The sequence below is a fragment of the Bacillus sp. FJAT-27001 genome (assembly GCF_019039175.1).
Taxonomy (GTDB): domain Bacteria; phylum Bacillota; class Bacilli; order Bacillales; family Bacillaceae; genus Bacillus; species Bacillus velezensis.
Genome location: NZ_JAHOAA010000007.1, coordinates 1 through 107,870, shown reverse-complemented (window position 1 = coordinate 107,870; position 107,870 = coordinate 1). Strand labels below are relative to the sequence as shown.

The 107,870-nt window shown below is 46.2% G+C and carries 104 protein-coding genes, 3 pseudogenes and 1 other annotated feature; of the genes and pseudogenes, 28 read left to right on the top strand and 79 right to left on the bottom strand.

Translation table 11 applies throughout. The features are described 5' to 3' along the window. Positions 1–89 precede the first annotated feature (89 nt). Complete coding sequence (locus tag BGM27_RS17810) at positions 90–650, bottom strand: shikimate kinase (RefSeq protein ID WP_003156609.1); 561 nt, start codon at positions 648–650, stop codon at positions 90–92. A gap of 125 nt (positions 651–775) precedes the next feature. Next, complete coding sequence (locus BGM27_RS17805) at positions 776–2,086, bottom strand: MFS transporter (RefSeq protein WP_020953875.1); 1,311 nt, start codon at positions 2,084–2,086, stop codon at positions 776–778. Positions 2,087–2,305: 219 nt separating this feature from the next. On the opposite strand from BGM27_RS17805, the gene BGM27_RS17800 reads away from it, so the two are divergent. From BGM27_RS17800 to BGM27_RS17790, 3 genes are all read left to right on the top strand, one after another. Then, on the top strand, positions 2,306–3,094 hold the full coding sequence (locus BGM27_RS17800) for a sugar phosphate isomerase/epimerase family protein (protein WP_007409064.1): 789 nt from the start codon (positions 2,306–2,308) through the stop codon (positions 3,092–3,094). Between the two features lie 54 nt (positions 3,095–3,148). Continuing rightward, positions 3,149–3,742, top strand: coding sequence for a tunicamycin resistance ATP-binding TmrB (gene tmrB, locus BGM27_RS17795; RefSeq protein ID WP_007409063.1), 594 nt, complete (start codon positions 3,149–3,151; stop codon positions 3,740–3,742). Positions 3,743–3,921: 179 nt separating this feature from the next. Further along, a complete protein-coding gene (locus BGM27_RS17790) occupies positions 3,922–4,206 on the top strand; it encodes an antimicrobial peptide LCI (RefSeq protein WP_007409062.1) in 285 nt (94 codons plus the stop codon). A 50-nt stretch (positions 4,207–4,256) separates the two neighbouring features. On the opposite strand, the gene nadE is transcribed toward BGM27_RS17790, so the two are convergent. Together nadE and BGM27_RS17780 are read right to left on the bottom strand one after the other, a co-directional pair. After that, a complete protein-coding gene (gene nadE, locus BGM27_RS17785; protein WP_007409061.1) occupies positions 4,257–5,075 on the bottom strand; it encodes an ammonia-dependent NAD(+) synthetase in 819 nt (272 codons plus the stop codon). Between the two features lie 134 nt (positions 5,076–5,209). After that, a complete protein-coding gene (locus tag BGM27_RS17780; RefSeq protein ID WP_007409060.1) occupies positions 5,210–5,806 on the bottom strand; it encodes a DUF1989 domain-containing protein in 597 nt (198 codons plus the stop codon). 124 nt (positions 5,807–5,930) lie between these two features. Between BGM27_RS17780 and BGM27_RS17775 the strand changes: the two genes are divergently transcribed. Further along, the gene (locus BGM27_RS17775; protein WP_007409059.1) at positions 5,931–7,259 is read left to right on the top strand and encodes an amino acid permease; all 1,329 of its coding nucleotides are present in this window, start codon (positions 5,931–5,933) and stop codon (positions 7,257–7,259) included. Between the two features lies 1 nt (position 7,260). Here BGM27_RS17775 and BGM27_RS17770 read toward each other — a convergent pair whose 3' ends face one another. The 3 genes from BGM27_RS17770 to BGM27_RS17760 form a co-directional block, all read right to left on the bottom strand. Beyond that, on the bottom strand, positions 7,261–8,022 hold the full coding sequence (locus BGM27_RS17770) for a YqcI/YcgG family protein (protein ID WP_007409058.1): 762 nt from the start codon (positions 8,020–8,022) through the stop codon (positions 7,261–7,263). A gap of 64 nt (positions 8,023–8,086) precedes the next feature. Beyond that, positions 8,087–8,716, bottom strand: a complete 630-nt coding sequence (locus BGM27_RS17765; RefSeq protein WP_007409057.1) for a LysE family translocator — start codon at positions 8,714–8,716, stop codon at positions 8,087–8,089. A gap of 63 nt (positions 8,717–8,779) precedes the next feature. After that, entirely contained in the window at positions 8,780–9,241 is a 462-nt protein-coding gene (locus BGM27_RS17760; protein WP_003156626.1) for a MarR family transcriptional regulator, read from the bottom strand. Positions 9,242–9,354: 113 nt separating this feature from the next. On the opposite strand from BGM27_RS17760, the gene BGM27_RS17755 reads away from it, so the two are divergent. Then, entirely contained in the window at positions 9,355–10,887 is a 1,533-nt protein-coding gene (locus BGM27_RS17755) for an MDR family MFS transporter (RefSeq protein ID WP_003156627.1), read from the top strand. A 41-nt stretch (positions 10,888–10,928) separates the two neighbouring features. Here BGM27_RS17755 and BGM27_RS17750 read toward each other — a convergent pair whose 3' ends face one another. From BGM27_RS17750 to BGM27_RS17735, 4 genes are all read right to left on the bottom strand, one after another. Further along, positions 10,929–11,882 carry an L-lactate dehydrogenase gene (locus tag BGM27_RS17750; RefSeq protein WP_014416851.1) on the bottom strand — a complete coding sequence of 318 codons (954 nt, stop codon included), beginning with the start codon at positions 11,880–11,882 and terminating at the stop codon, positions 10,929–10,931. A gap of 270 nt (positions 11,883–12,152) precedes the next feature. Next, positions 12,153–14,132, bottom strand: a complete 1,980-nt coding sequence (gene amyE, locus BGM27_RS17745; RefSeq protein WP_007409055.1) for an alpha-amylase — start codon at positions 14,130–14,132, stop codon at positions 12,153–12,155. A 229-nt stretch (positions 14,133–14,361) separates the two neighbouring features. After that, positions 14,362–14,850, bottom strand: coding sequence for a DUF6773 family protein (locus tag BGM27_RS17740; protein WP_007409054.1), 489 nt, complete (start codon positions 14,848–14,850; stop codon positions 14,362–14,364). 91 nt (positions 14,851–14,941) lie between these two features. Continuing rightward, complete coding sequence (locus tag BGM27_RS17735) at positions 14,942–16,375, bottom strand: YfcC family protein (protein WP_007409053.1); 1,434 nt, start codon at positions 16,373–16,375, stop codon at positions 14,942–14,944. Between the two features lie 133 nt (positions 16,376–16,508). On the opposite strand from BGM27_RS17735, the gene BGM27_RS17730 reads away from it, so the two are divergent. Next, complete coding sequence (locus BGM27_RS17730) at positions 16,509–17,630, top strand: M20 peptidase aminoacylase family protein (RefSeq protein ID WP_007409052.1); 1,122 nt, start codon at positions 16,509–16,511, stop codon at positions 17,628–17,630. A gap of 34 nt (positions 17,631–17,664) precedes the next feature. Here BGM27_RS17730 and BGM27_RS17725 read toward each other — a convergent pair whose 3' ends face one another. From BGM27_RS17725 to BGM27_RS17680, 10 genes are all read right to left on the bottom strand, one after another. Then, positions 17,665–18,546 carry a glycine betaine ABC transporter substrate-binding protein gene (locus BGM27_RS17725; protein WP_007409051.1) on the bottom strand — a complete coding sequence of 294 codons (882 nt, stop codon included), beginning with the start codon at positions 18,544–18,546 and terminating at the stop codon, positions 17,665–17,667. Beyond that, positions 18,546–19,394: a glycine/proline betaine ABC transporter permease subunit OpuAB gene (gene opuAB / locus BGM27_RS17720; RefSeq protein WP_003156639.1), complete on the bottom strand. Its 849-nt coding sequence runs from the start codon at positions 19,392–19,394 to the stop codon at positions 18,546–18,548. The genes BGM27_RS17725 and opuAB overlap by 1 nt, the downstream gene beginning before the upstream one ends. Continuing rightward, the gene (gene opuAA / locus BGM27_RS17715) at positions 19,395–20,651 is read right to left on the bottom strand and encodes a glycine/proline betaine ABC transporter ATP-binding protein OpuAA (protein ID WP_003156640.1); all 1,257 of its coding nucleotides are present in this window, start codon (positions 20,649–20,651) and stop codon (positions 19,395–19,397) included. Positions 20,652–21,032: 381 nt separating this feature from the next. After that, a complete protein-coding gene (locus BGM27_RS17710; protein WP_007409050.1) occupies positions 21,033–22,235 on the bottom strand; it encodes an MFS transporter in 1,203 nt (400 codons plus the stop codon). Between the two features lie 115 nt (positions 22,236–22,350). After that, positions 22,351–23,439, bottom strand: a complete 1,089-nt coding sequence (locus BGM27_RS17705) for a toxic anion resistance protein (protein WP_007409049.1) — start codon at positions 23,437–23,439, stop codon at positions 22,351–22,353. Between the two features lie 6 nt (positions 23,440–23,445). After that, positions 23,446–25,068 (bottom strand): YceG family protein, encoded by a 1,623-nt coding sequence (locus BGM27_RS17700; RefSeq protein WP_020953874.1) that lies wholly within the window; start codon positions 25,066–25,068, stop codon positions 23,446–23,448. Between the two features lie 72 nt (positions 25,069–25,140). Continuing rightward, complete coding sequence (locus BGM27_RS17695; protein WP_003156644.1) at positions 25,141–25,914, bottom strand: TerC family protein; 774 nt, start codon at positions 25,912–25,914, stop codon at positions 25,141–25,143. A 38-nt stretch (positions 25,915–25,952) separates the two neighbouring features. Further along, positions 25,953–26,531, bottom strand: a complete 579-nt coding sequence (locus tag BGM27_RS17690; RefSeq protein ID WP_003156645.1) for a TerD family protein — start codon at positions 26,529–26,531, stop codon at positions 25,953–25,955. A 32-nt stretch (positions 26,532–26,563) separates the two neighbouring features. Continuing rightward, on the bottom strand, positions 26,564–27,145 hold the full coding sequence (locus BGM27_RS17685) for a TerD family protein (protein ID WP_007409047.1): 582 nt from the start codon (positions 27,143–27,145) through the stop codon (positions 26,564–26,566). A gap of 23 nt (positions 27,146–27,168) precedes the next feature. Further along, a complete protein-coding gene (locus BGM27_RS17680) occupies positions 27,169–27,765 on the bottom strand; it encodes a TerD family protein (RefSeq protein WP_007409046.1) in 597 nt (198 codons plus the stop codon). Between the two features lie 275 nt (positions 27,766–28,040). Between BGM27_RS17680 and BGM27_RS17675 the strand changes: the two genes are divergently transcribed. After that, entirely contained in the window at positions 28,041–29,036 is a 996-nt protein-coding gene (locus BGM27_RS17675; protein ID WP_007409045.1) for an LLM class flavin-dependent oxidoreductase, read from the top strand. 44 nt (positions 29,037–29,080) lie between these two features. Here the strand turns inward: BGM27_RS17675 and BGM27_RS17670 are convergent, their stop codons facing one another. From BGM27_RS17670 to BGM27_RS17645, 6 genes are all read right to left on the bottom strand, one after another. Continuing rightward, a complete protein-coding gene (locus BGM27_RS17670) occupies positions 29,081–29,920 on the bottom strand; it encodes a metal ABC transporter permease (protein ID WP_007409044.1) in 840 nt (279 codons plus the stop codon). Next, a complete protein-coding gene (locus tag BGM27_RS17665; RefSeq protein WP_003156655.1) occupies positions 29,878–30,573 on the bottom strand; it encodes a metal ABC transporter ATP-binding protein in 696 nt (231 codons plus the stop codon). The genes BGM27_RS17670 and BGM27_RS17665 overlap by 43 nt, the downstream gene beginning before the upstream one ends. Before the next feature lie 54 nt (positions 30,574–30,627). Further along, positions 30,628–31,587, bottom strand: a complete 960-nt coding sequence (locus BGM27_RS17660) for a metal ABC transporter substrate-binding protein (protein WP_007409043.1) — start codon at positions 31,585–31,587, stop codon at positions 30,628–30,630. A gap of 185 nt (positions 31,588–31,772) precedes the next feature. Next, positions 31,773–33,449: a glycoside hydrolase family 13 protein gene (locus BGM27_RS17655; protein WP_007409042.1), complete on the bottom strand. Its 1,677-nt coding sequence runs from the start codon at positions 33,447–33,449 to the stop codon at positions 31,773–31,775. Between the two features lie 82 nt (positions 33,450–33,531). After that, positions 33,532–34,311, bottom strand: a complete 780-nt coding sequence (locus BGM27_RS17650) for a glucose 1-dehydrogenase (protein ID WP_007409041.1) — start codon at positions 34,309–34,311, stop codon at positions 33,532–33,534. Positions 34,312–34,426: 115 nt separating this feature from the next. Next, positions 34,427–35,548 carry a response regulator aspartate phosphatase gene (locus tag BGM27_RS17645; protein ID WP_007409040.1) on the bottom strand — a complete coding sequence of 374 codons (1,122 nt, stop codon included), beginning with the start codon at positions 35,546–35,548 and terminating at the stop codon, positions 34,427–34,429. Between the two features lie 109 nt (positions 35,549–35,657). Between BGM27_RS17645 and BGM27_RS17640 the strand changes: the two genes are divergently transcribed. After that, positions 35,658–36,161, top strand: coding sequence for a peptidoglycan L-alanyl-D-glutamate endopeptidase CwlK (locus tag BGM27_RS17640; RefSeq protein ID WP_007409039.1), 504 nt, complete (start codon positions 35,658–35,660; stop codon positions 36,159–36,161). Here the strand turns inward: BGM27_RS17640 and BGM27_RS17635 are convergent. Both BGM27_RS17635 and BGM27_RS17630 read right to left on the bottom strand, forming a co-directional pair. Continuing rightward, the gene (locus BGM27_RS17635; protein WP_007409038.1) at positions 36,158–37,516 is read right to left on the bottom strand and encodes a YcdB/YcdC domain-containing protein; all 1,359 of its coding nucleotides are present in this window, start codon (positions 37,514–37,516) and stop codon (positions 36,158–36,160) included. The genes BGM27_RS17640 and BGM27_RS17635 overlap by 4 nt on opposite strands. A 200-nt stretch (positions 37,517–37,716) precedes the next feature. Continuing rightward, positions 37,717–39,117 (bottom strand): YcdB/YcdC domain-containing protein, encoded by a 1,401-nt coding sequence (locus tag BGM27_RS17630; protein ID WP_007409037.1) that lies wholly within the window; start codon positions 39,115–39,117, stop codon positions 37,717–37,719. 126 nt (positions 39,118–39,243) lie between these two features. Between BGM27_RS17630 and BGM27_RS17625 the strand changes: the two genes are divergently transcribed. Continuing rightward, on the top strand, positions 39,244–40,239 hold the full coding sequence (locus BGM27_RS17625; protein WP_007409036.1) for a DUF5105 domain-containing protein: 996 nt from the start codon (positions 39,244–39,246) through the stop codon (positions 40,237–40,239). A 43-nt stretch (positions 40,240–40,282) separates the two neighbouring features. Here the strand turns inward: BGM27_RS17625 and BGM27_RS17620 are convergent, their stop codons facing one another. The 4 genes from BGM27_RS17620 to BGM27_RS17605 all read right to left on the bottom strand — a co-directional run bounded on the left by BGM27_RS17620 (position 40,283) and on the right by BGM27_RS17605 (position 44,508). Then, positions 40,283–41,215, bottom strand: a complete 933-nt coding sequence (locus tag BGM27_RS17620; RefSeq protein WP_007409035.1) for an aldo/keto reductase — start codon at positions 41,213–41,215, stop codon at positions 40,283–40,285. 130 nt (positions 41,216–41,345) lie between these two features. Further along, positions 41,346–42,416 (bottom strand): helix-turn-helix domain-containing protein, encoded by a 1,071-nt coding sequence (locus BGM27_RS17615; RefSeq protein WP_007409034.1) that lies wholly within the window; start codon positions 42,414–42,416, stop codon positions 41,346–41,348. Between the two features lie 136 nt (positions 42,417–42,552). Then, positions 42,553–43,197: a lipase EstA gene (gene estA, locus BGM27_RS17610; protein WP_007409033.1), complete on the bottom strand. Its 645-nt coding sequence runs from the start codon at positions 43,195–43,197 to the stop codon at positions 42,553–42,555. A 195-nt stretch (positions 43,198–43,392) separates the two neighbouring features. After that, the gene (locus BGM27_RS17605) at positions 43,393–44,508 is read right to left on the bottom strand and encodes a type II asparaginase (RefSeq protein ID WP_007409031.1); all 1,116 of its coding nucleotides are present in this window, start codon (positions 44,506–44,508) and stop codon (positions 43,393–43,395) included. A gap of 177 nt (positions 44,509–44,685) precedes the next feature. Here BGM27_RS17605 and lmrA point away from each other — a divergent pair, with 177 nt between their 5' ends. Together lmrA and lmr(B) are read left to right on the top strand one after the other, a co-directional pair. Continuing rightward, positions 44,686–45,252: a transcriptional regulator LmrA gene (gene lmrA, locus BGM27_RS17600; RefSeq protein ID WP_007409030.1), complete on the top strand. Its 567-nt coding sequence runs from the start codon at positions 44,686–44,688 to the stop codon at positions 45,250–45,252. Positions 45,253–45,288: 36 nt separating this feature from the next. After that, positions 45,289–46,728 (top strand): lincomycin efflux MFS transporter Lmr(B), encoded by a 1,440-nt coding sequence (lmr(B), locus tag BGM27_RS17595; RefSeq protein ID WP_032865253.1) that lies wholly within the window; start codon positions 45,289–45,291, stop codon positions 46,726–46,728. Positions 46,729–46,763: 35 nt separating this feature from the next. On the opposite strand, the gene BGM27_RS17590 is transcribed toward lmr(B), so the two are convergent. Beyond that, the gene (locus BGM27_RS17590) at positions 46,764–47,891 is read right to left on the bottom strand and encodes an aminotransferase class V-fold PLP-dependent enzyme (RefSeq protein ID WP_007409028.1); all 1,128 of its coding nucleotides are present in this window, start codon (positions 47,889–47,891) and stop codon (positions 46,764–46,766) included. 71 nt (positions 47,892–47,962) lie between these two features. Here BGM27_RS17590 and pcp point away from each other — a divergent pair, with 71 nt between their 5' ends. Next, positions 47,963–48,610, top strand: a complete 648-nt coding sequence (gene pcp / locus BGM27_RS17585; protein ID WP_007409027.1) for a pyroglutamyl-peptidase I — start codon at positions 47,963–47,965, stop codon at positions 48,608–48,610. Here the strand turns inward: pcp and tatC are convergent. The 4 genes from tatC to BGM27_RS17565 form a co-directional block, all read right to left on the bottom strand. Beyond that, positions 48,607–49,332 (bottom strand): twin-arginine translocase subunit TatC, encoded by a 726-nt coding sequence (gene tatC / locus BGM27_RS17580; protein ID WP_007409026.1) that lies wholly within the window; start codon positions 49,330–49,332, stop codon positions 48,607–48,609. The genes pcp and tatC overlap by 4 nt on opposite strands. A gap of 61 nt (positions 49,333–49,393) precedes the next feature. Further along, positions 49,394–49,591, bottom strand: a complete 198-nt coding sequence (locus tag BGM27_RS17575; protein ID WP_003156681.1) for a twin-arginine translocase TatA/TatE family subunit — start codon at positions 49,589–49,591, stop codon at positions 49,394–49,396. Between the two features lie 12 nt (positions 49,592–49,603). Then, a complete protein-coding gene (locus tag BGM27_RS17570; RefSeq protein ID WP_007409025.1) occupies positions 49,604–51,355 on the bottom strand; it encodes an alkaline phosphatase D family protein in 1,752 nt (583 codons plus the stop codon). Positions 51,356–51,618: 263 nt separating this feature from the next. Further along, entirely contained in the window at positions 51,619–52,047 is a 429-nt protein-coding gene (locus BGM27_RS17565) for a cell wall hydrolase (protein WP_007409023.1), read from the bottom strand. Between the two features lie 153 nt (positions 52,048–52,200). On the opposite strand from BGM27_RS17565, the gene BGM27_RS17560 reads away from it, so the two are divergent. Continuing rightward, positions 52,201–52,584, top strand: a complete 384-nt coding sequence (locus BGM27_RS17560) for a DUF2512 family protein (RefSeq protein WP_003156684.1) — start codon at positions 52,201–52,203, stop codon at positions 52,582–52,584. A gap of 63 nt (positions 52,585–52,647) precedes the next feature. Here the strand turns inward: BGM27_RS17560 and BGM27_RS17555 are convergent, their stop codons facing one another. The 4 genes from BGM27_RS17555 to BGM27_RS17540 form a co-directional block, all read right to left on the bottom strand. Continuing rightward, positions 52,648–52,986, bottom strand: coding sequence for a thioredoxin family protein (locus tag BGM27_RS17555; protein WP_007409022.1), 339 nt, complete (start codon positions 52,984–52,986; stop codon positions 52,648–52,650). Positions 52,987–53,165: 179 nt separating this feature from the next. Next, a complete protein-coding gene (locus BGM27_RS17550) occupies positions 53,166–53,555 on the bottom strand; it encodes a DoxX family protein (protein WP_007409021.1) in 390 nt (129 codons plus the stop codon). Positions 53,556–53,685: 130 nt separating this feature from the next. Further along, positions 53,686–54,624 (bottom strand): ring-cleaving dioxygenase, encoded by a 939-nt coding sequence (locus BGM27_RS17545; protein ID WP_007409020.1) that lies wholly within the window; start codon positions 54,622–54,624, stop codon positions 53,686–53,688. 24 nt (positions 54,625–54,648) lie between these two features. Beyond that, the gene (locus tag BGM27_RS17540; protein WP_007409019.1) at positions 54,649–55,269 is read right to left on the bottom strand and encodes a nitroreductase family protein; all 621 of its coding nucleotides are present in this window, start codon (positions 55,267–55,269) and stop codon (positions 54,649–54,651) included. 414 nt (positions 55,270–55,683) lie between these two features. Between BGM27_RS17540 and BGM27_RS17535 the strand changes: the two genes are divergently transcribed. Beyond that, positions 55,684–56,577, top strand: a complete 894-nt coding sequence (locus BGM27_RS17535) for a cation diffusion facilitator family transporter (protein WP_007409018.1) — start codon at positions 55,684–55,686, stop codon at positions 56,575–56,577. 145 nt (positions 56,578–56,722) lie between these two features. On the opposite strand, the pseudogene BGM27_RS20630 reads toward BGM27_RS17535, so the two are convergent. The 5 genes and pseudogenes from BGM27_RS20630 to glnK all read right to left on the bottom strand — a co-directional run. Beyond that, positions 56,723–56,917 (bottom strand): annotated as a pseudogene (locus BGM27_RS20630) (transposase); the annotation flags it as partial. Between the two features lie 115 nt (positions 56,918–57,032). Then, a complete protein-coding gene (locus BGM27_RS17530; protein WP_007409016.1) occupies positions 57,033–57,197 on the bottom strand; it encodes a tryptophan RNA-binding attenuator protein inhibitory protein in 165 nt (54 codons plus the stop codon). Between the two features lie 86 nt (positions 57,198–57,283). Continuing rightward, positions 57,284–57,533: a binding site (T-box leader), on the bottom strand. 48 nt (positions 57,534–57,581) lie between these two features. After that, positions 57,582–57,812, bottom strand: a pseudogene (locus BGM27_RS17525) (hypothetical protein); the annotation flags it as partial. A gap of 8 nt (positions 57,813–57,820) precedes the next feature. After that, entirely contained in the window at positions 57,821–58,768 is a 948-nt protein-coding gene (glnL, locus tag BGM27_RS17520) for a glutamine utilization two-component system response regulator GlnL (RefSeq protein ID WP_007409014.1), read from the bottom strand. Position 58,769: 1 nt separating this feature from the next. Further along, entirely contained in the window at positions 58,770–60,062 is a 1,293-nt protein-coding gene (gene glnK / locus BGM27_RS17515; RefSeq protein ID WP_020953871.1) for a two-component system sensor histidine kinase GlnK, read from the bottom strand. Positions 60,063–60,305: 243 nt separating this feature from the next. Here glnK and BGM27_RS17510 point away from each other — a divergent pair, with 243 nt between their 5' ends. The 4 genes from BGM27_RS17510 (at position 60,306) to BGM27_RS17495 (ending at position 65,330) form a co-directional block, all read left to right on the top strand. Beyond that, positions 60,306–61,289 carry a glutaminase gene (locus BGM27_RS17510; RefSeq protein WP_007409011.1) on the top strand — a complete coding sequence of 328 codons (984 nt, stop codon included), beginning with the start codon at positions 60,306–60,308 and terminating at the stop codon, positions 61,287–61,289. Positions 61,290–61,313: 24 nt separating this feature from the next. Further along, positions 61,314–62,750 carry an alanine/glycine:cation symporter family protein gene (locus tag BGM27_RS17505; protein WP_007409010.1) on the top strand — a complete coding sequence of 479 codons (1,437 nt, stop codon included), beginning with the start codon at positions 61,314–61,316 and terminating at the stop codon, positions 62,748–62,750. A gap of 115 nt (positions 62,751–62,865) precedes the next feature. After that, positions 62,866–63,813, top strand: coding sequence for a homocysteine S-methyltransferase (mmuM, locus tag BGM27_RS17500; RefSeq protein ID WP_007409009.1), 948 nt, complete (start codon positions 62,866–62,868; stop codon positions 63,811–63,813). Positions 63,814–63,926: 113 nt separating this feature from the next. Then, positions 63,927–65,330: an amino acid permease gene (locus BGM27_RS17495; RefSeq protein ID WP_161620106.1), complete on the top strand. Its 1,404-nt coding sequence runs from the start codon at positions 63,927–63,929 to the stop codon at positions 65,328–65,330. 40 nt (positions 65,331–65,370) lie between these two features. On the opposite strand, the gene BGM27_RS17490 is transcribed toward BGM27_RS17495, so the two are convergent. Further along, complete coding sequence (locus BGM27_RS17490) at positions 65,371–66,438, bottom strand: branched-chain amino acid aminotransferase (protein WP_007409007.1); 1,068 nt, start codon at positions 66,436–66,438, stop codon at positions 65,371–65,373. Between the two features lie 369 nt (positions 66,439–66,807). Here BGM27_RS17490 and gltP point away from each other — a divergent pair, with 369 nt between their 5' ends. Beyond that, positions 66,808–68,058, top strand: a complete 1,251-nt coding sequence (gltP, locus tag BGM27_RS17485) for a glutamate-aspartate/proton symporter GltP (protein WP_007409006.1) — start codon at positions 66,808–66,810, stop codon at positions 68,056–68,058. 36 nt (positions 68,059–68,094) lie between these two features. Here the strand turns inward: gltP and trhO are convergent, their stop codons facing one another. From trhO to BGM27_RS17440, 9 genes are all read right to left on the bottom strand, one after another. Continuing rightward, positions 68,095–69,063 carry an oxygen-dependent tRNA uridine(34) hydroxylase TrhO gene (trhO, locus tag BGM27_RS17480; protein WP_007409005.1) on the bottom strand — a complete coding sequence of 323 codons (969 nt, stop codon included), beginning with the start codon at positions 69,061–69,063 and terminating at the stop codon, positions 68,095–68,097. Positions 69,064–69,167: 104 nt separating this feature from the next. Then, positions 69,168–69,443, bottom strand: coding sequence for a hypothetical protein (locus BGM27_RS17475; RefSeq protein ID WP_007409004.1), 276 nt, complete (start codon positions 69,441–69,443; stop codon positions 69,168–69,170). Between the two features lie 42 nt (positions 69,444–69,485). Then, entirely contained in the window at positions 69,486–70,301 is an 816-nt protein-coding gene (locus BGM27_RS17470) for a phosphatidylserine decarboxylase (protein WP_007409003.1), read from the bottom strand. Next, complete coding sequence (locus BGM27_RS17465; RefSeq protein WP_217031321.1) at positions 70,294–70,782, bottom strand: DedA family protein; 489 nt, start codon at positions 70,780–70,782, stop codon at positions 70,294–70,296. The genes BGM27_RS17470 and BGM27_RS17465 overlap by 8 nt, the downstream gene beginning before the upstream one ends. Then, positions 70,773–71,306, bottom strand: a complete 534-nt coding sequence (gene pssA / locus BGM27_RS17460) for a CDP-diacylglycerol--serine O-phosphatidyltransferase (RefSeq protein ID WP_007409002.1) — start codon at positions 71,304–71,306, stop codon at positions 70,773–70,775. Before pssA ends, BGM27_RS17465 begins: the two co-directional genes overlap by 10 nt. A gap of 477 nt (positions 71,307–71,783) precedes the next feature. Beyond that, positions 71,784–72,938 (bottom strand): phosphoribosylglycinamide formyltransferase 2, encoded by a 1,155-nt coding sequence (gene purT / locus BGM27_RS17455; RefSeq protein ID WP_007409001.1) that lies wholly within the window; start codon positions 72,936–72,938, stop codon positions 71,784–71,786. An 80-nt stretch (positions 72,939–73,018) separates the two neighbouring features. Next, on the bottom strand, positions 73,019–74,089 hold the full coding sequence (locus BGM27_RS17450; RefSeq protein ID WP_007409000.1) for an iron-containing alcohol dehydrogenase family protein: 1,071 nt from the start codon (positions 74,087–74,089) through the stop codon (positions 73,019–73,021). A 71-nt stretch (positions 74,090–74,160) separates the two neighbouring features. Then, on the bottom strand, positions 74,161–74,631 hold the full coding sequence (locus tag BGM27_RS17445; RefSeq protein WP_003156718.1) for a helix-turn-helix transcriptional regulator: 471 nt from the start codon (positions 74,629–74,631) through the stop codon (positions 74,161–74,163). 264 nt (positions 74,632–74,895) lie between these two features. After that, on the bottom strand, positions 74,896–75,339 hold the full coding sequence (locus BGM27_RS17440; RefSeq protein ID WP_007408999.1) for a Ser-Thr-rich GPI-anchored membrane family protein: 444 nt from the start codon (positions 75,337–75,339) through the stop codon (positions 74,896–74,898). A 373-nt stretch (positions 75,340–75,712) separates the two neighbouring features. Here BGM27_RS17440 and BGM27_RS17435 point away from each other — a divergent pair, with 373 nt between their 5' ends. The 3 genes from BGM27_RS17435 (at position 75,713) to hpaB (ending at position 79,981) form a co-directional block, all read left to right on the top strand. After that, complete coding sequence (locus BGM27_RS17435; RefSeq protein WP_007408997.1) at positions 75,713–77,887, top strand: glycoside hydrolase domain-containing protein; 2,175 nt, start codon at positions 75,713–75,715, stop codon at positions 77,885–77,887. A 72-nt stretch (positions 77,888–77,959) separates the two neighbouring features. Further along, the gene (locus BGM27_RS17430) at positions 77,960–78,385 is read left to right on the top strand and encodes a hypothetical protein (protein ID WP_007408996.1); all 426 of its coding nucleotides are present in this window, start codon (positions 77,960–77,962) and stop codon (positions 78,383–78,385) included. 150 nt (positions 78,386–78,535) lie between these two features. Then, positions 78,536–79,981 carry a 4-hydroxyphenylacetate 3-monooxygenase, oxygenase component gene (hpaB, locus tag BGM27_RS17425; protein WP_007408995.1) on the top strand — a complete coding sequence of 482 codons (1,446 nt, stop codon included), beginning with the start codon at positions 78,536–78,538 and terminating at the stop codon, positions 79,979–79,981. Between the two features lie 55 nt (positions 79,982–80,036). Here hpaB and BGM27_RS17420 read toward each other — a convergent pair whose 3' ends face one another. Further along, positions 80,037–80,279, bottom strand: coding sequence for a DUF2651 family protein (locus tag BGM27_RS17420; protein ID WP_007408994.1), 243 nt, complete (start codon positions 80,277–80,279; stop codon positions 80,037–80,039). Between the two features lie 334 nt (positions 80,280–80,613). Here BGM27_RS17420 and glpT point away from each other — a divergent pair, with 334 nt between their 5' ends. Both glpT and BGM27_RS17410 read left to right on the top strand, forming a co-directional pair. Continuing rightward, complete coding sequence (glpT, locus tag BGM27_RS17415; protein ID WP_003156725.1) at positions 80,614–81,948, top strand: glycerol-3-phosphate transporter; 1,335 nt, start codon at positions 80,614–80,616, stop codon at positions 81,946–81,948. A gap of 95 nt (positions 81,949–82,043) precedes the next feature. Continuing rightward, a complete protein-coding gene (locus tag BGM27_RS17410; protein WP_007408993.1) occupies positions 82,044–82,931 on the top strand; it encodes a glycerophosphodiester phosphodiesterase in 888 nt (295 codons plus the stop codon). A 93-nt stretch (positions 82,932–83,024) separates the two neighbouring features. On the opposite strand, the gene BGM27_RS17405 is transcribed toward BGM27_RS17410, so the two are convergent. Next, positions 83,025–84,644 (bottom strand): glutamate/serine transporter AimA, encoded by a 1,620-nt coding sequence (locus BGM27_RS17405; protein ID WP_007408992.1) that lies wholly within the window; start codon positions 84,642–84,644, stop codon positions 83,025–83,027. Positions 84,645–84,829: 185 nt separating this feature from the next. Here BGM27_RS17405 and BGM27_RS17400 point away from each other — a divergent pair, with 185 nt between their 5' ends. Further along, complete coding sequence (locus tag BGM27_RS17400) at positions 84,830–85,090, top strand: hypothetical protein (protein WP_003156732.1); 261 nt, start codon at positions 84,830–84,832, stop codon at positions 85,088–85,090. A 45-nt stretch (positions 85,091–85,135) separates the two neighbouring features. Here BGM27_RS17400 and BGM27_RS17395 read toward each other — a convergent pair whose 3' ends face one another. The 12 genes from BGM27_RS17395 to BGM27_RS17340 form a co-directional block, all read right to left on the bottom strand. Then, on the bottom strand, positions 85,136–85,834 hold the full coding sequence (locus BGM27_RS17395; RefSeq protein WP_020953865.1) for a YqeB family protein: 699 nt from the start codon (positions 85,832–85,834) through the stop codon (positions 85,136–85,138). A 109-nt stretch (positions 85,835–85,943) separates the two neighbouring features. Then, positions 85,944–86,192: a sigma-G-dependent sporulation-specific acid-soluble spore protein CsgA gene (locus BGM27_RS17390; protein WP_007408989.1), complete on the bottom strand. Its 249-nt coding sequence runs from the start codon at positions 86,190–86,192 to the stop codon at positions 85,944–85,946. 80 nt (positions 86,193–86,272) lie between these two features. After that, positions 86,273–86,749, bottom strand: coding sequence for a DUF4879 domain-containing protein (locus tag BGM27_RS17385; RefSeq protein ID WP_007408988.1), 477 nt, complete (start codon positions 86,747–86,749; stop codon positions 86,273–86,275). Between the two features lie 103 nt (positions 86,750–86,852). Next, positions 86,853–87,032: a hypothetical protein gene (locus BGM27_RS17380; RefSeq protein WP_032865246.1), complete on the bottom strand. Its 180-nt coding sequence runs from the start codon at positions 87,030–87,032 to the stop codon at positions 86,853–86,855. Between the two features lie 13 nt (positions 87,033–87,045). Further along, the gene (locus tag BGM27_RS17375; RefSeq protein WP_007408986.1) at positions 87,046–88,188 is read right to left on the bottom strand and encodes an ABC transporter permease; all 1,143 of its coding nucleotides are present in this window, start codon (positions 88,186–88,188) and stop codon (positions 87,046–87,048) included. Beyond that, a complete protein-coding gene (locus BGM27_RS17370) occupies positions 88,185–89,366 on the bottom strand; it encodes an ABC transporter permease (RefSeq protein ID WP_007408985.1) in 1,182 nt (393 codons plus the stop codon). The genes BGM27_RS17375 and BGM27_RS17370 overlap by 4 nt, the downstream gene beginning before the upstream one ends. An 8-nt stretch (positions 89,367–89,374) precedes the next feature. Further along, the gene (locus BGM27_RS17365; RefSeq protein ID WP_007408984.1) at positions 89,375–90,310 is read right to left on the bottom strand and encodes an ABC transporter ATP-binding protein; all 936 of its coding nucleotides are present in this window, start codon (positions 90,308–90,310) and stop codon (positions 89,375–89,377) included. Between the two features lie 141 nt (positions 90,311–90,451). Continuing rightward, positions 90,452–91,096 (bottom strand): response regulator, encoded by a 645-nt coding sequence (locus BGM27_RS17360; RefSeq protein ID WP_007408983.1) that lies wholly within the window; start codon positions 91,094–91,096, stop codon positions 90,452–90,454. Between the two features lie 4 nt (positions 91,097–91,100). Then, positions 91,101–92,231: a sensor histidine kinase gene (locus BGM27_RS17355; protein ID WP_007408982.1), complete on the bottom strand. Its 1,131-nt coding sequence runs from the start codon at positions 92,229–92,231 to the stop codon at positions 91,101–91,103. A 10-nt stretch (positions 92,232–92,241) separates the two neighbouring features. Further along, entirely contained in the window at positions 92,242–92,955 is a 714-nt protein-coding gene (locus tag BGM27_RS17350; protein WP_007408981.1) for a YjjG family noncanonical pyrimidine nucleotidase, read from the bottom strand. A 92-nt stretch (positions 92,956–93,047) separates the two neighbouring features. Continuing rightward, the gene (locus BGM27_RS17345; protein ID WP_007408980.1) at positions 93,048–94,433 is read right to left on the bottom strand and encodes an amino acid permease; all 1,386 of its coding nucleotides are present in this window, start codon (positions 94,431–94,433) and stop codon (positions 93,048–93,050) included. A gap of 425 nt (positions 94,434–94,858) precedes the next feature. Continuing rightward, complete coding sequence (locus tag BGM27_RS17340) at positions 94,859–95,290, bottom strand: MarR family winged helix-turn-helix transcriptional regulator (protein WP_007408979.1); 432 nt, start codon at positions 95,288–95,290, stop codon at positions 94,859–94,861. 196 nt (positions 95,291–95,486) lie between these two features. Here BGM27_RS17340 and BGM27_RS17335 point away from each other — a divergent pair, with 196 nt between their 5' ends. The 3 genes from BGM27_RS17335 to BGM27_RS17325 all read left to right on the top strand — a co-directional run bounded on the left by BGM27_RS17335 (position 95,487) and on the right by BGM27_RS17325 (position 97,509). Then, complete coding sequence (locus BGM27_RS17335; protein ID WP_003156751.1) at positions 95,487–95,891, top strand: CidA/LrgA family holin-like protein; 405 nt, start codon at positions 95,487–95,489, stop codon at positions 95,889–95,891. Next, positions 95,861–96,553, top strand: a complete 693-nt coding sequence (locus tag BGM27_RS17330) for an LrgB family protein (protein ID WP_007408978.1) — start codon at positions 95,861–95,863, stop codon at positions 96,551–96,553. Before BGM27_RS17335 ends, BGM27_RS17330 begins: the two co-directional genes overlap by 31 nt. 110 nt (positions 96,554–96,663) lie before the next feature. Continuing rightward, positions 96,664–97,509 carry an aldo/keto reductase gene (locus BGM27_RS17325; RefSeq protein WP_020953862.1) on the top strand — a complete coding sequence of 282 codons (846 nt, stop codon included), beginning with the start codon at positions 96,664–96,666 and terminating at the stop codon, positions 97,507–97,509. Between the two features lie 52 nt (positions 97,510–97,561). On the opposite strand, the pseudogene BGM27_RS17320 reads toward BGM27_RS17325, so the two are convergent. The 8 genes and pseudogenes from BGM27_RS17320 to BGM27_RS17285 all read right to left on the bottom strand — a co-directional run. Next, positions 97,562–97,810 (bottom strand): annotated as a pseudogene (locus tag BGM27_RS17320) (DUF4885 family protein); the annotation flags it as partial. An 86-nt stretch (positions 97,811–97,896) separates the two neighbouring features. Continuing rightward, complete coding sequence (locus BGM27_RS17315; protein ID WP_007408975.1) at positions 97,897–100,929, bottom strand: efflux RND transporter permease subunit; 3,033 nt, start codon at positions 100,927–100,929, stop codon at positions 97,897–97,899. Positions 100,930–100,983: 54 nt separating this feature from the next. Beyond that, complete coding sequence (locus tag BGM27_RS17310) at positions 100,984–102,909, bottom strand: FtsX-like permease family protein (protein WP_023842854.1); 1,926 nt, start codon at positions 102,907–102,909, stop codon at positions 100,984–100,986. Beyond that, on the bottom strand, positions 102,896–103,660 hold the full coding sequence (locus BGM27_RS17305; RefSeq protein ID WP_007408973.1) for an ABC transporter ATP-binding protein: 765 nt from the start codon (positions 103,658–103,660) through the stop codon (positions 102,896–102,898). The genes BGM27_RS17310 and BGM27_RS17305 overlap by 14 nt, the downstream gene beginning before the upstream one ends. Positions 103,661–104,524: 864 nt before the next feature. Continuing rightward, a complete protein-coding gene (locus BGM27_RS20825) occupies positions 104,525–104,686 on the bottom strand; it encodes a thioesterase domain-containing protein (RefSeq protein ID WP_080292737.1) in 162 nt (53 codons plus the stop codon). A 175-nt stretch (positions 104,687–104,861) separates the two neighbouring features. Next, positions 104,862–105,884, bottom strand: coding sequence for a sensor histidine kinase (locus BGM27_RS17295; protein WP_007408972.1), 1,023 nt, complete (start codon positions 105,882–105,884; stop codon positions 104,862–104,864). Beyond that, positions 105,881–106,564, bottom strand: a complete 684-nt coding sequence (locus BGM27_RS17290; RefSeq protein ID WP_007408971.1) for a response regulator transcription factor — start codon at positions 106,562–106,564, stop codon at positions 105,881–105,883. The genes BGM27_RS17295 and BGM27_RS17290 overlap by 4 nt, the downstream gene beginning before the upstream one ends. A gap of 100 nt (positions 106,565–106,664) precedes the next feature. Continuing rightward, a partial coding sequence (locus BGM27_RS17285) for a thioesterase domain-containing protein (protein WP_217031319.1) occupies positions 106,665–107,870 on the bottom strand: 1,206 nt, incomplete at its 5' end.

The following is a 107,870-nucleotide window of genomic DNA, read 5'->3' as shown; positions in this document are numbered from 1 at the left end:
CGGATAACAATCATCCGTATTCAAACTTGAAGGTGTTTTTATTTGTCTCATCTTATGGGGTCAGTCCCCTCACAGCGTCACGGCTTTTTTTACATCGGCTGATACAAGTCCCAGCCGATTTTTAACGTTTCTACGATATAATCGGCTATTTCTTCTGGTTCCAGATTATCCGTCGCCACTTTTGAATTATGTTTATCATAGATGCTTTGGCGCTCGTTAAAGAGCTGCTGCATTTCATCCATGGAACGGTTATGCAGAACAGGACGGCTTTCAATCAGCAGGTCAGCCCGCTGCTTCCAATTCTCCCATGATAAATCAAGATGGAGCACGAGACAGTTTTCAAGGCAGCACTGTCTGATTTCCTCTTGTTTAAACGAACCGCCCCCAAGCGACACGATCTTGAATTTCGTATTGCGGCAGATATCTAATATATAGTCCTTTTCAGTCTGACGGAAAAAGGCTTCACCTTTTTTCTCAAACATTTCAGGGATGGACATATTGAAATCTTTCTCAATCTGCAAATCAATATCAATAAAGTCTCTGTATAGTTTCTTAGCGACCAGCTGGCCGATTGTCGTCTTTCCGACACCCATGAATCCGATCAGTACGATATTTCTTTCTCTTACGGGAATGGCACGTTTTGCGTTCATCTTCGGCGAAATCCTCCTAAGAAATGAAAAAGTTATGTTTATTATATGATAACTCAATATTGAAATATAGAGATAATGCAATGAAAGAAAACCCATCCTTTATAAGAAGAGATGAGTTTTTCTTTCTATCGGAGCTTAATGCGTTCCACCTTTCCGACAATGAAAATATAAGAAAATGCCCCGATAAATGCGACAGCGCCGACAAACAGAATCGCTCCGTTATATGAACCGGTCGCAGAAACGATAAACCCGATGAGAAGCGGGGTGATAATGCCGGCCATATTGGCGAAAAAGCTAAAGACGCCCCCTGCCAATCCGATTGTTTCGCTTGGCGCGACCTCACTCAGCATCGTCCAGGATATATTGGACATGCCCTGCGCAAAAGAAGCAATGGATAAGATCGTCAAAACCGCGGGAGCAGAATCCGTAACATTCGCAAGCACGATGGAGCCTGTCAGCAGAAGACCGAGGATGACGGGCGTTTTCCGGGCAACGTTCACCGACACCCCCCGTTTCATCATGCCGTCAGACCAAAATCCGCCGAACAATACGCCGAAAAAAGCGGCGATATACGGGATTGATGCGGCGAAGCCGACTTTTAAGAAAGCCATGTGCTTTGCCTCCGCCAGATAAGTCGGAAACCATGTCAAAAAGAAGAACAGCGTGGAGGCTACGGCGAATTGGCCGATATACAATCCGACAAGCTTGCGGTATTTTAGAAGCTGGACGAAATCCGCCCACGATATCCTGCCGGCTGCATCAGACACCTCAGTCAGTCCGCCGCCTTCTTTAATATAATCAAGCTCCTCACGATTCACTTTCCGATACCCGTTCGGCTCGTGATACATTTTAAACCAGAAAATGGAGAAAACAATTCCGAGCACCCCTGAGGAAATAAATACGGCGCGCCAGTCAAATGCCGTTAACACCCAGAATAAAACCGGTGTGGCAAACGCCAGCCCGACATATTCCCCCGCCGTATAAACACCCGTCGCAAAGGCGCGTTCCCGCCTTGGAAACCATGTCGTGACAATCCGGTTGTTTGCCGGAAACGCCGGCGATTCAGCTATCCCGATGAGCAGGCGGCAGCCGAATAGAAACCCGAAACTTGTCGCAAAAGCTTGTACTCCGGTAAAAACCGACCACACAAATAAAGAAATTCCGTATGTCCGTTTTGACCCGAATTTATCCAAAATGAGCCCGCCTGGAATCTGCATCCCCGTATAGGTCCAGCTGAACGCAGAAAAAACGATGCCCAAAAGCGCGGGGCTTAGGTTCAGCGAATGTTGAATGGATGGGCCGACAATAGATACACTGGCTCGGTCTATATAATTAATCGCAGTGATAAAAAACAAAAGAACCAATATCACATAACGAGCGCGAGTCGGTTTATTGCGGACGGGACTGAAGGCCCTCAGCTCCGTTTCTTTTTTCAATGGCTTCTCCCCCCTTACTCGAATGAAATTAATTGTACAACACTTCGGTTAATTATTTAATACTTTGACGCAAAAAAGCGTTAAACAATTTGTGTGCCGCACTGACCTGATGCAGACACACCCCGCTTATAAAAAAGTGTCTGCCCTTTTCACCTGTTTATCCGTATCGCACCCGGGGAAAAAGTACACATATGATAGACAGTTACGGGAGGATTATCGATGAAACTGAGTTTTTGCACGACAGGATTTAAGAAAAAGCATATTTTCGACATCATTTCTTTCGCGAAGGAGCACTCCTTTGAGGGAATCGAACTGTGGTACGGACACGCTAAACAATATATAGAGGAAATCGGCCCGCTCGACAGGCTTTATCAGCAGCTTCAGGAGGAAGGCATCAGGGTGCCTGCCGTCAGTTTGTACACTGACTTCGCCACTCAGGATGAAAGGCAGGCGTTAAAGGATGTTCAAAGGGCATTAAGCGCGGCACGACAGCTGCACAGTCCCTTGATCAGGGTCTTTGCCGGCAATCTTCCTTCGCACCGGACGTCACCGGAAAAGTGGCAACGTGCGGTTGATCAATTTCAGCAGGCGGCACGGCTCGCAGATGACTATGAAGTCGATATCGGGCTTGAGATTCATTACGATACGTACGCGGATACACCGGAGGCGGCGCTGGCATTTTTGGAGGATGTCGGACATCCGCGGGTCCGCACCATTTTTGACGGCTCCAACCTACACGTCAATCACGTTGACCAAATGTCCGCTTTGGAAAAACTGTATCATACCGTCAGCCACATTCATCTGAAAAACTATCACTGGGATTTTGCCAACTGGTATCTCAGCAAGCCAACTCCGATTTTTCAAGGAGATATCGATCAAAAAGCATTTTTAAAAGAGCTGATGAACAGACAATATGACGGTTTTGTTTCTCTTGAGTATTTTGGAGAACATGCCTTTACGCATATAAAGGAATCGCTCCGCGAATATACGTCTGTTTTTTCCCGCTGACTCTTCGATCGAAGGGTCTTTTTTTGTATCATATAAAAAAAGGGGGATATCATGATGATCATTTGGATAAATGGGGCTTTCGGTTCCGGAAAAACACAAACAGCGTTTGAACTGCACAGAAGACTGAAACCGTCTTACATATATGATCCTGAAAAGATGGGGTTTGCGATGCGTTCGATGATACCGCCGGATATCGCTGAAGATGACTTTCAAAGCTACCCTCTGTGGCGGGAATTCAATTACAGCATGCTTTCCTATTTGTCAGATACATATCAGGGCATCATCATTGTGCCCATGACCATTACGAACGATCAATACTTCCATGACATTATCAGCAGGCTGAGACAGGATGGCCGGACCATTCACCACTTTACTCTGCTGGCTTCAAAGGAAACATTGCTGAAACGCCTGCGCACCAGAGCGGAAGGAAAAAACTCCTGGGCCGCAAAACAAATCGACCGCTGCATCAACAGCCTGTCTGATAGCCTCTTCACAGAACATCTCCATACAGACCAAATGTCTATTCAGCAGGTCGCAGAAACGATCGCTGCCCAAGCAAATCTGCCTCTTGAGCCTGATTCGAGAGGAAGCCTTCGAAGATTCACCGACAGATTGATGGTGAAGCTGAATCATATCCGTATCAAATAAAAAAACGTTTTGAAAACATGTCCCTGATCCATGCAAATGGATCAATAAATAAAAAGCCCCTCTGAAGGGATGTTTTTTCAAATTAAGAAAAAAATTTTAGAAATAAAGAAGGAATTTTATGGATAATTATCTAATTATTAACACTGTAACACATTTCATTTGAAAAGGGAGTGCTCGAAATGAAATTCAAAAAAGTGTTAACCGGTTCTGCGCTGTCTCTTGCCTTACTGATGTCTGCCGCTCCTGCCTTTGCCGCATCACCAACAGCATCCGCATCCGCGGAAAATAGCCCAATCTCAACGAAAGCAGATGCCGGCATTAATGCCATCAAACTCGTTCAAAGCCCTAACGGCAATTTCGCTGCTTCTTTCGTTTTAGATGGAACAAAATGGATTTTCAAAAGCAAATACTATGACAGCAGCAAAGGGTATTGGGTAGGGATTTATGAAAGTGTAGATAAATAAAAATGAAATAAACAAAAAACCTCCCTTTCAAAAGGGAGGTTTTTTTCATTCTATTTCCACCAATCATCAAACATCGATGCCGGCACCTGGCGCTTATGCTCCGTACTGAGATAGCGTTTTTCCAGCGCCTCAATCACTTCGGAAGAAACGTCCTTGCCTTCTAAATAATCATCAATGTCATTGTATGTGATGCCGAGTTCGGTCTCATCAGTCTGCTGCGGTTTTTCATCGAGCAGATCGGCCGTCGGTAATTTCAAATACAGGCGTTCCGGCGCGCCGAGCTCTTCTAATAAACGTCTGCCCTGGCGTTTCGTTAATCCGGTCAGCGGCAGCAGATCAGCTCCGCCGTCACCGTATTTCGTGAAGAAACCGGTCACCGCCTCGGCCGCATGGTCGGTTCCGATGACAAGCAGCCCCTCTTGTCCGCCGATGGCATATTGAGCGATCATTCTCATTCTGGCCTTTACATTTCCTTTGTTAAAGTCAGACAGCTGATCGCCCGTGTCTTTCTTATACTGATCAGCGAACGCGCTGACAGCGGACTTAATATCAAATGTCCATGATTTATCAGGTTTAATGAATTTGAGCGCCAATTGGGCGTCATCCTCATCCTGCTGTGTGCCGTGCGGAAGACGGACGGCGATAAATTCAGCGTTTCCGCCTTCTTCTCTGATGCTTTCAGCCGCCAATTGGGCGAGGCGTCCCGCAAGCGTGGAATCCTGCCCCCCGCTGATGCCGAGCACAAAGCCTTTGGCACCTGTTTTTTTCAAATATTGTTTCAGAAAGTTCACTCTGTCCTCAATTTCTTGTTTCGGATCAATTGAGGGCTTTACATGGAGATCATTCATAATTTGTTTCTGGATGCTCATCCCAATCACTCCTCCTGCATTGTTTCTTTATGATCCATTTCCCGTTCATGCTGAAAATGAATCATGCCACTATGTACGACTCTCTGTTAAATATAGCACAGGTGCAGATTTTAAGTGAATCAAATACACCGGGATCAGCTGATTTCCACCCGCAACGCCGTGATGCTGTCTCCGTTGCATTTTCCTTTTTCAATCGGACAGGATGAAAACGCGACGATGAGATCCATTTCCGCACGGAGCCGTACATAATCACCCGCGTCAGAAAGAGGCGTTTCGACTGATAAGTTCCCCTTCTCATCGAGCACCGTGTTCATAAAGATGGCAAATGGGTAATGCATATGCGGCCGCGGCACCCCGAACGGTTCAAGCGCCCCGCTCATATTGTCATAGCACGTATCCTGGAGCTCGTCTTTATGCTTTCCGTATAAAAGCCTGTTCATATCCGGACGGCAGGCGGGAAGCAGCAGGTCATGCTTGCCGACTGTATCCTCAATCAGCGTCAGCATCGGCTTGTATAAATTCGAATAAATATGATCACCCGTTTTTACATGAATGGACTGGTTGGCATCAATCGTCGCGCCCTGATCAAGATGTTCATAAAAGTCCTTGGCATGATACGCCGTAAAATCAGCCACCTGCTGTCCTTCCACATCGACTACTTTTATAATCTGCCCTTTGTGAACCTTCAGGCCGAGCCCTTTTTTCGGCGGTACGATAAATTGCTGTGTCATCAGACTGCTCCTTTTTTTCTTCTATTATGAACTTGGGCCGTTTGTTTCATGTAAAGCAATTTATTGGATGTATATTCCCCTTCTGACGGCCGCAATCTAAGCTTTGATAAAGGGGTTGAACTTCATGGGTAAATCACAGGACCAGCCTAAAGGAAATCTCGCTTGGTGGCAGCTCTCCTTAATCGGCGTCGGCTGCACAATCGGGACGGGCTTTTTTCTCGGGTCCAGCATCGCTATTGTCAAAAGCGGATATTCCGCGCTGATCTCATTTCTTATTGCCGGGCTTGGCACCTATTTTGTCTTTGAGCAGCTCGCGAAGCTTTCGGCCAAACAGCCCGAAAAGGGGTCTTTTTGCGCTTATGCGAGAAAGGCTTTCGGCACTTGGGCCGGTTTCAGCAACGGATGGGTGTACTGGTCGTCCGAGATGCTGATCACTGGAAGCCAGCTGACAGCGATCTCGCTGTTTACAAAGCATTGGTTTCCGAATGTGCCGCTGTGGATTTTCGCCTCCATCTATGCGGTGCTCGGTCTTTTGATTATATTTACGGGGCTGTCCGTTTTTCAAAAAACGGAAAATGTGCTCGCTGTTGTCAAGACGGCGGCGATTTTTATGTTTATCGTGATCGCCATATTGGCGCTGTGCGGTATATTTTCTCATAAACCGGATGTGCAGGTGCCGAACGAATCAAAGGATTTGTTCCCGCACGGAGCGATGGGGTTATGGACGGGACTGATTTATGCGTTTTACGCCTTCGGAGGAATTGAAGTCTTGGGGCTGATGACCGTACACTTGAAAAAACCGGAGGAAGCCTCAAAATCAGGCCGGCTGATGCTTGCCGTTCTTGCGGTGATTTACGTCATTTCTCTCGGCCTGGCGCTGCTGTTAGTGCCGCTGGGCAAATTCACCGAACAGGACAGCCCGTTTATTACATCGCTGAAGGGTTTTCATTTAGATATCATTCTTGATATTTTTAACGGGATTTTTATTATTGCGGGATTTTCCACGCTCGTCGCCTCGCTGTTTGCCGTGACGACATTGCTTTGTACGATGGCAGATGACGGAGATGCGCCGAAATGCTTCAGATTAAAGGAAAACAAAAAAATCTGCTGGCCTGCGCTCGGATTGACGTTTGCCGGACTCATCGTCTCCATCATCCTGTCATTGGTGCTGCCGAAAAATATATATGAACACATGACAACCGCGGCGGGCCTGATGCTTCTTTATACGTGGCTGTTCATTTTGTTCTCGGGCAAGAAACTGCTTGAAACGACAAAGATGGGAACCGTACAGATTGTTATCGCCCTTGTGCTGATTGTCGCGGCCGTCTCCGGGACGCTGTTTGAGAAATCGAGCCGGCCCGGTTTTCTGGTCAGCCTTTGTTTTCTCGCCGTCATTGCGATCGTGACATGGATCGTACAAAAAAAGCAGGGACACAGCCCTGCCGGATCATAGCTTATTTCGTCGGTTTAAACAGTCTCTTCAAATAAGAAAAGGGACACTTTGACACTTGCGTCTCATCATCACGGAGGAAATATTGCTTCCATTCTAAATTGTCTTTTCCTCCGTACCACCCCAATCGGGGATGAAGAGGGGCTTCATCATACGCCTCTAAGCGTTTTCTGATCAGCCGGCTCATGTTTCGTCCGAACGCGGTTGAATCATTTAATCCTTCGAAAACCCATCTCGGCTGAAACGCCAGCATAAAAAACGGGAAGCTTCTGCTTTGTCTCGCTTCATGCCCAGGCGTCGCGCACAGAATAAAATACGGCTCGCCGTCAAAGCAGAACTCCCATTTATAATGTTCAGGGTCTTCCGGCATGTCTTCCGGCCAGTCATTCGGGTCGCAGCCGCTCAGCCGGTTTAAAAAAGACCAGAACAGCTCTTCATACGCCTCAACGGAATAATGCTCAGCTAAATCCTCAGGCGTATCAAAAATCACAAGCAGCGACGCGTATCTTCCGGTATCCCTTGAGATCTTTCCGTACTCGGACAGCAGCATCCCCACTTCCTCCGGGGTTCCCTCTTCGCGGGGATCACCCGCAAAAGATATCCGGAGCTGATCTGTCAAAAATCCCTGACGTCCGGGAATGCACGGAAACGCGTCCGCTTTATCGCCTACTTTTTCTGATAGAAGCTCAAAAGCGACTCTCTGCCAATTTGGCAGATCCAATAACTTTTCCTCAAGGCAACTTTTTGTGTACAGCCCGCTTGTCATCGGCCCACCTCCAGTATCGTCATGATACGTTATGATGGAGATAGGCGATGGGTGACTCTTCTATTTATGAGATGAGCATTTGAATCCCCTGCCATCCGAAATAAAACCCGAAAACGATCAAAGACACACCCGCCGCTCCCGTCAGCCAGCGGAGCGCTTTTTCATGAAGGAGATTTCTGAAAGTGCTCGCGGCGACCGCCATGCAGAAATCCCAGATCAAAATGCCGAGAAGAATGCCGGAGCTGTAAATCAAAAGCTGATTTGCATCGAAGGATTCAGCGGTTTTAGCGAGAATGCTCCCGTATATGCCGAGCCAGAATAAAATGCTCAGCGGATTGGAAAGAGAAATAAAAAATCCCGCGCCGAATGTTTTGTAAAAAGCCGGTTTTCCTTTTCCGCTTCTGACATTCATGGCTTCCCTTATATTTTTTAACGTTTCGACTCCCGTATAGGTCAGCACAAAAAAACCGAAGAGCCACAAAAACGTTTTAACGAAAGGCGCCGTCAAAAATTGAGACAGCCCGAAATAGATCAGAATCATATACAGCCCGTCCGCGGCCATGGCGCCAAGACCGAAAATCCATGCATGCCAAAAGCCGTTTTTGATGCCTTTGTCAATTTGCGCCGCATTGACCGGTCCGACAGGTGCTGACAATGACAGCCCGAGAACGATGTAGCTTAAAAAGATGTTCATTGGCTTCCCCCTCATTCATGCAACTTGTACAAGTTATTCATGAATGGGCCGTGCTATGATATATTATTTTAATTTCTCAAGCTCGTCTTCCATCATGTCCGTCGCTTTTCCTAAAAAATCGAATATCAGCCGCAGTTCTTCTTCTTTATATTGCCGGCAAAGGCTGATCGTGGACTGGGATAAGGAGCTGAACAATTGCTTCACATTCGCTTTCCCGGCCGTCAGCGGCACGATGATCACCCGCCGTTTGTCTTCGGGGTCTTTTTTCCTCATGACATATCCCGCTTTTTCGAGCCGGTCAATGAGCGCCGTTACCGAACCTGTGCTGAGGCCGGTTTTTTTCCCAAGCTCGCCTGCGGTCATCGGGCCTGCTTCATTTAAGATATCAGCTGATTTCAAATCGGTCGGAAACAGACCGAGAGATTGAGCGGCCGCCTGATGAAAAAGGATCGTCCTTGTGGCCATCTTTCGGAATAACTGTATCGCGGTTTCCTCCGTCTCGCTTCTGGTATTTCTTGTTGACAACTGACAGGCCTCCCTATAAAATCAATTTATCTTGACGATCAAGATAATTTTCGGCAAATCTAATATGATCATAGCAAATTTAATGATCAAAAGTAAGTATGGGAGGAAAAAGCATGGAACAAACAGCCGCGAAGGACGCCTCGACGAAGTTTGTCGTCATCGGTCTTTTGCTGGGCATTTTAATGTCGGCTATGGATAATACAATCGTTGCCACTGCGATGGGAAATATCGTGGCGGACCTCGGAAGTTTCGATAAGTTCGCGTGGGTGACGGCATCATACATGGTAGCCGTTATGGCCGGTATGCCGATTTACGGAAAACTGTCCGATATGTACGGACGCAAACGTTTCTTTTTATTCGGTCTTATTCTTTTCTTAATCGGATCCGCGTTATGCGGAATCGCCCAAACAATGGATCAGCTCATTATTTACCGCGTCATTCAGGGAATCGGCGGAGGCGCGCTGATGCCGATCGCCTTCACGATCATTTTTGATTTATTTCCACCGGAAAAACGCGGAAAAATGTCGGGCATGTTCGGTGCCGTTTTCGGCCTGTCCAGCGTTCTCGGGCCGCTTTTAGGCGCGCTCATTACCGACTCCATCAGCTGGCACTGGGTGTTTTACATCAACGTGCCGATCGGTATTTTATCATTGTTTTTCATTCTTCGTTATTATAAAGAATCCCTTGAACACAAGAAGCAGAAAATCGACTGGGCCGGCGCAATCACGCTGGTGGTTTCCATTGTCGGTCTGATGTTCGCTCTTGAGCTCGGCGGAAAAACATATGATTGGAACTCCGTGCAGATCATCGGTCTGTTCGCTGTGTTCGCCGTGTTCTTTATCGCCTTTTTTATTGTGGAAAGAAAAGCGGAAGAACCGATTATCTCATTTTGGATGTTTAAAAACCGTTTATTTGCTACGGCACAGATTCTGGCGTTCCTTTACGGAGCCACGTTCGTCATTTTAGCGGTGTTTATCCCGATCTTCGTTCAGGCTGTGTACGGAAGCACCGCGACAAGCGCGGGCTTTATTTTGACGCCGATGATGATCGGTTCTGTTATCGGAAGTATGATCGGCGGAATTTTCCAGACAAAAGTGAGGTTCCGCAATTTAATGCTGATTTCCGTGGTCGCTTTCTTTATCGGAATGCTGCTGCTTTCCAATATGACACCGGATACGGCGCGTACGATGCTGACGGTATTCATGCTGATCTCCGGATTCGGCGTCGGCTTCAACTTCTCACTGCTGCCGGCTGCGTCCATGAACGATCTGGAGCCGCGTTACCGCGGAAGCGCCAACTCAACAAACTCGTTTTTGAGATCATTCGGTATGACGCTCGGTGTGACGATTTTCGGAACCATCCAGACGAATGTGTTTACTAACAAGCTCACAGATTCATTCAGCGGCATGAAAGGAGCGGGCGGCGCGATGCAGAACATCGGAAATCCGCAGGAGATTTTCCAGGCCGGCACGCGCGCTCATATTCCGCCGCACATTCTGGATCGCATTATTGACGCCATGTCGCAAAGCATCACATATGTATTTACGCTTGCGCTGGCGCCGATCGTCATTGCGGCCGTTACCATTTTGTTTATGGGAAAAGCGAGAGTAAAAACCTCTCAGGAAATGGCGAAAAAAGCGAATTAAAAAAAGCAGTACATGGCGTTTGTCATGTACTGCTTTTTTGTTTACTCTGCGAAATGCGGAGCGAGAATATCTTTCAGCACGTTTGCGCTGCGGCTGAATTGAGCCTGTTCTGTTTCATTCAGCTCAAGTTCCGTCACACCTGCAATGCCGTTCCGATTGACGACGGCCGGAACGCCGATAAAGACGTCGTTTACACCGTATTGGCCGTCCAGATATGTGCTGACGGTTAAAATGCTGTTTTCATTACGCAAAATCGCTTTTGTGATGCGGGCGAGGCTCATCGCCACTCCGTAATATGTCGCGCCTTTTTTCTCGATAATATGGTAGGCCGCGTTTTTCACATCGTCAACGATCTGATCCAGCTCGTCCTGTTTGTAAGCTGCATTTTTCTCCAGCAATTGCTGCACCGGCACTCCGCCGATATTGGCGTGACTCCATACAGGAAGCTCGGTATCGCCGTGCTCGCCGATAATGTGGGCGTGTACGTTTTGCGGAGCGGCTCCGAAGTATTCACTCAGCATATAACGGAATCGTGCAGAATCCAGTGTCGTGCCGCTGCCGATGACGCGTTCTTTCGGCAGCCCGCTGAATGTCCATGTCGCATAAGTGAGAATGTCGACCGGGTTTGTGGCAACGAGGAAGATGCCGTCAAATCCGCTTGCCATTACTTCACCGACAATGCTTTTAAAAATGGCGAGATTTTTTTCGACCAGCTCAAGTCTCGTTTCGCCCGGTTTTTGATTGGCTCCGGCACAGATGCACACGATATCGGCATCCTTGCAATCCTCATATGTGCCGTAAGATGTTTTGACCGGATGAGGCGCAAATGCCTTTCCGTGATTTAAATCCATGACATCTCCCATGGCTTTTTCTCTATTTACATCAATGATCACAAGCTCATCTGTGATCCCTTGGTTAATTAACGCAAATGCATAACTGCTTCCAACAAAACCTGCTCCGATTAATGCTACTTTGTTCACTCGTTCGTTCATCATATATGCTCATCCTCCAGTGTTTCGTGGTGTCTGTTTTTATCTTGTGAAGTATTTCACATTTATATTGTGCAATACTTCACAAACTTTTGCAAGAGAAAAGTTTGATTTTTGGACAAAAAAATATCGGTGATGGTTTCCGGATTGTTGACAACATCCTAAAACGGAACCGTTTTAGGATGCTGTCATCTTTTCAGCGTGATTGAAGACTCGCTGTCTCTTTCCCAGAAGCGGGGGTTTGCCGGCACGATGATGTGATGATGGCCCTATCCATTAATGCGGAAGATAACCGTTTAAACCGGAGTTGTTATACAAACCATTCTGCACATAATCAAAGCCGGGCTGGTTCTGTCCGGGCACTTGGGCGCTGCCATTGTTAAAAATCACTTTGGCGTTGGCCGTATCCGCATTCTCAGGCAGCGTCAGCGTGTACATTCCATCTGCATTCTTAGTCATGGCTTTCCCCGGCCACGATCCGGTTAATTCTATGGCCCTGCCTCCATCATGTTTGTAAATATAAGCATTTACCTGGCCCCAATGGTCCGGATTTTGATAGCCAATGATGTTGGTTTGGGACGGGTCTTTTTTAACAAACGTGTATTCTTGGGTTCTCGCTGCACCCTCGCCGTTCGTTCCGGTTAATTTGATGTTGTATGTCGTGCCGATTGGATCTCCTTTCCCGATCGTTAGTCGGTCTCCATCCTTAAATGCTGTCTGCTGCCCATTATTGATTTGGTAAACGGCTTTTGTTGTTTTCGCATTTGCACGCAGGGTGACCGTCAGCTGATCATTGAAAGAATGGACTGCCTCCGTTTGGTAATTCTCAAGAAAGACATGAGGCGCATTTCCAATATCATCAGGATAAAGAACAGCCGCGGATCTGGCATTGATCGTACCTGTCAGTTTGCCGTTCGCTACTTGAAATGAACCGGCGCCGGCCCTATTATCATACCTGCCGTCAGGTAATTTCGCTGAAGTATTGATGGTGACAGAAGACGATCCTGCATTTGCCAGCACAACGCCTTTTGAGCCGCGCTGATTCATAAAGATTTGGTTGTTCCCATTCGGATTCGAGAGTTCCTCGGGCTGCCCGGCCATTACATTGTGAAATTGATTGACCGCAGTGATCGCCTGATCTTTAAATAAGGCGCTCCCGCGATCTCCTATTTGACTTTTTCCGGGAAATCTTACACCATTTCCTCCGCCCTCAGGTCTGGAAAAGAAAAGAGGCGTACTTCCTGAACGGGAACCAATCACTGCCCATCCTAAACGAATATCGTCATCGCTCATCCATGTGGACTCTTCGTCATCATTGGCATACGTATCATGTGATTCCACCCATGTGACCAACTTGTCCGCAGACACATCAGATGCATAATGGGAAATATTCGACACACTCAGATTACGGTTCTTTAAAGCGGATCTGATGGAATGCCCGTAGTTAGAAGCCGTCACATTCATATAATTCGCATAAGCAGTATCTCTGGACGCGCTGTCTTGCAGGATTTCTCCGTATTGGAACTCTGCCGATATATTTGTGATATTCGGCCAAAATTGGCTGCCGTAATTCCCATCATCCGGAAGCTCTATATGCTTGGCGGCATCATAGCGGAATCCGTCTGCTCCGTCATTCAATGCTCTTTCCAAGAAACGTTTCAGATAGACCTGCACCTCAGTATTCTGTGTATTCCAATCATACAGCCCAAGCAATGAATTTTGAGTGACGTCCCATCGATCCGACCAATTTTTAATTTGTGTGTTTCCATGGGTCCAGTTTGGAATACGCTTAATCTCGTCAGAAATCGCGCCATAATCGCTGGTAGTATGATTGATAACCGCATCGACAATGACTTTTACGCCATACTTTTCCGCGGCTGCACACATGTCCTTAAATTCTTGTTCAGTGCCTAAGTAACGGTTGCCGATTTGGTACGATGTCGGCTGATACAGCCAGTACCAGTTCCTCATGCTTTTATCTCCTTGGTTCCCTTCATTTACTTGGTTAATCGGAGACGTCTGAATGGCTGCATAGCCCGCATCACGAATATCTTTCATATTTTGTGTTAACGTATTGAACGACCAATTCCATGCATGAAGGATGGTCCCGTTTTTGACCGATGACGCGGTCACCTTATTCGATTTGTTTGCAGTTTCAGCGTTTGCAGCCGCCGGGCCTGACAAAACCAAATGAAACAGCAATAAAAATCCGGCGAATAACGGCAGTAAAGAGGTTTTGAATCGTTTTTCAAACATTTTTGACACTCCTTATTTGATTTTTGAAGACTGACTGCGGAGTCAAAAATTCCTCTTACTCTTTCTTCAGCTCCTTTCAACTGTTGTGAAGACTGGAGAATTTTGTTAACGCTTACATTTCAACTTATCACACTCTCTCTATCAAAGCAACGTGACAGAGTGAATTCAAATCTATATTCCTATCAATTAAAAAGACTTCCCGCTTTCAAACAAAAAAAGAAACCACCTGTCAAGATGATTTCTTTTTTATTTCTTTTATCGCTCTTCTGTAAGACAGCTTCACAATGACATACCGAAGCAGAAACAGAATGCCTCCGCAGACGATAAAAAGAAAGATCATTTTCAGCCAAGCAAAGAATGTATGGGGAAACCCCCTGTCGTACATCGTAATCGCCGCTACCGCAAAAGTGACCGCAATTGAATCTATCCGCTGCTGCTTCACCCGCTTTTGCAGTTCTTCTTTGGTGTCTATTCTCGGCATGAGCATTCCCGACGCTCCCGCCCTGATGCAATAATAAACAATTATAATGAAGAAAACCGCCAAGCTTCCGGCCCATTCCCTAAACGGACAGTTCAGAACAAGTCCGCGTACGATGATGTCAAGCAAAGACAGTGTGCCCACAAGCATTCCGACTTCTGACCAAATCATTCGTTCTTTCTCTTTCACACTCTCACTCTTTCCATTCACGTTTGAAAGTCCGTTCCGACGCTGATTCATGACTTCCTCCCGTACTATTAAGAATGGCTTACAACTCCCATTATATCTTGCCGATTCATAATGATAAACCGAAATATCATTGACAAAAATGTTAATAAGGACCCCAATTGATCAGAACGCCTATGCAGATAAACACGAGACCGATGACAAACCAAATCAGCGCCAGCGGAATCATGAAGCGAAGCCACTTTACGTACGGAATGCCGCTGGCAGCCAGTACGGCCATCAGCACGCCGGAAGTCGGATTGACACAGTTTACGACGCCTTCTCCGAGCATGACCGCTTCAACCGCGACCTGTCTCGTGATGCCCATCAGATCGGCAAGCGGCGCCAAGATCGGAATAAATACGACCGCCTCCCCTGAGCCCGATGAAATCAGAAAATGAAGCAGGGCGCTGGAAATATACATTCCGATTGCGCCTGCCATCGGGCTGAAACCGTGCAGCAGTGACGCTAGTCCATTGACTACCGTATCAAGCAGCTTTCCATGTTCCAGGATAACGGAAATGCTTCTCGCCATTCCGACGATCAGCGCACCGTAAACGAGCCCCTGACAGCCTGTAATAAACGTTTTTGCGATATCATTTGCCGCCATTCCCGCAATCAGGCCTGACACGATTGAGATAAAAATGAACACGGCGGCCATCTCTGAATCAGACCAGCCAAGAGTAAGCGCGCCGTATAAAAAGCCGGCAAGCGACAAAGCCGCAACAGCCAGAATCAATTTATGGCGGACGGTAAACGGGACATGCTTGTCCTCCGGCTCAGAAACCTGCGGGAATGAACCTGCCGCCGGAAACCAATCGTTCCCCAGCAGACTGGCGTCCTTTGCTTTTCTGAGTTTTCTCGTATACCGATAAATATATAAAATAGATGATAACAGAAAACAAATGTAGACGGCAATCCGCAGGCCGATACCGGAAAACAGCGGCAGCTCCGCGATGCTTTGTGATAACCCGAGCGGTGAAGGTGATAAAATCGTCGCGTTAAACCCGGCATAGCAGCCGATATAAATGACGGCCGCTCCGGCCACGGCGTCCCATTTCAGCGAGCGGGCGACGATCAGGCCGATCGGAATAAAACCGATCACGGAATTAACGACGATGCCGGTTGTGCCGAGGATCGAAAATAGAGATCCGACAATCGCAATAAACAGCAGCTGTTTTGTGCGGAACGTACTGATGACATTACTGATCAATCCATTGATGGCGCCCGTTTTCTCCAAAATCGCAATGGTGCCGCCCGTAAACAGGATTAAAAAAATAATCGGCGCGGAACTTGTCATCCCTTCCTGAATCGCGGTAAAAAAAGCGATCGGGCTGACAGGAGACCGGTCTAAAGAATGATAGCTTCCCGGGACGGCGGACGTCACACTGCCCTTTGTCACCCTGTCAAATTCCCCCGCGGGAACGATGTACGACGCTATCGCGCATAGTAAAGCGACAATGAACAGCAGCACATAAGCATCAGGCATCACAAACAATTTCTTCTTTTTCAATACAGGTTCGGCCTTCGGCACAGCCATAACATCACCATCCCGCTTTAAATTTATAAACTATTCAGAAAATACAGATATGTGCTATATTATATACAGACCGATTGCCTGTTTTCAATATCAAAAATAAAAAACAGACAGCTTTTGAAGGAGGACTTACGGCATGAACAGACTCACAGCGCATGAAAAGCAAGTCATTATGGATATTTTTGACCACCTGCACGCCAATCCCGAAGTAAGCTGGAAAGAATATCAAACAACTGAATATCTGACTGAAAAACTGAAAGAGGCCGGCTGCCGAACCCGCACGTTTGATGATTGTACCGGTGTTGTCGGCGAAATCGGAGAAGGCTCGCCCGTTGTGGCTGTCCGGGCGGATATTGACGCGCTGTGGCAGGAAGTGGACGGTGTCTTTCAGGCGAACCATTCATGCGGACATGATTCACATATGACGATGGCGCTCGGCACGATGATGCTTTTAAAGAGTCAGCCGAAACTTCCGAAGGGCACCATCCGCTTTATTTTTCAGCCGGCTGAAGAAAAAGGAGGCGGAGCGCTGAAAATGATTGAAAAAGGCGTACTTGATGATGTTAATTTCTTATACGGCGTGCACGTGCGCCCCGTACAGGAAACGGCAAACGGCCGATGCGCACCGTCCATTCTGCATGGCTCAAGCCAGCATATAGAAGGCCTGATTATCGGAGAAGAAGCCCACGGCGCGAGACCGCATCTCGGCCTTAACAGTATCGAAATCGCCGCTCTTCTCGTCCAAAAACTCAGCTTCATTCATCTTGATCCCGGCATCCCGCATTCCGTGAAGATGACAAAGCTTCAGGCAGGCGGTGAGAGTTCCAATATCATTCCGGGAAAAGCATCGTTCAGCCTTGATCTCCGCGCACAAACCAATGCCGCCATGGAGAAATTAACCGCCGAAACCGAAAGAGCCTGTGAGGCGGCGGCTGCCGCATTCGGCGCAAAAATCGAACTGCAAAAAGAACACAGCCTCCCGGCAGCCGAGCGAAACAAAGAGGCGGAAGCCATCATGGCATCTGCGATAAGCGGCATTCTCGGAGAAGAACATGTGGATGAACCTCTTGTGACAACCGGAGGAGAGGATTTTCATTTTTACGGGTTAAAGGTGCCGAACTTAAAAACGACGATGCTCGGCCTAGGATGCGGTCTGCAGCCGGGGCTTCACCATCCCCAAATGACATTTGACCGAAGCGCCATCTTTACAGGCGTTGAGATATTAACGGCTGCCGTCCTCAAATCGTTTGAAGCATAAAAAAAGCAGCCCGTTACAGGGCTGCTTTTCCTCATTACTTCTTCAAATCTTCAATTGAATTGACGTTTTTCATATACTGAGGAACGACCAGACCCATCTTGACGCCTGTCAGACTCGTTCCTACATCTTCATATTTGCCTTTATATTTAGACGCATATGCCTTATGGGTATTCGGAAGCCAAGCAGACAATGACGCATCCGCGCTGCCTGTCGCAATCGCAGTCCACATCGGTCCCGCCTCCACTTGCGTCAGCTTCACGTCATAGCCGAGGTCTTGAAATACTTTTCCGATTACATTCGTACTTGCGATTTCACTGTCCCATGCCACATAAGCCAGGTTAATTTTATCCCCTTTAACTTTATGGGCGCCTTTTGTCCATTGAGCCACTTGGTCTTTGTGTTTTTTCACATATTCAGCAGCGGCTTTGGCCGGCTTTTCGCCTTCTTCAACGGCAATCATGACTTCTCCCATATCGTCCTGCGTCCATTTGAACTGGCTGAGAACTTTGGCCGCGTTAGGCTGTTCCTTACTGAAGCCGGTTCTTGTAATCGTATGAATCTGCTCGGCAGTTCCGTACGTTTTTTTCGGATCATCAAGGAACTTCAGCTTGTATCTGGAGAACATCCAGTGCGGCGTCCAGCCCGTTACGATGATCGGCTTTTTCCGGTCATATGATTTCTTCAATGTCGCCGTCATGGCAGCACTTGACGCCGTGACGACATTCCAGTCTTTCAACCCGTAATCCTTCACGGCCTCATCCGTCAGGGCCATGATTCCCGATCCCGGATCAATACCGATAATGGTTTTGTTCACCTGGTCCGCAGCCGTTGCCTTACCATCAGTCTGCGAACCGCAGGCAGCCAAAGAAAGAGCCAGCGCAGCGGTAACGCCGACACCGATGATTTTCTTAAGCATCAGGCATTCCCCCTGCTCTTCTTCTTCACTTTAATGTTTTGCGTGATACGGTCGAGTGTAATCGCTACGATGACGATCGCGATACCCGCTTCCACTCCGACACCGGTTTTCAACTGTGTCACGGCGCTGTATACTTCAGAACCGAGGCCCGGCGCACCGACCATGGCCGCGATAACGACCATTGATAAAGCAAGCATGATGCTTTGGTTAATACCGGCAAGAATTGTTTTTGTGGCAAGCGGAAGCTGTACCTTGAACAGACGCTGAGACGTCGTTGAACCGAATGCTTCCGTCGCTTCGATCAAATCAGCCGGAACTTGTTTAATACCGAGAACCGTCATGCGGATCGTCGGAGGCATCGCGAAAATAACAGATGCCACGACGCCTGGCACAACCCCGATATTAAAGAAGAAAATTGCAGGCAGCAGATATACGAAAGCCGGCATGGTCTGCATTAAATCCAGAATCGGTGTAACAATGCGGCGGACCGTTTCTTTCTGAGACGCCCATATGCCGATCGGAACCCCGATAATAATGGAAATCAAAACAGATGTGACGACAAGCGCCAACGTTTGCAGCATCGGCGACCAATAGCCCAAATAATCAATAACAAGGAATCCGATTAACGTAAAGAGTGCAATTCCTCTCGTACTGATCCACCAAGCGAGAGCTGCAAAAATAACAGTCAATAAAATAGACGGGATGAAACCCAAACCGCTCACAATCGCGTTTACGAAAGCGGCCAAACCGTTTGAGATTCCGTCAAAGAAACCTCCGAACGTCATGGTAAGCCAGTCAACAAACCGGTCAACGATATCTGCTAACGGAATTCTAGGCAATCTGTCCATTTACTTCACCCCCTGAACAGAAGAATCCTGAGCTTGTTCAGCAGAATCTTCAACATTTATATAATCGTTATTTCCTGAAAGCGCGCCGATTAATGCGCCTTTTACGACAATGCCTTTCATGCGGTCCTTATCGTCCGTGACGGCGATCGGAATATTCGCATCAGACACGACATCGAAAATTTCCGTCAAGTATGTGCTTTCGTGCACAGTCGTAAATTCAGTATTTAAAATATCCTGAAGCGATAAGTCGGATTCCACCGCTTTTTTCGCATCCGCCGCGTGAATGACGCCGAGAAGCTGTTTCTGTTTATCAACGGCGTAAATAGAAGAAATACCGAGATTCTTCATGAGCTGCAGCGCTACACGAGGCCCTTTGTCAATCCGCACGGTTTCAGCGCGCTTCATGATGTGGCCCGCTGTCAGAACTTTGGATAAGTCAACGTCCTCAACGAATTTCTCAACGTATTCATTGGACGGGCTCATCAGAATTTCTTCAGGCGTCCCGATCTGAACGATGTTACCGTCTTTCATCAGCACGATTCTGTCGCCGATGCGCAATGCTTCATCAAGATCATGCGTGATGAAGATGATCGTCTTGCCGACAGAGTCATGAAGGTCTAAAAGCTCATCCTGCATGTCTTTGCGGATCAGCGGATCAAGCGCACTGAAAGCTTCATCCATCAGAAGAATGTCAGGATCATTCGTCAATGCGCGGGCAAGTCCGACACGCTGCTGCATTCCTCCGCTGAGCTGATCTGGGAATTGGTGTTCAAAGCCTTCAAGACCGACAAGTTTAAGCGAATCAAGCGCTTTTTGCTCACGCTCTTTTTTGTCGACGCCTTGGAGCTCCAAACCGTATTCCGTATTTTCAAGAATCGTTCTGTGCGGAAACAGTGCAAATTTTTGAAAGACCATGCTGATTTTTTTCCGGCGCACTTCCCGGAGCTGGTCTTTTGACATATTTGTTATCATGTCACCATCAATATAAATATTTCCGGCAGTCGGTTCAATAAGCCGGTTTAACAGCCGAACTAAAGTTGATTTACCGCTCCCCGATAGACCCATGATGACAAATATCTCCCCATCATATACATCAAAGTTTGCTTGATTGACACCAACGGTTGATCCGGTAGCTTTCAGGATCTCTTTTTTGTTTTTTCCGCTGGACAGCATCTGAATGGCTTTTTTTGTCTGTTTTCCGAAAACCTTAGATACATTTTCGACTTTTATCTTAATTGGTTTCTCATCCAAATTCATATTTTCCCTCCATTATAAGCAATCTTTAATACCGTAACACGTTTGTAATAAGTCAAACAAACATCATAATCCCTTTTATTTTGTATCATTACTTTAAAAACATCCCTGTGTCTTATTTTCCTCTGGTATGCTTCTAAATACTCTCTAATCCTCCTTATTGAGGATAAATTATAAAGGAAATCGGGCTTTTATCAGGCTTGAGAACGTTTCCATCGAATGTGCTGCAAACTGATTTCCTATCCTTTTTTTACAAATACAAGAATTTTTTTGCGACATTGTCCCGGAAAAAGAAGTTTTCGCCTCCTGAAAATAAGGAATATTAAGGAAAAATATAGGTCTGCCAACAGACAGCTCACTAAAAAAAGCACCCCAAAAGGGTGCTCATTGCGCAAGCTCTGTCTGTTTCGTTTCTTTTCCGAGAATAAGAATGGTGATGACGGCAATCAGGATGGCTGCACAAAAGACGGCGAAAATCACTGTAAACGAAACGTTCCGGGCTGCAAGCGATCCGACGAGAAGCGGACCGAAAATGCCGCCGATTCTGCCGACGGCCGCCGTTGTGCCGGAACCGGTCGCACGAATCGCCGCAGGATACTGCTCCGGTGTATAGGCGTAAAGCACGCCCCATGCGCCGAGATTGAAGAAGGACAGCAGCATGCCCGCTGTGAGCAGCATGGCCAATGAATCCGCGGCACCGAAGAAATAAGCGCTGCCCGCCGTTCCGAGCAAATAGATGACTAAGATGGTCTTCCGCCCCGCTTTTTCGATCAGCCACGCCGCAGAGAAATATCCGGGAAGCTGGGCAAGTGTCATCAGAAGGACGTATTCGAAGCTCTCAATCATGCTGTAGCCTTTCATCAGCATCACGCTCGGCAGCCATAAAAACATGCCGTAATATGAAAAGACGACGCAGAACCAAACGACAGACAGCAGCACCGTCGGCCGGATATACGGTTTCGTCCAGACACTTCCCGCCTGCCCGCGTATGCTTTTTTTCTGCGGCAATGCCTGATGCGCCGGTGATTCCGGAAGGCTTCTCCGCAAGTACAGCGCATAAAATGCGGCCAGCGCCGTTAAGAGCAGCGCGGCCTGCCAGCCGAATGACGGTATGACAAAGTAGGAAATCACCGCCGCAAGAAGCCAGCCCGCGGCCCAAAAGCTCTCAAGCAGCACGATGATCCGTCCCCGCTTTTCGGGAGGGGACGCTTCTGACACGAGCGTCGAGGCGACAGGCAGTTCCCCGCCAAGCCCCATTCCGATCAGAAAACGCAATATGAGAAAAACCGTCAATCCCGTTGCGAAAGCGGATATGCCGCTTCCGACAGAAAAGAATAACAGCGTGATCATAAACACTTTTTTCCGGCCGATCCTGTCGGCCAGCATTCCGAATACAAAGGCGCCCGCTGCCATACCGATGGAATTGACGCTTCCGATCCATTTCATTTGATCGGGTGTTAAATTCCAATCAGTGTGAAGCGCGGCGATAATAAACGATAAAATTCCGACATCCATCGCATCAAACAGCCAGCCCATTCCGGCAATCGCCAGAAGTTTTCGCGGAGTGACGGCAGGTTGTTTATTCATAAGCAGCACCTCAAATCGAAAATGATTACCGTATAAGTTTACACCTGTCTTTACACATTGTCATTATCTTTTTTCGCAAAAAAATCCCGCTTGCCGTAAGCAAGCGGGGTGTGTGTTAATTCTTTAAGACTGCGGTTTTAATATTATCCTGAAGCTGTTGAATCCGTTTCGCGCCGTCTTCTCTGATACGTCTGTTCTCTTCCTCGATCTGTTTCGTTTCCTGCATACCGCTGACAATCGTATTCCAAGACGTTTCAATCGTCTCAATGTCAATGCTCGGACGGCCTGCCATACGGGCAATTTCCACGCTTTGATTTGAGATATTTTCAGCGTTTCGCTTCAGCATTTCATTCGTGCGGCGGTCCAGCTCGCTCATTGAATCAGCCACAAGCTTTTGCCGTTTGACTGTGACAGCCTGAATGATGCCGTTTTTGAAAATCGGAATCGTAATGACGAAAGCGGAATTGATTTTCCCGATGAGCTTCGTATTTCCGCGCTGAAGGAGGCGGATCTGCGGCGCCGTTTGCAGCGCCACCATCCGCGCCATATCTAAATCATAGACACGTTCCTCAAGCGCCTGAAGCCCGTCACGCAGCGTATCAAGCTGCATTTGCGCAAGCTGGTTTCCGCCTGCCGCTTTTTCTTCATAAGAAGGAATGAGCGCCTGCATTTCCTCAAGCTTCATCTGCCCGGCAACGACATACTTTTCAAGCTCCATGTAGTAGTTAATGTTGTTTTCATACATCTCTTCAAGCGTATGGTTCGTCTTTGCCATTTCATCTTTGTATTTTGAAATTTCGACGTGGATTTTTTCAATTTCTCCGCCCAGGGTGCGGTACTTTTGAAAAATCTTTTCAATCATGCTGTTGCCGCGTTTGAACATTTTAGCGAGAAATCCTTTTGGTTCATCGAAATCATTTTTGTCAAAACGGTCCATGATTTTTCCGAGCTGCGTCAGCATTGTGCCTGAATCCGTGACACTTGTTGTTTTCATCATATTTAAGATGCGGTCGGAGAACTTCGAGATTTCAACTGCCGGTTCTTTTCCGTACTCAAGCAGCTCCATTTGGTTTTTCACGTCAATCTGCTGTGAAATGCGCTGCACCTCAGGGTCTTGGCGCAGCTGCACCCTGATGTCATCTGCTTTTTGTTCAGAAATCTCTTCATTTTTATCAAGAACAAGCGGATTTTGATTTTCTGTCATGTTTATTTACTCTCCCTGCTTTTGCGTAATGGTTCTAAACAGCTTTCTTACGAGTGACGGCTCCTTATATTCCTGCCGAAATACCATGTCCTCCAGCCAATGGACATCAAATTGGCTTTCTTCAATATAATGCTCAATGTCTTGATGGCCCGGCGGATTATACAAGATGATATCGACGCCGAATTTATTTAAAAACAATAGAGCGGCGGCGTCAGAACGTGTAAGTTCGCTATTTTGTTCCGTATGATATAAAACGAGTTTCGGAACGGTTTGGGCGTAATCAAACGTCTGAATCAATTGCAGCAGCGAAGCGGGCAGGTTCGTCGCCTGGCGGAACAAATAGATTGCGGCGTCCCTTGCCTGCTCCCCGGGCAAAGCCTTCAGCCCTGGGTTTCTGCACATGTCAGAAATCACATTGGCGATGGCGTTCTGCACGCCTGACGGGAGATGCTTGTACTGCCAGATGTTGCTTCTTTTCAGCCTGTCCGCGTCAATCGCTCCTTCTTCGTTCAAAACCTGACTGTAGTGATACTGGTAGTTGGCTTTCAGCTCTTCCGTAAACGGAAAACTGCGGATCATGTGTGTCTCCTGATAGTCTGCGGCGGTATGGAGTCTGTTCCAATATTCTTTCGTATCTTTGGAAACCCCCATCACTTTCGCAAAAAGGTTCGGAACGGCCACCCGCTCCCTGTCCGCTTTAAATTGCGGCCGGATAAACGCCCGCTCCTTCGCAATGAGAAATAACTCATCATACGTCGTTTTTAATGTCACGGACTGCGGGGTATGATCCCTGAACTGCCAAGGCTTATACATCATAGATTCCTCATGGTTCAGCACATGCTCAATTTCTTTCGTTGACCGGTAGGCCGTCGTGGACGTTCTGTCCGGCTTTTCTTTCGGGAATGGCTCAAGGCCGCCTGTTGCGGGGAGCTTTATCACAAAGCTGAGTTCCTCATCCGGATCAATCAAGCTGAACGGATCTTCCGCAGCCGGATGAAACAATAGGACGTCACAGCCGATCAGCATGAGATAATAGAGAAAATAGAGCTGGCTTTTGGCAGCGTCTCCATACCACACCACCTTCGGCATCTCACGCTCTATATCGGCTTGTTCGAGCCATGGATTCAGGTGGTTCAGCGAAAACTTTGACACATCCAAGAGCACACGCCGGAAATCGGGATGATTCAGCCCGTTTTCATGCCGGTCCGCAAAGGTTTCCAAAAGCGTCATAAACGCGGTTCTCAGCCGGCGGTGCATAAGCGGATCAGCGTGTTTGGCAAGCAGCCTGCCCCCATCGAGAAACGCGACAAATCTGGAAACCGAAAGCCCTTTCTCTTTTTGATTGACCGAATGGATGTGCTGGAGCGCCTGAAACGTTTCAGGCGCGATGGTCTTATCCAGCGTCTCGCTTAACACATGGATGTTTTCATGAGAAGACAGCTCGAAAAGCTTATTGTAATACTCCGTCTCATCATAAGGAGTACCCAAAATCCGGACGGCAAGACGGGTAAACGCCAGCCCGTTTTCCCGCTCGTAACCGGGACGTTCCGGCAGCGGCCGCATCAGAAACGTTTCCCAGTCATCGTTTTCCGGCTCGGCCTTTCGGATCACCAATTCTTCCTGCCTCATCATTTTCCTCCTTTCTCTTCATGATGATCGGTACAAAAAAGGAAGGAAATGAACTCTCCCTCCTTTTTTGTTTTATTCTTCTTTAGATGCAGCCGTTTGCTCCTGAACCTGCTTTTGTTTGTTGAAATAGTGGATAATAAACGTTACCACAAACGCAGCGATGATGATTCCGAAGAACACCACGTGCGGCATTTCATAATCAAAGGCGCTCGCCGCCATTTTCACGGCGATAATCCCGATCAGCACAAAAGCCGTATTTTCAAGCTCAGGGATTTTATCAATTAAAACAAGGAATACTTTTGCGACTGTACGCATCATGAGAATGCCAAGCATACCGCCGATCAAGAGCACCCACACTTTTTCCGATACCGCAAACGCGGCCAGAATGCTGTCAACAGAGAAGGCCAAATCCATTAACTCAACTGAAACGACAGTGGCCCAGAAAATTCCGAACGTACGGACCATCCATGAATTTTTCTTCATGCCTTCCGTATCGTCATCACCTTCTCCGATCCAGAAATGCTTAATGACGAGCCAAGCCAGGTACAGCGCGCCAAGCACTTTAATCCACCAGAACTTAATGAGCAGCATTCCGATCCCGATAAAGATAAAACGGAAAATATATGCCCCGAACAATCCGTATGTTAATGCTTTCTTCCGCTGTTTTTCAGGCAGATGCCTTACCATCACCGCAAGCACTAACGCATTGTCGGCCGACAGCAGCCCTTCCAGCAGAACCAAGGAACCGATCAGCCCCCATGATACAGGGTCAGTCAGCACCTCACCCCACATTTTCCAATCAAAAAAGGAAGCGTAGGTCGACATAATATGATGTAGAAAATCCAAGTTTTTTCCTCCTATTTAGTAAAACGGTAATTTCCTGCTTACACCTGCAAGCCGTAATTCCGGCAAAGTGATGCCAGACCGCCGGAAAACCCGCTGCCGATGGCGTTAAACTTCCACTCAGCCCCATGGCGGTAAAGCTCACAAACGACAACCGCCGTTTCAATCGAGAAGTCTTCCCCTAAATCGAAACGAAGCAGTTCATTCTGGCTGTTTTCATCGACGACGCGCACGAACGCGTTCGAAACTTGTCCGAAATTTTGGCCGCGCGCTTCCGCATCATGAATCGTGACGGTGATGCCGATCTTTTCAATATTTGCGGGTATTTTTGAGAAGTCGACGATAATTTGTTCATCGTCTCCCTCGCCCTCGCCCGTCCGGTTGTCTCCCGTATGGATGACGCCCCCGCTTGGGTGTTCCAGGTTATTGTAGAAAACAAAATCAAGATCATTTACACAGTTGTCATGGGCATCGACAAGAAAAGCCGACGCGTCAAGGTCAAAGTCATGCCCTCCGGAGTACTTGTTCGTATCCCAGCCTAAGCCGATTACCGCTTTTGTAAGGCCGGGGTTCGTTTTTGTCAGATCAACACGCTGTCCTTTCGCCAATTGAATAGCCATGTGCCGTCTCTCCCTTCTGTGTTTGATATGGTTCAGCCGATTTGCAGGCCGTAATCTGTTGCAATACGGGCCAGTCCGCCTTGGTAGCCTGAGCCGATCGCGGAAAATTTCCATTCGCCATTATGTCTGTAAAGCTCCCCTGCGATAATGGCTGTTTCAATTGAGAAATCTTCAGCCAGATCATAGCGGATCAGCTCCTCATTTGTCTCTTCATTGACAATACGCACGAACGCGTTGGAAACTTGTCCGAAGTTTTGGCCGCGCGCTTCCGCTTCATGAATCGTGATGACGAATGAAATTTTGTCAATAGCCGCGGGCACCGCGCTCAGGTTGACTCTTACGCTTTCGTCATCGCCTTCGCCCTGGCCTGTCAGGTTGTCGCCTGAATGTGCGACAGAGCCGTTTCCGCCTTCAAGCTGATTATAGAAAATGAAATCATCAGGCGACGCGCATTTTCCTGCTTCATTTAATAGAAAGACGCTGGAATCTAAATCAAAATCATGTCCGCCGTCGTATTTGTTTGTATCCCAGCCAAGGCCGACAACGACTTTAGAAAGACCCGGATTTGTTTTAGTCAAATCTACTTTTTGTCCTTTTGCCAATGAAATTGCCATGTGTGCACTCTCCTTTTTATCGTTTAGGCGTATCGGTTAACGATATCGCCGATTTTTGTATCGTTTGTGCCTTCTCCTACTGCGGCGAATTTCCACTCGCCGTCCTGGCGGTAGATTTCAGCCGCGATCAGGCTCGTTCTGCCTGAATAGTTATCTCTTAAATTGTAAGTCACCAGTTCTTCGCGATTAGCCTGATCAACGACGCGAATGAACGCGTTTTGAATCATGCCGAAGTCCTGTTTTCGTCTGACGCAGTCGTAAATATTGACGACAAACACAAGTTTATTAATCTGAGCGGGCACTTTCGCCAAATCGATGAGGATTTGTTCATCATCGCCGTCGCCTTCACCCGTCAGGTTGTCACCCGTATGTACGACACCGCCGCACCGGCTTTTCAGATTGCCGAAATAGATGACGTTTTTGCTGTCTGTCATTTTATCATTTTCAAGCATCAGTACGGAAGCGTCACAGTCGATATTGGCACCGCCTCCGCCGAACAGCTTTCCGAAAAAGCCCCCGGATGATACAGGGTCCCAGCCGAGTCCGACCAGCAGTTTTGACAGGCCGACTTTTCCTTTTGTTAAATCAATCCGCTGTCCTTTTTGTAAAGAGATCGCCATATGATTCACTCCTATTCTGTAAGGGTGCCGCTAAGCACGCCGCAAGTGCGCATTTTTACTAAATTCCGGGACAAGAATCCCGGTGTTTATTAAGATATACGTCTTTTATTATATCAAAGTTTCATAAAACATAAGAATTTTTGGCGAAAAACGGCGAAAAATCACTTCCTATATTCTCCTTCGTTCCGGAGAAAATAGAGAAAACAAAGAAATTGACGAAGACTGAACATTTTTCCTATCCTTGTATCAATACATGTCAGGAAAGGGGCAGACGAGTGATTGATTTAAGCATACTTGATCAGGCGCCCGTATCCAAAGGAAACGGGCCGCACGAGACGCTCCGCCGTTCAGCGGAGCTCGCCCGCCTCAGTGAAGGATGGGGCTATAAGCGGTACTGGTTTGCCGAGCATCACGGCACAAGAGGGCTCGCAAGCGTTTCGCCGGAAATTATGATCGCTCATACCGCCGCAGCCACAACGTCCATCCGTGTCGGATCAGGCGGCGTGCTGCTGCCGCAGTACAGCCCCTATAAAGTCGCGGAAACTTTCCGTCAGCTTGAGGCGCTGCACCCGAACCGGATTGACCTTGGGGTCGGACGCTCACCGGGCGGCACGACGAAAATCCGGCTCGCCCTCACAGACGGGGTAAAGAAAAGCATGACCGAGTTTAACAGGCAGCTTCAGGATTTATCATCCTTTCTGACAGATTCGGTTCCCTCGGACCATGCTTATGCAGGAATAAAAACAGCGCCTTTGATTGAAACAGCCCCGCAGCTTTGGGTGCTCGGCCTCGGGGAAAACAGCGCCAGACGCGCCGCTCTTCAAGGTGCGGGCTATGTCTTCGGCCATTTCATTAATCCGGAACGCGGGGAAAAAGCTTTTCAGATCTATCGGGACCATTTCCGGGCCTCCGCCCATTTTTCCGCTCCCGCCTCGCTCTGTGCCATTTTCGTCATATGCGCGGCTACGGATGAGAAAGCGGAAGAACTCGCCTTAAGCCAGGATTTATGGCTTCTTCGTGTCGGAAAAGGCGCCGACAGCCGCGTGCCGAGTGTGGAAGAAGCGAAGGCTTATCCGTATTCGCCGGAGGATCGTAAACAGATAGAAGAAAACAGGAAGCGGATGGTGATCGGCTCTCCTGCCGCAGTGAAACGCCGTCTGCTTGAACTTTCCGAGCGGTATCAGACAAAAGAGATGATGGTGCTGTGCAACGTCTTTGATTTCGAAGCCAAAAAAGAGTCATATGAGCGTCTTGCTGATATATTTCTGTAAAAAAAAGCCGTCAAACGGAGCAGCAGATGAGACTGCTGCACCGCTTAACGGCGGTTTTTTCGTTCTTTTCCTTTTTTAAACGCATTCCAAATCCCCTGCAGCGTAAACCCGAGCAGAAGCAGAATGATTAACAGTAAAGTGATTGACGGCCCCGGAGGCGTTCCGAGCTGGTACGAAGACGTCAGCCCCATGAACACACTGAAAAGAGAAATAATAATGGCTGCCGCAAACACCCATTTAAACCCTTTGGCAATACGGATTGCAAAAGCCGCGGGCAGTACGAGGAGCGCGGAAACGAGCAGCACGCCGATAATCGGAATAATGACCGAAATCGCCAGCCCCGTCACGATGCTGAATGACATTGACAGCAGGTTTGTGTTAATGCCTGATGTCTTCGCCGTCGCCTCGTCAAAAGTAAGCAGATAGAGCGGTCTGTTTAATATAATGAAATAAAGCAGAATCAGCAGGGTAATGCCTCCGATAATATAGACCTGCTGCTGGCTGACCGTGACAAGCGATCCAAATAAATATTGATCGATGCTCATCGACGCGCCGCCTTTTGACAGGCTGATCAGAAACATCGCAAACGACAGCCCGGCCGCCATTAAGATTGCGATAGATACCTCGGAATATGTACGGTACGCCCGCCGCATGTATTCAATGCCGATCGCTCCGATCGTGACGACAACGATGCTCGCCGCCGTAATATTGGTACTGAGAAAAAAACCGATGGCCACGCCCGACAATGAAATATGAGACAGCGTATCCGCCATCAGCGCCTGTCTTCTCAGCACGAGATATACGCCTAATATCGGCGCCATAATTCCGATCATGCTTCCCGCTAGAAAAGCTCGTCGCATGAATTCCAAGTCAAACATTTCCATCCGCCTTTTTCCCCCCTTTCAAGCCGTATGACTTTATCCAGATACTGCTGTACTTCGTTTTGTTCGTGTGTCACCATGACGACAGTGCGGTTGTGATTTTTCACCTGATGGTGCATAAATTCGTAGAAACCCTGCCTGCTTTCATAATCAACCGCGGTTGTCGGCTCATCAAGCATCAGCAGATCCGGATTGCTCGCAAGCATTCTCGCAATGCAGATTTTCTGCTTCTGTCCGCCGGATAAATCGCCGATTTTCCGGTGGCGGAAATCCCACATTTCCACCATCTTCAGCGCGTTTTCCACCTCATGGTGATCCGTTTCGTTCAATCGTTTAAACCATTTTCCTTTCGTATAACGGCCTGATTGCACAAGCTCCAGAACCGTACTTGGGAATCCTGCGTTAAATGAAGAAATCTGCTGCGGAACATAGCCGATTGTCAGGCGTTTTCCGGCTGCGTTTTTTTTACTGATCTCGGCCGTTCCTTCCCAAGGTCTGAGCATGCCGAGCATGACTTTCATCAGCGTCGATTTTGACGCGCCGTTCGGTCCTGTAATGCCGACGAATTCGCCGCTTTTGATTTCCAGCGACACGCCGTCAAGCACGGGTGTATGCGAATAACCAAAAACGATATCCTGTAATGTAACGAGATTCATGCTGACCTTCCTTTCCCGCATAGAAATAGTGTGCACCCCGCGGCGCACACTATGTTATTTAACCAATAGCGAATCTTTCAGTGCATCAAGGTTTTTCTCCATAATGTCGATATAACCGATGCCTTTATCCCGTTCTTTTTGGCTTAAACCTTCCAGTGTATTGAGCACTTCCGTTTTCGCGCCGATTTCACCGGCAAGCGTATCTGCAACTTTAGGCGATGCAACTTCTTCAAAGTAGATGATCTTCACATCATGCTTTTTGGCAAACGTTTTGAGATCCGCCAGTTTGGCCGCACTCGGCTCTTCTTCAGGAGAAAGGCCTGCAATCGCGACTTGTTTTAAGCCGTATTCTTTGGCGAGATAGCTGAATGCCGCGTGCTGTGTGATCAATTCTTTTTTCGCCGCTTTATTTAATGTTGTACGGTATAGTTTATCAAGATCCTGCAGTTTTGCAATATATTCTTTACTATTTTTCTCATAGTATTCTTTATTCTTCGGGTCCTGTTTTACGATCTGCGCCGTAATGGTTTTGACCTCTTTTTGCGCAAGAACCGGGCTGAGCCACACGTGAGGATCCATGCTGTGGCTGTGGTCATGACCGCCGTGTCCATGTTCCTCTTCCTCTTCATCCGAACCTTCGAGTAAGTCAATTCCTTTCGACGCCTTTACAAACTTCGCATGATCAGAGCCCATGCTTTTTTCCGCTGAAGGAACCCATGTCTCCATATATTCGCTGTTGTATACGAAAAGATCGGCGTTTTGAATGCCGGCGATATCCTTCGGCGTCGGCTCCCAATCATGGGGTTCGACCGAAGACGGGATGAGAATGTCTACATCGCCTTTGTCTTTGACAATTTGTTTCGTGAATTCGCACATAGGATAAAAGGTCGTCACGACGTGCAGTTTGCCGCTTTTTGAAGAACCTGACGAACCTTTTGAAGATGAATTGCCGCAGCCCGCCGCGATTAAAAAGCATGCCGCAATGACAATGATTCCGCTCCATTTTTTAAACAAGCCGTTTCCCCCTGTTCTGTAAATCAGAATGATAACGATTTCCAAAGCGTACTTTCTCGTTCATTTGTTACCTATACCATAATAAAACGAAGTAATTACGTTTTGCAAGATATTTTTTTCTAAATTGATATCCAATTTATCTAAAAAGCCCCCGCCATGTATGGACGGGGGAGTCCTATCACATATCAGGCAAGCAGATAAACTCTTGTTTCGTATGGGCGGAATGTGATGCGGGATTCCGTGCCGCTGTCATTATCATAGTTGCTGAGAAGCAGCTCGGCCCTTTCAGGTTCGGAACCGTCCGGCCAATAAAAAGCGGCTTCTTCTTTCGATACGTTGCTGATGGACATGAGTTTTTGTCCGTTTGCCTGTCTTTCATACACGAACAGCTGCGGGTCATCAGGAAGCAGCAGCGTGTAGCTGCCTTTTATGATATCAGCATACTGTTTTCGCAGGCGGATCAGTTTTTTGTAAAAGTTCAATATAGAATCGGGATCATCCTGAGCCTCGGCCGCATTGACGGTTTTGTAATTGGAATTGACCGCGAGCCACGGTTCGCCCTCCGTAAATCCGGCATTCTTGCTGCCGTCCCACTGCATCGGTGTACGGGCATGGTCCCGGCTTTTCGCCATAATGGACGCCATGACTTCTTCCCTGTTCCGGCCCATTTCAAATACCCTTTTATGATACATATTGATGGTCTGAATATCTTGATAATCCTCTATTCTGTCAAACGGAGCGTTTGTCATGCCGATTTCTTCCCCCTGGTAAATGTACGGCGTGCCTTTCATGAAATAAAGCAGGGCGGCAAGCATTTTGGCGGATGCTTTGCGGTATGTGCCTTCGTCTCCGAAACGGGATACGATCCGGGGCTGGTCATGATTGCACCAATACAGCGTATTCCAGCCTCGATGTTCCAGTTTTTCCTGCCAATCTGTGAGCACTTTCTTCAAATCGGACAGCTCAAGCGGTTTTACATCCCAATGCTCTTGGCCCGGCTTTTGATCAAGCTCCATATGCTGAAAATGAAAAATCATATTCAGTTCATGCTCATCGGTTCCCGTGTAGACCAGCCCTTCTTCAGGCGTCACTGATCCGGCCTCGCCGACCGACATCACGTTATATTTGGAAAATACCTCTTTCGTCATTTCTTTTAAGTAATCATGTATCCGTGCCCCGTTTGGCCGAAAAGGCTTCGGATCGGCCCGGCGGGCGATGTAATCTTCATATGGCGGCAAATATTCTTTTTTTGACAGAAGATGGAGCTGGTCTATACGCAATCCGTCCACGCCTTTATCGAGCCAAAATCTCATCATCTCGTATACTGATTGCCGAACCTCGGGATTTTCCCAATTCAGATCGGCTTGTTTGACGGCGTTCATATGCAGGTAATATTCGCCCGTATGTTCTTCGTACTGCCAGACGGATTGTCCGTAATCCGACACCCAATCGGTCGGCGGGCCGGCCGCGGTGCCCGGCCGCCAAATATAATAATCGCGGTATTTGCTGTCCGGATTCATTTCCGCCTCTTTGAACCAAGGATGCTCCGTGGAGGTATGATTTAAGACGAAATCCATCACAAGCTTTAATCCGCGGCTGCGGCATTCTGTAAGCAGATCGTGAAAGTCCTCCATCCTTCCGTAAGATTCCATAATCGCTTGATGATCCGTCACATCGTAGCCGTTATCGACGTTTGGCGACGGGTAAATCGGGCAGATCCATATCACATCAGCGCCAAGTTCTTTTATATAATCGAGACGCGCGATAATCCCCCGCAGGTCGCCAATGCCGTCGCCGTTCGTATCTTGAAAGCTTCGCGGATAGATTTGATAGACAACGGCGTCTTTCCACCAGTCATTCATCTTGCGGCCCTCCTGTTTTTTAGAGAACCATTTCCTTTATGATCCTTCCCTAAACAAAAAAGAGAAGGTTTCCCCCTCTCTTTTATCTGTCCAGCTGAGACGGATAAAGCGTCATGCCTCCGTCGACGAAAAGTGTCGTTCCGGTTACGTAACTCGCTTCTTCCGACACCATCCATGCGGCGGCCGCGGCGACTTCTTCCGGTTTTCCGAAGGCGTTCATCGGAATTTTTTTCAGCTGGGCCTGTTTATGTGTTTCATCTTCCAGATCCTTATTGGACTCCGTGGCGATCGTGCCGGGAGCGATGGCATTCACCCGGATGCCTTTGTCTGCGTAATTGAGCGCCATCGTTTCCGTCATCATTTTGATCCCGCCTTTGGATGCCGAGTACTGCACGTTTTCAGGACGCGGGATTTGCTGATGAACGCTCGATATGTTTAAGACAGTTCCTTTTTTGCCGCGCTCGAGCATATGTTTCAGTGCCGCTTTCGCCCCCAAAAAGGTGCCGGTCACGTTGACGTCGATGACCCTTTGCCAATCCTCCAGGCTCATTTCATGGGGCATCGCTTCGGCCCCGTTAAAGCCGGAATTGTTGACCATCACGTCCACACCCCCGAAATGCTCCTGGGCGGCATCAAACAGCGCCTGAATCCCTTCTTCTGAGGATACATCGGCTTTTACGGTGACGGCTCGGCCTCCCGCTTTCTCAATGATGTCCGCCGCTTCTTCCGCTCCGGCGGAATCACCGAGGTAGTTCACAACCACATTCATCCGCTCCTTGCCGAAGCGTTCGGCAATGGCCTTTCCGATTCCTTTCGAAGAACCTGTTACGATCGCTGTTTTTCCCTGTAAATCCTGATACATTGTCTCATTTCCTCCCTGATGTTAATACAGAGCATGTACCCGGTTTTGATCGGCCGAAAACAAAAGAGATCATAAAAAGAACGATGAAGCCGAAGCTCCCTCGTTCTTTTTTTCATTATGCGTAGTTGTTCATTTGCAGCCTTTTTTGCACGCCGACAAGCCTGCTGAAAAAATAAGATGCCGCTTTGTAGTTCTCCCGTTTATGAAAGAAATGAGCCGCGTCCTGAAGCAGTTCCTCTGTGTCAGCCAACAGCTCTTTTGATTCCAGGATGTCAAAATACTCTTTGAGCGAATCCTGTCCGCCTTCCCCCTGATAAAGCTCTTTAATCAGACGGAATTTCGTCATATAGATCTCATCTTCCCACTCCGCCGCGCTTCTCATGCCCCGCGCGCAGCTGGCGGCGGCTTCACTGTATTTTTCCGTTTTAAAGTAGATATGCGTGAGTGAAAAAACAGCCTGGATGACCTGCCGGAAGCTGTGTGCTTCAAATCCGGCAGCCGCCCGTTCAAAATCCTCCGCCGCCTTGCAAAAGTCACCCAGACTGTACATACAGTGCCCGATATTATAATAGGCCGCAGCAATCATATATTGATCATCAAGCCGCTCCGCGTGTTCCAAGGCGCATTCGAGGTATTCCAGCGCTTTTTTATGCTGCTGGGCGTCCATCAGATTTCCGGCAATGATAAATTTGCACTGCACCCTTCTCATTCCGTATAATTCATATTTCTTGTAAATATCAAGCGCCTGCCCCGCGTAATTCATTGAAAAGAAAGTCTGCTTGATATGATAGTACACCTCAGAAATTTTATACAGAAACTCGGCTTTCTCTATGTCATCTTCCACATATTCAAGCTTTTCCTCAGCCCGCTTATAATGAGAAATCGCTGAGATGAAGTTTTTCTGCTTAAATTCATACATTCCCCTGAAATAGTAAAAATAATATTCCAGTAAGCCGGTCAGCTTTTGCTGGTTCATCTCAATCTCAGTGAGCATTTCAGAGAACGGAGGCTGGCAGTCGCCGTCTTTCATGGGTTTTAATTTATCCAGCATGATGCGGTGCCGAAATTCCATCAATGAAAAATACAACAATAAATCCTGGTTCTCTTCCATATCTTCGAGTTCATATTGAATCTCCCGCTTCAGCGCTTCAGCTTGATCGGCTTCAAACGCGCGGATCAGCTTATACCATTCATTCATCTTTACGGCCACTTCTTCAGATGGAATCTTGGATTTCATAGATTCGCCTCCTTCCTCCGGCTACTAATTATGTTATATTTTATCATAGCAAATTTATGGCAGTGAGCAAACAAAGATTTTACTCAATTAAAGAAAGAGAGAATTCACCATGAAACGACCAGTCAGAATTGCGCTGCTTTTGATCCTCTTCTTTTCCGCAGACCTATGTTTTTCCTATGTGCAGAAAGAATTGAGGCCGCAGACGGCATTACAAGACAGAGCCATTCCAAGCGCTCTTCATCCGCTCGTGAAACAGAATGCGGAGCTATTGCAGACGGCCGCTCTGAACAAAGGCATCACCGTCGTTATCACAGAGGGTTTCAGATCAATTGAGGAACAAAACGAATTGTACCGTCAAGGACGTTCAAAAAAAGGAAATATCGTCACCTACGCAAAAGGCGGGGAATCTTACCACAATTACGGCCTTGCGATCGACTTCGCCCTGCAAAAAAAGGATGGAAGCCTGATTTGGGATATGACGTACGACGGAAACCGAAACGGCACGCCCGATTGGCTTGAGGTCGTATCGATTGCCAAAACGCTCGGTTTTGATTGGGGAGGCGATTGGAGAGGCTTTAAAGATTATCCTCATTTACAAATGATCCCTGGCTAATAAAACCTTTTCTTTTTTCGCTTTTGCGCATCAATGTACGGAGGATAGACAGGCCTGTACACAAGCTTATATCCTTCATTGCCGGACGGCGTAAAATCGCGCTGCCACTCCAGCCGCAGATGGAAATCGGATAAAAAAGCGGCCTTTGCTTCTTCGGGAGTAACGGCCGGCACCGGATTGATCTTCTCCAGCTGCTCCGGGTCAATGTCAGGCGCCATGTAAGCTTCCACAAGCCCCGTTACGGGACTGACAAGTATTCTCGCAGCGCCGAACCGCAGCGGAATATCCTGATGCCATATGGAAAAATGGAAGCGGAACCTGCCTCTTCCGTCCGTTTTCAGCGGGTTAATTTTAAAAAACTCGTCCGCTCTCGGATAAAGCTTGTATAAAAATCGAAGCGCGACGGCCTCACACTCTTCCGCAGAATAAAAGGCCGGGCCCTGATGCTCAATAAAAGATTTAAAGGCTGTCATTTTCCCTGTCTTTTTGTCCGTTTTCATCTTCATTGTATTTTTGTTGCTGCTTTCAAAATAGCTTTCGATACTCAAATCTTTCCGTTCCGGAACCGATCCTTTCCGCCATGTCGTTCCGATCTCATCCCCGAGATCGCGCCGGCGCGTCTGAACCATATCCGAGGTAAACCCCATTAATTCATCCAGGCTGATTTCCCGTTTATGTTCAAACGCGGGAAGCGGTTTTGCCGGCTCATTCCTGTCTTCGCAAAGCTGCTGATCCGGCACGATATCATCTTCACCGGCCGGATAGCTGTAAGCCGGCAGAATCGGTTCATAGACGAGACGCGGTATTTTCTCAAAATTGACCACATCATAGACGAGACTGAATGTCAGCACACTCATGTAATGCGAGACGACTTTTTCCCGATCGACGAATGTTTCCGGGACGGGCGCTTCACCCTTATCCCCGTAATAGATAAACTGCACGACGAAGCCGCTCCTGGTTACATCAACGAAAAAACCTGAATCGGGAAGCGGCCGGCCGAGCACTTTTTTTGTATAGATAAATCGGATGCACCCATTGCGTTCTTCCCTCGCCTGAAAGATGAAATTCATAAAAGTTAGCGGGCGGTGTCTCGCCGCAAACCGAAGAGCCGTCAGCTTTAATTCGGCGTCTGACAGCTGCATGTCTGAACCCGGACAGTCGTTGCGTGAATAGGTAAGCAAAGATCCGTCGTCGCCCAGCTCAATCGTGACCGTTTTATCCGGATGGTTACGATCTTTCCATATATAATAGGCTTTCGTTTTTTGTTTTTCATCATAATCTTCTATTTCAAGCTCATAGTCCGGCGGTATGTTCCCGATTTCCAGCGCTTTTTTTCTCAGATGTTCTTTCAGCAATGGGGTCATCCTTTCAGAAGAGTGTATAAAAAAGAACTGTTTTTTATTATATAAAAACGTCCTTATCCTTTTAAAGGGAAGAAAGTGCCTTTTATGTGTCTATTTTTAGCAAAGAGGGAAAAGAGCCGTATTCAGAGCGGCTCTTTTTCATACAAATGTCACATTCCCCGTGAAAGCCCCGGGACGAACGACCATGACCTTCAGCCTATTAAACTCGTGATCGCTTCCCCTGTATGAGCCTCAATAAACCGCGGGAAAACCGGCTTGTATACGAGCCTGTACACTTTTCCGCAGCTGTCGTCATCGTAACAACGATCCCAAGCGAGCTCGGCTTTGATGGCCCGGCGGATCGCGTCCTTCGCCTCTTCCATTGTCAATGAAGGAACGGGATCGATTTCCTGGAGCCCTTTCGGATCAATTTCCGGCGGCATATAAAAAGTGACAAGACCCGTCTTTTTGCTGACACAGATTCTCCCCTCTCCGAATCGCAAATCAACGCCGCCCGAACAAGCCTTATATGTAAGTCCCACGTTTTCTCCTTCATCATCCGGCTCATCATATTGAACCCGGAAATACTGATCCGCTTCCGGAAACATGGCGAATAAAAAGCGGATGGCCATGTGATGGCATTCTTCCTCGGAAAACACCGGTTCGCCTTCAACTTTTATAAATGACATCACCCCGGTGAGCCGGCCCGATTCTTTATCATACCTTGTTTTCAATACGTGTTCATTCCGTTCTTTAAACAGACTTTCAAAGCTTTTATCTTCCCGTACGGATTTTGTTTTTTCAGGACGCCAGGCAACGCCGATACAGCCCTCTCCAAGATCGCTTTCCCTCTCTTTATAAAAACCGTCGTGCAGCCCGATCATGTCATTGATGCTCAACTTTTCCGCTTCAGGTGCAGGGCGTGAAATCGGGACATACGGCCGCGTGTCGTCTTCCAGCTCTTCATATTCGTCTAATTCTACATTCTCTTCCTTCAGGTCGGCCGATATCGGCCGCGTCGGAGACACGATTTCATAGACGAGATGGGGCTTGTCATCCCCCTGCACATAGACGGACTGATGCAGGACGGTGAACAACAGCTCTGCTTCAATATGTTTGACAAAGTGAGCCAATGCTTCCCGCTCGTCCGCAATTGTCTCCGGTCTTAACAGATCATCGGCCTTCCCATGGTAAGAAAAGCCGGTTACTTCCCCTGTCACAGCCAGGTCGATGTAAAACCCGGTCAGCGGAAGCGGCAGACCGTCAGCCATCTGAACATAGGAATATCTCACATCGCCATCATTCGCGGGTCCGTTTTTTTCCGGTTCAAACTCAGCCAATGCCCCCGGACGATGGGTTTCTAAAAACGCCCGCATCCGTTTTTCTATGTCCGATTCCGAAAGAGGCGGCAGATCAGTCTGGAAAGCCGGACGGGATAAGTATTTCAGTTTTCCGTCCCGGTCTAATTCGACCATGATGCCGGCTTCCGGATCATTCTTATCTTCCCACCAAAACAGAACCTCATCTTCCTGGTATTCTTCCACATTACTCTCGTAGCGGGCAGGTACGTCTCCGATTCGGAGAGCCAGCTGTTTCAACTCTTCTTTTTTCATCATAACACTTCCTTTTCTTCCAAAAAGATTGATGATTACCAAGACTCTTTTATACAAAACTAGTATAATTAACCTGTCCATCTTCATGACTATCGAATTAATCATTAACAACAGGGGGTAAACCAGATGTCCATCAAAAAAATGAGCGCCGTGTTTTTCATTCTGCTTCTCACGGCATTTACCGCCGCATGCAGCAGCGAAACGAGCGGCGGCCAGGAAAGCAGCACGGCGAAAGTGAAAATAAAAGAGACGGCATGGGCCGCTTCAGACGATACTGAACATCCGGCCGCGCTGAAAGTAACGGTCACCGTCAAAAATACGGGCAAAGACCCGCTTACCGTCAAAAGCAGCGACTTCTCGCTTTATCAGGATGACGCGAAAACAGCCAAGACCGATAAGGAAGACTTGATGCAGAGCGGCACGCTTCATGCGGGTAAGACAGTGACGGGCAATCTGTACTTCACGGCTGACGAAGGCAAATCCTATGAATTGGTATATCAGCCGCAGGCAAAAGACGCGAAGCCTTTATCTTATAAACTGAAAGTCAAAGGCACAGCCTCCAACGCAAAACCTGACCCGGCGGACGCATTATCCGCATACATTGATGTGATGCTGTACGGCAAGCACAATAAAGATTTCACCCGCCTGACCGGTGTAAATGAAAAAATGACGGCCGCCGCATATCAGGAATCGGCGAAAGCCAGCTTTATCGCTTCTGCAGGCATATCACAAGAACAGGCGGATTCAAAAGCCATTTCCGCTATTATTGACGCCATGTCATCAGCGCTTCGGGATAACACAGAGCTCAAGGTGCATACCAAGTCCATGTCAGGCAAAAAAGCCGTCCTTGAAGCAAAAGTGACGCCGCTTGATATGTCTCCGCTTGCGGGCCAGCTGCAAGACCGCGTGCAAGACTATGCCGGAAAGCACCCTGATGCTGATGAAAACGAAATTGTCAGCCACCTGCTTTCTGTCTATCCGGAAGAGTTTATGCGCCTGAAACCGGCTTCTTCTTCTGTTACAAGAGAAATTGAGATGAAGAAAAACGCCCGCGGCCAGTGGTATCTGGATACAGACGCCGATCTGGAAGGATTGACAGAAGCGTTTTTGAAAACGTCCTGACAACAAGAAAGGAAATAGCGCAGGCTATTTCCTTTTTTTATTTTCACTTAAAGATGTCACTGATATATTGAACCTCATCCTCGGTTAACTGCACATGAAGCGCGTCCAGATTGTGTTTCAGCTGGTCGGGGCGTTTGGCTCCGGGAATGATCGCATCCACCGCCGGCTGCGACAGAAGCCATGCGAGTGCGATATGCGCTGTCTGCGCCCCTTTTTCCTCCGCAACGGCCCGAAGCTTATCCACTCGCTCCAGATTTTGGTGAAAAGCTTCTCCCTGAAACGGCGGCCTGTTCTTTCGGTTGTCCTCAAAGACTGTGTCTTTTGTAAACTTTCCCGTCAGCAAGCCGGAAGCAAGCGGAAAATAAGGAATAAAGGAAATGCCGTTCTTTTCACAATAAGGCAGCAGATCATGCTCCGCCTCACGCTGAATCAGTGAATATTCCGATTGAAAAACCTCTAAATAGCCGTCGGCGTTAAACTCCTGCAATTGCCGGAAGCTGAGATTGGACGCGCCGATTGCTCTGATTTTCCCTTCGTCCTTCAGTTCTTTTAGCGTGCCCGCCACTTCGGAGAGCGGTGTTTTGCCGTCAGGGAAGTGGACGTAATACAAATCAATCACGTCTGTTTTCAGCCGCTTCAGGCTGTTTTCCGCCTCACTCCGGAGAAATTCACGGCTGTTGTCCAGCTCGATTTGTCCGTTGACTTCTTTATGCGCGCCTTTTGACGCAATCACGAGGCTGTCCCGCACGCCGCGCTCTGCGACAACTTCACCGATTAACTCTTCGGAACGCCCCAAACCGTATATAAACGCCGTATCAATAAAATTGACGCCGCCGTCCAATGCTGTGCGGATGAGTTCTTTTCCCGTTTCATCATTAAGATTCGGAAACAGATTATGTCCTCCGACCGCATTTGCGCCAAAACCGATACGCTTTACCCGTAAATCCGTCCTGCCCAGCGTACGTGTCTCATCCATGGCTCAGGCTCCCTTCCTTTTATCGCTCTGTTTAGTATTAGATAGACGGTAAGAATTATCCTGCCTGAGAGCCTATCTGCAAAAAAAACCTTGAAAAGCGTTTGCCCTTCAAGGTTTTTTTGGCTGTGTATTAAGATGTCAGAGCTGCGGCGAAGCGTTCGGCTTCATCCGTGAGAGCACCCTCGATTTCCTTATAGCGGCTGGAAATCGTTGAGGCGCTGACGCCGTACTTCTTCGCCAGCTTGGCTTGAGAAACGGACGCGCCGTTCAGAGAAATGCTGTTTACGTAATATTCGACCGCCGCCGCGAAAGCTTCAGGCTTTCTGATCGTCGGTGTTTTTTTGATACAGAACGTTTTCCACAGATCAATTACGGCCGGAACCAGCTCAGCCGGGTATTCATCCCCGCTCAGGCCTTTTTCAATAGCGTCTGCCGTTTCCTTTTCCATGTCGTTGGCCCACTCTGTCTGTTTTTCTTCAGCAGCCTGCTCAGGCTCTTCCGCCGTTCCTAAAAGAGCGGCCAGCACAATGTCGAAGTTGTCCTGCATAAAGCGCTCAGGCGATTTTCCTTCCGCAAGAGCCGGGGCAGCCGCCTTTTTCACTTTGCTGATTAGAGCTTCGGTCCGCTTCACAGGGAAGATCGTAAATTGCATGAAGAACTCCGCTTTTTCCGCTTCGTGGATCGGATAGCCGAGAATCAGGCTTCCCGCCGGCGGAAGATCCTGCTGGCTGACGTCCATTTCCACTTTGAATTGTTTTTTCGTCATCACATCTTCAAAGTGAATCATTCCTTCTTTCACATCTTCAAGCACCATAACGGCAGGTGTCATGCTTTTCCATGATTCAACGATTTCCCGTGTTTTCGGGCGGTTGATGCCGCCGGCTTTTTTCTGAAGATATTCTTCAAAAATCGTCTTGCCGCCTGCCAGCGGACGGAAGAAAATTCCCCAGATGCCGAGGTTGAAGACTCCGATGTCTTTTGTCTGTCTGTCCAGCTCCGTAATGAACGCGTGCTGGTTAATAAATGATGATATGCCGTCTCTATGTGCTGTAAAGGCGTACTCCATTAGGCTTTCCTGAATCTGTTTCGCTTCTTTTGCCGCGATGTCTGCCGGAATGGCAGCTTCTTTGCTTCCGCAGCATTTTTTATATTTCTTCCCGCTGCCGCATGGGCAAGGGGCATTTCTTTTCACTTTTCCCACAATAAACCCTCCGAATTCTGATATAACTTTATTATTTTAACAAAAATAACTTCAGAGGGCTTGGTTTACGGCGAAAAAAGAATATGGAAGAAAAAAAGACCCCGGGATATTCTCATTCTCCGGGGCTTTGAAACTGTTAATTTGTATTTTGTCCGCCGCCGTTCAGACCTTCTTTAATCAGCCCGTTTACTTGGCTGTTCATCAAAAGTCCGATGTGTCCGACACCGTGAATCTGCACGTTTTTCCCGCCGATCAGCCGTGACAGCGGGTTCAGGACGATTAAGTCCGCTGAGCTGTAAATCGATGTATATAAAATCTTTTGGTTCGGATCAGTCCCCGGAAGCGCCCGGTTGGTCACAAGGCCGTTCGCTCCGCCCAGTGTGACGACGTTTGCGATTTTGTCTCCGCCGTCAAGATTTTTAATGTAATAGAGCGTGTTGGCGCCGCCCATGCTGTGCGCGACGATATCGACTTTTTTCGCACCTGTTTCGCTGAGCACTTTTTTCACGTAATTGGACAGTCTCGGTGCATTGTGTCTGTTGTTTCCGGTTTTGTCCAGAAAATCAATGGCGTACATCTCATTTCTTGACCAGCCTTGGGATGCCAAGTACGTTTTGATTCCCGCGAAGTTAAAGGACGCCCCGCCGATTCCGTGGACCATGACAACCGGGTTATGCTCTGAGGAGGCTTTCGATACGGTCGGCTGGAAGGCAAATACGGAAATGACGGAGAGCATGCAGACTGTAAGGATCGCTAGGATTTTGCTTTTGATTTGTTTCATGAACTTTCCTCCTGTTATGTAATTTTTTGCAATTTTCATTTTATTAGAGAAGAAAAGGAAAAAATAGAGTATTTTTTACTGTTTTCAACAATTGAAAAAGAGGCGGAAAAATGAGAAAGACGCCCCTTTCCCGAAAGCACACTTATACTTTAATACGGCAAACAAAAAAAGGAGAGAACACCCGGTTCTCTTCTCCTAGTACTCATTGAAATAGGTTTGAATCCGCTTAGGGTCATGCGTTTTTGTCAGCACGAGCATCAGCAGAATCCGCGCTTTTTGAGGGTTGAGAGAGTTTGAAGCTGTCAAATGGTCTTTTTCATACTCTCGATTAGGTGTTACCGTTCCGTTTCCCGTCCTTGTGGAGCGGACGACCGCCAGCCCGCTTTTGACCGACTTTACGGCGCCTTTATGCGCCGCATCAGACATTGAGCCGTTTCCCGGGCCTGCAAAAATAATGCCTTGCGCCCCTGATTTTACGGAAGCTTCAAAGAGATAGCTTCCGTCATTTTGATAGCCGTATATAATATCGACTTGCGGCAGTTTATCAAGTTTGTCTATCTTGAAATCTGTATCCTTCGTATGCTTTCGGGTCATGATGTTATTAAAATAGATGTCATCAGCAATTGTTCCGATATAACCCATTTCTTCCGATTTGAATGTGTCGGCCGCGGTTGTATTGGTTTTTGTCACATAGCGCGCCGAAGCGATTCTGTCATTTAATACGACAAGCGTCCCCTTACCTTTCGCATCAGGCGCAGCCGCTGTTTTTACAGCGTTATATAAGTTGGACGGCCCGTCTGCTCCGATCGCCGTGGACGGCCTCATTGACCCGGCGACAACAACGGGCTTGTCACTTTTGACCGTCAGATTGAGAAAGTAGGCGGTTTCCTCAAGTGTGTCTGTTCCATGTGTAATGACAATGCCGTCTGTATCATCAGACTTGAGCAGCTTGTTTACCCGTTTTGCAAGTTTCAGCAGTGTCTCGTTATTCATATTCTGGCTGCCGATATTCACAACCTGTTCTCCGCTCACATGCGCGACCTCTTTTATCTCCGGAACGGCCTGAATCAGGGCATCAACTCCGATTGCCCCCGCCGTGTACTCCGTAGCTGACGTCTTTGAAGGAGCAGCGCCTGCAATTGTGCCGCCGGTGGCAAGAATTTTAACATTCGGAAGTCCGTCTTTTTTCGCTGAGGCTGCGGCTGCCATCCGGGGCGGTGTTTCTTTCGCTTGAGGAGATTGGGAGCAGCCGGCCGCGATGAAGAGCAGAGCCGTGATAAATGTAATGAAGGGCATGAATTGTTTTTTCATTCTTTTCTCTCCTTTTCTTTATTTATGAAGATTTTCCTCTCACCGGTCAACGCGCTTGTCAGGCAACCTCCCGAAGAAAATAACCGTTAAAAAACCTTGACACCGTCATGTGAAATCAAGATAATAGACCAGTCACTATATTTTAAATTTGTCAAAAATCAGTAAGGTGGGAACATTATGAGCTATGGAGATTCTCGTGAAAAAATCCTCGCCGCGGCAACCAGGCTGTTTCAGCTTCAGGGGTATTACGGCACGGGGCTGAATCAGATTATTAAAGAAAGCGGTGCGCCGAAAGGTTCTCTTTACTATCATTTTCCGGACGGCAAAGAGCAGCTCGCCATTGAGGCTGTCAATGAAATGAGCCATTATATCCGTATGAAAATAAAAGAAAGCCTTGATGCCCATCCTGATCCTGCGGAAAGCATTCAAGCGTTTTTACAGGACTTATCAAGCCAATTCACATGTCCGGAAAACTTTGAAGGGTTTCCTGTCGGTTTACTGGCTGCCGAGACTGCTTTAAAGAGCGAAAAGCTCCAGCAGGCCTGTCAAAGCGCTTATCAGGAATGGGAGAATCTGTTCGCGGGCAAATTGAGATCAGCCGGTTTTTCTGATGAGAAAGCGGCGGAAATCAGCACTGTTTTAAATGCCATGATAGAAGGCGGCATCATTGTGTCCTTAGCCAAAAAAGACAAAATGCCGATCCTCCATATTTCTAAACAAATCCCGAACCTGCTGAAGACATAAAATACGAGAGACATGTACGTATAGAAAGAGAGGAGAATGATTTTGGAAAACGCTCAGCCTTCCAAACAATATAAAGTCATGCCGATCATGATTTCTTTACTGACGGCAGGGTTTATCGGCATGTTCAGTGAAACGGCGCTGAATATCGCCCTGACTGACCTGATGAAGGAGTTACATATCACTCCTGCGACCGTCCAGTGGCTGACGACGGGCTATCTGCTCGTTCTCGGTATTCTTGTCCCGGTATCGGGTCTGCTTTTGCAATGGTTTACGACGAGACAGCTGTTTATCGTTTCACTTGCTTTTTCCATTATCGGCACGCTGATTGCAGCGCTTGCGCCGAGCTTTCCGTTTCTTTTGGCGGCAAGAATCGTGCAGGCTTTAGGAACCGGGCTGCTGCTGCCGCTGATGTTTAATACAATCCTCGTCATCTTTCCGCCGCATAAGCGCGGAGCGGCGATGGGGACGATCGGGCTTGTCATCATGTTCGCTCCTGCGATCGGTCCGACATTTTCAGGGCTTGTGTTAGAGCATTTGAACTGGCATTGGATTTTCTGGATTTCCCTGCCGTTTCTTGTGTTGGCTCTTTTATTCGGCATCGCCTACATGCAGAACGTGTCTGACATTACAAAACCGAAAATTGACGTGCTTTCCATTATTCTGTCTACGATCGGATTTGGCGGCATCGTATTCGGATTCAGCAATGCGGGCGAAGGATCAGACGGCTGGTCAAGCCCGACGGTTATCGGTTCGCTCACTGTCGGTGCGATCGCGCTCATCTTATTTTCCATCAGGCAGCTGACAATGAAGCAGCCGATGATGAATCTGCGCGCTTTCCGCTATCCGATGTTTGTTCTCGGTGTCGTGATTGTGTTTATCTGTATGATGGTTATCTTATCAACAATGCTTCTATTGCCTATGTATTTACAAAGCGGACTGATGCTGACGGCGTTTACGTCCGGGCTCATCCTGCTGCCGGGCGGTATTTTAAACGGCTTTATGTCTCCGGTGACGGGGCGCCTGTTTGATAAATACGGACCGAAGTGGCTTGTCATTCCCGGGTTTGTCATCACGGCCGCCGTACTTTGGTTTTTCTCAAACATTACCGGCACTTCAACGGCCATTCTCATCGTCGTGCTCCACACATGCCTGATGATCGGCATTTCCATGATCATGATGCCGGCGCAAACGAACGGCTTAAACCAGCTGCCGCCGGAATTTTATCCGGACGGAACGGCCATTATGAATACGCTCCAGCAGATGGCCGGCGCAATCGGCACTGCGGTGGCGGTCAGCATCATGGCAGCCGGCCAGAAGAATTATATGAGCACCGTGAAAAACCCGAATGATCCTTCCGCATACTCTCACGCGCTGATTGCGGGCGTCCAGCACGCCTTTATCTTCGCGATGATTGTCGCCGTTATCGGCTTGATCAGCGCTTTCTTTATGAAACGGGTCAAAGTGAATCACTCATAAGAAAACAGCAGGCTCCCCGTGAGTCTGCTGTTTTTTTATATACCGCGCGCTTCAGCCAGTTCATCAATCGCATACATCAGATCATCGGCCGTGTTATAGAAATGAGGCGCCAGCCGGATGATTTGTCCGCTGGGTGCGCATACGATGTTTTTCCGCCTCAACAGCGCAGCCGTTTCCGCCGCTTTTTCATCCCGTATGGAGATCATGCCGGGTCTGTCATCGGCAGACGGCGGCCCTGTGAGGTGCAACCCTTTTTCAAAAGCGTATTCATACGCAAATGCGCTGAGTTTTTTTACTTCCCGGTGAATGCGGTCTGTGCCGGCATCGTTTACTAGAGATAAAGCCGCCTGTGCCGCATATATGCTGATAAATGCCGGGGTTCCGGTCTCAAAGCGTTTGGCTCCGTCCGCATAAGAAAAACGGGTTAAATCCAGCATCGACGCCCGCTGCTGCCCGAACCACCCGGTGACTTTCGGCTTCAGCCGTTCGGCAAGTTCCTTTCTGACATAAAGAAACGCCGTTCCCGGTATGCCGAGCATATACTTTCTCGCACCCGCGGCCAGCATATCAACTCCCCATTCTTTTACATCAATCGGGATGTGCCCCGCTGATTGATAAGCATCGACAAAAAGAAGCGATCCCTTCTTTGCGGATATCTCGGCAATGCGCTTCATATCCTGGACAAAACCGGACGTATATGACACATGGGGCACACAGGTGAAAAGCGTCTGTTCCGATATGTACGTCTCATACCGCTCTAACGGGATCATTCCGTCTTCAGACGGCACGACTGAAAGCTCCATCTCAGTCTGTGCCTTCAAAATGTGGGCGATCGCCGGAAAATCCAATTCCGTATACACCGCCTGTTTCTTTCGGCAATCCGGTAAAGCAGAAACGACGGCAGAGACAGCAGCCGTTACTGAAGGTAAAACGGCGATTTCTTCAGGATGGGCGCCGATCAATTTCGCAAATTCACACCTTGCCTGCTCCGTTCGTCCAATGGCTTCTTCCCAGTTTCCGCCATGCTGAAGCAGGCTTTCCTGATAGTCATTGATCGCTTTTGAAACCGGCAGGGCAAGAGCGCTTTGAGAGCAGCTGGCGAGCATCGTATGTGTGCGGAGCGCCGGAAATAAAGATCGGTATTGCACCAGAGGCGAATTCAAGACATGTTTCCCCCTTCGGCAGGAATATATGTCCATTATAGAGTATGGTAAAAAGAAAAGGAGGGTTTTATATGGAGAAAAAAGTATTGCTGACAGGCTTTGACCCCTTCGGCGGGGAAACGGTCAATCCTTCATGGGAAGCGGTCAAACGGCTGAATGGTGCCGCTGAGGGCCCTGCCTCTATCGTATCTGAACAAGTGCCGACCGTTTTTTATAAGTCTCTTGCCGTGCTGCGCGAGGCGATCAAAAAGCATCAGCCTGACATTATCATCTGTGTCGGACAGGCAGGCGGCAGAATGCAGATCACGCCGGAACGGGTCGCGATCAATCTCAATGAGGCGCGCATACCGGATAACGAAGGAAACCAGCCTGTCGGGGAAAACATTTCTCAAGACGGTCCCGCGGCCTATTGGACCGGCCTTCCGATCAAACGGATCGTTGAGGAAATCAAAAAGGAAGGCATTCCCGCGGCTGTATCCTACACGGCGGGGACGTTTGTATGCAATCACCTCTTTTACGGGCTGATGGATGAAATCAGCCGCCATCATCCGCACATCCGCGGCGGGTTTATACACATCCCGTACATTCCGGAGCAAACCTTGCAAAAGTCTGCGCCGAGCCTCAGCCTGGATCTCGTGACAAAAGCGCTCAAAATCGCCGCGGTGACCGCCGCGGCGCATGAGGACGATATTGAGACCGGCGGAGGCGAACTTCACTAAGCTGCAGACGGCGCCTCGGCCCATTTCTTCCGGTAAACGATGCGGGACAGCGTCACACTGATTTCATAGAGGACGAGCAGCGGAATCATGACGAGAAAGTCAGACATAAAATCCGGAGGCGTAATCAGCACCGAGACGACGATCAGCACAAAATACGAAAGCTTCCGCGCCTTTGCCAGCCGGGTTGGATTCACGATTCCGAGCCGTGTCAGAAACATGACGGCCAGAGGCATTTCAAACAAAAATCCGAACGGCAATGTAAGATTCAGCATAAAGGTAAAATACTTGTCCGCCGTAAATACCATGTCAAAATGGCCGGCGGATAATTGTGTTAAAAATCCGAGCACAATCGGAAACAGCACAAAATACCCGAAGGAAATTCCGATTATAAACAAAACCGAAAGCCCCGGAATGTAAAGCAAAGCGGCGCGGCGTTCAAACGGGGTCAAAGCCGGCGCCGTAAAACGCCAGAGCTGAAAAGCGGCAACCGGAATCGTTGCCGTAAGGGCGCATATTCCCGCAATCATCATATATACCCATAAAATCTCGCTCGGCCCTAAAACGGCCAGCCTGCCATCCAAATCCTTGATCAGCCAGTCATAAATATCCTGCACAAACCAGCAGGCGCCGATAAAAAACACGAGAAAGGCGATAACGGTTTTAATGAGACGCTGCCGGACTTCCTCTAAATGCCCGATCAAGTGGGTTTCTTTTTTATCCAAACGTACATCCTCCTTATAGAGAAAGAGGCAGAAGCGGATTCGTCTGCCCCCATGTCAGGATTCAGCCTGCCGTTTTGTCTTTCTCAGCCGTCTGCTTGTCCGGCTCTTCATTTGAGACCAGTGTTTTTGCGGCGCTTTTAAATTCAAGCAGCGTGCGGCCGGCGGCACGGCCGATTTCCGGAAGCTTTGAAGGCCCGAAAATGATGAGAGCGATGACGAAGATCAGGATCAACCCGGGAATGCCGATATTAGAAAACATGAGTGTGCCTCCTTATTGTGAGATTTTGGCCCGTTTCTTTCTCATTTGCTTTTCATGCGCATTGTTATGGGCGAAGAAACGATCCTCTTCCACCTCGTTTGACTGCTTTAAACCGCCTGCAACCGCAGCTTGAGAGACCTTCCGAATCCCCGTCTGGTCTTTCTGATAAATGAATGAAGCCCGCGTGAATACCTCAGCCCCCGGCTCCGTCACGTACGGCACCACTCTGTAATCCGCTCTCCATTGGGCAGGGGTCACCGTACAGCGGACATAGCCGCGGTAATCGTTGAAAAACTTAATATGCGGGTTTTGTTTTAAGATCTGATCCGTATCGGCCCGTTTATCCGCCCCGTTTCCTCCAGATGTAATGGAGGTCCCGACGAATTCGGCTCCGAAAATCTTTGAATTCGTTTGATTAAAATCGGTATGCAGGTTTGACGCCCAGCTTGCGTGAACATCACCCGTCAGCACGATGACATTGTTCAGGTTTTTGCTTTTTATAAAATTGATGACCCGCTCCCGCTGAGCCGGGTAGCCGTCCCATGAATCCATGCTGTATATCGGATTGGCGGTTGTTCCGAAATTCCATTGCGCGAAAAAGATTTGCTGCGCCAGCACATTCCACTTCGCTTTTGAGGCGGCTAAATTTCCGAAGAGCCATTGCTCCTGTTCTGTCCCCATCAATGTACGCTTCGGATCTCTCCACTCATCAGAAGGCGGCTTATTCCCGTCGCCGTTGGCCTGATCATCTCTGTACTGTCTTGTATCAAGCACATTGAACGATGCTAAATTGCCATAAGAAAATTGCCTGTACAGCCGCATATCAGGACCGTTCGGCAATGACATGCGCCTGAGCGGCATGTGTTCATAATAAGCCTGATAAGCTGCGGCCCTCCTGAGCACAAACGCTTCAACGGATTGGCCTTTTTCAGGGATAATATTGGCATAATTGTTTTCCACCTCATGATCGTCCCACGTCACGACCCACGGAAATGCGGCGTGGGCGGCTTTCAGATTGGCATCAGAGCGGTATTGGGCATGACGGTTGCGGTAATCTGACAGTGTATACACTTCAGCGCTGCTGTGCGTCCTGACATTTCCCGTTTTTGACACATATTCGTTCGGTCCGTATTCATAAATGTAATCTCCGAGATGGAACACGAGATCAAGCTTTTCCTTCGCCATATGTTTATACGCCGTATAATAGCCGTGTTCATACTGCTGGCATGAGGCAAATGCAAACGTCATGGCGGATACGTCAGCACCGGGAGCGGGCAGCGTTTTCGTCCGGCCGACGGGACTGAGCTCATGCCCGCTTTTAAACCGGTAATAGTACACTTTATTGGGCTTGAGCCCGTCCGCCTCGACATGGACGGAGTGTCCGAGATTCGGCTTGGCCATTTCCGTTCCGCGTTTGACGATGTGACGAAAATGTTCATCAGCGGCGATTTCCCATTTTACCGGCACGGCCTGCTTCGGCATGCCGCCCCCATTCAGCGGGTCAGGGGCAAGACGCGTCCAGAGAATGACGCTGTCAGACAGCGGGTCGCCGGAAGCTACGCCGAGGGTGAACGGATAGTTTGAAAATTTCGGAGCGGCATTCACTTCAAACGCGCCGATGGATTGCGCGATCGCTAACCCGAGGGAAAGACCGGCGATTTTCCCGGCGCCCTGTATAAATGCGCGGCGGTCAAACGTATTGTTCTGAAAGCTTTTGTTCTCCAATTCCTTGATCCATTCATCTAAACGGCCGTCATGTGTCATGTCAGTTCCCCTTTCGTCTCATTGATCGCCCTTATTATAAAAAAGAAATGTTAAACCGCTATGAAGAAGTGTGAAGGGTTTGTAAGGCTGAAAAATGGACGGCGGGAGACATTTTTCACATTGTTTCGACAAACCTTGCCCCGCCGGGAGAAAACCCCCTCTGTTTCTTTTTGGCTTGTCATCCGTCAAGCGAACTTTTTTCCTATTTTTCTTCACAAGAAATTAAAAAAACACCGTTCATTCTCAGAACGGTGCGCCCGGGATTAAAATGTATTGTACACGTTTTCGCACGTTTCACCTGTCGGCTGATAGAAGCAGTGGGATTTGAATCTCGCGACAAACGGCTGATTATACCAAGTCGGCGGGCAGTTTCCCGGCGGCTTAAAATACCACAGACTGAACTTAGCCGGCCAAAACCGTTCTCCGTTAATCGTCCGGCGGGCAAGCCTCCGCTCGGATTCACGCGGTCTCTGGTAAAAGTATCCGTGAGTCACCGCTTCAAACGCGTGCGGCTGAAACACCATCTGCCTGATGGTGCGCAGGCCTTTAAAATCAGAACAATTCGCCCGCACCCGATTGATTCCCACATTGCCGACCAAAAGCATTCCCTGCTTCCCTTCGCCTTCCGCTTCCGCCCTGAGCAGCCTTGCCATTAGATCCAGATCGGCGCTCGACGCTTTTACGACTGCCATCATGACACCTCCCGTATTTTCTCCCTTCATCATATTCAGCCGCGGCCCAGTGATGACAGACAAAAGCCAGAAAACAAATGTTCACGAAAAAAGGGTTTATATTTCACGTTATGAGGAAACATACTAACATGATTTCCATAAGGAGGAATTCGCATGGAACACATTAAAGCGCTTGCCATCAAAGGCATTATGACCATCATTATTCTGTATCTGATACTCGGCTTAGGTTTTCGCTTTACATTCGGCGACGTGCTGCTGATGACCATTGTGCTGGGAGCCGTTTCTTACTTTACGGGCGACCTGTACGTGCTGCCGAGATGGAATAACATCACGGCGGCGTCCGCTGATTTTGGAATCGCGTTTCTTGTTGTCTGGCTGATGGGAATGCCGCTGTCCATGGGCATTTCCGGAGGAAGACTGGCGTTTGCCGCTCTTATTTCCGCCGTCATCATCGCCGTCGGAGAATATTTTTTCCATATCTATCTGATGAGAAAAGACTTGGGCGGGTCCCGTTTTTTAGAACCCCGGTCCGAATAACGTAAAAAAGGCCGGATAAAAGCCCCTTTAAAGGGGGCTTTTTATTTGTAAAGTATAAACGCTTTATACATCTTGATATAACTGATAAACCCTTTTCAGCCTTTCTTCGAGCTGTTCAAAATGAACAAAGCGGGCTTCTCTCAGAAACTCAGTCCCATCAATGAACAAAAGAAGCACGGGAACAGTGAAGACTGAAAATCTGCCGGCCACCTCTTCTACCTCGTCAGCATTGATATGCCCCAATTTGATATTCGGAAACTGATCCAATACTTTTCTGAGCTGCGGCAGAACAGCGTGACATACTGTACAGGCGGGTCTTGAAATGTAGATAAAACTGAATTGATGCTGTTTAATAAAATTCTCGATAGAATCTAATGAATGTAATTCTGCCATCTCTTTCAACAAAACCCTCCTCCAAATCGGCTCGTCTTTCATGACCAAGCTCATCAATACTTCTACATTCACTATACACATTTATATTGAACATATCCGCTTTTTTGCTATTCAGAGCACCTGAACGTTGTGCTTGAAAAATAAAAGAACAGTTACCGTTTTTCAGTAACTGTTCTTAGATACTTATATTAAAAATGCAAAGCGTAAGCTCCTGAACCGATGAGTGCAACTCCGATGGAGACTGCAATCAGCACCAAGTTATATTCAAAACCGCCGCCACCGTTGGCAAATCCTTTCGCTCCATGGACTTTTACGATGGCACCTAACATAATAATCGTTATAATAGCAGCTCCGAGCGGGAGGAAAACACCTAAAATAAATAGAATTCCGCTTGCGAGTTCCCCGAGACCTGATAAAGCGGCCGCGGCATTACCTGGTTTAACTCCAATTGACTCGAACCATCGTCCGGTTCCTTTAATTCCGTATCCGCCAAACCAGCCGAATAATTTTTGTGATCCATAAAACAGAAACACCACACCAATCATGATTCGAATAAGTAATAGTCCTGCATCTTCCATTGTTATCTCTCCTTATTTTTCATATTATATGATGTCTGCAAGGCAGCTGTTTACCAACAGTCACTTCCAGCAAACATCTGTTAAATGTATGTCTTGTTATTTTTCTTCATGCTTCACGTTCATCTATCAATCAATCTAATTCTCTCACTTCAAACGGCAGCAGCCCTTGTTCAATTTGTGCCCGGTGCGGTTCATACTGCTCAGGGAGCATCAGTTTTCCGCCCATTGTTTCTTGTGACTCATCATGGGCAAAGCCCGGCGGATCAGTTGCGATCTCAAATAAGATTTCCCCATGTTCTCTGAAGTAAACCGCATTAAAATAGTTTCTATCCTGAACAGGAGTCACACCATATCCGTGCGCAGCAATGAACCTTTGCCAATCTAATTGATCTTCGTCATCCTGAGCCCGCCAAGCGATGTGATGGACCGTGCCGATACCCATTTGCCCGCGGCCGATAGGCGTTAACTTAAGGTCAATCACATTTCCGATATCACCGGCAGAACGATAACGAACGAAGTCTCCTTCTTTACCGACTCGCTCAAGCCCCATGATGTTTTCCAGCAATTTACCTGTTTTTTCAGGCTGTGCTGATAACAGGGTTGCACCGCCAAAGCCTTTAATGGCAACATCCGGGGTTACATCTCCGAAAGTCCACGTATTGGCCTCCCCTGCTTCTCTTTCCACGATTTCTAAATGCAGGCCATGCGGGTCATCAAATTCTATATATTGTTCTCCAAAACGCTCGATTTTTGTGTATGGAATGTTGAACTTTTCAAGTCTCTTTTCCCAAAACGCCATGGCACCCTTCGGCACGGCGTAAGATGTCACGCCAACCTGTCCGTCTCCAATGATGCCTTGGCGGGCGCCCGCCCACGGAAAGAATGTGATGATTGTTCCCGGCTTCCCGCCTTCATCCCCAAAATAAAGGTGATACGTACCCGGATCATCAAAATTGACCGTTTGCTTGACCAATCGCAGCCCCAGCACTCCAGCGTAGAAATCAGCATTCTCTTGAGGGTGACCGACAATTGCTGTAATATGATGGATGCCCATCGTTTTTTTCGCCATTTTTATTTGCTCCTTTACAAATAGTTAAATATACTCCACAAACTCATTCACAGGCTTTCGGTAGCCGCGCGGCCTTCTGCTTTCTATTTTTTCTTTCCCGATTGTAATCATCATGACGACCTCAAATTGATCATCTATCTTCAAAATCTGTTTCACGGCTTCAGCATCAAACCCTATCATCGGACAGGTGTCCCAGCCTTTTTCCTTAGCACTCAGCATAAACATCATCGCAGAAAGTGAAGCATTTCTTATCGCCTCATCTCTCTTAAATGGTTCTCCCCTGTTTTCATAAAACGAAACGGTGTCTTGAACCATGTGATCATACTCTTGTTTATTTAATACCCCCAGCATCTTCAATCCTTCATAGATGTCAGCCGCTTGCTGATATGCCTGCTTATCCCCTAAAACCAAAAGAACAGCTGATGAGCTAAACACTTTATATTGTCCGTTTGCGGCCTGCTTCAGCTTTTCTTTTACATCCGGGTCAAGAACCGTCACATATTTTGTATGCTGCAAATTAAAAGCTGATGGAGCCAACGCAACCAATTCAAACATTTCGTTGAGTTCATCTCTTGTGATTGGATGTTCTGGAAGAAAGTTGCTTGCAGATCTTCTTTCATTCACTAGCTGTACAAATTCAGCCATTTCCCTCGTACCCCCTTTATCTCGAATTCGAGATATTATAGTATAAAAAATCAAATAACATATGATCAAAAAACGAAACGTTCTCGTGATTCAAACGATCGGCAGGTTCTTATCCTGCACTCTAAATTATATTATCTTGAATTAAAAAATCTTGAATTCGAGATAATAATAAAAGATAAATACTCAAATGTCAACAGTTCATTTTAAAATTCAGCGCCATTTTGTCTGTGTACTGTTTAGCCCTGCTCCAACTTTTTTTCTGTCACCTTATTTATTAGGAAACAGGAAACAACCTTGCTATAGACCCACTCGAAACTGAATTGGTACGATAAGCAAAGTGATTACACAAGAAAGGATACGGAGAGCGAATCAAAAGCGCCTCTATTTTTTTGTGCAGTTTTATAGGAGGAAAAAATGACAAGTGAAAGAGAACAAATAAGCAAAAAAGTTGCTTTGATTGCATTGATAGCCAATCTGATCTTAATGGCAGGAAAGATCTTTTTTGGACTGATAGGCGATAGTGAAGCAGTTTTTGCCGACGGTATACATTCTGCAGCGGATGTCGCGGCTTCAATTGCTGTCCTGGCCGTCATCGGCATTTCTAATAAGCCGCCCGATCAAGACCATCCTTTCGGGCATGGCAAAGCTGAGGTCATCAGCGAAGCGATTGTAGGAATCATATTAGTGCTCGTTTCCGTGTATATTCTGATAGAAGCGATTTCGTCCTTTGTTGAAGGTCCAAGCATCCCGCAATACAGCGCATTGTTTGCGGCTCTGATATCCTACGCGGCTAAGCAGATCTTATATCGTTATTCGATCAAACAAGGGGAAAAATGGAACAGTAAAGCGATTATAGCGATTGCATACGATCATAAAGGCGATATCGTTGCCTCTCTTGCCGCTTTTATCGGCGTCCTATTGGCGATTATCGGGAACACACGCGGATGGTCCTATCTGTTGTACGCCGATGCAATTGCCAGTGTCATCGTGGCGTACCTTATTTTTAAGATTTCAATGGAATTAATCAGGCCGTCTGTTGACGTTCTCATGGAAAAAAGTGTTGATCCCGAACTGATAGAGGAATATAAAGCCGTTATTTTGCACTGCCCTCAAGTCAAACGGCTCGATAAAATCCGAGCAAGAGAACACGGCCACTATAAATTGCTTGATGTCCGGTTATCTTTGGATCATGATTTGACGATTAAGCAGGGACACGATATTGCCCGCGAAATCCGAAATGAAATCCAAAGACACTTTTCAGATGTTGAAGAAGTGCTCATCCATGTGAATCCTTATTTTGAAGAATGAAAAAGCAGCTTGTAGAGAAAACGATGTTTTTTCTACAAGCTTTTTTGTTTTGTGCTGTTTCTTTACATATTCATTTGATTTCAGTTGCAGAAAAAGCACTCCCGCATGCCTAGCTTTGCTTGGCTGGGTATGTGGCAATCTTCAACATCATTTTGAATAAGGTCAGCGGATCAAGTGAGGGGCGGTCTTTATTTTCGCTGCAGTAAGGTGTGACCTTTTCAACGATGAAAGAGAAGTCTATGTATTTATCAATTTTTCGAAGAAGGTGATCCTCTTCGACGAGTTGGTCAAACAGAACGAATTCGGCTGTGTTTCGAGAAAAATTTCTTGTGTGGAACATGAGAAAGAAACCGTTTTTTTCAGTCTTTCTTTTATTTTATGACAAGGGAAACATAAAGGCTGTCGAGATTTTCTCGACAGCCTGAAGGCCGGATAACGGCCTTTTTCGTTTGATTTCACTGATCAATATGCTTTCTGATAAAATGCAGCAGCGTGTTTCCTTGAGCGGTCAATATGACGCCCTTCGCGCCGCACTTCGGACAGGGCGTCCCTTCTTTCTCCTCGCCGGTTCCTTCACAATGCGGACACGTGAGCTCAAGATCGTCGGTTGCGATCACCATGAATATCCCTCCTTTTTGATTGTCTGTCCGTCTCCAGTCACTTTCCATGGCCATCACCTCCTTAACAATACAAAAAACCCCGTCCATCAAAGGACGAGGTTTTCGCGGTGCCACCTTTATTAACGGCTGAAGAGCCATTCGCTCAAAAAGTACAGAAACACACGGTTTCAATACTCCTTTCTTGATAACGGGGAAGAATCCCGGCACCGCCTACTGTCATTTCAGCGCAGCAATTCAGAAGCCCATTCGGCACCGGACGGGGATCGGTTCACAGCGGCCACCGACTCTCTGAACCCCGCGCGCTGATGCGTACTTACTCTTCCTCAGCATTGTTCATCCGTTCTTTTATTTTAAAATGTATCATACGCTGTCATCCGGCGGAAGTCAATAACCTTTCGGATCGGACAGGCCGAGCATGTCCCGCGCCATTTGCATATGCTCCTCTTGCCCCGTCTGAAGCGCGAACTTCGCCGTTTCCACAGGGTAAGCGGCCTGCCATTCTGTCACATGCTGATTTTCGTTTACAAAAATATGCGGAGGGTGCAAGCCATGGATCAGCGCGGAAAAATCAGGCCAGTACGAACTGTCATTTATCCACGTTTGCCATCTTTTCCAATGCCAGCTTACCGGCTGCCTCCGCTGACAAATTTTGATCCTTCGCGTAAATCTTTCGCCTCCAAAAAGAAGACGTGAATGAATTTTTTCATATTCACTTTAACCGGAGAAAGCGGCACGGTTTCCTTAGCCTGCATTTCTTTCATTCTCTTGCTGACAGCGGGGAAATCAAAGAATTTCGAGGCGTAATATTCAAATTTGGGGTTTGAAAAATCAGTTGTGCCCAATGAAGCGAAATGGTTTAACGAATGAATGACGGCCCTTCTGATCCGCTGTTCCGAGGCTTTGATTTCCCTGTTAACCTCGGCTTGTGCCGCCGCAGGCCCCAGCTTCCGGATGGCGACGTTTGTAAACATCTGCTTTAAAGACGGGATGTTTCTTTCCGCCTGTTCATCCTCAAATAAATAGTGAAGGACGGCCATGAGGTCATGCGCCCCGCTTTCTCCCACGATGCCTAATTCCGATAAAAGAAATTTTCCTGTTTCTTTGATTGATTTCTCGTGCATCCCCCCCGGCCCGCTTTTTTTCGGCTCATTCCGCTGAATAAGACGGCTTAACGAGTGTTGGATGTCGCCGATCGAGGTTTCCAGTTCAATCCGCTCTTTTACTTTTCGCAAAACGGTGACGATCTCGATTTTGTTGATCGGTTTGTGGATAAAGTATTCGATGCCGAGAGAATAAGCTTCTCCCACCATTTCCTTTGCCTCCACCTGCGATATCATCACCGCTTTTCCGTTGTACGATCCCTGAAGATGCCGGATCGTCTCAATCCCGTCCCGACCCGGCATCAGCAGATCAATTAATAAAATATCGACTTGTTTAAAATGGAGATAATGCCCTTCAATCTGGCTTCCGTCCTCTGCCTCACCGACGACTTCGCCTAAATCCTCGTCCTCGATCATCTGTTTTAAAATGGAACGGATTGCCCGGTCATCATCAGCTATAAAAAAACGCATATTATGAGTTCATCCTTTCTGCAATCAAATGCTTCACCGGCAGTTTAATCGTAAATATGACGCCTTTTGGCTTGTTATGAAAGGAAATGTCTCCGTCAAGTTCAGTTACGATTTCCTTCACGTAAGTAAGCCCGATGCCCGTTGAAGGTGTGCCGAATTCATCGTATTTGGATGTAAACCCGGGATCATAAACGACCTCTCCGATTTTTTCCGGAATGCCGGGACCGTCATCTTCCGCCTGAAATTCGGCCATCTCCCCCTCCGCCCTGCGCAGCGCGAGGCGGATCTCACCCCTGTCACCCATGGCTTCGACGGCATTGGCGGTCAGGTTATTTAAAATCGACAAGACGGTAAAGACGTGATAATCGGGATGCTCTCCTTCAATCACGCTCCGGAATTGAATGTCCTTTCCTAAAGATTCGGCGTATTTTTCATTGATTCGGATGACGATGCCGACCAGAGCGGCGGCATTCATGTAATCCCGGAATCTCTCATTGGAAATCAGCTTCGACAGGCCGGCGAATATTCGCTGATTGTCTTTTTTCACTTCATGAATTTCTCCCGCAAGTCGCAGCATTCGGCTCCCGAGCTCCCGGTCGTTCCCGCTCATTTCCCGATATAGCTGATAGGATTCTTTCGTCACATGCTCCGTCGTTTTCAGCGTTTTTTTCAAATGAATCGTTTCTTCATATAAGTTGGACACAATCATCAGCATGTGCTCATGCTGCTTTCTCGTTTGTTTTTCCCTGACCTGAGATTCGTGCAGCTTCATCACGTTGAAAAAACTCAGCACAATAAATGTGTGAGAAACAGCGATAACCGCAATATCCGCCAGCTTGTCCGGCATCATAATCTGCCGGCCGCCGGAAAACTGAACCGTCATTTCAACGGCATCGGACGCAATTTCAATGAGAAAACCGAGAAACCCGATCATCAGCGGCCGATCCCAAAAAAGCCTGACCTTCAGCACATAAAACAAGCAGGCATATGTAAAGTAAAAAAAGAAACTGGGATATTGGCTGAAAAAAGCCTCCGCAAAGCCGGCATGCTCTCCTCCCCAACACGCCAGGCCGATCCGGAATGCCACAACGGCTGCACCTGTCAACAGCCCTGACAATACTGCCGGCACATGCCGAAGCAGCAGCAGAAAAAAGAAAAAAGCCGGGGCGCCGAAGCTGATCCGATATACCTCATTCAGAGGGTAAAATTTCAGTTCCCCCGCCAGCGGCACGGTGATCAGCATAAGGGCGAAAAGATAGCCGTCTTTTTTCAGTAAATAGTCGAGCCTGATCATAATCACTTCCTTCTTCTGTCTATTTTGAACAAGACCGATACAGTCCGCAAATTTCTTTAGACCCGAATGGCGGGACGCTCCGGCTGATTTATAAATCTATCGGCTTATTTTAAGAATGATTTTGTCGTATTTTGTATGATTCTGTAGATGTCATTATACATTAACATGGAACACGCTATTTTTGAAAACGTTTTCCAAGACCGGGTTCCGCTTCGGACAGGCTTGCAATAGAGGAGGAATGTTATGAAAGATATGGTCAGAGAGCGCCTTGAAAAAGAGGAACTGGCTTCACTTTTACAAGATTGGGTCGAGCATTACCGACCGTTTTCCGTCAATGGAAAAAGCGCAAATTATATACCCGCCCTCGGAGAAATCAACGACTCTCAGCTGGGCATTTGCATATTAGAGCCGGATGGCTCAATGATTCATGCCGGTGAATGGAATGTCCCGTTCACATTGCAGAGCATCTCAAAAGTCATCAGCTTTATTGCCGCCTGCATGAACAGAGGCATTTCTTACGTGCTGGATCGTGTGGACGTGGAACCGACGGGTGATGCGTTTAATTCTATCATCCGGCTTGAAATCCATAAACCCGGGAAGCCCTTCAACCCGATGATCAATGCCGGCGCCATTACCGTCGCCTCGCTGCTTCCGGGTGAAACGGCGCATGATAAATTAGAATATCTCTTTTCCGTTTTTGAAAAATTAATAGGAAAACGGCCTCACATTCACGAGGAGGTCTTCCGTTCTGAATGGCAGACCGCGCATCGGAACAGAGCGCTCGCCTACTATTTAAAAGAAACGAACTTTCTCGAGGCGGATGTGGAAGAAACGCTTGAAGTGTATTTAAAGCAGTGCGCCATGGAGGGTACAACCGAGGACATCGCTTTAATCGGATTGATACTTGCCCATGACGGCTACCATCCGATCCGACGGGAACAGGTCATTCCGAAAGATGTCGCAAAACTCGCCAAAGCCCTGATGCTGACGTGCGGAATGTACAATGCGTCAGGCAAATATGCGGCTTTCGTCGGCGTCCCGGCCAAAAGCGGGGTATCCGGCGGCATTATGGCATTGGTTCCCCCAAGCGCCAGAAGAGAACAGCCTTTTCATAACGGCTGCGGCATCGGCATTTACGGTCCGGCCATTGATGAATACGGCAACAGCCTGACCGGCGGCATGCTGCTGAAACATATCGCACAGGAGTGGGAGCTCAGTATTTTTTAATCAAACGAACCAAGAGGTGATTGGATGCAGGAATTCCTTGAAAATGTAATCGGCTCGGCAAATGATTTTTTATGGTCAAAACTGTTAATCGTACTGCTTCTTTCTCTGGGACTGTTTTTTACTTTCAGATCAAAGGGTCTGCAAGTCCGCATGCTGAAGGAAATGATCCGGGTTTTGAAGGAAGGCGCGGCCGCCCGGACAAAAAACACCATTTCCCCGTTTCAGGCATTTTGCATCAGTATGGCGGCGCGTGTCGGAACCGGGAATATTACCGGAATCGCCATTGCGATCGCACTCGGCGGTCCGGGCGCTATTTTCTGGATGTGGATTATCGCAGTCATCGGTTCGGCTTCAAGCTTTGTTGAAAGCACGCTGGCCCAAATTTATAAAGTAAAAGATCAAAACGGATTCCGCGGAGGCCCGGCCTATTACATGGAAAAGGGCCTGAAGAAACGCTGGATGGGCGCGCTGTTCGCCGTATTAATCACACTGTCATTCGGGGTTGTTTTTAATTCCGTTCAATCCAATACAATCAGCGTCGCCTTTCAAAACGCATTCGGCACCAGCCGGCTTACATTGGGCATTATTTTAATCGTGGTTTTCGGCGGCGTAATCTTCGGCGGCGTCAAACGAATTGCGAAAATGGCGGAATACATCGTAGTCGTCTTGGCCGTTTTATATATCGGTGTCGCTTTCTTTGTCATTCTGACGAACATCACCCAATTGCCCGGCGTTCTGTCGCTAATCGTAAAAAATGCGTTCGGCATTGATCAGGCAGCGGGCGGCGCTTTAGGTGCGGCCTTGATGCAAGGTGTAAGACGCGGGATTTTCTCAAATGAAGCGGGTATGGGAAGCGCTCCGAACGCGGCGGCGACAGCTACGACGAGCCACCCGGTGAAACAGGGGCTCATTCAGGCATTCGGCGTCCTGACGGATACGCTCGTCATTTGTACAAGCACGGCGCTTATCATTTTATTTTCAGACGCGTATCACCAGCCGGGACTGAGCGGCATCGCGCTTTCTCAGGCCGCCTTGAGCGATCATGTCGGCGCATGGGCGTCAGGTTTCCTTGCCGTCTTAATGCTTTTGTTCGGCTTCAGCGCTCTGATGGGCAACTATTATTACGGAGAAACCAATATCGGATTTTTAAGCCAGAACAAAAAATGGCTGTTCATTTACCGCATCTGCGTGCTCGGAATGGTACTGTTCGGCTGTATTTCCAAAGTCCAGCTTGTGTGGGATATGGCTGACTTGTTCATGGGCTTAATGGTGGTCGTGAACTTAATCGCGATTTTCCTTCTGTCGAAAAAAGCGTTTGCCGCTTTGAGCGATTATGTCCGGCAAAAGAAAGCCGGAAAGGACCCCGTCTTTTACAGAGATGTACTCCCTGATGATGACGGGATCGACTGCTGGGAGTATTCAGACATCGCGAAAAGTGCGAAAGGCAAACACATTTCCTAAACAAAAGGTGTTCGGGCAGCGTCCTGAACACCTTTTTTCTGCCGGTTCATTGACAAAGAGAATAGCGTCCATTACCCTTTTTATATATTTTCAGTAAAGTCAGAAAGGAAGGCCTATGAATCCCATTACACAAATATTAAATGAATACCCGGTTATGATCATAGACGGCGCGATGGCAACCGAGCTTGAGCGGATGGGCTGTGATTTACATGATGATCTGTGGTCGGCCAAAATTCTTTTGGAGAGACCAGAACTGATCAAACAGGTGCATGCAGAATATTTTGCCGCCGGCGCTGATTGCGCGATCACCGCCAGTTATCAATCGACAATCGAAGGATTTGCAGCGCGCGGCATCCCGGAAACCGATGCGATACGTCTCATTCAGACATCTGTTGAACTTGCCGCACAAGCACGCGATGAATTTTGGGCGCATGAAGAAAACCGTTTACACCGGCCCAAACCTTTGATCGCCGCTTCTATCGGACCTTACGGCGCGAGCCTCGCTGACGGCTCTGAATATCGCGGGCATTACGGACTGACGGAGGATGAGCTGATCAGCTTTCACCGCCCCCGGATGAAAGCCCTCATAGAATCCGGCGCCGATCTTTTGGCCTGTGAGACCATTCCGTGCCTGTCAGAAGCAAAAGCGATCACAAGGCTGCTGGAGGAATTCCCCGGCACTTATGCATGGATCAGCTTCAGCGCCAAAGACGGGCGGCATATCAGCGAAGGCACGCCTATTTCCGAATGCGCGGCCCTGCTTGACTCCTGCAGCCAAATCGCAGCGATCGGCATCAACTGCACACCGATCGAACATATTCCGCCGCTGATAGAAGAAATCAAACGGGCAGCATCCAAACCGATTATCGCCTATCCGAACTCCGGTGAACAATATGACCCGGTGACAAAAACCTGGAAAGGCGCAGCGTGCGAAAACCATTTCGGAAAAAGCGCGCAAAGCTGGTACGAAAACGGCGTGAGCCTGATCGGAGGCTGCTGCCGGACGAAACCCGCGGACATCCAAGCCATTGCCGATTGGGCCAAGACCTTAAAAACAACTTGACTAATCGGAATAGTTTGTATATTCTATTCAAAAAGCCGGTTCGCCGGAATCTCGTGCCGTTCGCCGGCATGAGATTTTTTATTAGAACGGCTCTCGCAGAAAGTTGGAAAACAATGAACAACAAGAACGAGACGAATTTTCAGAGAAGTATGAAAAGCAGACACCTCTTTATGCTATCACTCGGAGGTGTGATCGGAACGGGGCTGTTTTTAAGCTCTGGGTATACCATTCATCAGGCGGGTCCGGCGGGCACCATTTTCGCTTACCTTTTGGGCGCGGGCATCGTCTATCTTGTCATGCTTTGCCTCGGTGAACTGTCAGTGGCCATGCCGGTGACGGGCGCATTCCACACCTATGCGAAGACCTATATCGGGCCCGCGACGGGCTTTACGGTCGCATGGCTGTACTGGCTGACGTGGGCGGTGGCGCTGGGCTCTGAATTCACGGCGGCCGGGCTTTTCATGCAGCGCTGGTTCCCGCATACTTCAGTTTGGATGTGGAGTGCGGTATTCGCTCTTTTCATCTTTTTATTAAACGCCTTCTCCGTGAAATTTTTTGCTGAATCGGAGTTTTGGTTCTCAAGCATTAAAGTCTTAGCCATCTTACTGTTTATTTTATTGGGCGGAGCGGCGATGTTCGGCATCGTCCCGATGAAAAGCGGTGAGGCCGCACCTATGCTGTCGAACTTTACGGATGGCGGCAGCCTTTTTCCAAATGGCTTTTTCCCGATACTGATGACGATGCTTTCAGTAAACTTTGCTTTTTCAGGGACGGAGTTGATCGGAATCGCCGCAGGGGAAAGCGCCGATCCGGAAAAAACCGTTCCGCGCGCCATTAAGACCACAGTCTGGCGGCTGGCGCTTTTCTTTATCGGAACGATTTTTGTGCTGTCAGGGATGATCTCCATCAAGGAAGCCGGTGTGATTGAAAGCCCGTTCGTCACGGTATTTGACAGAGTCGGCGTGCCTTATGCGGCCGATCTGATGAATTTCGTCATTTTAACGGCGCTACTGTCTGCGGCCAATTCAGGGCTGTACGCGTCATCACGCATGCTGTGGTCCCTGTCTAAAGAAGGGGAGCTTCATCCCGCCTTTGCCAGGCTGACCTCTAAAGGCATTCCTTTTAACGCTCTGATCTTCAGTATGATCGGCGGCATTCTGTCGTTGTTGTCAAGCGTATTTGCAGCGGATACAGTCTATCTTGTTCTCGTCTCCGTCTCAGGATTTGCGGTAGTGGCTGTGTGGATGAGCATCGCCGCATCGCAATTTTTGTTCCGAAGACGGTTTCTTACAGAAGGGCACCAGCTTTCAGACTTGAAATACAGGACGCCGGGATATCCGGCCGTACCGATAGCGGCCTTTCTCCTGTGCCTCGCCTCCTGTATCGGCATCGCTTTTGATCCGAACCAGGCCATCGCCCTTTATTGCGGAATTGCATTTATGGCCGTTTGCTACACCGCTTATTACTTGAAAAACCGGAAAAGCAGAGCCCGCGTGCAAGCCGTAAAATCCCAATAACCAAAAAAAGAACCCTGCAGCGCAAGGGTTCTTTTTTCATTTATACTTCAACCACCCATCTGAACGAATCCCGCACCTTCCCGACTTGGATGCCGGCAATCGTTTCATAGAGCCTTTCTGACACTTCACCGATTAAACCGTTATTCAGTTCAATCGTTTCTCCGTGAATGTGCAGCGCGCCGACCGGCGAGATGACGGCCGCGGTTCCCGTACCGAATACCTCTGACACCTCGCCTCTCATCGCAGCCTCATAGATGTCTTCAATGGCGACCTGTTCTTCCCTGACGCGGATGCCCCAGCTTTTTAACAGCTCTATCACAGATGCGCGTGTGATGCCCCCGAGAATGCTTCCGTTTAACGCCGGCGTTACGGCCTCTCCGTTTATGATGAAAAAGATATTCATACTCCCTACCTCTTCGGCATATTTCTTTTCCACCCCGTCGAGCCAAAGCACCTGATCATACCCCAGTTCTTCGGCTTTCCGCTGAGCCTGTAAGCTGGCCGCATAATTTCCGGACGTTTTGACGTCGCCCACTCCGCCGGTGACGGCACGCACATACTCATCCTCCACATAAATACGGATCGGTTTCAGCTGATCGCCGTAGTACGAACCGACAGGCGTCAGAACTACCATGAACTTGTAACGCTTTGACGGCCGGACGCCTAAAGAAGGCTCAGTCGCAATTACAAACGGACGGATATATAAAGAGGTTCCTTTTTCTATCGGTATCCATTCCTGCTCCAGCTCCACTAATTGTATCAATGCCTCCAGCGCCAGCTTCTCGTCAAGAGGCGGCATGCTCATCCGCCGTAACGATTTATTCAGCCGTTTTATATTTTGGTCAGGACGGAACATCAATACCCGGCCGTCTTCTGACCTGTAAGCCTTCAGCCCTTCAAATACGGCCTGCCCGTAATGGAAAACCGATGCGGAAGGATCCAGATGGACCGGTTCATAAGGGGTGATTCTCGGATCATGCCACCCTCTCTCCTCTTCGTAATCCATGACAAACATGTAATCTGTGAAGTACTTGCCAAACCCCAATGAAGCGGAGTCCGGTTTTTCTTTTCTTGCTGTGACCTTACGTCTTTCAATCAGTTGATTCAACAAAAGCACACCTTTCTTGTAATTGTTCAAATTTTCAGTCTTTTATAAGCTGCCTGTTTTCTCTGCCTGAATCGTGTATGCACAGATATATGAGGATGCAGTTGACCGTATCATATCAAATATACCACTTATAAGAGGATAATTATCAAAATTTTTGATATTTTCAAGCGAAAATCTAACTTTATTTTATTCTCCTTCATTTTTTTCAATGAGGACTTTCTGTCATATTAAATGATTGCGCTTACATAATGTAAAGCAATCCTTTCTTTCGCACAGTCAATCATGTGACAAATTTATGGCGGATAGGAAGGTGGTTGCCGCCTGCTTCACGAATTACGTATGAAATGCGCAAGTAAAAGGGGGATTCGCTTGAAAAAATTTATCGCATTCCAGATTTTGATCGCTTTAGCCATCGGAGCATTGATCGGCCATTTCTTCCCGGATTTCGGGATGGCGCTGCGGCCCGTCGGAGACGGATTTATCCGCCTGATTAAAATGATTGTCGTGCCGATCGTGTTTTCGACCATTGTTATCGGAGCCGCCGGCAGCGGCAGTATGAAAAAGATGGGCAGTCTCGGCATCAAAACGATTATTTGGTTTGAAGTGATTACGACGCTTGTTCTGGCGCTCGGTCTGTTATTGGCGAACGTGCTGAAGCCGGGAGTCGGACTTAACCTCTCTCATCTTGCTAAAAAAGATATTCACGAGCTTTCCGGCTATACGGAAAAAGTAGTCGACCTGAAACAAATGCTTCTTGATATTATCCCCGTTAACATCATTGACGTCATGGCGAAAAACGATCTTCTCGCCGTCATTTTTTTCGCGATTTTATTCGGTGTTGCCGCAGCCGGCATCGGCAAAGCCTCCGCACCTGTCATGAGTTTCTTCGAATCCACGGCAAATATTATGTTCAAGCTGACGCAAATGGTAATGGTCACCGCTCCGATCGGCGTTCTCGCCCTTATGGCCGCCTCTGTCGGGCAATTCGGAATCGCGCTTTTGCTTCCGATGCTGAAGCTGATCGGCACTGTGTTCCTCGGGCTGTTCCTGATACTCTTCGTTCTGTTTCCGATCGTGGGGCTTATCTTTAAAATCAAGTACTTTGAAGTGCTGAAAATGATTTGGGATCTATTCTTGATCGCTTTCTCCACGACAAGCACAGAAACCATTCTGCCTCAGCTGATGGATCGGATGGAGAAATACGGCTGTCCGAAGCGGGTCGTCTCCTTTGTGGTTCCGTCAGGTTTATCGCTGAACTGTGACGGCTCAAGCCTCTATTTATCGGTGTCCTGTATTTTTCTGGCGCAGGCGTTTCATGTGGAGATGCCGCTTTCTCAGCAGCTTCTGATGATGCTTGTGCTCGTCATGACAAGCAAAGGCATTGCCGCCGTCCCGTCAGGCTCACTCGTCGTGCTTCTGGCGACTGCGAATGCCGTCGGTCTCCCCGCGGAAGGTGTCGCCATCATTGCCGGTGTCGACCGCGTCATGGACATGGCGAGAACCGGCGTCAACGTGCCCGGCCATGCGGTCGCCTGCATCGTCGTGTCCAAGTGGGAAAAAGCATTCAAATATAAAGGACCCGTCACGGCAGACCAGACCGCCCGGACAGAAAGTATGTAAACACAAAAAAGACCACCTTATTGGTGGTCTTTTCTATTAATCAATCGCCGCATGATCCTCTTGTTCAATCAAAGCAAGGCGTTCATTGATTTCTTCCTGAGTCATTTCATGCTCTTTCACATACATGTTACGTTCGTTCGTACGGCATTCGTGACTGCAGCTGCGCATGTATTTGTATTCATTCTCAGGTGTGCAGATCATTTTTTTATTACATGCCGGATTTGCGCAGTTCACATAACGCTCGCACGGCTCGCCCGTGAAATAATCTTTTCCGATGATAACGTGCTCTACGCGGTTGACCGGTACGCTGATTCTTTCGTCAAACACGTAGCACTGTCCGTCCCACAGTTGCCCTTTCACTTCAGGATCTTTACCGTAAGTGACGATACCGCCGTCAAGCTGGGACACGTCTTCAAAGCCCTTCTTCAGCAGCCAGCCGGAAAATTTTTCACAGCGTACGCCGCCTGTGCAGTACGTGAGGATTTTTTTGCCTTCAAGCATGTCTTTGTGCTCTTCAATCCAGTCCGGCAGCTCACGGAACGCCTCAATATCAGGTCTGACCGCTCCGCGGAAATGACCGAGATCATACTCATAGTCGTTTCTGGCGTCGATCACGATCGTGTCAGGATCCTGCATTTGCTCATAAAAGTCTTTCGGTTTCAAATGCTTGCCCGTCGTGACATTCGGATCAACATCATCTTCGAGACGAAGCGTCACCAATTCTTTTTTATGGCGCACAAACATTTTGCGGAATGCATGTCCGTCAGCCTCGTCAATTTTGATCGGCATGTCGGCAAAGCGCGGATCAGCTTTCAGCGCATTCATGTATTGTTCCGTCTGTTCAACCGTTCCGGACACCGTACCGTTAATGCCTTCCTCAGAAATCAAAATACGGCCTAACAGACCGAGCTCCTTACAAAACTTCAAATGCTGAGCCGTGAACTCCTCAGGCTCATCAATCTTTACATATTTATAATAAAGTAAAACTCTATATTGTTTTTCCATGATTTATACACCCTGTTCAATTATATTAATGATCGCACACTCTACTATATCATACAGGAAAACGGGCGAAAGATGAACATTTCCGTCCGTACTCTTTCTTCCAGTCACGCTTCGCCTTTTAAAACCTGCTGAAAATAAAACCGATACGTATTGCGCAAAAAGGTCTCAAGCGAAAGGCCGGCCGCGGTCTGATACTTGCCGATAATAAACGGAAAACGGTCACGGCCTTTTGCCCGCAAAAGATCGGCGCTGTCTTCAGCCAGTTCTGAGATGAGCGCCTCAACGACAGGCCGGCATGCGTCCCGCACGGCTTCAAGAATTTGCTGATCCCCTGTATGCTGGTACTGTTCTATCAGCTTTGCCAAATCCTTTTCTTCCATAATATTCACTTCCTTACACCATATAAAAAAGAGGAGCAGCTTTTATAAAGCGGACGCCTCCTCCTGTGACTCCGCATAACCGATGATCTGGCCGACCTGTAATTCACGGCCTTCAGTCAGGTTATCCGAAGGGGTAAACATATCTTTCTCGAATACTAAAATAACGGTCGATCCAAATGAAAAATAGCCCAGCTCTTCCCCCGTCTCAAGCCTGTTTCCGGTGTTTGTCTGAACGATCGAGTTAATATTCATCGCACCTACCGGAATCATGAGCATCTGCTGGTCAGCACGGGTCAGCTCGTACACATAACGGTAATTTTTTGAGAGCACGTCTTTCCCGTACTTTAACCCCATCGTATTAACGGGATAGGAGCGTTTCCCCAGCTCGGCCAGCTTCTGATACGTGCAGCTGACAGGAGAATGGAAGCGGTGGTAATGTCTCGGGCTCAGGTAAAGCACGGCAAAACACCCGCCGTTATACTTGTGATCGGCGCTTTTAAACCCCGTCAGTTCGGCGAACGAATAATCCTTCCCTTTTACCATGAAAGTTTGATTGGGTTTAATCATGCCAACCGTCTGAACGACACCGTCCACCGGGCTGACGATGGCGTTCTTCTCTTTTGCCACGGGGCGGAGATTTAAATTAATATCACGAATGAAAAATGACGCCAATGAATCAAAGTCAGAAGCCGTGCGTTCCGTTTCATTCCAGTTGATGCGATAGTGTTTGGAAAACAGCGGAATCATCGGCTTGCTCAGTTTCGATTCACAGAAGTTTTTAATGAGATAAGACGTCAATCGATTATTAGTCAGTTCAATCAATGAACGGTAAAGAACTTTAGCGGCAGTATTAAACATTGATTACTCCTATGAATTTTCCTATAGTAATAAAAATAAAACACCATAAAAACGCTCCGATGGCGGCGAAGCATAAGTAGATTTTGAATTCCATTCTGCCGATTCCGGAAAAGTAGCAGGTCACGTGTCTGATGCCGGGGATGAAATAACCTAAAATAATGGTGTACGGCCCGTACTTCTTCATCCACCTGTCTACTTTCTCCATCCTCTTTTCCTTCAGGCCGACCCATTTCCCGAACTTATTAATAAACGGCCGGCCGGCTTTTCTGCCGATGAAGTAGCTGATAATCATCCCCAGGAGCGCTCCGATAAAGCTGATCAGAATGGAGAGCCCGTAATTCAGCACGTTTAAATGAGCGAAGTAGCCCACAAGCGTCATCATGACTTCATCCGGAATAGGCAATCCGATAATACCGAGTGTCAGCATAAGAAAAATCGCGATATATCCGTAATCGGATATTAATTGCTGAACTAATTCCATCTTCTGCTCTCCAGGTTTTCAGGCGCCTGTTTTTTAAAGTGCGGAAATTTAATGTTGCTGACCATTAAATAACCGAGCGCGATCGTTCCCGCCCCCAGAAGAAAAGCGTTATTGATAAAGCTCAAAATGACAAGACACATACCCGCAAACGGAATCGGCATCCCGATAAACGTCGGCAGCTTGCTTTGTTCAATATTAAATCTGGAAAGACGGATCATCCCGCAGATGCTGTAGGAAAGCGCGATTAAAATTCCGATGAACGGAATCGTATATAGTGAAACACTGTAAGCGAGCATGGACGGCGCCACGCCGAACGTCACGAGATCAGCAAAAGAGTCAAGCTCCCTTCCCATCTCCGATACCGCGTTCAGCTTACGGGCGGCCAAACCATCAAAGAAATCAAGAAACATCCCGGTGAAAATAAAGATCACCGCAGAGTGTATATTATGATACAAAAGGGAATGAATCGATAAGAGCCCGCAAATAAAATTTCCAATTGTAATCATACTAGGTATATAATTCACAGTTTACACAAACCTCCAATTAAAACCATATCAAATCGGACTGCGTATGCATAAAGGCTCCATTTTACGGAAACATAAAATGAAATTCTTTCAATGCTATCATTCAAATTCTTTTATTATACAGCATTTGGTGTTATTTGAACAATCTAATCTGGTGATTTTTGTTTTTTCGCCGTTCATATTAAGGTAAGCAATCATGGATTCCTCTATTCCGGATTACCCTGCTTCAATATTCCATGCCGCGATCCGGATTGTCCGTTCTTGATGAATGAAAAGCCGTATGATGTATTGTTATTTCCTTCTCCGTGAAATGAGAACATTACATATAACGATTGCGGACATAAAAAGTTTCATGAATTAAAAAGCCGGCACAAAACGGCCTCATACATTATCTCACAACCCCGTTTTCCAGTATATAGTCTGTCCAAACAAAAAAGGCGCCTTACCATTACGGTAAAAACGCCTTTTAAGATCATTTTATGTAATTGATAAATGACTGAGTGCTTCGGCCGCTATTTCTCTGGCTTCTTCAACGGTCTCAGCTGCAGAAAGCGCAACCGCCATACGGCGTCCAACTTTCGTGACGGGTTTACCGAATACGCGGACCTGAGTGCTTTTTACCGCCAAAGCCTTCTCCAAACCTTCAACCGCATAATCAGCAAGCTCTTTTGGCGCCTTCAGCGGACGGCTTGCCCCCGGCGACAGCTGAGTGATTTCCGGAATCGGGAATCCCAATACCGCGCGGACATGCAGCGCAAACTCTGACAAATTTTGCGTTACAAGCGTAACGAGCCCCGTATCATGCGGACGGGGAGACACCTCGCTGAAATATACTTTATCTTCAGTAAGGAAAAGCTCCACCCCGAACAAACCGTATCCGCCGAGCTCGTCCGTTATGCTTTTCGCAATGTGTTTCGCCTCTTTGATCTGCTGTTCCGTCATATGATGAGGCTGCCATGATTCAATATAGTCACCGTCTTTTTGTTCATGTCCGATCGGCGCGCAAAAGGACGTACCGTTCGCCGCGCGCACTGTCAGAAGAGTGATTTCTGATTCAAACGGAATGAATTCCTCAACGATGACCCGGCCGTTTTTCACCCGGCCGCCTTCCATCGCCATGTCCCAGCAGCTTTTCAGCCCGGAAGCCGAGCGGCACACGCTTTGCCCTTTTCCGGAAGAGCTCATCAGCGGTTTTACCACGCACGGAAAGCCGATTGTTTCCGCCGCTTCTTTAAATTCTTCATATGTATTCGCGAATTCATAGCCGGCAGTCGGAAGATGAAGCGTCTCTGCCGCAAGCCGTCTGATGCCTTCACGGTCCATCGTCAGCTTTGCCGCACGCGCATTCGGAATGACGTGAAAACCTTCTTCCTCAAGCTTCAGCAGCTCATCCGTCGCAATGGCTTCCACTTCCGGCACGATCAAGTCCGGTTTTTCTTTCTCAATGACTTCTCTGACCTGCGCTTTATCAAGCATATCAATCACATAGCTTTTGTGCGCGGCCTGCATGGCGGGAGCATGCTCATAGCTGTCAACGGCTACAGTGACAACCCCGAGCCGCTGCGCTTCAATGACGACTTCTTTCCCCAGCTCGCCTGATCCTAATAACAACATCTTCTTCGCCTGATACATGTCCTTTGGCCCTCCCTTTCTATACCCCACTCATTATAACGGAAATATTCAAAAAATAAAGACAAGATAGATAACAAGCTCTATCCTGTCTTTTGCGCTGATTCGAGCGATTCAATCGCAGCTGACACGTCCTTCTCGCGATATTGCCCCATTAAGCATAACGATTCTTCCGCCCGGCAGGCGTGAGAAGCAATGCGGCGCTTGGCTTCCTCATGGTTGTCAAGGATGCCGAGATCACAGAGACTGACGGGGAAACCGAGCCGGCGGTAAAACGGAAGCAGCTCTTCAATCTCAGGTCTTCGATTCTCAAGCGCGAGCTGCACCAATATGCCGTAAGCAACCTTCTGGCCATGCAGCACCTGATGTGTCTCCTGAAGAAAACTGAGTCCGTTGTGGACCGCATGCGCCCCTGCCATCCTGCACAAACGGCCGCCATACCCGCCGACCGTCCCCGCAAGCATAATGATCGTTTCCGCCGTATGGATGAACGGCACGGACAGCTCGCCTTTCTCCATGCTTCCGACGGCCGCTTCACTGTAACGCAATAACAGATTACGGATATATTCCGCCTGTCTCAGCCCCGCCTGCGCCATCAGCGGCGCCGCCTCCTCCGTATTTCTGATGACCGCCTCGGCCTCATACCATTTCGCCAGCGTATCACCGATCCCGCTTTTCATATATTCAATGGGAGAGGAAAGCAAAAACAGCGGATCAACAAGCGTCAAATAGCTTGAACGCTTATGATAATCAACTCTGATAAAATTGCCGCTCTCATCATATATGACACTCAACGGCGTACTTGCCGCACACGTCCCCGCAATGGAAGGAACCATCACAGCTTCAATATCAAGCCGGTCTGCCGCCGCTTTTGCCAAATCCAATATCGTGCCACCTCCGATACCGATGATCACATCCGCGTCTTCCGCCTGCTCACAGACCTTACGCACCGCCTCAGGTGAACAGTATCCTTTATGCTGAATCACATCCCAGGAAGAACCGCCGCCGTAATCGGAGAACGCTTGATAGGATTTGATTCCGGTCACAATAACGGGTTTTCTGAATGTCTCCAGCAGCCCCGGAAGTTCTTTTGCGATTCCTTCCTTGCATATGTACTGATTCGGGCCGCTTCGGACGATATCTTCAGGCTTCATTCGAATCTCTCCTTTGGCTGGAATTTATATATATTTTCCCACTTGTCAGAAAATACATCAACCGGAGGTGCTTAGCGCTTCGCTTCTTCCGCCTCCAAAAACAGCTCATCAAGCCGCTCCAAAGCCTCTGCCTTTTCAAAACTGCTGAACCACAGATCATCATAAGAATCAAGGATGCGGTAATGGTGGGAAATCAAATGCTGCTGCAAGCGGAACTCGCCTTTTTTCTCGATGGCTTTCCACCACACCTTGCCGCCCATCGTCTTCCCCTTCGGCCTGTCAATTGTGCGGTGAGCAACCGTTTCAATGACCTCCAGCGGATCATCTCCTAATACGGATTGCAGTGTTTCACTTGATCTGAAAAGCGCGCAAACCGCCACAACATGCGGCCATTCCGCAAGCGCCCGCCCTTTCTCAATCTGCACCAGCGACTTTTTAGAAAGGCCGATCACATCCGCCATTTTCTCCTGTGTGTAGCCTCTCTCCGACCGGATTTTCTTCAGCTGGACTGAGACAAGCTCAGTCATATAATCTTGATCCATCTCAACCTCCATATTTATCAATATAGCCATTTTACACCGCGGCACGCCTTTTTTATATCAGAACATTTTCAAACGAATCAAAAGAACCCGGGATTGGCTTATCATTGAAGCGATGTACCTTTCCGCATAATCCAGAATGATGCGGTGAAATACAAACGTACGCCCGAAGAGACAGGTGCAGGCTCCCTGGCGGTTGAGCTCCGGACAAAATAAAAAGCTGCCGCAGCTGCAGCAGCTAAAACTTTATAGACCGGAAGATCAGCATTATGAAGCGAATACAATCCATCTTGCACTATAATTGACACGTTTTTTCGAACCCTGATTGACCATTTTAAATCTGTATGAATCTCCTTTTTTTAACGAAGGCGTTTCAAAATAAGTCGTTCCATTTTTCTTTGCATTGGCGGTTTTGATTGTTTTCCAGGCACCTTTGCCGTTGACTTGCTTTTGGACGTATATTTTATACGTGCCCTTCCCTTTACTGTTGGATTTAAAAGTCACGGCTCTCAAGGTGTACTTTTTTGTCGTTTTAGTGAATTTAGGGTGATATGTATTGATCACATAGTTAGTGAAATACCCGCTTTTATAAGTATGAAGCCAGTCTTTAGCCTCTGCTTTTTGCGGAGAAGAAAAACCCATAAAACCAATTCCGCTGATTAAAAGAGTAAAAATAATGATGAGCGACTTAAAAATCTTTTTGCTTTTCATCGAGAAAATCCTTCCTTCCTGTAACTATTTACCCTATTTATGTTAATGACAATATAGCCAATCATAAATCCGTCCAACTAACCATTTTGACCGCAGGAAGAGATGTGAACAGCCCTTAAAATGACTATATGACTACTACTTATGATTCTTGTCATTTTTGATTAAGTGATAAAGTTACTTTAAACCGCTATTCATTTTGTTGTTTTTGTATCAATTGTCATAGCGAGGTCTTTTCCTATCAATGCCTCTCTTTCGGCGTTTGTTCTGCTGCCGTGATGGGGCGCTCCTTGGATAAACCCCTGCACCCATGACAAACTGTCATACGTTTGCCACCTATGAATGAACGCACAATACACATAATGGAGGGATTGCAATGGACGAAATGGTCCTGGAAACACAACAATGGCTGAATGAGACGTACAAAGGCAGACACGGGTACAACAAAGTGCCGGAAAACGGAAAAACGGGCTGGGATACCATTTACGGTCTGACACGGGCGCTTCAAATTGAGCTTGGTATTTCAGAACCTGCCGATAACTTCGGACCGACGACACAAAGATTGTTTAAGCCGTTGAAAAAGCAGGCTCCCGATTCTAAGCCGACAAACATGAATTACATTCTGCAGGGGGCGCTGTGGTGTAAAGGTTTTAACCCCGGCGGATTTTCAGGCGTTTTCTATGAAAATACCGAAAGCGCTGTAAAAGAGTTTCAAAAAGCGGCCGGGCTCACTAAGCAAGACGGCATCGTCACGGCACTCATTATGAAAGCCTTGCTGGATATGAGCGCTTTTCGGTTAGTAGCGGGAGGCGACAAAAGAATCCGCCAAATCCAGCAGAACCTGAACCGGGATTACAATGACTACATCGGCTTGATGCCTTGTGACGGCTTATATGCCCGCGATACAAACAAGGCTCTCATTTATGCCCTGCAAAAAGAAGAAGGCATGAGCACAAGCGTCGCCAATGGATTTTTCGGAAACGGAACGACCAGCTTATGCCCTACCTTGACTCCCGGCGATTCACGGACAGGCTTTGTTTTGATTGTTCAATACGCGCTTTACTGTAATGGGAAATCATTTGACCCCGGTGAATTCGACGGAAAATACGGCGTCGGAGTTGTATCGGCAGTGAAAGCTTTCCAAAAGTTTATGTGCCTGCCGCAGACTGGTTATGCGGACATGCCGACGATTAAAGCTTTATTATCAAGCTCAGGCGACACAACGCGGGCTGCTTCAGCTTGTGACACCGCTGCCATTTTGACGGCAGATACGGCCAAAACTTTGCGTGAGAATGGCTATAAGATCGTGGGAAGATATCTGACCGGGAATGTGCGGACAAGCAGCGGACTGACATCGAAAGCGTTAACGTCAAAAGAACTTTCCACGATTTTCAATGCCGGCTTAAGCGTGTTTCCGATTTATCAGGACGGCGGCTATGAATCTTCTTATTTTGTAAAAGACCAAGGAACGAGAGATGCGTACAGCGCTGCATCAGCCGCCCGAAGATTAGGTTTTCCGTCAGGAACGACCATTTACTTTGCGGTCGATTTCGATGCGTATGATTATGAAGTCACGGATAAAATCATCCCTTACTTTCAAGAAATCAAGTCAGCTTTTATGAAAATGCAGGCGTTCTCAACTGCGCCGAAATATGAAATCGGCGTATACGGACCGAGAAACATTTGTATCCGGACGTCAGAAGCAGGTCTGACCAAATATAGCTTTACGGCTAACATGTCGACCGGATTCAGCGGCAACCTCGGATACCCGATGCCGAAAAACTGGGCTTTTGATCAATTTTATGAAGGATCAATCGGAAGCGGAGCGGGAAAAGTCGCCATTGACAAAGACGGATACTCCGGAAAAGACTCGGGTGCAAGCAGCGTCCATCCGCCTTCTGATCCCGTGTATGATGCAAGACTGCGCACACTGACGGATATTTTAACAACCATTCCTGCTTTAGAAAATATATCGAATCTTGCGAATGCCATGTTTGAATTCGACAAGACAGAAACCATTTATGCATCACCTGAAATGGATATTCTTTTATCTACTTCACTTTTGGCAACAGTGCCAAGCGAAGGTTCTCCCAACACAGTTACCATTACAAATGGCAAACCGGGAGCTTATATTACCGGTCTGATGGGAGATTCACAAGTCTCTTTTACAGCATCACAAATTGATTCCTATCAAAACCTGCTTAACAGTCTGAGCTTGTCAGTCCGCAACGGTTATTTAGAAGTGTATGTCAATCCGGCTGCAGGATCGCTGAATATTCAATTTAAAATTTATACACCTGATATTCCGGTCGGTGACAGTGCTACAACTGGACTAACAACTACCATTACATTTAAAATAAAACAAAAGAGCTTCAGGTTGCCGGATTCCGAAGAGGTGTACTCCCCGGATTGGGATTCTGTCGTGAATACCATGGCTATTGCAGGCGCAGGAATTATTGTTATTGTAGGGATCGGTGCTTTAGTCGTTTTAGCACCTGAATTAGGAGGAGCTGCAGCCTTGTTCAGCACGGTTTTATCACTATTTCTATAATTGAACAGGCAGCTCCTTGCTCCAGGAATGCTCAATGAGTATTCTTGGAGTTATTTCTAAAGGAGGATTCGCATGAAGATTGATATGCAGACATACAAGGACACCGTTCAAAAAATAGAAACCGATTTGATTCCGCGAAGTCAAAATGACGAAGAACTGCTTACATACTTAATGAAACAAGATTCGCTCACACTGAATCAAATGAAAATGTGTTTCACTGAACCGCCCCTCACCTTCCAACATACTGTCAAAATCGTATGTACAGTCACATTCATCACGTTATATATCTTTTTTTTCAGCACTCATTTTAATGATTTGATTGAAATGGCTCTGCAGATGGTTTTCGGCCTGGCCGGCCTTGTTTGGATTATTGCTGTATTTCCGTTTTCAAGAAAAATCCAAGTGTCTGACCGTTTCAGACAAAAATCTGAAAACACCCGTATCACCGGAATGATAGACTTCGTCCTCGAACAACGATACAAAGACATGATCAGTTAAAAACCCCTCTGCTTAAGGGGTTTTTTTATTATGCAATCCCTTCACCCCCCTTATCAAAAAAGGCCCTTCCCCTTTGGAAATAACCGGAACACCCAATTTCGTTTTCAATATAATGAGGTAGTGGATCTGCAAAGAAAGAAGGGCGACATGATGGGTATCATTAATGGCAAAATGTTCATTGACCGATTAAATCAGCTTGGAAATGAGATTTGGCTTGATGGTGAAAAGATCGAGGGACAGATTTCTGAACATCCCGCATTTAAGGGCCTTCTGGAAACGAAGCGCTCTCTTTATGATTTGCAAACGAAACCGGACATGAAAGATCAAATGACTTACAGTCTTCCCGGTAAAAAAGAACGGGCCGGGCTTTCATACCTGCAGCCGAAAACGAAAGAAGACGTAAAAAGAAGAAGAAACATGTTCGAACATTGGGCCAGACACACGCACGGAATGATGGGACGAAGCCCGGATTATATGAATACCGTGCTGATGAGCTTCGCCTCCTCCGCCGCGCTTTTGAAAGACCGCGATCATTGTTTTCCGGAACATGTTCAAGCGCTGTACGAACGCGCTGCTGCACAGGATCTTTCTTTTACGCACACGTTTATCACCCCTCAGGTGAATCGTTCACAAATGGGTGTAAACGTATCGCCGACACCTATCTCGGCAAAAGTCGTCGATAAAAATGAAAAAGGCCTCATCATACACGGCGCCCGGATTTTAGCCACACAAGGCGGCCTGACGGATGAAGTGCTCGTGGTTTCTCTGCCTAAAATGTATTTTGAATCGGATGAAGCGTTCGCTTTTTCAATCCCTTCCAATACAAAGGGAGTAAAATTCATCTGCAGGGAATCTTTCGTACTCGGAAAATCATCGTTTGATTATCCGCTCAGCTCAAGATATGAAGAAATGGATTCTATCGTTGTATTTGATCACGTTTTGGTCCCTTGGGAACGCGTATTTTTTTATAATAATTACGAGGCGGCTTTTGATTTTAATATGAAAAGCTCTTTTAACGCCTTCGCATTTCATCAAGTCATTACGAGACAAATTGTAAAGACGGAGTTTCTCCTGGGCCTCGCCCAAACGCTTGTCGAAGCGATAGATGTGGGCGAATATCAGCATATTCAGGCTAAGATGGCTGAAATCATCACCGGTCTGGAAACGATGAAAGCCCTTTTGGAAAAGTCGGAGAATGATGCGGAAACAGATGAATGGGGTTATATGCGTCCGAGTGTCACTCCGCTTCGTGTGGTCAGCGCGATTTTTCCCGACATCTACCCGCGCTTCACGGAAATCATTCAGCTGATCGGGGCAAGCGGAATGGTGACTTTGCCGACTGAAAAAGCGTTCCGTTCTGACATCAGAGGAGACCTTGACCAATATTTGCAGGCGGCCGAATTGAACGCTGAGGACCGGGTAAAAGTGTTCCGCCTCGCATGGGATTTGACCATGAGCCCCTTTGGAACAAGACAGACACACTATGAGCGGTACTTCTTCGGTGACCCCGTCCGCTTAACCAGCCATCTGTACAGAAGCTATCCGAAAGAAGAACAGACCGCGGTCATCAAGGAATTCCTGCACATTCATAAATAAAACAAAGCAGAGAGCGCATCTCTGCTTATGATAGCTGGATCGGCTGCCGCCGATCCTATTTTTTATTTTGGCTGATCACCACCATCGTAATATGCGATAACGCGAAAGAGACAAGCGTATACACAACGGCCCACCCGATAAACGAGAAATTCAATACGGTAAAGGTGCATATAAGGCAAACGGCCAAAGCGGCAGCCGGCATAATGAACGCGTTTTTAAACAGGTACGTTCCGGCGACTGACAAGATGATGATACAAAGCGGCAGAACACCGAACGCAAAATCCAATTCATCAATCAACAGATGCACTCCCTTCGCTTTTCTTAGTCCGGCCTAACACATCTTATGCCTGAGTACAAAATCGAGTACTTCAAATCTTTCGCGCTCCGGCTGATTTTCCCTCCGGTTATTTATTCAAAAAAATGAAAACTTTCCTTAAAGCGTTTACATTCACGTCAGACTGTGATAATTTAAGAAAGCGCTATCATACACAAGTTAATGATTTTTGGATGGAGATGAGGAGAACCAGGAAACCCCGCCCTTTCACAAGGGTGATTTCTGGTTCTTTTTGTCATTTTCAAGGAAAGGAGTCATACATACATCATGATAGACGTTCAGCAAAGGGGAGGATATGATGTTTCAATTGTTTAAGCCGGCTCCGCATATTGAGAGATTGGATGATTCAAAGACGGATGCGGCCTATAAACGGCTCAGGCTGCAAGTATTTTTGGGGATTTTCATCGGGTATGCCGGGTATTATTTGCTTCGCAAAAACTTTGCCTTCGCTATTCCTTATTTTCAGGAACAAGGGTTTTCAAAAGGGGAACTTGGCTTGGTGCTTGCGGCCGTATCAATCGCTTACGGCTTCAGTAAATTTATTATGGGGATGGTGTCTGACCGCTGCAACCCGAGGTATTTCCTTGCGACGGGTCTGTTTTTGTCAGGTGTCGTAAACATTTTATTTGTTTCCATGCCGTGGGTCACGTCAAGCGTGACGATTATGTTTATTTTTATGTTTATTAACGGATGGTTTCAAGGAATGGGCTGGCCGCCTTGCGGACGGACGATGGCTCATTGGTTTTCCATCAGTGAACGCGGCACGAAAATGTCGATATGGAATGTCGCCCATAACATAGGCGGAGGTATTCTCGCCCCGCTCGTGACTCTCGGCATCGCCATGTTTGTTACTTGGAAAAGCGTGTTTTTCTTTCCGGCGATTATCGCCATCGTCATTTCATTTGTGATTGTTCTTCTCGTTCGGGACACGCCGCAATCCTGCGGGCTTCCGCCGATTGAAGAATACCGGAATGACTATCCGAAGCATGCGTTCAAAGACCAGGAAAAAGAGATGACGACCAAAGAAATTCTTTTCAAATACGTGCTGAATAATAAGTTTCTGTGGTATATCGCATTTGCCAATGTCTTTGTTTATTTCGTGCGGTACGGTGTCGTTGACTGGGCGCCGACTTATTTGACGGAAGCGAAAGGGTTCTCTCCTGAAGATTCCAGATGGTCTTATTTCCTTTATGAATATGCGGGAATTCCGGGAACGATTTTGTGCGGCTGGATCAGCGACCGGTTTTTCAAAAGCCGCCGCGCGCCGGCAGGCGTACTGTTCATGGCCGGCGTATTTATCGCTGTATTGGTCTACTGGCTTAACCCTGCCGGTCATCCGCTCATCGATAATATCGCGCTGATCAGCATTGGGTTCTTAATCTATGGACCTGTCATGCTGATCGGGCTTCAGGCCATTGACCTTGCGCCTAAAAAAGCGGCGGGAACGGCAGCCGGCTTAACCGGGTTTTTCGGCTACATCGGAGGCTCTGCTTTCGCCAACGCCATCATGGGTTATGTCGTAGACCGCTTTGACTGGAACGGCGGCTTTATCATGCTTATCTCCTCATGCGTGCTGTCCATCGTCTTCTTGGCTATGACGTGGAATACGGGCAAGCGGGCGGAGCATGTGTAAGAAAACAACATAAAAGATTAATATTTTTGCAGTACAGCATTTACAACGATTTTCTACACTAGAGACAGATATTGATTTTTAAGGGGGAAGAAAACATGCGGAAACATAAATTGTTTGCTTTGGTATTGCTTTCATTCGGTTTATTGTCATTCATCGTCACGCCTGTATCAGCGGCGGGAAAAGGAAACCTCTTGTCTCCTGACAGAATTTTGACCATTGCCCATCGCGGTGCTTCGGGATATGTCCCGGAGCACACGATCCTTTCTTATGAAACTGCGCAAAAAATGAAGGCTGACTATATTGAGCTGGATTTACAAATGACAAAAGACGGCAAGCTGATCGTCATGCATGATGAAAAACTGGACCGCACCACAAACGGACAAGGCTGGGTGAAGGATCATACATTAGCCGAGATTCAAAAGCTCGACGCCGGCTCTTGGTTCAATAAGGCCTATCCGGAAAAAGCAAAACCGCAATACGCCGGACTTCGCGTTCCCACACTTGATGACGTGTTAAAACGGTTCGGCAGACATGCAAACTATTATATTGAAACAAAGGCGCCCGAAACATATCCGGGTATGGAAGAAAAACTGATCGCTTCACTGAAAAAATACAAATTGGCAGGTAAGCATGCGAAACTTGGACAAGTTATCATTCAGTCTTTCAGCAGGGACAGCCTTCTGAAAATCAAACAGCTCGATCCGAAACTTCCCGCTGTCCAATTGCTTGAAGCGGAACAGATGACGTCAATGACTGACGCAGATTTAACGGACATTAAAACATATGCCGTCGGAATCGGACCGGATTACAAAGCGCTGAACGCTCAAAATGTCCGAAACATTCGCAGCCACGGCCTTCTGCTTCATCCTTACACCGTAAACAGCGAGGCGGACATGCGCCGTCTGCTGAATTGGGGCGTAACCGGTGTGTTTACGAACTATGCGGATATATTCCAAAAGGTTAAAAAAGAATACAAATCATAAAGCCACATGGGTTCGGAGATGATGCCGAACCCATGTTTTTTTGCCCGATCAAAAAACCTTGCGGGAACGTTACCGCAAGGTTTTTATCAATCATTATTCTTTTCCGGCAGCGGCTTCCGCCTGTCCGCCTTTTAATTGATCGTTGATTGCTTTGGCGTCTTTCAAATACTCAGTCTTGAATCCGCTCTTCAGGGCCCACGCATAGAAGGCAAGGGCAACGATTGCGATCAGCCCCATATCCCAGCCGTACGGAATGATGTTCAGACCGCCGAATTTTTCACTTCCGAGCCATGAAATGACCATCATGCTGAGCAGATAGACAACCATCCAGACGCCGCCTTTAAAGTTTCTGCGGAATCCTTTCCACTTCGCTTTCGCTTGGTAGTAGAAATAAATCGGAAGGCCGATCAAAATGATAAACAGCACCTGCCCTGTTAACGGCCAGCGCGCCCAATACAGCACGAGAGACGCGAACACGAAGCCGAGCGGTGCAACCACGCTGAGGCCTTTCAGACGGAGAGGCCGGTACAAATCCGCCGCCGTCCGCCGCAGCGTCATCACCGTCACGGGACCCGTGATATAAGAAATCAGCGTCGCAACGGAAATGATTTCAGCAAGCACGCCCCATCCTCTGAATAAAAACAGAAAGATAAACGATACGACCAGGTTGAAAATCATCGCTTGGCGCGGCACGCCGTACAGCGGATGAAGCTTTCCGAAAATGCTCGGCATATATTTATTTTTTTCCATGCCGTAAATCATGCGTGACGTCGTAGCGGTATAAGTGATACCCGTTCCTGACGGAGATACGAACGCATCCGCATAAAGAATAATGACAAGCCAGTTGATATTCAATGCGATCGCCAAATCGGCAAATGGAGAGTTGAAGTTCAGGTGACTCCAGCCGTGAACGATCATGGAAGGTTCAACCGCACCGATAAATGCGATTTGCAATAGGACGTAAATGACGGTTGCGACCAGCAGCGAACCGACAACCGCAATCGGAATCGATTTGCCGGGATTTTTTGCTTCTCCGGCCATATTAATCGGGCTTTGAAACCCGTTAAACGCAAATACGATACCTGATGTGGCCACCGCCGTCAGCACGCTCGCCCAGCCGTTCGGCGCAATGCTTGAACCGGATGTGAAGTTTCCGCCGTGAAAACCGGTAAACAGCAGCGCTCCGATTGTCAGCCCCGGAATAATGATTTTAAAGATGGTAATCAATGAATTCGCTTTTGAAAATAAGTTAACTGTCCAATAATTCAGTAAAAAGTAAATAATCAGTAATACGGATGCGAAGCCGAGCCCCTCTCCCGTAAGAGTGCCGTTGTGAACGAGATTGCTTGTCCATTTTGCCCATTCCCACGGCCATGAGCTCATGTATTGAACAGACGCAACCGCTTCCACCGGAATAACGGAAACAATCGCAATCCAGTTTGCCCATCCTGCGATAAATCCAATAAATGATCCATGAGAATATTGAGTATATTTTACCATTCCCCCGGCTTCCGGGAACATTGAACCCAATTCACTGTAAGAAAGTGCGATAAACAAAATAACGATCATACCGATAATCCAGGAAATAATTGCGGCAGGTCCCGCAATCTGAGCCGCCCGCCACGCCCCGAATAACCAGCCGGAGCCAATCATCGACCCAAGTCCGACCATCATGAGTGCAAACGTTCCCATTCTGCGATGTAATTGATTCATAAAGTTAACACCTTTCAATTAAAATATGACTCCAGCGCTATCATATATTTATAATATTATTCTGAAAATAGTTTTGTCAATCTTTATCGCATTAAAGCAGAAAGCCAAAATTACCCTTCCGATGTTTAAACAGCCGTTAAGCGGGAATAACTACTGCAAGCCAGAAATAGAAAGGAGTTTTTATCGTGAAACAAAAACTGCTCATTTCAGGACTTGCCGTGTCGACTGTCGGAGTGACTTCCTACCTGCTCAAAGATAAATCCAACCGCCAAAAGGTGATGAACTTTATCCGCAATATGAAAACATCGCTCTCCGGGAAGCAGGATATTGAATCATTCCCCGTCAACAAAGCAGGCAACCCGCATCCCGAAGATATTGAAGATAACAAAATGGTATCCGAAGGCTCCATGTACCCGGTTCAATATTATGATGACAAGAAGAAATAGTCTGTTCCCGGGCTGCCCGGCCGTATCAAACGGCGGCAGCTTTTTTTATGCAGACGGCGTTTGATAGATCCGCCAATATTGGCGCGATCCTTTCTCCCGCACGGTAATGCCCAGTTTGGATATTTCCGCTTTCAGCTCTTTCGCATCAGCCTTTTCCTCCTCTTTCAGCGCCTTTTCTCTCGCTTTAAAAAGAGCATTTGCCCCTGGCTCCAAATCCGGCGTGTCCGGCACCCACCGTTTGTATTCTTCTTTAAAAGGATCTTCCGTCCCCAGCCAGACATACCCATGCGCGCGAAACGCATCAGCCGCTTTTTCAACCGCGGGCTCAAGCTTCTCCCGAAAAAGCTCCTGCCCTTCAGTCCCCAATAAGACAAGATGCTTTTCATCCGTAAACACACCGGAAATGCTGTCTTTCGAAAACACGCTTTCTTCATTATATATGGTTAAGGACACCTCGCTGTCCGTCACGACCGCCGTAAGACATTCTTTAAAAACAGTCCGCGTCAGCCACATTCCCCCGATTAAGCCGATAACGGCGGTTGCAGCCGCAGCCTTCCATCCGTGAAAAGAAGCGATCATTTCCAGCGGCCCGATAACAGGCAGCCAATCCAATGTTACGGCCCACTTCGCAATGACCGGCAGAAACCATCCGATGACCAGCCCCAATAATGGCGGCATCAGAAAAACCAAAGCTTTTTCAACCGATGACAACTCAAGAACCGTCTGTTTTTTTATTTCGTTCATGTTTCTCCTCCGTCTGTGTTTTTCACAACTATCCATTATACAAAGGGTTGGATGATTCTGTAAACTGTTTCCGAAACAATAAAAAGCCTCCCGGCCGCCGGGAGGCTTTTTAAAACAGGAGCTCATATACTTCATTCAATTCCATCGTGCGCTTCTCATCCTGCTCGTTCTCAGCATATTTGATTTCCTTTTCAAGCACCTGATTCAGCGCATCCATTTCCAGATCATTTAGATCTTTCACAAACTCGCCCTCATTTGCATAATGCTTCACCTGAAGCTTTTTATAAATCCCCCGGCACACATCATGCTCCAAGTGGTTCGAAAGCGACTCGCGCAAATATCCGAGTGTCCTGTCCATCATGTAAGCCCTCCCTTTTCTTTAAGAATAGCTTCCCGGAAAGAGAGAAAAACTATACATGAAAGCACCGGGCGGCTGTTTTAACTCTGTACCTGAATGGAGAAAAACCCGCTGCTTAACGGAGTGTACGGCCCGTTCAGCCCCGTTGCGGAGAAAGAGAATGTTCCTGAACTGACATAAGAAAGAGGAACACTGTAATATTTAATATAGCCTGTAACGATATTGCCGTTTTTCGTATATTCATCTTCCAGCGCTTTTGACGTAAGATTTGTAATATTCGTTCCGTTGTTAAACGCCTGGATCGTGTTATTGTTCGGATACCCTTGGAAATATACGGCTAAATAACCCGTTGTACCCTTCATCGGTTTTGATGCGCTGATTTGGTTCGGCCCGATATTTTCCCATTGGTAACTCTGACCGTCAGACGTCACACCGATAATACGGATTTGTGTTAAAGCAGGAGCCGGCGCCGCAGACGCTGATGGAGCCCACAACCCGCTCACAAGCAACAAAACAGCGGCGGCCGCCGCGAATAGCATAACGAGTCTCTTTTTCATGTTTCTTCCCCCTCTTATTCTTTTCGTAGAATCCTATACTATTTTACACGATTTACAAGGAAAAAGATTACATTTTATAAAAGAGTCCGGAACACTTTGTGAACTAGATATGAAACGCTCTTGAAACGCCGTTGATCATGAGAAAGATGCCGCAGATTCTTAACACGACTCTCGAACTTCTGTCATCTTTACCGAAAAAGGTTTTTCCGAGCCGCCCGATCCATACGTTCATTGCAACTCCCGCGAGCAATTCTATGATTCCGATCATTTCTGCCATATACAAAGCAGCCACCCTTCTAACCGTTTTTTTTCATATGACGGCTTATCATATAAAGTGATAAGACCAATGACGCTGCACCGACAGCAAGAAACAGGCTCAGCGGCACGATCTGCATGCTGCCTCCGCCATTGTTTTGAAATGCGCCGATCGCCCATTTTTCAGGAGTAAACAACGACAGCATGCGCATGTACTCCGGAGCCGCGTCTAATGTGAAGAAAGCCCCTCCCAATAAACCCGTGACAGCTATAAAAACGGAAGCAAGCGACGTGAATTGCTTTTGGCTCTTCATGAACGGTATCACGGCCATCGTTACAGCAGTCAGCGCAAACGAGCAGGCCGCAAGCACCGCTCCCGCAGCAAAAACATGATCAGCAAAACGGATATGCAGCATGAATGTTCCGGCAGCGAGGATCACGATAATATGGAGAAGTCCGAAAAGATACGCCGCCGCAAACTTAGAGATTGCATATGCCGTATAGGAAACGGGCGTGCTCAGCAATCTGTCATATGTATGATTTTCTTGTTCATCTATAAATGATCGCAGGCTTTGGACTGCAACGAACCAGATAAACATCACTAAAAATCCGATAAGTCTGTCGGCTGCCTGTCCGCCTTCATAAACGTGATGGCGATCAACATTGACGGCGGAATGATCCTGGATATCCTTCAAGAGATCAGCTGCCGCCTGCTTCCTGTCGGTGTGCAGCGTGCGGGATATCACTTTTGCATCGCGGACTATTTTTTTCAGCGCGCCCGCCTGCTGCGCAATCAGCTGCTCTGTCAAAACAGCATCACCCTTTTCTTCATTCTGAATAAATGAAACGTTCAATTCATCTCCGGAAAATAATGTCTCTTCAAAATGAGAGCCGATCAGCAATCCAAAGGATATATCCTGATGATGAACCTTTGTTTTTAATACGTCCTCCGTGACCTTCGTGACTTTTATATGGCCGGCTTTCTGAATCATTTTCATAAATTGCGCTGAATAGGCGCTCTGATCCTCATCAGCTACATATACTTCCTTCTGCTGACTGCCATCCGCAGAAAAGGAAAAGAAATATGTGAGAAGGAGCGGGGCGGAAATCGTCGCAAAGATGGCAGCCCGATTTTGCAGCATCAGTTTCAGCTGATGTCTGATCATGAATAACAGCTGCGTCATGAAACAGCCTCCTTCCGTTTAAACACCCAGATGGTCAAACATAAAAACACGGCGCCAATGGCGGCAAGCTCTGCCAAATCCGTCGAAATACCGCTCAGACCGGCATGCTGCGTGACACTGACATAGCTGTTGATCGCTTTGCCGTTCGGTATCAGCTCCTGCACGATTTTCAAACTGTCAGGCAAGCCGTCTTTTGCGATAAAGCTTCCGCCTAAAAAACTGAATCCGTATAAAATGGGAGCCGCCATGCTTGAGACGGTCTCGTGGTTTTTTGCAGTAAACCCCCAAAGAAGCACGATACTGCCGATCGCAAATGAATAAACGATCGTAACCAGTAATATTTCAAACAAATTGCCCCATTTTACCTGATACAAGATGCTGCTTGCGATGATGACGGCAGCCATTTGCATAAGGATGGCAAGCATGATTCCCAAAAGCTTACCCGCCACGTACTGGATACGTAAAACAGGCATTGATTTGATTCTGAATAACGTGTGCTGCTGTCTCTCTTCCACTATCCCGTGAATGAGCGCAAACGCGGTCATAATGGAGAACATGACGACCATTGCGATTGAATAATACTGCATCGCATCAATCGGAGCCGCATGATTGCCGGCCGACTGTTTCGGAATGGTGACAGCCTGTTCACCCGAAAGGCCGCTGATGATTTTGCTGGCATCTCCCTTTGACAGATGTCCCGACTTCTTCAGCACCGCTTTTTCTTCACCGATCTCCGCTTTTACTCTGGTGACAAACGAATCAGCCATCATTTCCACAATGTCTCCGTTTACAGAGCCTTGTTGGTCCGAGATGACTTTGATACTTGTTTTTTCATTGTGTTCTGCCGCTTTTGCAAAGCCTTTCGGCACGTATACCAAAACGGAGACTTTGCCGCTTTCGACAAGCTGTTTCCCTTCTTGGAAACTGCCTATGTCTTTTACACGGATGAGATCAGTTTGTTTCAGCACGTCATTCTTTAATACGTCGCCCAAAGAACTCTCCGCGTGATCCGCATTATAAAACGCGGTCTGAAATGGCTTCACTTTCGAATCGCCGTGAAAAACCGTTCCTAAAATAAAAATCATCAGCGCCGGAAACAGAATCAGTTTTATATAGAAAGACTTTGCTCCGGCCAATAACCGAAAATCTAATAAGATCAGCCTGAATAATATTTTCATGACGCCCCCTATGAATCCCGCAGCGTTTTGCCGGTGAGCCGGAGGAAAATGCTTTCCAGATTGGCTTCCTCGAAATGAATGCCCTTAATGGTGATACCGGTCTTCCTGATATCATCCGCAATATCAAGGATATTGCGATCTGCCGCAGAGACGAGCATCGTAATGGTCTGCTGGCTGACAGCAGCCTCGGCAACACCGGGAATGCGGCGAATTTTTTTAACGGCATCATCATTCAGACCCTCTGCATTCACGATCAGGGTATCAGAGGCTTTGGCTGACTGCTTCAATTCGTCTTTCGTCCCGCAGGCAATGATTGAGCCGTGATCCATGATCGCCGCTTTTTCACAGAGGTATTCGACCTCTTCCATGTAATGACTCGTGTAGATGACGGTCATCCCTTTTTCTTGATTTAACGTCTTCACGGTTTCAAGAATATGGTGTCTGGATTGCGGATCAATTCCGACGGTCGGTTCATCTAAAATGAATAGTTTCGGTTCATTCATTAGCGCGGCCCCGATGTTCACCCGTCTTTTCATGCCGCCTGAAAACTCAGATATCCTTTGATTTCGCTGTTCCTGTAATTCGATGATGTCCAGCACTTCATCAACCCGTTTACAAAGTTCCTTACCGGAAAGTCCGTACAGACTCCCGAAAAAAGCCAAATTATCCTTTGCGCTTAACGCTTGATATAAAGCGATTTCCTGCGGGACGACTCCCATTACTTTTTTTATGGCCGCAGGCTGCTCCTGTAATGAGGTTCCGTCAATGCAGATTGTTCCGCCCGTAGGCGGGAGCACGGTGCTGATCATCGACACCGTTGTTGATTTACCGGCACCGTTTGGTCCCAGCAGACCGAATATCTCTCCTTTTTCGACGCGCAGTGATATATGATTGACAGCGGTAAAATCGCCGTACTTCTTTGTCAAATCCGTTAATTCGAGCATTCGTGCAGCACTCCTTGTGTCATGTCTGCACTTATTCTACTCTTGGCGATCCTTGTTTTCTATTCACTTTCGTACTCGATAGGGGTATTACTTTCGTCATATGTTTAGTGATAAAAAGGGAGAGAGGAGGGTGAAGCGGGGTTATAGCAATTTTTGCAAATATAAGGTAAGCTCGGTTCTGTTTGACACTTCAAGTTTATCGAGGATTCTGGATACATAGTTTTTCACAGTGCCTTCAGTTAGAAATAAGTCTGCGGCAATGCGTTTATTGCTTTTGCCTTCCATAATGTGTTTCGCCACATCAAGCTCTCTCGGCGTGAGAATCTCCTTCAGCTTTGTCCGCGGCTCTTCCTGCACCGCAGGGATCTCCATATTGTTCAGCGCTTTTACGACGGAAACCGTGATTTTGGGATTCAGCATCATCTTCCCTTCATAAACGGCTTGAAGGGAGGCGGTAATTTCATCTGAATCAGCATCCTTCAAGAGATAGCCGTCGGCTCCGCTTTTCAGCCCGGCAAAAATATAGTGATCATCTTCAAACGTTGTCAGAATGATGACTTTTACGGACGGATATCGCGCTTTTACCGCTTTTGTCGTTTCGATTCCGTCCATACCGGGCATTCTGATATCCATCAAAATCACATCGGTTTCGGTTTGAGAAAGCAGCCGGAGAACCTCTTCGCCGCAAGAAGCCTCTCCCGATATTTGAATTCCTTCATGAAGACTCAGAATCATTTTCAGCCCCTCTCTCACAATGGACTGGTCGTCTGCAATCATGACATTCACTTGATTATTCCTCCTTGCATGGAATCCTTATTTTCACGTCAAAACCCGTTTCCTTCCCAGACGAGAAAACAGCCTCTCCGCCAAGTGCGGCCGCTCTTTTCTCAATTCCTTTCAGACCATTTGATTTTATGATCGTTCCGCAGGCTGAGCCGTTATTATGAATATGCGCCAATATCATGTTTCGGTTTTTTTGAATCCGGACAGAAACATATGAAGCATGTCCATGTTTTATCGCATTCGTAATCGTTTCCTGAACGGATTGATAAAGACAATGCTTCACATCCGGCTGTTCCGCTTCTATGGCCGCGTCCATCTCCAGCTCGAAGCGTATGCCTCCCGCCTCTTGAAAATGGCTGAAAATGTCACGGAGCTCTTGCTCAAATCCCCGCCCCGGCAAAGAGCCCTGCAGCAGCATAACGGCCTGGCGAAGCTTTAAAATGGATTCTTTCGTAAGATCATGCGCCTTATGAATGATCTGCTTCACTTTGTCCGGCTGATGCCCGGCTGTCTTCCCGGCAAATTCCAAATTCATTTTCAGAGCAGCCAGATAATGACCGAGAGAATCATGCAGCTCCTGCGCAATTCTAGTTCTTTCTTTCGTAACGGCCAGTTCCTCAATCCGGTCTGAATATTCCTTCAGTGTGTCATTAGCGATCTTCAGCTCTCGGTTCAGCAATTCAACCTTCGACTTCTCCTGCAGGTTTTTCCGATATAAATAAATCACCGCAAACATGATGAAGTATGGCGGCACGATATCACTGACACCCGCTCCGCCGGCGTATAAAGCTGCGGCAAATGCGGCGGCATTCATCGTTAACAAAACAGCCGAAATCTGCTTATCAGTAATAAGCACCTCCGCCAATAAAAGCACCATTACGGCCTGTGTCCCCACACTATAGACATTGTACAAAAGAACTCCCGCGATAACGTTGCTCAGGAGAAAAGAGACTTGATATACAGCCGGCCTTCTCTTCATATATAGCGGCCGCAGGCAGTCATTAGCCGTCAGCATAATCACGAGCACAGACAAAAAAACCTTCAGCTCCCCCCGGCCGGGAGGAAGCTGAAGAATCGCATGAAAGATTGATAGTAATGCAAAACCCCTGATCAGTAACTTCGTATGTGCAATCTTCATCGAATTCTCCTTACAAATGAGCGGCGGCTTTCCGCTCCACGTTCAGCACATCATACAGCTCATCAAGCGAATGAATCTCGTACGTCGGGATGATTCCGGACTCATTTGCTTTCTTTCCGGGATTAAACCAGCACGTATCAATTCCCGCCATCTGGCCGCCTTTTATGTCCGCGCTCAGTGAATCGCCGATAATAAGTCCGCCCTCGGCAGAAAAACCGGGAATTCTCGCAAACACGTAATCAAAGTATTCCTTCATCGGCTTTTGAAAACCCGTGTCCTCAGATACAAACACATCTTTAAAGAACGGATACAGACCGGAGTCGCCCAGCCGCTTATATTGTGATCTTGAGACGCCGTTCGTCACGATGTATAAATCAAATAAAGGACTCAGCCGTTCAATCAGCTCATAAGCTCCGTCTATCATCTGGTGCCCTTCTTCTAAGTATTGGCGGTACGCCTGATTCATCAGCACGCCGTCGGCTTCGAGGCCGTATTCTTTAAACAAAAGGGCAAACCGTGTATTCACCACTTCATCGCGGGTCATTTCCCCCTCTTCAAATGCCTTCCACAGCCCTTGATTTAACGCTTTATAACGGGCTTCCACCTCTGCCGTCAGCTCCAGCTTTGAACCTTGAAACAATTTTTGAAGAGCATCGGTTTCTGAAGCGGTAAAATCCAGCAGCGTATTGTCTATATCAAATAATAACGTACGGTAATGACTCATCGATGTTTCCCCCGGTTCTGCTTTTTTTAACCAGTATACCACTCGCGGACAAGCCGAAAAAGACACCCCTGTAAGAGAGGTGTCTTTTTGAATTATACAGCGTCTTCTATTTTCGATTTTTCACCAGGCATGCGCTTGCCGATACCGAACGCATAATAGCTGACCGTCACAATCGCCAGGAAAATCACCCCGACAACCAACGAAATCCGCGTATCTTTGTTAAACCACATGCCGATCAATACCATGAGTAAGAAAGCGATCGTCAAATAGTTTGTAAACGGCGCAAAAGGCATTTTAAACGGATGCTTATCAAGCTCAGCGCCCTTCGCTCTTCTGAAACCGAGATGGCTGATTAAAATGACGAACCACGGAATCATTCCCGGCAGCACACTCGCGCTGTACACATAGACAAAAATTTTCGGAGGCGCGATGTAGTTCAGCACGACACCGATCACAAGTCCGATTAATACGGCAAACGTACCGAATATCGGCACACCGCTCGAAGAAACTTTCTTAAAGAATTTCGGGGCCTGTCCGTTCACGCCCAATGTATAAAGCATGCGTCCCGCACTGAATATCCCGCTGTTGCATCCGGACATCGCAGCGGTAATCACAACAAAGTTAATCAAACCGGCCGCCGCCGTAATCCCGACTTTCGCAAATGTCGAAACAAACGGACTGCCGAGTGAGTGAAGCTCATTCCACGGATATACGGTAACGATTACGAAAATCGCACCGATGTAGAAAATTAAAATCCGCCAAATAATACTCTGAATCGCGCTTCGCAGCGTTTTTTGCGGGTCCTTCGCTTCCCCTGCCGTAATCCCGATCAGTTCGACCCCTTGATAGGCCGCAACGACCAAAGACAAGGCAAAGAAAAATCCTGAAAAACCATTCGTAAAGAAACCGCCGTGCGACCATAAATTAGATAATCCGATCGCATGCCCTCCGTTACCGAAACCGAAGAAAATAATTCCGATTCCGGCCACAATCATCAGAATAATGGTGACGATTTTGATCATGGCAAACCAAAATTCAAACTCACCGAAAGATTTTACCGAAATTAAATTCGCCGCACCGAGAATGGCCATGGCGATAATGCCGGGAATCCATGCCGGCAGATCAGGAAACCAATATTTCATATACGAACCGACGGCGATAATTTCAGACATCCCGACGATCACCCATTGAAACCAGTTGCTCCACGCCGTCATATAGCCGGCTAACGGATGTATATACTTATGGCCGAACGTCGCAAACGACCCTGTACTCGGCTCTACATAGAGCATTTCGCCCATCGCGCGCATGATAAAAAAGATAAAGATACCCGAGACCGCATAAGCCAGCAGGACAGACGGCCCTGTCCATCCGATCGTGCTGGATGACCCCATGAATAAACCGACACCGATCGTGCCGCCCAGCGCAATCATCTGTATATGACGCGCGCCTAAGCCTCTCTTTAATTCTTTGTTTGCCACTTCGCTTCCTCCTCTTAACAGCTCTGATATATGTGAAATAATGAAGCAGAAGGTGCACCTGTTGAACCTAACTCACTCTTCATTTCCCGCAATATTAGAAATATTCTATCTTTCTATTGTTATATAATCTCCAATTTCCTTATTCCATCATAATAAATTTCCGTGGAAAATACAATTGTTTTTTTCAGGTAAACACCTTGCACCCTAAATCAACAAACTAAAAATAAAGCGCTTTCATTTTTATTGAATTATGAATATTGAGATAATAAATGCTGCAGCCTCCGAGAAACAGGATGTCCCCTGGAGAAACATGTTCCGCCCCCTATTCAATATTATTTTTGCTAAGCAGAATGGCGTAAAGTCTTACTCTCTTCCATTCTCCCTTGTATACGCCATAATCCTGCTTAACCGGCAAAAATCATGCATTAATCGATAAATGCCTCATTCAGCCGCAGCAAAAGCCGGCCGAACATTTCTTTTTCATCGCCTGACCAATCGTCAAGCATATGTTGGTATCGATCAAGACGCATCTTTTTATCAGCTTTTAACCTCTGTTTGCCAAGCTTCGTAATTGCAAACAGACTGACCCGCCCGTCAGAAGGATCGGAAAAACGCTGGATCAGCTCTTTCGACTCCAAGGCCGCTGCCTGGCGTGACAATGTGGAAATATCCAGCTTAAAAGATTCGGCTAATTCCTTTACACGCGCCGGCCCGAATTCATCCAGCTGCCGTAATAACAAATACGCAGCCCTTTCCAGATGTCCGATTTTACGGTCGGAGTTATCAAGATAAACAGCTCTCCTGATAAAAGTGGTGAGCTCATATTCAATTAATTCAATCGGATCTTGTTTTGACAACAGCCTCACTCCTTACAATTGACAACAGCAATATTAGTTGTATAATACAAACATATGCGCATTTACTCAGAAAACATATAGAAAGATTTTGCATACATATATTTGTATAGTACAAATATATGCACAAAAAGTAAAGAAACATATCCGAAGCATCAAGAAAGGGGGAAGCTGCTCTTCTCCAAAGAACAGCATTGTCGTGAAAGTCATACGCATCATCTTGCAAATCATTATTTTATTCGCATTTTCCTTTATCGGGGGAGCCGTTCAGCAGTTCTTTCACCTGCCCATTCCCGGAAGTATCATCGGTTTGATCCTGCTGATCATATGTTTATCGGTTAAGATCATTCCCGTCAAAATGATTGAAGACGGAGCCGGATTTTTGCTGTCTTTTCTTCCGCTGTTATTCATTCCGGCCATGACGGGCGTCATCAATTACCCGTCACTGTTTTCCGCCAGCGGGGCTGCTCTGTTTCTGATCATCGTGCTGAGCACCATCGTCACAATGATCGCCGCAGGGTACGCCAGCCAGCTGTTAGAGCACAAAGCCAATCAGAGAAAGGAGAAAAAGAAGTGCAGCAAGCATGTATCGCAATCCTTATAATTTTGTTCACGGCCGCCGCCTATCTGGCTATGGTGAAGTTATATGTGCGCTTTCCATATCCCTTTCTCATACCGGTTTTGACGACTACGATTTTCATTATCGCCGTGCTGCTTGTTTTTCATATTTCGTATAAAGACTATATGATCGGCGGCCAATGGATCAATTCACTGCTCGGACCCGCCGTGGTGGCTTTGGCATACCCGCTTTATAAGCAGCGCCGGGTATTAATCAAGTATATGTTTCCGATCATCGGCGGCGTGTTGGCCGGTTTATTCTCCGGAATGGTCAGCGGCCTGCTATTTGCAGAGCTGTTCGGCATCAGCCGGAGTTTGATTTTGTCAATTATCCCAAAATCAATTACGACGCCTGTCGCCATACAGATTGCGTCCGGTATCGGCGGTGTCCCTTCCATGACAGTCGTGTTCGTCATGATCGCAGGGTTTTCCGGCGTTATCTTAGGACCGCTGCTTCTCAAGTGGATCCGCATCCGCAGCTCACTCGGGAAAGGAATTGCATTCGGGAGCGCTTCCCATGCGCTCGGCACCTCAAAAGCAATGGAGTACGGAGAATTAACGGTCTCCATGAGTTCTGTTTCCATGACGCTCTGCGCCGTGTTAGGGTCGGTCTTCGGCCCCGTCGTAGCATGGATGTTTCAAATTTAAAGCTGACGATTCTCCGTCAGCTTTTTTCATGTGCGGATCATCTCATTTCCTTCCATTATTAAGTTTCATTTGTAAGAATAATGGTAAAGTAGAAAACAAGGAGGGATTTAATGATGACTGAAGCAATTCCGCAAAAGAAACTGCTGGATGGGACAAGCATTCCCGCGATCGGCTTCGGTACATACGCTCTTAACGGAAACAACGGCGTTCATGCCATTACCAGCGCCATTGATATCGGCTACCGTCTGATTGACACCGCTTATAACTATGAAAATGAAGGGACGGTCGGAGAAGCCATCAAGAGAAGCTCTGTTCCGAGAGAACAGCTATACGTGACGTCCAAGCTGCCCGGACGCTACCATGACTATGACAAAGCTGTACAGACCATCCAAGAATCTTTATACCGCGCCGGTCTGGACTACTATGACCTGTATCTCGTCCATTGGCCGAATCCGAAACAAGACCGCTACACGGAAGCATGGCAGGCACTGATTGATGCGAAAAAATGGGGTCTGATCCGATCCATCGGCGTCTGCAATTTCCTGCCTGAGCATATCGAACGGCTCGAACGTGAAACCGGCGTAAAGCCAGGCATCAACCAAATCGAACTGCATCCCGCTTTTAATCAGCAGCAGCAGCGCCAATGGCACGAAGAACAGGGCATCGTGACAGAATCATGGAGTCCGTTATCCCGCGCCGGCGAAGTATTGAACGATCAAAAACTCGGACGGATTGCGGACAAATACGGCAAAACCATTTCTCAAGTCATTTTACGCTGGCATATCCAGCTGGGCGCCATCCCGATTCCAAAATCAGCATCGCCCGAGCGCCAGCTTGAAAACATCTCCGTTTTTGATTTCTCCCTTGATGAAAACGACATGAACATCATCGACTCGCTTACCCGCCCCGACGGACGCATAAACGGCCAAGATCCGGCGGAGTATGAGGAGTTTTAAGTAAACGCATAAAGAAAAGCTGACGGCATCATTTGTCAGCTTTTTTCTCATTTTATATACGCACACCCAGCTCCCGTTTCCATTCAGAAAGCCAGTCTGTATCCCCAGATCCGTATTGCCTGCTTTGGCCGACATCACGCAGAGATCCGTTTTTATACTCAATGGACAGCACCAAATCAGGAATGGCGTCATAACCCGTTCTCGCAAGCTTCGTGAGCCCCTGTCCGTAATGGGCGGCCGCTTCTGCGGCCGTATGTCTCAACAAAGGATCGTGCTGCAGCGCTTCCTTATAGACGTCTAACTAAATAACCAGCCGCCGGTCATATCACCGACAGCTGACTTCGAAAAGTGTTCTGATCCCTGTTCCAAAAACATCAATAAATTTATTTAAATTGTTATATCATCTTTCAATGTTTTTTCACGCTTTTGCATTTTTGATTTTTTAAAATTAAATATTTCATATACGCATGGTATCACTATTAAGGTAAGCATGGTTGCTACTGCCAAACCTCCAATAACAACAACTGCTAAGCTTTGTGAAACAAGATTGACCGACTCTGATTTCTTCACTAATAGGGGAAGCATCGCAAAAATAGTTGCAACTGCAGTCATGATAATTGGACGCATTCTTCTTACTGAAGCCTCAATGAGTGACTCACGTATCGTCATCGTTTTCTCATTTTGCTTCACACGATCTAATAACACAATAGCATTTGTTACTACAATACCAATTAACATTAAAGCACCAAGCAGAACATTAGTATCAACTGAAATGCCGCTGATCATGAGACCAAGTATCGATCCTATAGCTGCAAGTGGAAGTGAGGTTAGAATAGCAAATGGCGCTTTAAAACCTTTAAATGTCACAACCAGAATTAAAAACACTGCCCCTATCGATACAAGCATTGTCGTAAATAGATCATTAAAGTCTTCGGATTGTTGGACACTTGCCCCTCCAACAAAAACTTTTACATCTTTAGGGATTTTAATCGCTTCTTTTCCGTCCTCCCCAGAAATTGCAGATTCTATCTTGGCATTTATATCAGAAAGTTTCGACGGATCAACTTTAGCCGTTACTTGTAAATATGGTTTACTATCTTTATGGAACTGCGTGGTTGATTCTTGGTCACTCTTTAATGTAGCGACTCTAGAAATAGGTGTACTTCCTGACTCTGTCATGATCTGAATATCCTTTAGATCTTGAGAAGTGTCTGTATTAAGAACAGGTTCTAACATAACATCAGTCTGTCTATTGTCAATTGTAAGTGTTCCAAGCGTTGTCCTGTTTAACATAACTCCCAGCTGGGAGGCAACCAGTTCGGTATTACCTTGCGATGGGTTTACTACAAAGGAATAAACTGTTTTCTTTTCATCCTGATTCGTAGAAACCTCTTGAACCCCTTCAATATTTTTAATTTTACCTTCTATTTTATTTGTAACATTCTCGAGATCATCTAGATTATTTCCTGTAACGTCAATCGTAATATTTGTATCAGCATGGCCGGTCACTGATGAAGCCACAACAGTAAACTCTGCGTCTGAGAATCGCTCTTTCTCCTTTTCTTTTTGAATTTCTTTTATGATTTTATCTGCATCACCTTCATCTTTTAAAAAGACCCTAAATTGACCCTTTGTTGGAGAATCCACTCCCCCTCTTTGGTTTGACGACATTGAATTTCCTAGATATGTCATCATATATTTAACTTCATCTTTTTGTTTGATGATTTTCTCTAAATTAAGAATATTGTTTTTAACCTTAGCAAGAGGTGTATCCGATGGGTAATTTAAAGTCACTTGGATGTAATCTGTATTCTTGCTTTCAACCGCTCCTTTTGGCATTGTGAAATAAGCAATAATTGAGCCTGCAAAAAGAACAAAAGATAAAGATAGTACAATCCATTTATGATTTAGAGACCAAGTTATTACCTTAGTAAAACGTGCAGGAGAATTATATTCTTTAAGTTTTTCTTTTTTTAAGAGCGCTCCACTCATTACTGGTACAATAGTTACAGCTACCAATAACGAAGATAGCAAAGAATAAGTGACAGTTAAAGCAAATGGCAAAATATACTCCTGTAAACTTCCATTTACTAAACCTATAGGCAAGAATACAGCTACAGTGGTTAGGGTAGATGCTGTAATTGCGCCTCCAACTTCTTTGGTTGCCTCTACTATCATATATACTGAGAGTTTCTCAGCCTGCATTCTTTTATAGATGTTTTCAATGACAACAATACTATCATCTACAAGCCGGCCGACTGCAACTGCCACCCCGCCAAGAGTAAGTGTATTTAAGCTAATACCGGATTTAGATAATAGAATGACCGTTATGCACAGGGATATCGGTATTGATACGATAGTAATAAATGTGGATCTAACATTTTTTAAAAAGATCATAATAACAATTGTTGCAAATAAAGCCCCTAGTAAAACTTCTTTGATCATCGATTGTACTGAAGTTTTTACCATATCAGAAGTTGAAAGGAAAACTGTCGCTTCCACGTTATCATATCTTTTATTAATCGTATCTGTTACTTTTTCAATTTCCTTACTTAGTGTCACCGCATTTGTTTGACTATCTTTACTAATTCCTAGCTCAATACTGTCTTTACCATTAAATCGATTAATGACATTTTCAGGTTTGGTCTCTTTTATAGTGGCAATATCCTTTAACTTTACATTATCCTGTACAGATATGTTCCCAAGTTCTTTTATGCTTGATAAACCACCTAATACATTAATATTACTTGCTTTTCCATCGATCGTATCTGCACCGACAGAAAATGCTCCGTTTTGCCCTTCAAGAATGCCCATGACTTTTTTGATAGGAATATGATTTTGATTTAATTTTTTGTTATCAACCTTTACAGATATAAAAGATTTTTCATTTCCCGTTTTTTGAACCCCAGATACTCCTTTTACATCATTGTATATCGGTTCAATTTCTTTATTCAAAAGGTCTATATTTTCTGACGTCAATCCGTCTTTAAATGTAAGAGCTACAAAGGAAACTGGAACCGATGAAGTATCGCTCTGAGTAATGGAAGGCTTGGAAACATAGTCAGGTAAAGAACGCGAATCAATGGATTCCTGTATTTCTCTTTTTGCTTGTTTCATATCAGTCCCAACTTCAAAATATATATCAACCTTTGAAAATCCGTCACCCGTGGTTGACAATACTCCATTTTTTCCTTTAACCGTAGATGTGGCTTGCTCAATCGGAAATGTGACCTGTTCCTCCATCGTTTTAGAATCTGTTCCTTGCCCCATGACAACAATTGTTACTTGAGGATTTTCTGCCTGTGGTAAAAATTCCATCGGTATACGAAGATAACTGACTACTCCCCAGGCTATTATAATAATGGATGTTAACGTAATAGCAGCTTTATTAGCAAAGGACCATTTAGTTAACCATGACATATGAAATCTCCTCTCTCTTTATAAATTTACTGGACAATCCTTCTCATTTTTTTACTACTCTTCATATACCAATTTGGTATAGTTTTTACAGAGTCCTATATAAAAAGCAACCATTATAAGAACAAATAATCCGATACCGCATAGAATTGGAATGGTGAATTTTACATTCATAATCTGTTCCAGCATATTCATTGCTACAATGCTATGAAGGGCCCCCACAATCACAGGCAGTAAAAATGCAATTCCAACTTGCAGATAGACAGACCTCTGCACTTCCTTTTTACTCATACCAATCTTTTTCAACATTGAATATTGTTCCCTATCAGTGAATGCATCACTTAAAATTTTAAAGTAAATTGTACTAAAGGTCGCTAGTATGAATACTAGGGACATAATCAGGCCTAAAAAGAAAAATTGACCTAAAGCATAATACTCCCATGTAAAGCTTTGATTCTTTCCATTTACATTCAAATCTCCACCTGGTACAACTTCCTTGATTCTATTAACCACTTCCCTACTTTCTTTTTCATCTGTAATTCGCACACCATTTAATACAATCTCTTGGTTTTTCTTTCTTAATTCTTTATAATCATTGTCATTTAAAACATAAATGTTTTTGTCACCATATTTTTTAATTTTCCCTGTAAAAGGGAGCTGTGTATGTTTAGAAACTAGGAAATTATTATTATTAATGCTCACTTTATTACCATCAACATAAATAGGTGAAGCTATCGAATCAGCATTTAGAATAAAAGAAATTTCATGAATTTCTGGTTTAATTTGATTCAAAATACTTGCTTTATTACTATACTCCAAAAATATTAATGTTTTCTTTATTTGTGAGTAACTAGTGATAATAGCTTTGTTATTCGGATCAATATTTTGCTTATTATCGTCGTATTGGACATTACCAATAAAAAAGTGAATCTTATTGATTCCGATTAAGTCATGCTTTGACTCTCGAATCACTTCTTTGACTTTATCTTTGACATCTTCAGAATTGCTTTCAAAACTTAAACTGTATGGGGAGGCTGTGATGTCATAATTTGCTTCAAACTGTTTGAACGAAATGCTTACATTGAATGCAGTTACGGTAGCTGCTGTTAAAATAGCCGTCATCGCTAAACTTCTATAATTAACTTTTTGTCTAAAGAAAGTATTGCTTATACTGACTAACCTTACATCTTTATAAATAATTTTTTTTGAATTTGTTAACTTCCCTAAAATTATAGTCAGAGAACTTCCAAAAAACAGATAAGTCCCCGTGCTGACCAAGATCAAGATTCCCATCGCAGAAAGCAATAAATCCAAATCCCATTGCTTAAAGTTTAGTGCAACTATATAGCCTGCAGCAATTAATACTAAACCTGTAAAACCCTTTGTATAATTATATTTTGGAGGTGAGGGCTTTGCTTTCGAAGCATTCAACATATTAATTAGTTGTGTTTTTTTCACAACTCTATAGTTTTTCATTCCCAGCATTACAAAGATGATCCCGAACACAATAATAAGCTGAATGATAGCTTGTGCAGATATACTAAAAGGAATTTCACCACCCAGTGTCATGGACTTACTTAATAACATTAAGAACAATTTCGAGAATAATATCCCGATCAATAAACCCATTAATAGAGACAAACTGCCTATTAGAATACTTTCAATTGCGAATACTCTTCCAATTTTAGACGTACTTATTCCCATTAGCATGTATAACCCGGTTTCTTTTTGACGTTGCTTTAAAAAGAATCCATTGGCATGCCACATAAAAAAGACCACTGTGCAAATTAGAACAAAGCCAGATGTTGCACTTGCCACTACAGCTGATTGAAATCTTTCAGTTAATTGGACAAACACTTCATTGTACTGTATAGCAGTAAAATTGTAGTAAGTTGCCACAGTTACAACTAAAACCACAAAATATAATCCATATATTTTTAAATTGTTCTTCAAAAGCTTAAACGCAATTTTAAAGGAGTTCATTTTCCGATCCTCCCATTACGGCAAGCATGTTTAACACTTTCTTAAATAATTCCTTTTTATCTCCGCTGCTGTCTAGTCTTCCGTGTAATTTACCGTCCTTTAAGAACATAACCCTATTACAATAACTTGCTGCGTTTGCATCATGGGTTACCATGATGATGGTTGTTCCTATGGTTTTGTTAATATTTTTAAAACATTCTAGAACCTCTGAGGATGACTTAGAGTCAAGGGCCCCTGTTGGTTCGTCTGCAAAAATAACCTTTGGAGAGGTAATTAACGCACGACAAATAGCTACTCTTTGCTTTTGACCGCCTGACAATTCATATGGATACTTATCTAACTGATTTGAAATTCCTAAGAGCTCAGTTAGTTCATCAATTTTTTTTAGGATGATTTTGTGTTTTACATTGTTTAGTGCAAGAGGCAGAGCAATGTTATCTCTAATTGTCATATTGTCTAATAAATTAAAAGCTTGGAAGACAAATCCGATTGTGTCTCTCCTGAATTTTGCAAGGTCCTCATCCTTGTAATAATCTATTCTTTTACCATCGATTAAAACTTCTCCTAAAGTAGCTTTGTCAATAGTGGACATAATATTTAACAATGTTGTCTTACCTGAGCCTGAAGGGCCCATTATCCCAACAAATTCACCTTTGTTGATATTTAAGCTTACCTCTTTAAGCGCTCGAAAGGTACTGCCAATTTCACCATACTCCTTTATTACATTTGATACCTCTACGATCTTATTCATCTATAAACCCCCATAAAATCTGATCATGTGTAGGACATTGATTCTTATAGTTGTATTATAATTTAGAGCAAAAAACGCTGCTATCGATTTAGGTTACATTTCTAAAAGTGAATGTGACATTCATGTTAGGTTGGGGTGATGAGTTAGAGGACTTTTGTACAAAACCATGTATAATCAGCATGGGAGGTTTTTAAGCAGATATAAGGAGCGGCACCGCTCCTTATATAACAAGGTGGATTGTTTTTTACCTTATATTACCAATTGGATTTACTTACTAAGTGATTAGTCTGTTTGTTCCCATTTTCAAAATATACTGATAAAAATGCAGACAGAATTATACCCAACGAATTGAGGACTTTAATCATTTCCAAAGTAAACATGAACTATGTTTCCAAGGTTAAATAAATTAGAGGAACCCATAGTCATAAACCTTTTTTAATCAACTCATAATAACTAAACACTGTTACTTTCTGATTCATTATTTTTTAATGTATTTAACGTCTCATTCATTTTTTTACTACTTGTTCGGTATATTCATTTATAAGAAATATCATCTTATTAATACGAAAATTTAACATCTCTTTCGGGTTACTTTTCTCCAAAAAGATAATTCTTCAAAATCAACAGTCTTATCGTCTACTCCATAAAAAACAGAAAAATTGGAGTCCAGTAAATTGTTTTTAGGATTAAATTCATAGGTTTCTATTGACTTAAACTCAGTTCTCAAAATCGGCAAGAAAATATCTTCTAACTCCTTGTTCTTAAAAATAAATTATCTGTACCATCTAATTTTAAAATCTCAGAAATAAATTCATGTTTTGGCAAGCTGTGTATTAGTTGTTTTCTTCTCAATTGAGGAGCTTTTCAACGGAGACAAATATGCACGAGGGCAGGATTTCCTTCATTTTGAAGTTTGCGACAAAGCTCATATGTAAGCAGTCCACGCATACTATGTTCGAAAATAGCAAAAGGTTCAGTTATATTATTCTTAATAGAATTATATATATCCTCAACCATTTCTTCCATATTGTCTATTGAGGGTCATTCAATCTTCTTCCCCTGCCAGCCAACTCTACTTCATTTACCTCAACAAGTGGATCCATGAATTTTTTCCACTTAGAATAAACTATCGATGACCCCCTGCAAATGGAATACAAAATATTTTAGCTTTTCTTCTCATTAGATTACCCCCTGTTTTTAACTAATTATTTATTGCCTCATTTGCCACTTTATAATAATCGGATAGTTTATAAAATATAATGTGAAATTCAGTATATTCACCCTCTACGCTGTCTACCTTAATTCCTATACTTAGTTTATCAGCCATTTTTTTAGCATAATATAAACCCATCCCTGTAGATTTCGTTCCTACCCTACCATTTTTACCTGAAAAGCCTTTATTGAATATCCTAGATAAATCCTCTTTTGAAATGCCAATTCCATTATCTTTAATAACTATATAATAGGCTTGTTTATCTTCTTTAGTTGTAATAGTCAGCGTTCCCCCCTCAGGTGTATATTTACTGCTATTATTAAGAATTTGACCAAAAATATAATAGATCCAACGTTCATCACTGATAACACTAAATGGTTTTAAATTAGTCTCAATCTCAATGTTTTTATTAATAAAAAAAAGAGCATTTTCTTTTATTGCACTTCTTAAAATATGACATACATCTACTACTCCCGCTAAAATGTCTTGATCGTAGTGATTAGCTCTTGTCACATGTAAAATGTGATTAATCCTAAATTTAATTTGTTCAATTTGATTACGCAGCTCTCTGCTGCTTTCTAAGTTAATCTCATCCAGCAGCAGTTCACACACAGCTATATTAACTTTTATGTCATGAACCCATTGAGTAGTATAGTCTTGAATTTCGTTAATACCGTTTTTATAATCTTCTTCTGCTTTCAAAAATTTATTTTGTTGCTTTTTGGAGACTTTTATAAGCATATCTATAAAATAATCATTTCTAACTTTGTTTCTTTCTAAAGTTTCGATAGAACTATTAAACACAACTTCGTATTTCTTTTTTGCCTTGATGAATCCATAGAAAATGTTGTTCAGCAGAATAAAGACAATCAACAAATCCATATAAAAAATGTCTATATAACCTTGATGAATAGAGGTACTCGCAAACAAAATCCCATTGATTACAACCAGAATAAGTGCACTGCATAAAATCCATAATATATGATTTTTCACATAATCAATTAATTTCATTGAATTATATATCCCATTCCTTTTTTTGTCAAAATAAAGTCATCAACATTAATCCCCTCTAATCTATTCCTTAATCTATTTATATTTACTGTCAACGTATTTTCGTTTACGTAAATATCATCATTCCAAAGCTGTCTCATTAAATTATCCCGCGAAACAACTTTTCCTTTGTTTTCCATTAACGTTTTTAGAATTTTAAATTCATTCTTTGTAAGCTCTAAACTCTGATCTTGGAAATATATTTTTGCATCGTTAAGGTTTAATATCACATTATTAGATTCGATTAGATGAGATTCTGCTGTTATGTACTCATAAGTTCTTCTTATAATTGCTTGTAATTTCGCCACCAATACATGGCTGTCAAATGGTTTTTGAATATAATCATCCCCGCCATTGTTAATAGCCATGACAATATCCATATTACTGTTTCTAGAAGAGCAAAAAATAATTGGGACACTTGAAATTTCTCTTATTTTCTTACACCAATAAAAACCATCAAATGAAGGAATATTAATGTCCAATAATATGATGTGAGGCTCTTCTTTTTCATATATTGACAAAATATTATCAAAGTCTCCGCATATAACGGTCTCAAAATTCCATTTAACAAGTAAATTTTGTAACGCCTTAGCCATATCCTTATCGTCTTCTATAATCAGCAATTTATATATATTATCCATTTTCTCACCTTCTTATAAAAATAGCTCACCATTCTCTCAAGGATTTATTTAAAAATAAAACAGGAAGGAAGAAAAAATCAATTCCCTCCTGTGTTAAATGTTACATTCCTTTATAAGGTAATGAATGTTCTTCTGTTTTTTTTAATATATCAGTAATTAATGCCGTATTTCCTGATAAATAACCCTTTGAAAGCATTTCACCATGTTCCCCGAATCCATTATAATAATGCACTGCTCTCTCAGTAAAGTCTTCCCAATTATATAAAAGGAATTGATTATTATCTTTTTTCTCTTTATATCCTGCTGCCTTAATAAGATGAAGATTTGCAGCAATTTTGTGTTTATGTGTAATGCTGTTTAAAAATCGAGTATAGGCTTTTATTTTATCAATTACTTTTTCTCTAAAGTACTCAGTTTCAAGATACTCTTGGAACATTGGTTCCTTTTTTGCTCCTTCGACTATATTTTTATACAAATTGTCTGAATAAGTTGACTGACTCTGTTTATTTTCAACCTTATAACTATCTAATAGAATAAGATCCGATACTTCTTTTCTGTTCCGTTCTAATTCTGCTGCAACTTCAAATGCTAAGTTTCCCCCAGCAGAGTATCCTAATAATAGATATGGCCCTTCAGCCTGTGTGTTTAAAATTAACTCTACATATTGTTCAATTCTCTTATTTTCTTCAATAAAATCAAATGCATAAAAGGAATGATTTTGGATTAACTTTGCCAAATCACTGTACACTATTCCAATCCCGCCAACTGGTGGAAAGGCAAAAAGATTTCTATCTTGCTTCTTGTTCAGTAGCTGTAATTTATCCGCGTCACATATACGGCTATACTCTTTTTTGAGAATATATTTTGCCATAGATACTATATTAGGATTCTTATACATTTTATTCAGTTCAATGTCCATTCCAAACATATCTTTTGTTCTGGATAAAAGCTTTATTAGTTTTAGGGAATCCCCTCCCAATTCAAAGAAATTATCTTCTATTCCAACTTTATTCGTTCCTAAAACTTCATTCCATAAAGCTGCTAATTTTGTCTCTGTTTCGTTTCTAGGCGCTTCAAACTTTCCATAAATTAAATCTTTTGGTATTGGTTCAGGAAGAGATTTGCGATTCACTTTCCCATTTGTAGTAAGAGGAAATGATTTTACTTCTATTATATAAGCTGGTACCATATAATCCGGCAGACTTTCTTGTAAATATTCTTTAAGCTTTAGTTTGTCTATAACTCCATCTGTAGTTACGTAAGCACAAAGGTACTTCTCATTCTGTTCATTTGCTTTGGCTAAAAC

Bases quoted from the DNA above. Each gene is read 5' to 3' on its own strand.
- BGM27_RS17810 (WP_003156609.1), bottom strand. From the start codon at position 650: ATGAACGCAAAACGTGCCATTCCCGTAAGAGAAAGAAATATCGTACTG.
- BGM27_RS17800 (WP_007409064.1), top strand. From the start codon at position 2,306: ATGAAACTGAGTTTTTGCACGACAGGATTTAAGAAAAAGCATATTTTC.
- tmrB (WP_007409063.1), top strand. From the start codon at position 3,149: ATGATCATTTGGATAAATGGGGCTTTCGGTTCCGGAAAAACACAAACA.
- BGM27_RS17790 (WP_007409062.1), top strand. From the start codon at position 3,922: ATGAAATTCAAAAAAGTGTTAACCGGTTCTGCGCTGTCTCTTGCCTTA.
- nadE (WP_007409061.1), bottom strand. From the start codon at position 5,075: ATGAGCATCCAGAAACAAATTATGAATGATCTCCATGTAAAGCCCTCA.
- BGM27_RS17780 (WP_007409060.1), bottom strand. From the start codon at position 5,806: ATGACACAGCAATTTATCGTACCGCCGAAAAAAGGGCTCGGCCTGAAG.
- BGM27_RS17775 (WP_007409059.1), top strand. From the start codon at position 5,931: ATGGGTAAATCACAGGACCAGCCTAAAGGAAATCTCGCTTGGTGGCAG.
- BGM27_RS17770 (WP_007409058.1), bottom strand. From the start codon at position 8,022: ATGACAAGCGGGCTGTACACAAAAAGTTGCCTTGAGGAAAAGTTATTG.
- BGM27_RS17765 (WP_007409057.1), bottom strand. From the start codon at position 8,716: ATGAACATCTTTTTAAGCTACATCGTTCTCGGGCTGTCATTGTCAGCA.
- BGM27_RS17755 (WP_003156627.1), top strand. From the start codon at position 9,355: ATGGAACAAACAGCCGCGAAGGACGCCTCGACGAAGTTTGTCGTCATC.
- BGM27_RS17750 (WP_014416851.1), bottom strand. From the start codon at position 11,882: ATGATGAACGAACGAGTGAACAAAGTAGCATTAATCGGAGCAGGTTTT.
- amyE (WP_007409055.1), bottom strand. From the start codon at position 14,132: ATGTTTGAAAAACGATTCAAAACCTCTTTACTGCCGTTATTCGCCGGA.
- BGM27_RS17740 (WP_007409054.1), bottom strand. From the start codon at position 14,850: ATGAATCAGCGTCGGAACGGACTTTCAAACGTGAATGGAAAGAGTGAG.
- BGM27_RS17735 (WP_007409053.1), bottom strand. From the start codon at position 16,375: ATGGCTGTGCCGAAGGCCGAACCTGTATTGAAAAAGAAGAAATTGTTT.
- BGM27_RS17730 (WP_007409052.1), top strand. From the start codon at position 16,509: ATGAACAGACTCACAGCGCATGAAAAGCAAGTCATTATGGATATTTTT.
- BGM27_RS17725 (WP_007409051.1), bottom strand. From the start codon at position 18,546: ATGCTTAAGAAAATCATCGGTGTCGGCGTTACCGCTGCGCTGGCTCTT.
- opuAB (WP_003156639.1), bottom strand. From the start codon at position 19,394: ATGGACAGATTGCCTAGAATTCCGTTAGCAGATATCGTTGACCGGTTT.
- opuAA (WP_003156640.1), bottom strand. From the start codon at position 20,651: ATGAATTTGGATGAGAAACCAATTAAGATAAAAGTCGAAAATGTATCT.
- BGM27_RS17710 (WP_007409050.1), bottom strand. From the start codon at position 22,235: ATGAATAAACAACCTGCCGTCACTCCGCGAAAACTTCTGGCGATTGCC.
- BGM27_RS17705 (WP_007409049.1), bottom strand. From the start codon at position 23,439: ATGACAGAAAATCAAAATCCGCTTGTTCTTGATAAAAATGAAGAGATT.
- BGM27_RS17700 (WP_020953874.1), bottom strand. From the start codon at position 25,068: ATGAGGCAGGAAGAATTGGTGATCCGAAAGGCCGAGCCGGAAAACGAT.
- BGM27_RS17690 (WP_003156645.1), bottom strand. From the start codon at position 26,531: ATGGCTATTCAATTGGCGAAAGGACAGCGTGTTGATCTGACAAAAACG.
- BGM27_RS17685 (WP_007409047.1), bottom strand. From the start codon at position 27,145: ATGGCAATTTCATTGGCAAAAGGACAAAAAGTAGATTTGACTAAAACA.
- BGM27_RS17680 (WP_007409046.1), bottom strand. From the start codon at position 27,765: ATGGCGATCTCTTTACAAAAAGGACAGCGGATTGATTTAACAAAAGGA.
- BGM27_RS17670 (WP_007409044.1), bottom strand. From the start codon at position 29,920: ATGGAAATGTTTGACTTGGAATTCATGCGACGAGCTTTTCTAGCGGGA.
- BGM27_RS17665 (WP_003156655.1), bottom strand. From the start codon at position 30,573: ATGAATCTCGTTACATTACAGGATATCGTTTTTGGTTATTCGCATACA.
- BGM27_RS17655 (WP_007409042.1), bottom strand. From the start codon at position 33,449: ATGAATGACTGGTGGAAAGACGCCGTTGTCTATCAAATCTATCCGCGA.
- BGM27_RS17650 (WP_007409041.1), bottom strand. From the start codon at position 34,311: ATGTATCAGGATTTACAGGGAAAAACAGCGATCGTAACAGGTTCTTCG.
- BGM27_RS17645 (WP_007409040.1), bottom strand. From the start codon at position 35,548: ATGAAATCCAAGATTCCATCTGAAGAAGTGGCCGTAAAGATGAATGAA.
- BGM27_RS17640 (WP_007409039.1), top strand. From the start codon at position 35,658: ATGAAACGACCAGTCAGAATTGCGCTGCTTTTGATCCTCTTCTTTTCC.
- BGM27_RS17630 (WP_007409037.1), bottom strand. From the start codon at position 39,117: ATGAAAAAAGAAGAGTTGAAACAGCTGGCTCTCCGAATCGGAGACGTA.
- BGM27_RS17625 (WP_007409036.1), top strand. From the start codon at position 39,244: ATGTCCATCAAAAAAATGAGCGCCGTGTTTTTCATTCTGCTTCTCACG.
- BGM27_RS17620 (WP_007409035.1), bottom strand. From the start codon at position 41,215: ATGGATGAGACACGTACGCTGGGCAGGACGGATTTACGGGTAAAGCGT.
- estA (WP_007409033.1), bottom strand. From the start codon at position 43,197: ATGAAACAAATCAAAAGCAAAATCCTAGCGATCCTTACAGTCTGCATG.
- BGM27_RS17605 (WP_007409031.1), bottom strand. From the start codon at position 44,508: ATGAAAAAACAATTCATGCCCTTCATTACATTTATCACGGCTCTGCTC.
- lmrA (WP_007409030.1), top strand. From the start codon at position 44,686: ATGAGCTATGGAGATTCTCGTGAAAAAATCCTCGCCGCGGCAACCAGG.
- pcp (WP_007409027.1), top strand. From the start codon at position 47,963: ATGGAGAAAAAAGTATTGCTGACAGGCTTTGACCCCTTCGGCGGGGAA.
- BGM27_RS17575 (WP_003156681.1), bottom strand. From the start codon at position 49,591: ATGTTTTCTAATATCGGCATTCCCGGGTTGATCCTGATCTTCGTCATC.
- BGM27_RS17570 (WP_007409025.1), bottom strand. From the start codon at position 51,355: ATGACACATGACGGCCGTTTAGATGAATGGATCAAGGAATTGGAGAAC.
- BGM27_RS17565 (WP_007409023.1), bottom strand. From the start codon at position 52,047: ATGGCAGTCGTAAAAGCGTCGAGCGCCGATCTGGATCTAATGGCAAGG.
- BGM27_RS17560 (WP_003156684.1), top strand. From the start codon at position 52,201: ATGGAACACATTAAAGCGCTTGCCATCAAAGGCATTATGACCATCATT.
- BGM27_RS17550 (WP_007409021.1), bottom strand. From the start codon at position 53,555: ATGGAAGATGCAGGACTATTACTTATTCGAATCATGATTGGTGTGGTG.
- BGM27_RS17545 (WP_007409020.1), bottom strand. From the start codon at position 54,624: ATGGCGAAAAAAACGATGGGCATCCATCATATTACAGCAATTGTCGGT.
- BGM27_RS17540 (WP_007409019.1), bottom strand. From the start codon at position 55,269: ATGGCTGAATTTGTACAGCTAGTGAATGAAAGAAGATCTGCAAGCAAC.
- BGM27_RS17535 (WP_007409018.1), top strand. From the start codon at position 55,684: ATGACAAGTGAAAGAGAACAAATAAGCAAAAAAGTTGCTTTGATTGCA.
- BGM27_RS17530 (WP_007409016.1), bottom strand. From the start codon at position 57,197: ATGGTGATCGCAACCGACGATCTTGAGCTCACGTGTCCGCATTGTGAA.
- glnL (WP_007409014.1), bottom strand. From the start codon at position 58,768: ATGCGTTTTTTTATAGCTGATGATGACCGGGCAATCCGTTCCATTTTA.
- glnK (WP_020953871.1), bottom strand. From the start codon at position 60,062: ATGATCAGGCTCGACTATTTACTGAAAAAAGACGGCTATCTTTTCGCC.
- BGM27_RS17510 (WP_007409011.1), top strand. From the start codon at position 60,306: ATGAAAGATATGGTCAGAGAGCGCCTTGAAAAAGAGGAACTGGCTTCA.
- BGM27_RS17505 (WP_007409010.1), top strand. From the start codon at position 61,314: ATGCAGGAATTCCTTGAAAATGTAATCGGCTCGGCAAATGATTTTTTA.
- mmuM (WP_007409009.1), top strand. From the start codon at position 62,866: ATGAATCCCATTACACAAATATTAAATGAATACCCGGTTATGATCATA.
- BGM27_RS17495 (WP_161620106.1), top strand. From the start codon at position 63,927: ATGAACAACAAGAACGAGACGAATTTTCAGAGAAGTATGAAAAGCAGA.
- trhO (WP_007409005.1), bottom strand. From the start codon at position 69,063: ATGGAAAAACAATATAGAGTTTTACTTTATTATAAATATGTAAAGATT.
- BGM27_RS17475 (WP_007409004.1), bottom strand. From the start codon at position 69,443: ATGGAAGAAAAGGATTTGGCAAAGCTGATAGAACAGTACCAGCATACA.
- BGM27_RS17470 (WP_007409003.1), bottom strand. From the start codon at position 70,301: ATGTTTAATACTGCCGCTAAAGTTCTTTACCGTTCATTGATTGAACTG.
- BGM27_RS17465 (WP_217031321.1), bottom strand. From the start codon at position 70,782: ATGGAATTAGTTCAGCAATTAATATCCGATTACGGATATATCGCGATT.
- purT (WP_007409001.1), bottom strand. From the start codon at position 72,938: ATGTATCAGGCGAAGAAGATGTTGTTATTAGGATCAGGCGAGCTGGGG.
- BGM27_RS17450 (WP_007409000.1), bottom strand. From the start codon at position 74,089: ATGAAGCCTGAAGATATCGTCCGAAGCGGCCCGAATCAGTACATATGC.
- BGM27_RS17445 (WP_003156718.1), bottom strand. From the start codon at position 74,631: ATGGATCAAGATTATATGACTGAGCTTGTCTCAGTCCAGCTGAAGAAA.
- BGM27_RS17440 (WP_007408999.1), bottom strand. From the start codon at position 75,339: ATGAAAAGCAAAAAGATTTTTAAGTCGCTCATCATTATTTTTACTCTT.
- BGM27_RS17435 (WP_007408997.1), top strand. From the start codon at position 75,713: ATGGACGAAATGGTCCTGGAAACACAACAATGGCTGAATGAGACGTAC.
- BGM27_RS17430 (WP_007408996.1), top strand. From the start codon at position 77,960: ATGAAGATTGATATGCAGACATACAAGGACACCGTTCAAAAAATAGAA.
- hpaB (WP_007408995.1), top strand. From the start codon at position 78,536: ATGGGTATCATTAATGGCAAAATGTTCATTGACCGATTAAATCAGCTT.
- glpT (WP_003156725.1), top strand. From the start codon at position 80,614: ATGTTTCAATTGTTTAAGCCGGCTCCGCATATTGAGAGATTGGATGAT.
- BGM27_RS17410 (WP_007408993.1), top strand. From the start codon at position 82,044: ATGCGGAAACATAAATTGTTTGCTTTGGTATTGCTTTCATTCGGTTTA.
- BGM27_RS17405 (WP_007408992.1), bottom strand. From the start codon at position 84,644: ATGAATCAATTACATCGCAGAATGGGAACGTTTGCACTCATGATGGTC.
- BGM27_RS17395 (WP_020953865.1), bottom strand. From the start codon at position 85,834: ATGAACGAAATAAAAAAACAGACGGTTCTTGAGTTGTCATCGGTTGAA.
- BGM27_RS17390 (WP_007408989.1), bottom strand. From the start codon at position 86,192: ATGGACAGGACACTCGGATATTTGCGCGAGTCGCTTTCGAACCACTTG.
- BGM27_RS17385 (WP_007408988.1), bottom strand. From the start codon at position 86,749: ATGAAAAAGAGACTCGTTATGCTATTCGCGGCGGCCGCCGCTGTTTTG.
- BGM27_RS17375 (WP_007408986.1), bottom strand. From the start codon at position 88,188: ATGACGCAGCTGTTATTCATGATCAGACATCAGCTGAAACTGATGCTG.
- BGM27_RS17370 (WP_007408985.1), bottom strand. From the start codon at position 89,366: ATGAAAATATTATTCAGGCTGATCTTATTAGATTTTCGGTTATTGGCC.
- BGM27_RS17365 (WP_007408984.1), bottom strand. From the start codon at position 90,310: ATGCTCGAATTAACGGATTTGACAAAGAAGTACGGCGATTTTACCGCT.
- BGM27_RS17355 (WP_007408982.1), bottom strand. From the start codon at position 92,231: ATGAAGATTGCACATACGAAGTTACTGATCAGGGGTTTTGCATTACTA.
- BGM27_RS17350 (WP_007408981.1), bottom strand. From the start codon at position 92,955: ATGAGTCATTACCGTACGTTATTATTTGATATAGACAATACGCTGCTG.
- BGM27_RS17325 (WP_020953862.1), top strand. From the start codon at position 96,664: ATGATGACTGAAGCAATTCCGCAAAAGAAACTGCTGGATGGGACAAGC.
- BGM27_RS17315 (WP_007408975.1), bottom strand. From the start codon at position 100,929: ATGTCATGGTTAACTAAATGGTCCTTTGCTAATAAAGCTGCTATTACG.
- BGM27_RS17310 (WP_023842854.1), bottom strand. From the start codon at position 102,909: ATGAACTCCTTTAAAATTGCGTTTAAGCTTTTGAAGAACAATTTAAAA.
- BGM27_RS17305 (WP_007408973.1), bottom strand. From the start codon at position 103,660: ATGAATAAGATCGTAGAGGTATCAAATGTAATAAAGGAGTATGGTGAA.
- BGM27_RS20825 (WP_080292737.1), bottom strand. From the start codon at position 104,686: ATGGAAGAAATGGTTGAGGATATATATAATTCTATTAAGAATAATATA.
- BGM27_RS17295 (WP_007408972.1), bottom strand. From the start codon at position 105,884: ATGAAATTAATTGATTATGTGAAAAATCATATATTATGGATTTTATGC.
- BGM27_RS17290 (WP_007408971.1), bottom strand. From the start codon at position 106,564: ATGGATAATATATATAAATTGCTGATTATAGAAGACGATAAGGATATG.